Genomic DNA, 115,343 nt, shown 5'->3' with positions numbered 1-115,343 from the left:
AATTTTCCAGATCCGACATATCCGCCACCTGGCTGAAGTCATCGGCGTAACCGGCGTTAATTTCTTCCAGATAATCGTTACGGCCCGGCTGATCGCTTAAATCAAAGTCGCTCAAAAGCGGCGTTGTCGCACTGTCTTTCCACTGATAAAACTCATCGGAGAAACGCGCAACCCGCTCTTTTTCACGGTATTTGGTACCGAATTTCAGTTGCAGATCGAGGCTCATATCCTGAGTAAAATCGAGCTGCGCCACGACCTTATCTTTTTCCCGCACATCGACCTTATAAAGTTCAATAGAAGACAACGCCATCTGTGTCGGGTCCATGCTGAAGCCATCCGGTAAATGGGTGGATGGTTTATTCGATGGACTGTTACCCCCGTCGATGGTGTTGTACGACAGGTTTTTACCGCTGCGGTTATCCAGACCTACAAAGCCCACGTTTTTCTGATCAAAACGGGCGACAAAATAACTCTTGTCTTTGCTGTTTGGCACATCGCCGTAATAGAAGTGGTTATCGTAGGTTGAGGCTTTCCATTCCAGCAGACCGCCCTCTCCGACCCAGTGCTCACCACCCAGCTGATGACCGCTGAGTTCGGTGGTCAGAATATTGTGAATATGCTGCAGCTCGATCCGGTCTTTATCAAAACGGTAGCGGTGTTTGTAGTGGGTTTCATCGTCAATCAGTGTGCCGTACAGGGTACGGGCATAAAGGGTATCGCCATTATCGAATTTATATTCCACGGCACCGTTAAAACCACGGGTATCGCGCTCACCGGTATAATCGCGCAGTTCAAGGCGTTTAATCCCTTCGCCACTGCGGCGTGGTTCAAAGTTATCGGTCGCCCAGTTACGCACGTACTGGCTGGCATTAACGATATAACCCCACTTACCATCGTCACTGCGGTCACCGGCAAGAATATTCAGGTTATAACCACTCTCTTCCGCTTTATCGTTGTAGTTGCTGCCAACGGTGACATCCAGTGTGGTTTCCTGTGGCGCACGGCGGGTAATAAAATTCACATTACCGCCAATGGCATCGCCTTCCATATCCGGCGTTACGGCTTTGCTGACTTCCACACTTTCGATCATTTCGGTCGGGAAAAAATCGAACGCGGTCGCACGCGAGGTGGTTTCTTCTTCGGCGGTCGGAATACGGTCGCCGTTCAGCGAGGCAGAACTCCACTGCGCCGGTAAACCACGCACGGCAACAAAGCGGCCTTCGCCCTGATCGCGCTCAATCGAAATGCCGGGAATACGCTGTACCGCTTCGGCGGCGTTGCGGTCCGGTAATTTACCGATGCCGTCAGCAGAGATGGCATTAAGAATACGGTTGGCGTTTTTCTGTGTGTTCAGCGCTTTCATTTCGCCCTGAAAAATATGGCCAACCGCGACCACTTCTTCGATACCTGCGCCGGTGAATACCACTTTCAGTGCGCCCAGATCTTTACGCTCATCGGCGCTCAGGGTCACGGTGGTTTGCAGCGGCTCATAACCTACATAGGTAATTTTCAGGTTGTAGGTGCCGGGCTGCAGGCCTTTGAGAATAAACTGGCCGCGTTCATCACTCTGAACACGGGCGCCGGTTTCCACAACGGTCACCGTTGCACCGGGTAATATTGAACTCTGATCAATCACCGAACCCATCAGGCTGGCATCGGCCAGTGCCAGCTGGCTGCCCAGCAACAGTGTCGCCAGCAGTGGCAGTTTTGCAGTTTTAAACGTCTTCATCCTAATCCCCATAGTTTCCAGTAAGCCGCAATCACGCCCCTTGTGCCGGCGGCATCCGAATCTGGTCTAATCCAGTTAGCCAGTGCAGATTAGGAAGAAAATATGACGGGGTTATGACTGTGGCGTTCAACAACGGGCAGAAATCACATTGCCGATATGAGCAGATTACAGACACAAAAAAGCCCGCGGTTAAGCGGGCTTCAGCAGAATAAAAAACTAATCGTTATTCTGCAGCGGCGGTTTCAGCTGCAGTTTCAGCCGGTGTGGCTTCTGCAGTTTCTGCACTGTTGTCTGCGCTTACAGCTTCTGCAGCTGTTTCTGCAATTGGGGCTTCGTAGCGCAACCATTTCTGGCTGCGGCCAATCCAGGATACGCCGATATAACCGCGAACGCTCAGGCTCTGGCCATCTTCGGCAACTTCCAGCTGGGATTTATAAATGCTGCCGGATTTAGGGTCGAGGATACGGCCGCTTTCCCACTCGCCTTCACCTTCTTTTTCCAGCCCCCACATAAAGGTCAGGCCTTCAACCGGCTGATTTTTAAAATCGTCCGGACATTTTTCACAGGATTTGCCCTGATCTTTTTCACGCAGCAGTTTTACGATAGTGCCCTGCAGCTTGCCTTCTTCGTTAATGTTGATGTCAACGACGCTGGCCTGGCTGCCGTCTTCGTCGTCGATGGTTACCCACTGGCCCACAGCAGGATCGGCCATGGCAACGGATGACAACAGGCTAAAAGCAAGAGCGGATATGGATTTTTTCACAGACAAACTCTCCAGAGCTGGTGCAATTCCGGCCGGAGGGCAATGCCCGTATTACAACGAGCCGCGACACAACCGGACCCCGGCCGCTTGCGTTATCAGTTATTGGTTAGGCCAGGTAGGCCGATCATAAGGTATCTTCCGGGAAAAATCCGCCATTTGGCTGTACCGATGGCTCTGTCAAACCCGGCAAATCGGGCCAATTGTTAATAATCAGCCGTCGCCGGAGCGCTTTTATACCGGACTAAAGGCGTACGTATTAGCACCAAAGCACGCCATTTTTGCCACCTGCGACCATGGTCACCCCGTGCTTTCCGGGCCCCTGAAAAGTTTAGGTAACCCTTTGTTTTTAATAGAAAAAGCAATCATTGAACAGGAGTGTTCAAAATTGGTACTACCAAGGTCTAGCTGTCGTGTTCTGACGCTATGCTGCTAGGTTGATTCTGCATTCAAATAAAAACTAGGAGGGGTTATGGCTTTCAAGTCAGAAGACGATAAGAACGCGTACTGGCGCAAAAACCTGAAATTAATGTTCATTTTACTGGTTATCTGGGCAGTGGTGTCGTATGGCTTCGGCATTCTGTTCCGTCCGGTACTCGACATGATTCCGGTAGGTGGCGTTGGTCTGGGGTTCTGGTTTGCACAGCAGGGGTCCATTTATGTGTTCCTCGCCATTGTTGCAATTTACGCCAAAAAAATGCGCGAGCTCGATCGTGAGTTCGGCGTTGATGACGATGAATAAGTGAGGAGTTGAGCATGGATTTACAGACCTTAACTTACATCGTAGTGGGCCTGAGCTTCGCCCTCTATTTCGGTATCGCTATCTGGGCCCGTGCCGGAACCACCGGTGAATATTACGCGGCTGGCCGCGGTGTTCACCCGGTTGCCAACGGTATGGCTACCGCAGCTGACTGGATGTCTGCCGCTTCCTTTATTTCTATGGCAGGTCTGATCGCCTTCCAGGGTTATGATGCTTCTATCTTCCTGATGGGCTGGACCGGCGGTTATGTTCTGCTGGCACTCTGCCTTGCTCCTTACCTGCGTAAATTCGGCAAGTTTACTGTGCCTGACTTTATCGGCGACCGTTACTACTCCCGTACTGCCCGTATCGTGGCGGTTATCTGTCTGATCGTAGCGTCACTGACTTACGTAATCGGCCAGATGAAAGGGATTGGTGTGGCGTTCTCACGTTTCCTCGACGTGGATTATGCAACCGGTCTGTATGCAGGTATGGGTATCGTATTCTTCTACGCCGTACTGGGCGGTATGAAAGGCGTAACCTACACCCAGATCGCGCAATACTGTGTACTGATTTTTGCTTACACCGTACCGGCGATCTTTATCTCTCTGAACCTGACCAATAACCCGATTCCACAGTTTGGTTTCCTCAGTGACACCGCTGACGGTACTCCGTTGCTGGTAAAACTGGATCAGACACTGGTTGACCTTGGTTTTGCTGAATATACCGCGCAGAAAGGCGGTACCTTCAACATGCTGATGTACACCCTGTCGCTGATGATGGGTACAGCCGGTCTGCCACACGTGATCATCCGCTTCTTCACCGTACCTAAGGTGTCTGATGCGCGTTCATCCGCTGGCTGGGCTCTGCTGTTCATCGCCATTCTGTACACCACTGCTCCGGCTGTGGGTTCTATGGCCCGTCTGAACCTGACCAATACCATTCAGCCTGGCCCGGTTGGCAGCGCCGAAGGTAACCTGGCTTATGCTGAACGTCCGGATTGGTTCAAGAAGTGGGAAACCACAGGTCTGCTGGCATTCGAAGATAAGAATGGCGACGGCCGTATCCAGTACTACAACGACAAGAACCCTGAGTTTGCCGCAAAAGCTGAATCCTTCGGCTGGAAAGGTAACGAAATGGTGAAAGTCGACCGTGACATCATGGTACTGGCTAACCCGGAAATCGCTAACCTGCCAAACTGGGTAATCGCTCTGGTAGCGGCCGGTGGTCTGGCGGCGGCACTGTCCACTGCAGCAGGTCTGCTGCTGGCGATGTCGACCGCGATCTCTCACGACCTGCTGAAGCGTACCTTTATGCCGGATATCGGTGAGAAACAGGAACTCATGGCTGCACGTATCGCCATGGCCGGTGCCATTCTGGTAGCGGGTTACCTGGGTCTGAACCCACCGGGCTTTGCCGCACAGGTGGTGGCACTGGCCTTCGGTCTGGCAGCCTCCTCGATCTTCCCTGTACTGATGATGGGTATCTTCAGCAGTAAAGTGAATAACAGTGGTGCGGTTGCCGGTATGCTGGTTGGTCTGGTGTCTACCCTGGTATACATCTTTACCTACAAAGGCTGGTTCTTCGTGGCCGGTACTGAAATGCTGGCGAATACTCCGGACAACTGGTTCCTGGGTGTTTCTCCGGAAGCCTTCGGTGCTCTGGGTGCTCTGCTGAACTTCGCAACAGCCTTCATTGTGTCGAACATGACTGCACCTGTACCGGATGATATCCGTCACATGGTTGAAGACATCCGCTTCCCTAAAGGAGCTGGTGAAGCGCACGATCACTAAGATCAGGCGTTTGATACAAGCATAAAAAAACCGGCTTCGGCCGGTTTTTTTATGCTGCTTGCCGGTGATAAATTATCGGGATAGCAGCGCAGGAATGTTGGCAATAAACTCAGCGGTGCAGCATGTCGTTACGCAAAGGCGCCAGTTTTTTTAATAACCGGTTCTGATCGGTATAAGGAATGCCACTGTCTGTCAGTGCTTTCTGCAGTAATTCCACCACCCGGTTAAAATCGGCTTCACCAATATTCATTCCGGTGTGTACGCTGGACATATCATCGCCACTGTAACGGCATGGACCATCACTTACCGCGCACAGCTGTTCACTGAATTTATTGCGGAAGCGTTCAATATCCGAATCTTTAAAAAACGGATAAATCTGCCGGTCAAAACTGACTTCCTCAATAAAGTGGTCGACCACAACCGCAATGCCTTCAGCACCACCCAATCGTTCGTACAGGGTGTCTTCTGCCATCAGAGGATTCAGTAAAGACGTTGCCATCAGTAGCGTGCTGCTGCAAAGCAAAGAACGGATCATCACGGCTCTCCTATTGAAAATACCCGGTTAACGATACATACAGACCGTCCTGATCATCGCTGCCGGCAATGCTGCCAAGCTGCGCCCAGGCCAGGGTAAGGTTCAGCTGTTTATGCGGAAACCAGGCAATAAAAAGATCACGGTAATCATCTTCGCGAAATGCAGTTAAATTATCGGGCTTGGTGCGGTATTCCGCTCCCACGGCCAATCCATCATGCAGCAGCACCAATGCCGAAATCTCTGGCAGCAGCTGATAACTGCGTTTGTCGTCTCCGCCAAACCCGAGCAAACCCATCTGATTGGCTTTACTGGCACGCACCGTTGCGTTCCATAAAACGTTGTACCCGGCCAGTGCTGCCAGATGGATTTTACTGGCCGACAGATAAATATCCGTTCCCTGGGTATCGTTATCCGCGCCAACGGCGGCGGCCGTATCGCCATCCAGCAGACGTTTATGCTGTAACCCCAGCGCCAGCTGTGGCATTGCCGTAAACACAGCATCACCGGCGAGCCGGAGTTTGCCACCATAAACTTCCTGACGGATATCCGTTGCGGTATTTTTTAAGCGGAAATTCTGCTGTGCTGCGCTGAGTTCCAGACGGTTGTTGTAGCTCCAGCTGGCGCCCAGCACCTCCAGACGAAAATCCTGCACATCGGTGCGGGTCGTAAACGCGCTGAGACTGTGTTCGTCCTGCTCACTGTAACCACTGATCAGCGCCCAGGGCACAAGACCGCCACCAGCCGCCCCTTCCAGCTGAGTAACACCAGAGGTTGCCAGCAGACGTCCCTGCGCCAATAGCGGGACACTAAAAAGAGAACCCAGCCCCAGCAAGGTCAGGTATTTCAGCGGTGAAAAACAGCCTTTCATGATTGTATCTCCTGTTGCCGGTCAGCCGTGTCAGAATGCTGCCGGAAATCGGCCAGCCAGCCCGCAATACTTTCGAACGCCATCGGCCGGCAGAGAAAATACCCCTGAATATAATTACAACCGGCAGCCTGAAGCCAGGTTTCTGATGCCTGATTTTCCACTCCTTCGGCGGTCACTCTCAGGCCTAATTCACGTGCCATATTCAGCGTTGAACGGACAATGATCTGGTCATCATGCGTTTCTGCCAGATTCAGGATAAAACATTTATCGATTTTAATTTCGTCCACCGGCATGCGTGCAAGTTTGGATAACGCCGAATAACCAATACCATAATCATCCATCGAGATACTGAAACCATGCTCGCGCAGCAGCTGCAGTTGTTGCAGTGATTTTTCTTCATCCAGCATCATGTCGCGCTCGGTTATTTCCAGGCAGATATCCGCCGGCCGTAGTTGCAGATCCTGCAATTTGTGTTCAATCAGGGTGGTCAGGCCATCCCGGCAAATATCCTGAGCAGAAATATTAATAGATACCTGAAGATCAATATTATTGCGCCGCCAGACAGCCACATGCTCCAGCACCTGCGCAATAACCCAATCGGTCAGCTGGCAGATCAGGCCGGTCTGCTCGGCCAGTTCGATAAAAACATCCGGGGGAATAAAACCATCCTGTGGATGGAACCAGCGGATCAGAGCTTCGGCTTTATCGACGTTTCCCGTCAGCAGATTTTTCTGCGGCTGATAGTACATCTGTAACTGACCATCATTGTCGTTCAGCGCCTGCTTTAACGATTTCAGAATATGCAGTTTCTGCAGGTGTTGCTGATCCATGCCGTCTTCATATAAAAACAGCGACAGTTTATGGCTGCGTGCATGTTCCAGCGCAATGTTTGTACGCCGGATTAACTGCGCGGCGGTGCTGGCCTGTGCCGGAAACAACACCAACCCGACCCTGACATCAATATTCACACTGATGCCATTCACATTCACTGGTGTTGCCATACTGTGCAGTATTTTCCAGCCGTGCGCCTCAGCCCACAGGTTGGTTGCCGTATCGGGGCACGGAATTAAAAGAACAAATTCATCGCCCGCCACCCGTGCCAACGCTCCTTGCTGGCTGAGCGCAGCCAGCCGCTGCGCGACGCGGGTCAGGCAGCCATCACCGACATCCGGGCCTAACGAATCGTTGATGTTTTTAAATCCGCGGATATTCACATCGGCCAGCATAAATGACTCACCAGTCTCTACCCGCTGTTCGAGTTCACTCAGCATGCTGACGCGATTCAGAAGACCGGTAAGGCTGTCATGCAGGGCCTGGTAACGGATTTTCTGCTCGCGGCCAGCCAGGTCATTGTTCATGGTACGGAAAGCGGAAACCAGAGTCTGAATTTCATTATTGGCTCTGCGTGGCGGATCGATGCTGTGATATTCCCCGCGGGCTATCGCCCGGGCATCACGTACCAGCCGCTTCAGCGGTACGGTTAAACGGCGTGCCATCAGAGTACTGCCTGCCACCGCCAATAAAACAATAATCAGTGCCAGTTGCAGAATACGGTTACGTAAACGGACATATCCCTCAGAAGAGGAGCGCAGATCAGCAGACAGCACCACGCTTACCGGTACCGTATCGTGACGCGATATGGTCAGCCACTGACTGGCAAAACGCTGTGCAGCGTCATTCCCCCAGTAACCCAAAGCCTGTGCATAGCCAGGGGAACTCATCGCCTGCAAAATCTGCTCATCCCCGGACAGCGATGATGAATACACCAGATTACTGACCCCTCGCGGAGAGCGCATACCCAGGCTTTGCTGTTCAACAAAGGTAACCTCAATACCGCTGCTGCGGGCCAGTTGCTGCGCCAGAGACTCGTCCATACGGAAGCCAACCCCGGCAATGGCAATCACCCGTGGCGCCTGCACCGGAATCAGCAGCAACTGATAAATATGATTACCCAGCACAAAAAAATCGGCACTGACCTCACCTTTAAGCGACTGTGCCAGGGCCGGGGCGTAGCTGAACTGTTCACCTTCGCGTACATCGCTGTCAGTACTGGCCGTCACCTGACCGCTGACATCCACCAGAAACATCAGATCAGAACGGATACGGGAACCATGATTCTCCAGCATGCTCGCCACCGTGGCTTTATCCTGGCTGGCCAGCGCCTGCTTAAAACCAAAGTCAGAGACCAGTATTTCGGCCGACGTCAGCAGCTGCTGCTGACGCATGGCAACGGTGTTTTTAAACACCTCCACCGCCGCGCTCAGGTCATTATTTACTTTGCTGCGGATGGTTTCACCAGCACTGTAAAGTACCAGTGTCAGAATCGACAACGAGGTCAGGGCGGTCAGACCGGCGGTCAGCAGCAAAATCTGGCTGCGGAAGGTATTCAGCCTCATGCTGTAGCCTCAGCGGCGTAGTTTATTACCAAAGCCCTGCCCCTCCTGCTGCTCTGGCGCAGCAACGGCCAGTGACAGTGTTATTTGTATATGCCCGTCAGTCCGGGGCATGGTGTTCAGTTGCTGCAGAGTCAGAGTCTGCCGCTCATTCTCGTTCAGCGACAATCTGGGATGCCAGACGCTCAGCGTTGATGCTGCCGGCAGATCAGGTATACGGATTCGTCCATCCCCGTTACTGATGAAGGTATCGTCGCCGTCACTAACATAGATATAACCAACCATCTGGTCATGAATGTTGCAGCCCAGCACAACCAGACCGGGCTGATCAAACAGTACCGGCTCTTTTGGTGTGTTGGCATATAAACGGATTTCAAAGACTTTCGGAGACGAAAAGGAATAAACATGATGGCGGATATTATCGCTGTTGGGAAAGCTGACACGCTGCCCCTGCTGAACAATGAGAACCGAAGGCCGGAACTGTTTGTTCACCTGATCCATTACCGCTACCGGAATATTTCCTGCCGGGGCCTTTCTGACAGGCGTTCCACGCACACTGACGACAACATCTGCCAGGGGTTTGCCCTGCTGATCGTGAAATTCCAGCACCAGCCCAGACTCAGGCTCAGCCCGGACAGAATGAACCTGAATAAAGGATAACAACAGAAATGTTGTCAGAACCTGCTCAGCCCATGACGGGCCGCCATGTCCCTGCCGGAATAATCGCCACACTTACCACCTCAGTCATCTGCAACCATCGCTTAAAAATAGTTGCAAACCGGCCTTAGCGCAAAGTATGAGATCCGGCGGGCAGCATATCAGCTGCGCTGATTGAAATGCGTCAGCTTGATATACATAAGTGCGGTCGAGATCACATCTCCCATGGCGGTATGGCGCTCAATAATGGGAACCTTCAGATCTTTGGCCAGCCCCTCAAAGGTCAGATCCAGCTGCAGCTCGGGGATATATTTACGCTTCTGGCGCACATAGAGTTCAGATACCTCGATAAAGCGGTTCGGCAACTGAAAATTATGCAATTGTTTGATATAGCGGTTAAGGATGGCGCGGTCATATTCGATATAAAAACCACAGATTGGGCGGTTTCCGACAAAATCCAGAACCTTCTCAATCGCTTCCGAAACAGCAACGCCCTGACGCCGGTCTTCGCGCCGCAGATAATGCACCCGCACCGCATTGGGGTCGGTTACAGCATTGGAATTAATGGTCAGATCCAGAGCTTCTGACAGGCGAATTTCTCCACCTTTTACCCGTACCGCGGCGACACTCAGCAGCTCGCCTTTTTTCTTATCGAAACAGCTGGTTTCGCAGTCCAGCACCACCACTTCATCGCCATCATAAGGCTCGGCCAGATGACGCCAGCGCCCTTCCGGTGGCATATAACCCGGCAGCTTTTTCAGCAACCAGAACGGGGCCATCAGAAATTCTCCAGATGATAATGATTGACCAGTAATTGCTTGAATTTTTTAACCCGGTGCAGAGCATGACGCAGCAAGCTGCGATCAACACTGCGCAGACTGTTAAGCTGCAGTTGCTGTGTCAGTCCCGGATTATCCGACCCGCTTTCCAGCTGCTGGCGCAGACGGATACGTAAAAAGAACAGTAAAGCATCTTTAAGGCCCTGGGTTGTTTCATCATCCAGAACGTTCAGCGCCTGTAATTTATCCAGTCGTTGCAGGGTATTGCAGTCGCTGATGGCATATTCAAATGCCAGTGCGCGGACACCGTGAACCAATGGAAAAATACCGCCTTTTTTAATATCAATGGTGCCGTGGTCTTCGCGGATTTTACCCAGAAAAGTCAGCGGCGTTTCAAACTGCAGGGCTGGTTTGGCAAACCAGGCCGATGTCATACTGGAGCGCAGTGCCTCGGTCTGCCAGCTGGCTTTTACCGGTACAAATAACTCCCGGTTTCCGCATACCGGTTCAGCGTCCATAAAAATCGCCATATTCATCATGGGTTCCGGACGACCAGAGCGCATCCAGCGCTGTACTTTGCCGACCCAGCCGTCAACGGTATTAATCCAGCTGTCGTTAATAAACATGACACCACCCGGACAGGGCGGATAGCCAAAGTCGAGCAACGCCTGATGCAGGTTTTGCAATAACGGCTGCACCGCTTCACGGTCATGCTCATTCTGCAGGATAATGGCGTTGTCCTGATCGGTTTTCAGTATCTGCTCTCCCCGGCCCTCACTGCCCAGAACCAGAATGCACACACTCTTTTGTAGCCGTTTGGGGAAAATAAGCTCGAATGCCCGCTCCATCAGGCGGCGGTTCAGTGTGGTAATCAGCTCCATAATCGCCACGACTTTTACCCCCTGGGTACTGAGGCTGTCGATCAGAACCTCAAGGCGCCGGGCAGCCACCACCAGTTCCTTCATGGTTTTGGCCTGCTCAATACGCATGGCAATAACATGAGAGTGTGTCGAGAACACACTGAGCATATCCATCAGTTCGAGCATACCGACGATATCGCCATCACGGGTGACAATAACCCGCTCAATATGATGCTGGGTCATCTTCAGCAGCGCACTGAACAGAAAATCGCCGTATTTCACTTCGACCAGATCAAACTGAGCAATATCAGCCACTTTACTTTGCTTGGTTTTATCGCCGAGCAAAGTGGCGCGCAGTAAATCTGTGCCGGTTACGATGCCGACCTGACGAGCGGTCCGAACCAGTACTGCGTCATATTTCTGCTCTTCCATAATGGCCGCAACCCGCGCCAGACTGGTTTGCCCGGTAACATAAACCGGCGGGCGTACACTGTCTTCATCGATGCGGGCAAGAATAAATTCAGAGACATCATTACTGCGCTGATCGACCAGTTCTTCCTGGGTGCCGAGATCGGTTTTGAAATAGATAGAAAAATCACTGGATTCATCCAGAAGCTGAATAAAATCTTTGGCGCGCAGTAAATAGCAGAGGGTTTCTTCTATCGCGGTGTAGCGGTGTTTACAGGAAGATTCCAGTACGGCACGTACGTCGAAGATATCCTCTTTGCCATACTGGGAAAAAACCTGCTGGCCGCTTTTATCGGTTTCTTCGACCACACCTTTGTAGACGATGTAGACCCCGGGAGACACATCTCCCTCATCCAGAATAACCGCACCGGCAGCAAAGAAAACCAGATCCAGGCGCTTGGTTAACCACTCCAGTTGCTGCTCAGACAAAAAACTGAACGGCGGCTGGTTAAGGTTTATCTGAATCGTCATAACCTGTCTCCTTTCTGCGATGACAGCACCGCTTTCCATTCAGTATAAAATAAAAAAGACACCGTCACAGGACGGTGCCAAGGGGAGCCCCAGCTCGAGGCAATCGTACAGGCCGGCAAAACCGGCCAATATTCTCAGACCTGTTTACACCTATAAAACAGGTTCAGTGATCCGCTGCCTGTGCCGCACCCAACCCGGTATGCGAGCGCACAAACTGCTGATCAAATTTCTCCCGCTCCTGTGCTCCGGCGGCTGATTTATCTGTGATTGAGAAGTACCAGATCCCGGCGAAGGCAACAATGACCGAGAACAAGGCCGGGTATTTATATGGGAATACCGCACTTTCATTACCCAGAATCTGCACCCAGACAATCGGCCCAAGAATAACCAGAGAAACCGCCGTTAACAGGCCCAGCCAGCCACCGATCATGGCTCCGCGGGTGGTCAGGCGCTGCCAGTACATCGACAGGAACAGCACCGGGAAATTCGCACTGGCAGCAATAGCAAAGGCCAGACCGACCATAAAGGCGATATTTTGTTGTTCGAATAAAATACCCAGCCCTATCGCAATCACACCCAGCACCAGCGTGGTAATTTTCGACACCCGCACTTCTTCTTCATCCGTTGCATCCGGACGGAAGACATTGGCATACAGATCATGAGACACCGCCGAAGCTCCGGCCAAAGCCAGTCCCGAAACCACCGCCAGAATGGTGGCAAAGGCAACCGCAGAAATAAAGCCAAGGAACCAGTCGCCACCCACTGCTTTTGACAGATGGATTGCGGCCATATTGTTGCCACCGATTAAAGCGCCGGCTTCATTAAGAAATTCACTGTTGGTCGACACCAGAACGATAGCGCCAAAGCCGATAATAAAGGTCAGAATATAGAAATAGCCGATAAATCCGGTGGCATAAAAAACGGACTTGCGCGCTTCGCGGGCGTCAGCCACGGTAAAGAAGCGCATCAGAATATGCGGCAGACCAGCGGTACCAAACATAAGCGCAATACCGAGACTGATTGCAGACACCGGATCGGATACCAGACCACCCGGCCCCATAATGGCAATGCCTTTTTCGTGAACTTCGGTTGCCTGCTGGAATAAATTGCCCATATCAAAACCGACATAAACCAGTACCATCAGGGCCATAAAGCTGGCACCGGATAACAGTAATACCGCTTTAATAATCTGTACCCAGGTTGTAGCCAGCATACCGCCCATAGTGACGTACAGCACCATCAGAATACCCACCAGTACGACGGCATAGTCGTACGGCAAGCCAAACAGCAGTTGAATCAGTTTTCCGGAACCAACCATCTGGGCAATCAGATAAAGAGAAACAACACAAAGCGATCCAACGGCCGACAGCGTACGGATCTGGGTCTGCCCAAGACGATACGAAGCCACATCGGCAAAAGTAAACTTGCCCAGATTGCGCAGCCGTTCAGCAATCATAAACAGAATCAGTGGCCAGCCGACCAGGAAGCCGATGGAATAAATCAGGCCGTCAAAACCGGATAAATACACCAGGCCGGAAATCCCCAGAAAAGATGCCGCCGACATATAATCCCCGGCAATGGCCAGACCATTCTGAAAACCGGTAATACCACCACCAGCCGCATAATAATCGGCGGCGGAACGGGTGCGACGACTGGACCAGACGGTAATACCCAGCGTAAAGGCCACAAAAATAAGAAACATAATAATGGCCGACCAGTTGGTGGCCTGCTGCTCTACGGCCCCGCTGATAGCATCGCCGGCAAAAACCAGACTGCTCAGGGACAAGAGTGGAAATAATACAAAGGGTTTCAAACGTTTAAACATACGGATTCCTTAACCCTTCAGACATTCTTCAATGATGCGTTGATTTTCTTCATCAAATTCGGTGTTCGCACGTTTAACGTAAATACCGGTCAGCAGAAACGATGAAATAATAATAAAGACACCCATAGGGATTCCCCAGGTGGTAACGCTGCCCTGAGCAACCGGCTCGGCCAGAACGCCGGGAGCAAAAGCAACCAGCAGAATAAAAGAAAAGTACATCACCAGCACAATGGCGGAGAGTTTCAGGGCAAAGGATTTGCGCTTTGCCACCAGGATCTGAAAATCCGGGTGATCTTTAATTTTTTGGTAGACATCGGACTGCATGCCTGACTCCTGACAATGAATAACTCATTGGCATTCTACTCAACGGGGCCCGCCCCCCCAGCCCGACCATAGTCTCAGGAAGTACGCCGCCGGATCTTTCACCCTGTACGACCTTGGTCTAAGATCAGGACAGTGACGCAGAGTGAAAACAGGGGCTCGTGTTAAGCTCCCCAGAGGCAAAAAAAATACAACAAGGAAAGCTATGATTCCGGCCTGGCAGCTCATTTCAATTTCTGTGTTATACATTGGCACGCTGTTCGGTATTGCCTGGTACGGCGACCGCCGGGCTCACAGCGGCAGACCGGTGCACAACACCGGTATGATTTACAGTCTGTCGCTGGCGGTTTATTGCACCTCCTGGACCTTTTATGGAGCTGTAGGCATGGCCGCCACCAGCGGCTGGATGTTCCTCAGTATTTATATCGGCCCGATTCTGTTTCTGCTTTTTTTCTGGCGCATGCTGGGGAAAATCATCCGCATTGCCAAAGAAAAACGCCTGACCTCCATTGCCGACTTTATTGCCACCCGTTACGGCCGTGATCACACCCTCGCCATTCTGGTAACCATCGTCGCAGTGCTTGGTGTTGTGCCTTACATCGCACTGCAACTCAAAGCCATTGCCACCACTTTTGAGCTGGTCACACAGCCATTGGGTGCCGACAGCGGCGGCCCGATTTTTTTCTGGCAGGACACCGCCTTTCATATCAGCTGGGCGATGGCGCTGTTTGTCATTGTGTTTGGTACCCGCGACATTGACGCCAGCGAACAGCATCCGGGGATGATTCTGGCGGTTGCCTTTGAATCGATGGTGAAACTGCTGGCGATTCTCGCGGTGGGAATCTGGGTGATGACGTCCCTGTTCGACTCGCCGCTGGATTTATTCACCCTGTCCAAAACAGTGATGCCCGACCATGCGCTGTTTAACAGCGATGTGATCTCCCTTGCCTTTATTCTGCAAAGCCTGCTGGCCGGGTTTGCCATTCTCTGCCTGCCACGTCAGTTTCAGGTTGGTGTCATTGAGAATGAATCGGTGCGCCACATTCATACCGCACGCTGGATGTTTCCGCTGTATCTGGTGCTGATGCTGTTGTTTGTCGTACCCATCGCCTTAACCGGCCATCTATTTATGCGCGATCTGGGATTTGCTCCGGACACCTATGTGCTCAGTCTGCCGGTGTCCCTCGGTCAGGACGTTCTGGCCATAATTGCGTTTATCGGTGGCGGCAGCGCGGCGACCGGTATGATTATTGTGGCAACCATCGCCATCAGCACCATGGTGTCAAACGAGCTGGTACTGCCTGCGTTCTTCCGCAATACCCAACAACAGAGTGATATTCAGCAATCATCCAGTGTGCGCACTCTGGTGCTGACCGTGCGCCGCATGGTGATTGTGGTCATGATTCTGGGTTCCTATCTGTTTTACCGCATGGTCGGGGAATTTGAATCGCTGGCAGCTATCGGCCTGTTGTCTTTTGCCGCCGTCGCGCAATTTGCCCCACCACTGATCGGTGGTCTGATCTGGCAGGGAGGTAATCGTCAGGGCGCTATTGCCGGGTTACTGAGTGGCACCTTTATCTGGATTTATACCCTGCTCTGGCCGGTGCTGGCGCAGGGCATTGAACAGAGCAATACAACGCCTTATCAGATGCTGGGACTGAATCTGGATGATTTCAGTTTCGGCGTGATATTAAGCCTGTCGGTTAACGTATCGCTGTATATTTTCTTCTCGGTGGTCACCAACGCTTCTGTGCGGGAACGTATGCTGGCCTCCGACTTCACCAGCACCAAGGCTCTGAATCCGGGTAATCAGGTGGCTCCGTCGTTCACCTGCAAAGTGGATGATGTACGCGTAGTGCTGGAGCGGATTCTGGGCTACAAAAAAACCGAATCTTTTTTTGCCGACTATCAGGCTCATCACGGTATTCAGTACGACCATGCCATGGCATCCAGCGATTTGCTGCACGATGCCGAGAAATTACTGGCCTCGGTGGTCGGCTCATCTTCTGCACGGGTTATCTTCTCGACCTTATTAGGTGGCGAGCAGATTCAGATCCGCGATCTGGCCTTCCTCGCCAGCGAAGCCAGTCAGGCCTTTGCCATGAGCCGCGAGCAATTGCAGGCTGCGGTAGAAAATCTGCATCAGGGCGTCAGCGTGGTTGACCGTAATCTCAATCTGGTGGCCTGGAACCGGCGCTATCTGGAACTGTTTAATTACCCTCCGGGCTTTATTCAGGTGGGCAAGCCGGTTGCCGACATTATTGCGTTTAATGCCGAGCGCGGTTTCTGCGGCCCCGGCAGCATAGAGCAGCAGGTTGCACGCAGAATGCGTTTTTTAAGTGCCGGCTCCGCCCATCAGTTTGAACGCCTGCTGCCGCATGGTGTAGTGATATCCATGCAGGGCCATCCGATGCCGGATGGTGGTTTTGTTACCAGCTTCACTGACATTACGGTTCACCGTAAAGCCGAACAGGCTTTAAAAGAAGCCAATGTAAGCCTTGAACGCCGCGTCGAAAAAAGCACCCAGCAGCTGGATGACCTGACCTCGCAGCTGATCGAAGCCAATACCAGTAAAACCCGGTTCCTGGCCGCTGCCGGACACGATCTGATGCAGCCATTAAATGCCGCCAAATTATTTGCCTCGACCCTGGCCCAGCACAATTTATCGGAGGAGCAACGCCATCTGCTGACCCATCTGGAAGGCTCACTGCAATCGGCTGAAGATGTGTTATCGGTGCTGGTTGAAATATCCAAACTGGATGCCGGAGCTATTGAACCCAGCCTGCGGCCTATTCAGTTAAGTGCCGTGTTAAAACCCCTGCGCGATGAGTTTACCGCACTGGCGGCGGAGAAAGGTCTGGTGCTGCGCTTCCGCCCCTGTGATTACTGGGTATTAAGCGACGCGCACTGGCTGCGCCGTATCGTGCAGAATCTGCTCAGCAATGCCGTGCGCTATACCCATAAAGGCGGCATTCTGCTTGGCTGCCGTAAGCGTGGTGAGCAATTGGTTATCGAAGTCTGGGATACCGGTCCGGGGATTCCGCGCTCTAAGCTGGGGGAGATTTTTGGCGAATTCAAACGTCTTAATCAGGGCAAGCAGGACAGCAAAGGACTGGGGCTGGGGCTCGCCATTGTTGATCGTATGGCTAAGCGTATGGGACACAGCGTGGAAGTCGACTCCTGGGTGGGTAATGGCACCCTCTTCCGTATCACCCTGCCACTGACCGAAGCCGATGTGGTGAAGCAGGATAACCGCGATCAGCAGGCACGTGTGTCCGGCAGTTTTGAGGGCTTACAGACTTTCTGTATTGATAATGACGCTGAAGTTCTGGCCGGTATGAATGCCCTGCTCAGCAGCTGGCAATGTGAGGTTTTCAGTTGCAGCGACGAGCACGAAGCTGAACAGGTGCCATTCAAGCCGCAAATCATGCTCGCTGATTACCAGCTCGACAATGACGTCACCGGCCTGCAGGTGATGTCGATGCTGCGCCGTCATTTTAATGAGGATATTCCCGGCGTATTAATCTCAGCCGATCCACGACCGTCAGTTGCAGAAGAAGCTAAATCTCTCGGCTTCTATTTCCTGAAAAAACCGGTACGCCCTGCGGCATTACGCGCTCTGATCCGCCGTCTTATCCGCTGAATAATGCGGCAGCCGACCAGAGCATAAACGGCGGCAAGAGCATAAAAAAACAGGAGCAATGGCTCCTGTTTTTTTATGCTGCTTCTGACTGGCAGGCGACGGTCAGACCTGAGTTGCCATCAGGGTATCCGGTTTTTCAAAATCCAGACTCTGCACCGAAATAACGGCCTGGGTACGGGTACGCACACCCAGCTTACGGAAAATGGCCGTTACATGAGCCTTGATAGTGGCTTCGCTGACGTCCAGATCGTAGGCGATCTGTTTGTTCAGCATGCCTTCCGACATCATGGTCAGTACACGGAACTGTTGCGGTGTCAGACTGGCGAGACGTTCAGCCAGATCCAGCGCATTCTGGTTTGGCTGATGCTGATGGCGACGTGCGGCATCGGGCAGATAGATATCCCCCTGTAACACCATTTCGATGGCTTTGGCGATATGTTCCAGCGGTGACGATTTGGAAATATAACCGGACGCTTCATGATCGATCGCCTGACACATAATGGCCGGATCTTCACAGGCCGAGACTACGATCACCGGAATTTCCGGGTAATGCGACCTCAGAAAAACCAGCCCGGAATAACCGTGCGCTCCCGGCATCTGCAGATCCAGCAGAATCAGATCGGCGTCTTTATGCTGCTCCACCACCTGCTGCAATTCCGGCAGCGATTCTGCCTGCTCAATCGTAACATCGGGTACCAGCTGTTTAACCGCCTGCTGCATAGCCGTGCGGAATAATGGGTGATCATCAGCAATGATGATTTTTTGTGCGAGCTGCATAGTCCCCTCCGGAGAATCCTGCTCAGCGGTTTAACCGCTGACTATTGTTATTGTGCGACATTTTATCAGCAGATGCTTGTGTCCACTGTAAAAACGCAAAAAACTGCCCAGAGAATTCTCTGGGCAGCTCCGTCAGACACGCAATGATGACTTAATCATCCGTGCTGATCATCCGCGATTCAGGCGCTTGTCGATCAGTGATTCCACCACCGACGGATCGGCCAGAGTAGAAATATCTCCCAGAGAATCATGTTCGTTAGCGGCAATCTTACGCAGGATACGGCGCATAATTTTGCCTGAACGGGTTTTTGGCAGCCCCGGGGTAATCTGAATCAGATCGGGTGCCGCAATCGGGCCGATTTCGGCACGCACCCAGTTGCGCAGTTCTTTCACCAGCTCTTCGCTCGATTCTTCACCGGCATTCAGGGTGACGTATACGTAGATACCCTGACCTTTGATATCGTGCGGATAACCCACCACCGCAGCCTCAGCCACTTTCGGGTGTGCAACCAGCGCACTTTCTACTTCAGCGGTACCCATGCGGTGACCGGATACGTTGATCACGTCATCCACACGTCCGGTAATCCAGTAGTAACCGTCTTCGTCACGACGCGCACCGTCACCGGTAAAGTACATGCCACGGAAAGTAGAGAAATAGGTCTGCACAAAGCGCTCATGATCGCCGTATACAGTACGGGCCTGACCCGGCCAGCTGTCGATCATCACCAGGTTACCTTCAACCGCACCGTCCAGCAGCATGCCGGAGTTGTCTACCAGTGCTGGCTGTACACCAAAGAACGGACGGGTTGCTGAGCCTGGTTTAGCATCGGTTGCACCCGGTAACGGGGTGATCATGATGCCGCCGGTTTCAGTCTGCCACCAGGTATCGACAATCGGGCAACGCTCTTCACCGATGGTACGGTAATACCATTCCCAGGCTTCCGGGTTAATCGGTTCACCCACCGAACCCAGCAGGCGCAGGGATTCACGGTGCGTGCCTTCAACGGCTTTCGCGCCTTCGGCCATCAGCGAGCGGATCGCGGTCGGTGCGGTATAAAGAATGTTGACCTGATGCTTATCAACAATCTGCGAGAAACGATTGATGTCCGGATAATTCGGCACACCTTCGCACATCAGGGTTGTACCGCCATTAGCCAGCGGTCCGTACAGTAGATAGGTATGGCCGGTAATCCAGCCCACATCGGCGGTACACCAGTAAATATCGCCATCGTGATAGTCAAACACGTACTGGTGGGTAATAGACGCCCACACCATATAGCCACCGGTGGTATGCAACACACCTTTAGGCTTACCGGTGGAGCCGGAGGTATACAGAATAAAGAGCGGATCTTCAGCGCCCATTTCTTCTGCCGGGCAATGTGGAGAAGCCAGGCTCACCAGATCGTGATACCAGACATCGCGGGCCGGATGCCAGGCGACATCAGAGCCGGTGCGCTTAACCACAATCACTTTTTCAAGTGAGCGGATCGCAGGATTGGTCAGCGCTTCATCCACGTTCGCTTTCAGTGGCACTTTCTTGCCACCACGCACACCTTCGTCTGAAGTGATGACGATTTTGGCGTTACTGTCTTCGATACGACCCGCCAGAGCATCCGGCGAGAAACCACCAAATACTACCGAGTGAACGGCACCAATACGGGTACAGGCCAGCATGGCAACCGCAGCTTCCGGAATCATCGGCATATAAATGCAGACGATATCGCCCTTGCGTACGCCCTGACCACGCAGCGCATTGGCAAAGCGGGAAACTTCTTCATGCAGCTCTTTATAGGTGATATGACGATCCTGACCCGGATCATCGCCTTCCCAGATAATGGCGGTCTGATCACCGCGGGTTTCCAGATGGCGATCCAGACAGTTGGCTGAGGCATTCAGCGTACCGTCTTCAAACCATTTGATGTTGACGTTGTGATCGTCAAACGACACGTTGCGCACACGGGTGAAAGGTTTTATCCAGTCAATACGCTGTTCTGCCTGCTCACGCCAGAACCCTTCCGGGTTGATGACGGACTGCTGATACATCTGCAGATACTTCTCGTTGTTAATCCAGGCGGAATCAGCAAATTCCGGTTTGACTGGATAAACCTTCTGGTCGCTCATAGCGTTCTCCCTAAGTGATTATTTTTAAAGCTCGCTAGTGCCCGGCGGCAATGTATATCTTATGACTCATATTGAGTGACCGGCCGCTCTTCCCCAAATTAGACAATGGTCTATCGGCGAAAAAACCGGGCAATCAGGCGCGGATTACAGACGATCAACCTTCAGCTCCCTTACTTCTGGCTGGATCGCCCTGCTGCATCCCTTTTAAACCAGGCATCCGCTTTCCGGCTGTGTGCCGGAATACAAATACCAGTATCTGTTTAATACCCCTGAATGAAACGCTGAACCAGTGTTTCTTTATTACTTATCTTGCTGATATCTAAAGGAAAACTGATCAGCCCGCATATTCCCCCGGATATTCACCTGTGCCTGTCCCGAATGAATAACATGCAACCGAATACCAAGAACGACCACAGTTAACGGTATAAGCTGCTTGACGGAATATGCTCATACCCACCGCTCATCCGCACCAGAACGGCACATAAAGGTCCGTTCCCGCTGCTGCTGTAAAGCGCCGACACTTATCCGTAGTTCAGCAGAGAGTTAGTAAGTACTTCTACTTAACGCCTTGCAGCTTCGACCTTTGGCTAATTTCGTCGCACAGAAACTGTGCACCATAGTGAGCAGGCACAACTATGATAATAAGGAGAGCGACATGCGTAAGACTTCTGCAATTCTGTTGGCCGCGGCACTGCCGATGGCTGTTCAGGCAGCAAATACCGAGTTCAGCTATGGCGGCTATATCAAGATGGACGCCATGATGAGCACCTATTCCGATGGTGATATTGGCGCAGGCAGCCTGGGTCGTGATTTTTATGTACCGTCAACCATACAAACCAGTGGCGGTACCGGCGAAGAAACCAGCAGTGTCGACTTCAGTGCCAAATCGTCACGTCTGAACTTTAAAACCGTTACCACCACCGACAGCGGTGAGAAAGTAACCGGTTTTATTGAAATGGATTTTCTGACGGCACTCGCGGCAGGTGGAGCTGGTAACGAGGTTGTTTCCAACTCCTATAACCCTCGCTTACGCCATGCGTTCTTCACCTATAACAATCTGACTTTTGGTCATACCTGGTCGACGTTTATGAACGTTGGCGCCCTGCCAGAAACCGTAGACTTTCTCGGCGTAAGTGACGGTACTGTATTTAACCGTCAGGCACAGATCCGCTACACCATGGGTGACTTCCAGTTTGCCCTGGAAAACCCGGAAAGCACCGTTGCAGGTGTTGGTGTTACCGATGATGTTGGCTTGCCGGATATGGTCGCCCGCTACAATATCAAAGCCGGTGATCATGCCTTTACCGTTGCCGCCATTGGCCGCCAGATGGCTTACCAGAATGGAGTATCCGGTGCAGGCAAAATCGACGAAAGCACCAATGGTTTCGGTGTCAGCCTGTCCGGTATGGTCAAGCTCGGCGCTGACGATCTGAAGTTCAGCTACACCACCGGTAATGTCGGTCGTTACGTCGGCCTCGGTGCTGTCAGTGACGTAACAATCGCAGCTAATGGCGATCTGAAAACAACAACCGTTAATGCCGCCTTTGTTGCTTACCGTCACTTCTGGAGCGATAAGATGCGCAGCACCATCGCTTATTCCATGCTGGATGCTGACTACGATGACGACACCATTGCTGCAGGTTTGGTTGAATCGTCTTCGAGCACCCGTCTGAACCTGATGTACTCCCCAACCAAAGAAGTAACCTATGGTGTGGAATACAGCATGGCCACACTGGAAAAAGTGACAACCACCAAGAACGAAGGCGATATGAACCGCCTGCACTTCACCGCCAAGTACAGCTTCTGATCTGTACCTGACGCGTCTGACAAAAACCCGGCTCCGGCCGGGTTTTTTATTGCCTGATCAATACCCAAAATTCACCAGCTCCGTATAACCCAGCCGGTTATAACAACATTCTCAATAATGCTGTTGGCATTGCCTAAGGTTTTTCCACATTTTTTCCGTACGTCTTTTGGTGCATCTTTTGGTGCATCTTTTGGTACGTCGGTATCGCGGAGAAAAGCTGAAAAGACGATGCGCTTTCTTATCAATGTGAATAAAACGCATTGCTTAGACTGCTGGGAAAACAGCAATAAATCGCCTGCCGGCCAGTTACAGAACAATACAGCAGCGTTCACTTACACTCACTGACGACTCATTTTTGGCATATATGCAGATGTATTCATTGTGAAATTGACGGTTAATTATAAACAATCATATCAATGTCACAAAAATACTCGTTTGGTTACAAATGGTTACTTCGAGGATAGGGAAAAGACCTAGTGACATTTTTTGTCACATTCCCCTCATAAACGACAGTTATGACGTGTATTTTTTTAAGATTTTTTCCTGCATTGCTATTGAATGTGAGGAAAAATGTCACTTTTCAAGTAAACGAAAATTATTCTCTAAAAACAGCGTGTTACATCACAGTTTTACCCATTGCTGGTCGCCTGCCAGCAAATTGACTCAACCATATGCCCTACCTAAGATGCGCGCACAACGCACAGCACCAGGAATAACTGGCACAAGGGTACGGATTACACTTTGAGCGAACGGGTAACATTTAACATTAACGTTATTAATAAGCCTGCTTATATCTTTCGTCTGGAAGGGATCACGCTCGTCTTCGTTTTTGTTCTTATCTCCACCCACACCCTTGCCGCTGAAAATATTATTCTGCGCGAAAGCTATGCCGGTAACCTGTCGTTTGCATTGACCGGTAACACCATGCGCTCTGGCAGCAATGGCTGCTCTCTACTTAACAACTCCAGTGCCGCTATCAGCATCCCTGCCAGCAGTAATGTCGTTGCCGCGTTTCTGTACTGGTCAGGCTCGGGCAGTAACGACACTCAGGTTAACTTTTCCGGCGCCAATATCAGCGCCGATGTCATTTACAATGAGAATATCGACGGTCTCAGCTACTACAGCGCCCGGGCTGACGTTACCAATCGCGTCAGCTCTGTCAGCGCTACATACAACGTCTCCGGCCTTAATTTCGATCGCAGTAGTTCTTACTGTACCGGTGGCCGCTCATATGGTGGCTGGGCTCTGGTGATTGTGTATGAAAACGCGCAAGAGCCTCTGCGGGTAGTGAATATCTTTGATGGCTTCCGTAATTTCTGGAACAACTCGATTACCCTTACCCCGAATAACTTCGTTGTAGCCGATAATCCGGCAGCACTGGGTGGCAAGCACGCGCACATTACCTGGGAAGGTGATGCCGATATTTCCAACTCAGAAAATCTGCGCTTCAACGGCTCTGTATTAAGCGGCAGCGGTAACCCTCAGGGGAATCAGTTCAACTCCTATTCCAACTCGACAGCCAGCAGCACCTCTGGTGTCGACGTAGATATTTACAATATCGGCAACTACCTTACGGCCGGCTCTCAGTCTGTCACATCGGTCTATACCAGTGGTCAGGATCGCGTCTATCTGAGCGCAGAGATTATCAGTATTCCGAATCGCGATGTCGCCGACCTCAGTCTCACGGTGAACAATCCGGCAACGGTACAACGTGGTGATAATGCCGTGCTGGCACTCCGTGTCACCAATAATGGCCCCCGTTCAGCCAATGCGGTTCAGGTTGAAATTCCTATGACTGACGGCCTTAGCCTATCGTCGTTCTCTGGCAACAACTGGCTGTGTTCATCGCAGAGCAATGCGGTTATCTGTCAGCTCAGCAACTTGGCCAGTAATCAGTACAGTGATCTGTCAGTTACTCTGTCCACGGCTGCAACCACTCTTAACAGCGAAAGTCTGTCAATCAGTACCAGCAGCAATACCTTCGATCACCGCATGAGTAATAACAGTCAGCAGGTTACTCTCGCTATTGTTGATCCGGATCTCAGTACTTCGGTTAAGCGGGTGTTGGATCTGAATGGTGGTCAGGTTCGTCCGGGCGATACGCTGCGCTTTGAAATTGAAATCACAAACAGTGGCGCTGCTGTAGTAAGCAATATGACACTGACAGATCATATCCCTTCACTGATCAGCAGTTTTCAGGTTTTCAGCCACCCTGTCGGTGCGCAATTAACAACACAACCAGCACCTGCCGGAAATTTCGGCCGCGGCGTGGTCAGCCTTTCTGCGCTGACGATACCAGCCGGTGAGTCACGCATTCTGACGATTGATGGCGTCTTGTCTTCCGGTGCTCAGGATAGTGACAGCTTTACCAACACTGCAATCCTCAGCGGAGCTGGTCTGAACCTGTCTCTGACGTCACCCGTAATCACGGTTAACAGTGCTCTCAGCATCAAAGGCAATAAGCCTCTCTATTTACAGCCAAACCTCACCCTGACCCGGGTAGCAACGACGGACAGCAGCTCCGCAATCGAAATTACCAATAACAGCACAGTTAACTGGCAGTTAACCCCTGCGCTGCAAACGGATATGGTGCTGAATTACAGTCAGGGTATTCCATTCCGCTTTTATGCCCGCAATGGTTACGACGGTGGTGATAACAGGGCCTATAACCATACCTTTGATATCCGCCTGTCAGCCAGACGCTCCGGTACAGACATACTGCTGGCCAGTCGGACGCTGACCGCCGAACTGCTGACTGCCGGCAATAACAGCGGACTGGAAGTTATCCGGGAATTTAATACCGACCTTAGCGTGCAAAATGCAGAACCATTATTAAATGGTGATATTTTGCAGATCAGCATCCGCCAGTCTGGCAGCCAATACTCAGATCCTGTCGACCTGTTCCTGCGCCGTAACGGCAACAACAGTCAGGTCGCACTGACCTCCAACACCGTTATTAATGTTGATAGCGTTGCACTTTATGACGCGCCATACCCTGGTGGTAACACTCTCAATGCCGCTCAACGTGGGCAGGCAATTTATATTCGCGGCGAGGTATCCGACCCTTTCGGTGCTGACGATATTACCGCTGCAACATTGAGTTTATTCGACCCAAGCGGCAATCAGTTACTTAATAACACCGCCTTAACGCCTGTTGCTGCCAGCAATGCCGTTAAGGTTTATGAATACAGCATCACAATGGCAACAGATGCATCCGCAGGTAACTGGAAAGCCAGTATCAGAGCGGAAGAAGGCTATGAAAATCTCGTATTCAGCAGTAAAGATCTGAGCTATCCGATTCTGCTCTTCCCGCAATTAAATCTGACTAAAAACGCTGAAGTTATTTCTGATCCGGTTAATGGCAGCACTAACCCTAAAGCCATTCCGGGTGCAGAAATTATTTATACCCTGACTGCGTTAAATCAGGGTGAAGGCCAGACCGATGCTGACACTCTGGTTATTGACGAACAAATTGCTGCCACCACCAGCCTTTATGTCGCCGATTTTAATGGCGCAGGCCCGGCTGAGTTTATTCAGGGTGCTGCTAACAGTGGTCTTACCTACGGCTTTAGCGCATTAAATGCTGCCAACGATGATCTCGATTTTTCCAACGATACCGACAGCAGCGACGGCATTACCTATGGCTACGTTCCGCAGCCAGATGCCGAAGGCTTTGACGCCAATGTCACCTATATCCGTTTTATGCCGAAAGGCACATTAAACCCCGCGTCTGGCAGCAGCCAGCCGGAATTCAAGTTTCGCTACAAAGTAAAGGTCCAATAAGGAGCATTCCATGCAGACCATTAAACGTACGCCCCTGCTTCTCGCAGGTATGCTTGCCTCGGCAAGTGGCTGGGCGGCAACCTCTGTCGGTACCCAGATTGAAAACACGGCAACGGCTACCTACTACGCACCGTCCGATGCAACCTCACAGCTGACCGTCAGCAGCAGCACGGCTTTTGTTGTACAGGAAAAAATCGACGTTGCAGTAACCAGCAGCACCACCAATGCTCTGGAAGTTCAGGCTGGCAGCACTGCTCAGGTCATTGAATACACCATCAAAAACACCGGTAACGGTGATGAAACCTTCGACCTGACCGTCAGCAACGGTACCGGCGACGCGTTCGATGTTACCAACGTCAAAATTTATCTGGATGACGGCGTACCAGGATTTCAGGGCACCGAAACCGAAGTCACACAAATTAACCTGACTCCGGAACAGGCCACCAAAATCTTTGTGGTGGTTGATATTCCGGTTGCACAGAGCATCGACGATATCGCCAATATCGAATTCAACGTGACCTCTGCGACCCCAGGTGCTGCAGCCGGTAATCAGGGCGATATTCTGGCTGGCCAGGGCGATGGCGGTACCGATGCGGTACTGGCCAATAATGCCGGCGGCGCGATTAAAGCCAGCAGCTATAAAGTAACCGCAACCGCCGGTCTGGTTGTTATTACCAAGAGCATTCTGTCGACCGAACACCCAACCCTGGGCAGCGTAAAAGTGCCAGGCAGTGTGGTGACTTACCAGATTCTGGTTCAGGTAACCGCCGCCGTTAATAACCTGCGCATTGTCGATGACCTGCCATTAAACCTGACCTACGACGCCGGCTCCCTGTTACTGGCTAACAGCAATCTGGCCGGCACACCACTGACAACGACCAATGCCTCAGGCAACACCGATTCTGCAGCCGATGCAGATGCGGGTCGTTATGACGCCAACGCTGGCAGCAACGGTCGTGTGACCTTTGTTTTGGGTAATCAGGCAGCCGCCGGCGATTACACCATTCAATTCACCGCAACCATCGATTAATAACGAGGTATTTATGCGCACTCTTCTGCTCGCATTTGCTTTTCTTCCTGCTCTGGCAATGGCCGAAGTCAGCCTGATTACCGAGGCTTTTAAAATCGTTCCGGTGCAACAGGCCGACGGCAGCGTTGTGGAAGAGTGGCAAACACCTGAGAAAGTAGTACCCGGCGATAAAGTCGGTTACCGCATTTCTTACAACAATAACGGCAAGGAAGCTGCTGAAGGCGTTGTAATCAATAACCCGGTTCCTGCCGAAACGATCTACATCGCCAACAGTGCAACCGGTGCCAACAGCACCATTACCTATTCCGTTGACGGAGGTCAGAACTATGGCAAAGCCAGCGAACTGACCGTCACTGCACAGGGCAATACCCGTGCGGCAAAAGCGGAAGACTACAGCCACATCCGCTGGATGCTGACTCAGCCGGTCGAAGCCGGAGCCAGCGGTAAAGTGGAATTTAAAGTTCGTATTAAATAACCCGGAGAATCTGTATGAAAATACAAAAACTGATTCTGCCTGCTGCTATGTCCTTCGCCGGCCTCGTAAGTTTTGGGGCTCAGGCGGCGACAAAAGCCGGTATTGAAATCGTAAATACCGCAGCCCTTAACTATAAAGTGAATGGCGTTGCGCAAACTCAGGTAGAAGCTGAGAAAAAACTGCAGGTCGACGTAAAAATCGACTTTAATCTGGCACGTGCTGATATTGCAGCGCCAAATGCATCAACTGAAATTGATGTTGCTGGCAGCAAATACTACGTGATGGGTAAATTTGATCTGGCCAACACCACTAACGCGCCAACCACTTTCACCCTGGCGCCGACAAATGGTGACGGCACTGAGGCACTGGGTTTTACCGGTACAGATTACACCTCACTGACCGATACCAAAGATCCGGTAAGCAGCCTTTTTAAACTGTACAGCAGCGCTGCTGGTGCTGCCGCTCCGGCAACCGAACTGACTGGTAATATCTCTCTGAATGAAGACGGAAATGCCAGCAACACCACGGCACTGGTTTGGGTTCTGATTCCAACCAGTGAAATCAAAGGTGTGGATAAAGATGTATTCGCCGTACAGTTAACAGCAACCGCAAGCGAAGTGACTGTTGTTGGCGAAGCCAACCCTGTTGCTGTTGTTAATGATGTTGCAAATACCGACACCGATGCTGTTCAGTTTGTATTTGCTGATGACGCGCAAGCGGGTGATGACGAATCTGCAATCGGTAATGCTACCGAATCTGCATGGGACGCCCTGTTCCTGGCCTTCCCGGATTTCGAAACCACTGATCCGACTGATCCAACTAACCCAACCAAAAACGGTTTCATCAAAACCTCGGTTGTGCTGTGGGATCCGATTAATGAAACCAACAATCCGAAAGCCATTCCTGGTGCAACCGTTCAGTACAGCATTACGCTGACCAATCTGGGCGCAACAGATGCCAATGATGTAAACATCAGTGATGCTATTCCGGCTAACACAACCTTCTGTGACAGCAGCAACAGTCCGGAACTGTGTGCAGACGTTACAAGCGTTAACGCACCAGCGGCAACGCTGACTTACGTTGCACCGACCACTGGTCCGGCTCTGAACGGAAGCAACATCGAAGCGGTATTCGCTACGGTGAAGTCGAATGAAACCAGCACAATCACCTTCACAGTGAAGATCGACTGATTATGCTGAACAGCCTGCAACGCATTCGCACTCAACTGTTGAACAGCGGTCATCCGACCGCCGTTCGCGGCTGTCTGTCATTTGCCGTTGCCGGCTGCTTGCTGTTCAGTCAGCAGGTATTGGCCGCGGTTACCCCGGCCAATACTCCCATTACCAATACCGCTGTTGCTTCTTTTGAACGCAGCAATGGTTTAACCGACAGTGTCAGCAGTTCTGCAACACTGGTAACCGAAGAAATTAATCCGGCAGCCGTCGCTCCGACGCCAGCCGAGATGCTGTTACTGCACAACGGCGGATCATCCGCTTCCGGCACCGTCATTAATGGCAGTGAATGTGCCGACAGCAGCGGTAATTTTTCTGCATTAACCGCTTTTACCGATTTATCCGGCAATGCACAGTCTTTGCCTGGCAGCTACCAGCTGAATGCCGTCGAATACGGTTTCAAAATTGGTGAGCCTTTAATTATTCAGGTGGTGGAGCTGGATAAAAATCTGAATTCAGCCCGCCCCGACCAGATTGAAATCGATGTCCGCAACAGTAATGGCAGCGACATCGAACATTTACGCTTAACCGAAACCGGCGACAACACCGGTATATTTGTCGGTGTTTTACCGACCCGTTTAGCCGATGCCAGCGCCACAAATTACGATTGTGCGTTATCGCTAAAATATGGCCAGACCGTAACTGCCCGTTATCAGGACAGTGCCGACAGTACCGACAGCGTGACCCTGAATACCCGCTTTGATCCTTACAGCCGTGTATTTGATTCACAAACCGGCGCACCGGTTAATGGCGTTACCGTAACCCTGATTAATGCCGATACCGGCCTCGCGGCCAGCGTATTTGACGACGATGGTGTTACTCCATGGCCAGCCAGTGTTGTCACCGGTCCTAAAATCTCTGCTCAGACTGTTCGCACCGCAGCGCTGGCCAGCGATACCAACAGCTTCCCGGATGGCAGCTTCCGCTTCCCTTATGTGCCGGCCGGTAATTATCAGCTGCAGTTTGAAGCGCCGGCTAAATACCGTGTGCCATCAGAGCTGGGCAGCGACGATCTGAATAATGTGCCGAATGGTCCGTTCGAACTGAATACCATTTCCCGTGGCGAAGTATTCAGTCTGGCGGGCGGCCGGGTATTTATTTCCGATATCGCCGCCGACCCGCTTGAGGGTGGGGTATTACTGAGCAAAACCGCCAATAAAAACGAAGCCGGCATTGGTGATTTTGTACAGTTCACCATTCGTCTGAATAATTCCCAGGTGGTCGTAAAAGACGCCAGCATTGTTGACCAATTGCCACAGGGGATGCGTCTGCGCAATGGCTCTGTACGTATTAACGATGAAAAAATTGCCGACCCGGTTATCAGCAATAACGGCCGCCAGCTGACTTTTGCCCTGCCCGATATCGCCGCTAACGGTTCATTATTACTGACTTACGTCACCCAGATTACTGCCCAGGCACAAGGCGCGTTAATCAACAAAGCCTGGCTGGTTGATGACGATGTAAGCAGTAACATCGCTCAGGCTCAGGTACAGATTGCCGACGAATTTTTTAAAGACAGCGCGCGTTTATTTGGCCGCGTCTACCTTGACGACTGTAACGGCAACCTCGATGCCGAAGCCGTCTCCAATGTGCGTCTGTTTATGGAAGACGGTACCTATGTCGTCACCGATGCCAATGGTGAATGGCATATCGAAAACGTCCGTCCGGGCACTCACGTCGTACAGCTGGATACCGCCACCATTCCACCTTATATGGAAGTGGTCAGCTGCGATGAACGCGGTTTTCACGCCGGCCGTGCATTCAGTCAGTTTGTTGATGTGCAGGGCGGCAGTTTCTGGCGCGTCGATTTTGCGCTGAAAATGAAAACCCCTGAAAGTGGCGAAATCCGTCAGCGTTTGAGTCATCAGCTGGTACCTCTGGCGGCTATGGCTGATGGCAAACTGCCTTACAATTCCCCCGTGCCGGAAAAACTGCGCTTTACCGTCGACCTCGAAGGCAACGGTCTGGAAGTGAACAACGTTATTCAGATGATCGCCCTGCCCGACGGTGTTATTTACGAACCCGGCAGCAGCGTACTGGATAATGTCCCGTGGGAAGATCCACAGATTTCCTACGGTACGCTGATTTATAAACTTGGCGATAAACCGGCCGACTGGTCACACCAGCTGCAGTTTTCGGCCATCGTCAGCGATAAAGCCGACAGCGGTGAATTAACCACGCGCTCCATTACCCGCTTCCAGGCCGAAGGTCAGCCCAAGCAGCAGATTAAACCAGCCAGTACCACCGCCGTGCTGCAGCTGCCGCCGGACGATGGCCAGGTAAAACCGATTAATCCGCCGAAATTCGATAATTTTTCTGATGTTTTAACGCCGGAAGATAAAGCCAACCTGAAAAACGTGATTGACCGTCTGGCAGGCCTGCGCAATTTAACCGTACAGGTCGTTGGCCATACCGACAGCACGCCGATTGCACGCCGGAATAAACATATTTATGCCGATAATCAGGCACTGTCTGAAGCCCGGGCATCATCGGTGGCCCGTTATCTGGCCGAACAGCTGGGCGTTGAGCCGCAGAATATCCGTGCCGTTGGTAAAGGCTCCTCGGTGCCGGTGGCCAGCAATGCCAGCCGTGATGGCCGCGCATTAAACCGTCGCGTGGAAGTCAAAGTACTCAGCGGCGATCCGGATATCCGTCTGGCAACCATTGCCAGCGACATGCAGGTGGCTTCAGTACAGGCCAGCCTGCCCGGCTTTATCCGTAATTTACCGGCTACAGCAGCCGGTAATCCGGCCGCACTGATCGCTGAACAGCCAATGCCGGAATTCGATCAGCGCTGGTTTGAAACCGCCGCCGATCAGGCACAGTGGCTGTGGCCGCCGCTCGATCGCAGCCCGTCGATTGGCTCGGTGAAAATTGCCATCTCCCACGGCGCCGGCGAACGCATTAAATTATTGCTCGATGACCAGCCGGTCAGCCCGCTGAACTTTGATGGCACTACGCGTAACAGCAAACGCGATCTGGCCGTCAGTATCTGGCGCGGTGTTGATATTCAGCCCGGCCCTAACCGCTTCAGCGTGTTTGTGATTAATAAAGACGGTGACATCGTCGATCAGTTTGAGCGCACTGTTCAGTACGCTCAGGAACCGGCCAAAGCAGAACTGGTAGAAAGCCAGAGCAATGCCGTGGCTGACGGTCTGACGCCGGCCACTATCGCCGTGCGTCTGACCGATAAAGACGGCTTCCCGATCCGCGCCAATATTCTTGGCGATGTTGAAGTCCAGGCGCCTTATACCCTGTACGATGAATCGCGTCAGATTGAAGGCAACCCGCTGGGCAATATTCAGCAGCCACAATACCGCGTGGGTGATAACGGTGTGGCGCTGATCCGCCTGACACCCACCAACCAGGCCGGTGAAGCAGTGCTGACCTTCCGCCACGCCAATGGCCAGAAAGATGAGCTGCGTGTGTGGCTGAAGCCTGCTCCGCGTGACTGGATTCTGGTCGGTCTGGGCGATCTGGCGGTCGGTTATAACAGCGGCAATGGTGACCACAACAGCCGTCAGGCCGCTGGTGTCGACGACAATCTCTGGCACGATGGCCGGGTTGCCTTCTTTGCTCAGGGTCAGGTGCTGGGTGAGTGGTTACTGACCGCCGCCTATGACTCCGGCAAGCCGGAAGCCGAAGCCTTTGCCAGCGTGATCGAGCCCGACCGTTATTACACCCTGTACGGTGATGCCAGCCAGCAACAGCTGGACGCCAGCTCAGCACGCAAACTGTATGTACGTCTGGAGCGCGAGCGCTTCTATGCTATGTTCGGTGATATCAACACCGATCTGAACAACAGCACCCTGGGCCGTTACAGCCGTAAGCTGACCGGTGCTCAGGCGGTTTACCATGGCGATGTGGTTGAGCTGTCAGCCTTTACCAGCCAGACCAGCAACGGCTTTGTGCGTGATGAAATTCAGGGCGACGGCACCTCCGGTCTGTATCGTCTGCGCAATAAAAATATTGTGCTGAACAGTGAAAAAATCCGCATTGAAACCCGCGACCGTTATCGCAGCGAAGTTATTATCAGCAGCGAAGACCTGAACCGTGATGCCGATTACGTTATCGACTATCAGGACGGCACCCTGTACTTCAAAGGGCCGGTCAGCAGCACCGATGAAAACTTTAATCCGCGCTATATCGTGGTTGAGTACGAAACCGAAGCCGGCGATAACCTCGGTTATATCAGCGGCGGCCGCGCCGGAGTCAAACTGCTGGATGAGCGCATCAAAGCCGGTGTGACCGCCATTACCCAGAATCAGAGCGGTGATGACCGTCACCTGACCGCCGCCGATGCGCGCATCACTCTGGGTGATACCGAAATCAAAGCCGAAATTGCGCAAAGCGAAGAAGTGGTGAACTCCGCCGCCACAACCGCCAATGCGCACCTGCTGGAAGTAACACACCGTACCGAACAGCTGCAGGCGACCGCTTATGTGCGCAGTCAGGACGAAAACTTCGGCCTTGATCAGACCGCACAGGGTGAGAATGACTACCGCAAAGAAGGCGTACAGGGCAGCTACTACTTAAGCGACCGAGACCGTCTGCAACTGGAAGGTTTCCACCATCAGCAGCTGAGCACCGGTTTCGATAAATACCAGACACAACTCGACTGGGTACACCGTCTGGATAACGACCAGCAGATCTCCTTCGGTCTGCTCAGCGCACAGGAAGAAAACGAAACCGAAGACCAGTACACCGACCAGTTAACCGCCGGCTTCAGTACCCGCGTACTGAACGATCGCCTGACGCTGAACAGTATGCTTTTGGCCAATGCCAGCGCCCGCAGCGATGCCTACGACCAGCTGCGTCTTGGCGCCGACTACCGCCTGACCAATGACCTCAGCCTGTTTGCCGAGCATGAAACCGGGTTTGAATCTGCAGCACCGGAGCGCACTGTGCTGGGTATGCGCGCCACCCCATGGAGCGGCGCCAAAGCTCAGCAAAGCATCGAACAGGTTGAGCAGGATGATGCCTACCGTCTGTTTGCCGTGTCTGGCCTGACTCAGGAAATCGCCCTCACCGACGCCCTGAGCGTCAGCCTCGGCTTTGATCAGGCGCGCAACCTGGAAGCCAATGCACCGGGCGAAACCTCAGACAGCACCGAAGATTTTCACGCCACCCATGCCGGTATGTCATACCGTACCAGCCTGTGGCAGTGGAATAACCGTGTGGAATACCGCGACGGCAGCGACAGCGATAAATGGGTAGCCCGCACCAGCCTGTACCATCCGCTTAACGATGCGCTGGCCACCGGTGGCAGCCTGAATTATTTCAAAGAAGACGGCAGCAGCAGTTACAGCAATCAGCTCGAAGCTAGCTTCGATCTGGCCATCCGCCCACGTCGCCACCCTTATGCCCTGCTCTGGCAAACCCGTTGGGTGCAGCAGGCTGAAGGCGGCGAAGGCACGCCAAGCCGCTCACGCAAACTGATCAACAATGTACACGGCAACTGGCTGTTCACGCCGGCGAACCAGCTGGCCGCTCAGTACGGTATCAAACGCGTGCTCGATCAGTACAACAGCGATGATTACGCTTCCACCACCGACTTTATGGCGGCTGAATGGCGTCATCACCTGAATCCGACCTGGGATATCGGTGCCCATGGCCGTCGTCTGCACAGCTACGAAGCCGGCCAGACCGCGCACGGTACCGGTGTATCGGTTGGCTGGATTCCGCAGACCAACGTCTGGCTCGGACTGGGTTATAACTTTACCGGCTTTATCGATACCGATTTCTCTGCCGCCAATTTCACCGCCAAAGGTGTGTATCTGAAGATGCGCTTCAAAGCGGATCAGGAAACCCTCGCCACTCTGCGTGCGGCGTTCTACTGAGCCCCGCACGCGTCAATACTGCCCCCGCGGAATATCAGAACTGTCACTAACTGACTGGACGCAACCGTTGCAAACGCTGACAATACGCCATCATTCTCAAATAAAAGTGCCGGCTTTTTATCCGGTTGCTTGATAACAAAAACCGATAAGGAACTGGCATGACCTCCCGTGATCAACTGATTAACGCTCAGGGCCAACCGGCATTTGGCATCTTTCCTGATGGCGTCAGCGAACTGAATTATCTCGATTATGATCTGCGCTCACCGATGGATCGCAAGCGCAGTGCGCTGGCCAAACGTTTTGGCTTTAATCAGTTTCAGTTTGTCAGTTTTATCAGCCCACAGTTAATTGTCGGTCTTGCCATTGTCGATCTGAAACTGGTGAGCAACGCTTTTCTGTATTTATACGATCCGGAAACGGAAGCCTTTGAAGAATTCAGTTTTCTGCAACCGCTGGGCAAAAACACCCATATCGAACCACGGCCGAATGACGGCAATGCCGAATTCCGCAAAGGCGCTAATACCTTCAGCATCAAAGCCAGCCGTACTCCGGGTGTGCGCAAAGTATCGGTGTCACTGGCCAAGGGCGTACGCATTGATGCCACCATCGACGAAAGCACTTCCTATAACCCGCTCGCTATCTGTACCCGCGCCGGTTACCAGGGCTGGGTATTTACCCAGAAAAGCACCGCTCAGGTCTGTAATGGTGTGGTCGACTGGCACGGAAAAAAATACGATCTGCAGGCCATTGGCGCTCTGGCTGGCGTCGACTGGACCGGCGGTTTTATGCGCCACGAAACCTTCTGGAACTGGGGCAGCCTGTCATGCCGGCTGAGCGATGGCCGTCGCCTGGGCTTTAATCTCGCCGCCGGAGTAAACGAAACCGGCTTCAGCGAAAATGCCATCTGGTTAGACGGCAAGATGATTAAAGTGGATATGGTGGATTTCCGTTTTGACCGCTATCACCCGGATCATTCCTGGGCGCTGCGCTCCGCCGATGGCAGCATCGATCTGCACTTTGAGCCTAAAGGCCGGCGTCAGGAAAAAACCAATGCGCTGATTATGGCGTCCAACTTTAATCAGTACTTTGGCCAGTATCATGGCGAGATTCATCTGCCGGATGAAAGCATTCACCTCGAAGGCGCCTGGGGTCTGGTCGAAGACCACTACGCCCGCTGGTAAAAGACGGTTGCGGAAGCCGATGTTCATTCGCGGGCCAATATTATCCGGCCACGCGAATGATCAAACACGCCAATAGCGAAAATCTGACGGCTTTTGTATAGTCATTCTGACAAATGACTGCAGGATGCCGCTATGAAATCCAACCGCCTCACCCTTGCACTTTGCCTCGCCGCTCCTCTGGCACAGGCCGAATTTTCCAATACGTCCTACAGCTTCTTTGCTGCCGGCTTTGAGAATGTGAATTACTCGGAGCACCTCGATAACTTTGGCGGTTCAAAGGTCGATTCAAGTTTCTCTGCCACCAATTTTGTTCAGCGCTCCGGCGGCTATACCGCCATTGACGAACATTTCGGTTTCTTTATTAAGACAGCCTCAACGCTGATTGCTCAGGAAGAAACAGAAAAGTGGGACGCCAGTGGCTTTTCCGGCCCGGTGCAGGAAGATGTAGCGGCAATGAACTATCAGGCTCTGGATACCACCATGGCCTACCATATGGGCAATGGCGGTTACTGGCTGCTGGGTATTCATTATCAGAAAATCAGCTTTTCCCGCTTCGGCTGGGAAAGCACGGATCAGACCGAAAGCTTTGCCGATTCTATCGAAGACTATATCCGCAATACTCCGGCGTTGTTTAATCCGATTCAGACAGGTATCAGTAACGGCTCCTTTAAGGATTCTGCGGGTAATATTATTACCACCGAAGCCGAATACTTTGCGGCAACCCGCTATAAACCAGAAGATACCCTGGAGGTTGTATTCGAAGATGCCAGCTCTTTCAGCCTGACCGGTGGCTATGAATACGACAGCTACTTTATGAACCAGTCACTGGGGCTGCGTTATATTGCCGGTGCTCAGTTAGGGTTAAACCTGTATGAAAACGTACTGAACAGCGGAAATAACAAAGCGCTTACCCGCAATTTTGGCGGTGGCATTGATCTGCGTTTAACCGCCGGTATTGGCTACCAATTCCGTCCGGAAGTCGGTGCGATGGTTATGCTGGATGCCAACGGCAGCTGGCGTGATGGCATTAAAGAAAAGCTGAATTCAGCACAAACCGTAGAACTGCCGGATAACACCTTTTATGCCTACGCTCTGACCGGCAGCGTGTTCTGGAATTTCTGAAAAACGGAAATATTCGCGCTAAAAAAACCGGGCAGTGCCCGGTTTTTTTTATTTATGCCTGTCGCTGAATGCCAGGCACTGCTGAATACTAAGGCAGCAAGTCACTGATGGTCAGTTTAATCAGATTTTCTTCATGATTACTGACGGGTGACTGCTCGGCCTGCCAGTCACCACTTTGTGGCATTGGCTGGCCCGATTTGGAAATCCGCGCCACTAACGCGACCTGTTCATGACTGCTGAGGTTCATACCCGGCGCCATCGCCTGTGCGTCACTCAGGGTAATCACCTGTGGTAACTGAGCGACTGTCAGCTTCTGTACGGCTAATGGCATTGGCGGGCCACTGACAGCACGGGCCAAAACAAACACAGTATCCGCCGGATCAACGGCGGCCTTAGCTTCAGCAGAAAGGTCGACCAGCACTTTAATTTCGCTGCGTTTCATCCAGCTTAAATCCACCTCACCACCCTGCTCACGCACGTGTTCAACCGCACGTAAAATACCCTGTGCCAGCATTTGCGCTTCCGGGGAATCGCCCATGCCCAGCCACAGCTGACGCCAGTAATTAACGGCGCCCTGATAATCTTTTAATTCGAAGGCGAGCATACCGGCCATACCTAACGCCTGACGATAACCCGGAGTCAGTGCCAGTGCGTCTTTTAACAGCTGGTACATGCCGTTATCCGCTTTCTGATCAGCGGCAAAGAAGCGTGCCTGAGCCAGGAGTGTCATAGTCGCCGCACGGTCAGCGGTTGCCTCTTCCGGCAAGGCAACCAGAATATCGGCAAAGACTTCTGCGGCCTGAGCAAAATCGCCATTGGCATTCAGTAAACGGCCGCGCAGGTAATTCCACTCGATATTGCCCGGTTGCTTTTGTCCGGCAGCGGCAAGGCGCTCAATTAATTCACTGCGTTCCGGCTGCGTCAGTTCAACCTGACTGGCTTTTTCCAGCAACTCAGTGGCGCGCAGCTCATTCGCGGCCCCCCACTGCTGATACAGCAAGACGGTTCCGGCCACAGAAAACAGCAGCAACGCCAGAGCAACCGGCCAGCGATAACGTGCAGGAGATGCTACTGCCTGACGACCGGCATTACCGCTGGACGCCAGAAATTCACGATCCAGCTCCAGCTGCAGTGCCTGCTTTTGTTCCTCATCCAGATCGCTGGCCGCCAGCTCATCGGTGCGTTCCTGATACAGACGCAGATTTTCTTCACTCTGATAACGGTCATCAGCTTTTTCCCGGTGCCAGACCGGCACCAGCAAAAACATCAGCAGTAACAGACTCAGTAATAACAGTGCCCAGATCATGAAGATTTCGCCTTATTTTTTAATGCTTGCAGACGTGCCTGCTCTTCTGCACTTAACGGTGCTGCTGGTTGTTTCTGACCGCGACGGATCAGCACCAGTAATAACAAACCAAATACGAAAACCAGCGCAGGACCAAACCACAGCAAAAAGGTTTCTGCGCGGAATGGCGGGTTATAACGCACAAAATCGCCATAACGGTCGACCAGATAGCCGACAATTTCTTCGTCGCTCTGACCTTCCTGCATCAGCTCGTACACTTTATCGCGCAGATCAACCGCGACCGGGGCATTGGAGTCCGCCAGATTCTGGTTCTGACATTTCGGGCAGCGTAAATCCTGTGCCAGCTGCTCAAAGCGCGCGGCATCGTCAGGATCGTCAAAGGGATATTTATAACCATCGACCGTTGCCAGCGCTGACAGTGGCAACAACAGACAGAGAAACAAGAAAATTTGCTTCATTGCATCGCCTCAAATTGCGGCTGCAGTTTGTCCCAGACCGCAGGATTCAGATCGCCGATATGCTTAGCGCGGATAATCCCTTTGCTGTCGACCAGAAAGGTTTCCGGCGCGCCATAAACGCCGAGTTCCAGACCTAACTTGCCATCAGGATCGGCGATATTAAACAGATAAGGATTGCCGTAAGCCTGCAGCCACTGACGGGCTTTAAAATCATCGTCTTTGTAATTAATGCCGACGATTTTAACGCCTTCTTTGGCCAGCTCATTTAAAAAAGCATGCTCGGCTTTACAGGTTGGGCACCAGGTTGCCCAAACATTCACCAACACCGGCTCCTGCGGTAAATGATTGGTGCTTTCGCCGGACTCAACGGTATTCAGAATAAAGGTCGGAAACGGCTTACCGATTAATGGTGACGGCAGCGAGGTTTTATCCTCCTGACCCAGACCGATCCAGAACAGAATGCCCATGGCAATAAAACCGACCAGTGGAATAAAAAGGAACGCGCGGTTCATGCGGTCACCTCCTGTGCAGTGTTTGCCTGAGCATTATTCTGTGGTGCATTTTTACGCTGGCGGTAACGCTTATCCAGCATGGCCAGCAAGCCGCCCACCGACATAAAGATTGCCCCCAGCCATACCCAGCGCATAAAAGGTTTTACCTGCAGACGCATACCCCAGGCACCATCGGCCAGAGGTTCACCCATGGAGACATACACATCGCGGAACAACGATACATCAATCGCCGCTTCGGTCATGATCGAACCGCTGGCGTTGTAACGGCGTTTCTCCGGCTGCAGCAGAGCAATCTCACGCTCGCCGTCATAGACACGGAAACGAATGGCATCAGAAACGTAGTTCGGTCCTTCCACATGGCCGGCATCAACAAATTCAAAGCGGTAATCACCAAGCATTTCCGAATCGCCTTTGGCCATACGAACCGACACTTCTGTGCTGTAATTCGCCACCATGGTGACGCCGATAATGGTAATCGCCACACCAAGGTGCGCCAGTACCATGCCCTGATAGCTCAGACCCAGCTGCGGAATACGGCTTAAACGGCCACGGGCTTTTTTCCAGACATCCACCAGCGTGGCGCCAATCAACCAGAAACTGACGCCCATACCCAGCAGCACTTTCCAGTTCATTGTGCCGTCAGCCAGCAGAGGTACCGCAAAACCCAACAGCACAGCGGCAACCATCGCCGCCACGGTTTCAGAGCCCAGACGCTTAAGGTCATCGGCTTTCCAGCGCGCCATAGCACCCAGCGCAATCACCAGCCCCAGCACGACGCTGATAGGTACAAACATAAAGTTGAACCAGGACGCACCCACCGACAGCTTGCCCATGCCCATAAAGTCGATAATCAGCGGATACAGGGTGCCCAGCAGAATGGCAAAGGCAGCCACCAGCAACAACAGGTTATTAAGCAGCAGGAAGCTTTCACGCGACACCCAGCTATAACGGCCCACCGACGCCACGGTCGGCGCTTTAATGGCATACAGCAATAAGGAGCCACCCACACAGATACCCAGCAGCGCCAGAATAAACACCCCGCGCTCAGGGTCAGAGGCAAAGGCATGTACCGAGGTCAGCACACCGGAGCGCACCAGGAAGGTACCCAACAAACTCAGGGAAAAAGCAAAGATAGCGAGCAACACCGTCCAGCTTTTAAACAGGCCGCGTTTTTCAGTCACCGCCAGCGAGTGCAGCAACGCAGTGGCCACCAGCCACGGCATTAATGAAGCATTCTCAACCGGGTCCCAGAACCACCAGCCGCCCCAGCCAAGCTCGTAATAGGCCCACCAGCTGCCCAGAGCAATACCCAGGGTCAGAAAGATCCAGGCAGCCATGGTCCACGGACGTGACCAGCGCGCCCAGGCGGCGTCCAGACGCCCCCCCAGCAACGCCGCCAGAGCAAAAGCAAAGGCAACCGACAGACCGACGTAGCCCATATACAGCGTTGGCGGGTGCACGATCAGACCAAAATCCTGCAGCAGCGGATTCAGGTCAGCGCCTTCCTGCGGCATGCTCGGCAGGTTACGTTCAAAGGGATTAGACGTTTCCAGGGTGAACAGAATAAAGCCCACCGACACCATCCCCATAATCGACAGCACCCGCGCCACCATATCCAGCGGCAGCGATTTACTGAACCAGGCAACCGCCAGCCCCCAGCAGCCCAGCATGGTTACCCACAGCAACAGCGAGCCTTCGTGAGCGCCCCAGACCGCGCTGATCTTGAATGCAGTCGGTAAAGCGGTGTTGGAGTTTTTGGCGACATAAGCCACCGAGAAATCATCCACCACAAAGCAGTAAGCCAGAATCACCAGACTGATGATCAGAAATAACGCCTGTGCACTGGCCAGCGGGCGGGCATAAGCCATCAGCCAGCCCTGACCACGGCGCACACCGACCAGCGGTACCACCACCTGAATCGCAGCCACCAGCAGCGCAAAAATCAGTGCCAGCTGGCCAAACTCAGGCAGCATTCCGGACAGATTTCCCATGTCAGTATCTCGCTTCTTCTAAGGCCTGCTTACCGTTCTGGTGCGCTTTTTCCAGCGCATCCTTCACTTCCGGCGGCATATAGTTTTCATCGTGTTTGGCCAGCACTTCCGAGGCGACGAATACACCGTCCTCACCCAGTTTGCCCATCGCCACAATCCCCTGCCCTTCGCGGAACAGATCCGGCAGGATACCTTCGTAGGCAATGGTTACTTCCGACATACCGTCACTGACCACAAAGCGCACTCCCAGGCCACTGTCATCGCGCACGACACTGCCCGGCTCGACCAGACCACCAGCGCGGATAGTACGGCCAACCGGCGCTTCACCACTGGCGATCTGGGTCGGCGTCATAAACAGATTGATATTCTGGCTGAGCGAATACATCAGCAGACCAACGGCAGTACTCACACCGAGCACCATAAACAGAATCAGAGTCAGACGTTTTTTACGCTTGGGGTGCATGCTTTTTCTCCCGGCGCAGACGCTGGGCCTGCTCTTTCAGTAAACGACGACGACGCAGCAACGGCTGAGCCACATTTAAAGCAATAATCACGGCGGTCAGGCCATAAGACAGCCAGACGTACAGGCCGTGGTGACCCATGGCCAGAAATTCGCTAACACTGTTGAATTCCATCAGGACTCCAGAATCTGTTTGACCCAGCTGCGCTTACGTTCGTGCCATAAAATTTCATTGCGCGTACGCAGAATGACCAGCAGAGCGAAGAACACATAGGTGGTAACAATCATGATCAGCAGCGGTATCAGCATGTCCGGATGCATGCTGGGCTTCTCCGTCAGCTTCAGCGTGGCCGGCTGATGCAGGGTGTTCCACCACTCCACTGAGTATTTGATAATCGGAATATTCACCAGCCCGACCAGCGACAGAATGGCGCCGGCACGATAAGAGCTGTCTTCCGATTCCATCGCCTGCTGCAGCGCCATCACGCCGAAGTACAAAAACAGCAGCAACAGCATCGAGGTTAAACGCGCATCCCACACCCACCAGGTACCCCAGGTTGGTTTGCCCCAGATGGCCCCGGTCAGCAACGCAATCAGACAAAAGCTGGCACCGATCGGCGCAATCACCTTCGCCACCCAGGCCGCCATTTTCATCCGCCAGATCAGATACACCGCACCGGCCACGGCCATCATCATAAAGGCACTCTGCGCCAGAATGGCCGCCGGTACGTGGATATAAATAATGCGGAAGCTGTTGCCCTGCAGATAATCCGCGGGCGCATACAGCAGCCCCAGAACCAGTCCGACCACCGTGCCGATCACCGACAGAACGGCCAGCCAGGGAATCCAGCCGGTGGTAATTTCATAAAACCATTTGGGTGATCCCAGACGGTGATACAGCTGTTTAAGCCACTGCCACATAACAACTACCGCGATAAGTTGAGTTTTAACGCCGCCGCCGAAGCAAAGGGCGTCAGACATAACGCCAGCGCCAGCATGGCGCCGAGAAAACCAATCTGGCCGTTCCAGGCCATACCAATGCCCGCATGGTACACCGCACTGGCAGCAAAAATCAGAACCGGAATATACAGCGGCAGAATCAGCAGGCTGAGCAACAAACCACCGCTGCGCACACCCGCCGTTAACGCCGCGCCGACCGCGCCAAGCAGACTGAGTACCGGAGTTCCCACCGCCAGACTCAGAATCAACGCCCAGAAAGCATCATCCGGCAGCGCCAGCATCAGCCCCAGCACCGGCGCCATCAGGGTTAACGGCAGCCCACTGATACACCAGTGCACCAGCGCCTTGCCCAGCGACATCGCATACAGCGATTCTCCCGACGCCAGCCACTGCTCCAGCGAGCCATCTTCCACATCGGCTTTATACAGAGCATCCAGCGACAACAAGGTTGCCAGCAACGCGGCAACCCAGATCACGCCACCGGCAATCTTGCTCAAAAACTTAGGGTCCGGATCAACGGCCAGCGGAAACAGTGCTGCGACCATTAAGAAAAACATCAGCGGGTTCAGCCATTCGCCGGGATTGCGCGCCGCCAGTAACAGGTCACGCTTAATGGTTGCAGTTACCAGACTCATGCGCGCGCACTCCCCAGCTCCAGCTGTCGCAGACTGGCAATATTCTCCAGTGCGTGGTGGCTGGTAATAATCACCGCGCCGCCACTTTCCACCTGACGCTGCAGGCGACCTTCCAGCCAGCGCACGCCGGCTTTATCGAGTGCGGTAAAGGGTTCATCGAGAATCCACAACGGGGTTGGCGCCACACATAAACGTGCCAAAGCCACGCGGCGCTGTTGGCCGGCTGACAGCTGCTGACAGGTGGTTTCTTCATAACCGCCCAGCTCAACCTCATCCAGTGCCGCCCACAGCTGATCGTCACTGACGTTCCAGCTGCTGACCAGCCAGCGCAGGTTTTCCAGCGGCGTCAGCGCTTTTTTCACCGCCGCCAGATGGCCCTGATATAAACGCTGTGAAGCATAAGCAGAAAAATCATCGGTCAGAGGCTCTCCGCACCACAGCAGTTCGCCTTCATAATCGCGGTTCAGTCCGGCCAGCAAACGCAGCAGCGTGGTTTTACCGGCGCCGTTCGGCCCCGCCAGTTGCAGCAGATCACCGTTGCCAACCGCTACATCCAGCTGCTCAAACAACACCCGGTCGTCGCGTTCACACAGCAACTGCCGGGCCTGCAAGTCGATAATGGTGGAGCCTGACGTGGCGGTCATGATGAACCTTATTCGAAAAAATCCGCGGCATTATATACAAAATCCCTCTGTCAGGACGGAAGCCGCCGAACTAAGATGGGTAAAGATGCGTAAACCTTGGCCGATATCAACATTATGCAACCCGAATCCGTCCCTCTTATCTCATCCGCGACCCTGAAGGCGGCCGCTCTGAATAAGGTTCAGACGGAGGCCGGCAAGGCTGTGGACACCCCGGCATCCGGCAACATTCAGCAAAGCAGCACAGCTGCGACAGGCACTGCCGGGACAAGCTCAGAAGCCGCGCGCCAGTCTGCCACGCAGAATTTTAATGCCCGGGTGATCAGCAGCATCGCTACTGATGAAGGTTACCGTCTGACCCTCGAAGGCCAGGACAGCTCCGGCAAACCTCAAACCCTGCAGGTCAGCAGTCAGTACCCACTGCCACGCAATACCCAGTTAACCCTGCAATTGAGCCAGGATGCAGACGGCCAGATGCGCCTGGGCATAACGGATATAAAACTCCCGCCGCAGACCAGCCCGTTAGCAGAAACCTCAGCCAGCACTCTGAAACTGGCCGCCGACGCGTTGCTGGCGAGTCTGAAAAGCAACGACAAAACCGCGGCACAGATACCTGTATCGCCAACAACTGCTGCCACAGGCAACAACCCCGGTGTCTCGCAGCCAGGACAACCGGCAGGACAGCAGACAGGACAACCGGCTGCGCCTCTGCCAGCTCTGATCAGCCAGTTTCTGGCCAGCCGCCTGCCCTTGCTGAATACAACAGCCACAACCTCTGCGTCGCTCAGCAGCATGCTGCCAGCCGGAGTAAATTCAGCCGGTATCTATACCAACCCGGCCAGAGCACAAGCGGGCAACAATACTGCACCACTCGCAGGCTCAGCAGCCGGATTGCCCGGTACGGTCACCACGCCATCCGGCTCTGAACAGGCAGCTTCCACTACAGCTCAGATGGGATCAAGAACGGACAGTGCGCGGCTCTTATCGGGCTCCGCCCCGGCTTTGCAGCAACTGTTACAGCAGCCCGAACTGCCAGCCAGCGTGCGTCAGCCGCTGCAGCAGTGGCTGAACCAGCTGCCGCAAATACCGCAGTTGCAACAGCCCGCAGCCCTGCGTGAAAGTGTGCTGAACAGTGGCCTTATGTACGAAAACAAAGTAATGACCCTGCTGCAAAGCGCACTCACACAGCCAGCTCCGGGTATTTCTGGTTCAGGTATTCCTGGCGCAGCGACACCAGACTCCGCAGTAACCTCTGACAGCAGCTCGCTGTTCCGTACCCTCTGGGCCAAAGCCGGAATGGCACAAGCGGCGGAACATCTGCAAACACTCAAAACGGCATTACAGGCTGCAGGCAATACTTCAAATACCCCTTCCGGAGCGGCACCGGTCAGTCCCGCAGATGCCTTAACAGCAGCCCTGCAGACGACGCGCGAGCGACTTGAAACAGCAACAGAAACGCCCGCTCCTGCAATCAGCAACAGCCTGCTGCAACAGATTGAGCACCTTCTGCACAGCGACAGTAAAGCCGCTATGGGCAAAGCGCTGCTTGCCTGGTTGCAGGTCATTGCCCAACACCGTGGCAGAGATGGGCAGGCCTCGGCACCGCGGGAGCTGCCACTGTCATTGCCAGCCGGTCTGCGTGACAACCTGCCGGAAGGCTTTCGCCTGCTGCACAGTACTCTGGCCCAACTTGAAGTTGATCAGGCCCAGCGTCTGCAGAATGGCGGCGACAACAGCCTCAGTATTCCGCTGTATTTCCGTGATGATCAGCAGCCCAGAGAAATCCGCCTGCAACTGCAGAAAGAAGAAACCAGCAGCAGCGACAACGAACAGAAAAAAGTCATACGCTGGCGTCTGAAACTGCATTTCGAACTGCAGCAACTGGGGCCGCTGGACGTGGAGCTGGACATGACCCTGCCGCAGCTGGCCGCGACCTTCTGGTCAGAACAGCAGGACACACTGGCGCAACTGCAACGCAGCCTGCAGCCGTTACGCAGTCGCCTGCAACAGATGGGAGTCGAAGTCAGCGAGTTACGCGCCCGCCATGGCCGGCTGCCGGAAACCAGCCGCAACAGCATCAGACAGAGCCTGGTGGATGTGCACAGCTGAGGAGACGCACAATGAGCATTCCACAATCACTGCTTGAAGCCAGCGAAGCCATCGCCCTGAGTTATGACGGTGTCAGTGCACCCAAAGTCAGTGCCAAAGGACAGGATGAGCTGGCTCAGGCCATTATTCAGCTGGCACTGCAGCATCAGGTGCCGGTTTACGAAAATGCCTCACTCATGCGCTGGCTCGGACAGCTCGATCTGGGTGATGAAATCCCGCAGCAGCTGTATCAGGTGATTGCCGAGATTCTGGCCTTTGTGTATGTGCTGGAAGGTAAGACTCCGGGGCAAAAGCCTTAATGCCCCGCAGCAAAAGAGCATAAAAAAACGCCGGTTAAACCGGCGTTTTTTATTTAAGCATCAGACAGCTCAAACAATACGTTCTGCCTGGCGCTCCAGCGTCGACAATAACCAGCTGATATGTGCCTGCACCACTTCATCCGGGATCAGATCCACCCCAGCCAGCAACATTGGCAATGCGCGGTAGCGGTAGGAATCAATCAGACCGTGAATAGAAGCAACGAAGAACAACGCCAATTGCTGTTGCGCAGCTTCGCTGCGCTCCGCCAGCGATGGCACAGCATCACTGAGCAGCGATAAAAGATGTCGTTGCCATTCTTCAACCAGACGTCCGACCTGCAGCTGAATATCCTGATCAACGGCTTCAGTTTCATCCAGACTGAGCAGCGGTGGCTGAAACATCAGCTGGTAATAACCGGGGAAGCGCTGGGCAAAGGCAATCAGCTGTCCGGCAAAAGCATAGAGAGAATCGGTGGGACTGTTACTGCTCGACATCTGCTCGTTGATATCAGCAAACGCCAGATCAAACCCACGACGGCGGGTATGAATAAATAAAGATTCTTTGTTCGGGAAGTAGTTGTAAATATTGCTCGCAGTCATTCCCAGCTGCGACGCCAGCTTGCGCATGGACAGATGATGAAAGCCAACTTCGGCCATCACGCTGGAGGCACTGTCCATAATTCGCTCACGCTGTGCCGCAATCTCTTCCGCTGTAAACGGCTTCTTTGGCATGTCCCCACCCCTTTCAAGTCTCTGCTTCTGCAGATGTCGTTATATATCGAATTTAACTATAAAACGTCTGATCTTTTGCAAAATCAAGACTGTTAGCGGCCAAAGTCGTAAAAAGTTGAATAAATGTCAATTAAACGTCACGACTGGCATCTTGATATGGCGCAAGGCCCGGCGAGCCCTACGCTCTACAATGACAGCTGATTTCTGTTACCTGTGACGACACCATGACTGAACAACTCCTGTGGGACCCTCTGCTGATCCAGCGTTACAACAAACCCGGTCCGCGTTACACCTCCTACCCGACTGCCGTTGAGTTCCGCCCGGCAACCGACGATCTGGGTGAACGGGCAGCATTCAGTCAACGTGATTCCGGCAAGCCACTGTCGCTCTATATTCACGTCCCGTTCTGCCGCCACGTCTGTTACTACTGTGGCTGTAATAAAATTGTGACCAAAGATACCGGGCGTGCCGCCCCCTATCTGGAGCAACTGAAGAAAGAAATTCTGCTGAAACGTGCCCTGCTGGATAAGAAAGCCGTAGTTGAACAGCTGCATCTGGGCGGCGGTACGCCGACGTTTCTCAGTGATGACGAGCTGGTTGATCTGGTGCAGTTCCTGCGTCAGAACTTTAGCTTCAGCAACGCCGACAGCGCCGATTACTCTATTGAAATCGACCCGCGCGAGCTGCGCCCAAACACTCTGAAAGTACTGCGTTCACTGGGTTTTAACCGCCTGAGCTTTGGCGTGCAGGATCTGGAGCACAAGGTGCAGGAAGCGGTTAACCGTATTCAGCCGGAATCCATGATCCGCGCCGTTATGAACGATGCCCGCGCGCTGGGTTTCCGTTCTATTAATATGGATCTGATCTACGGTCTGCCCTTCCAGACGCTGGAAAGCTTCGACCGCACTCTGGACAGCATTATTGATATGTCTCCCGACCGCTTATCGGTTTTTAACTATGCCCACCTGCCGGAGCGCTTTAAGCCACAGCGCCGTATCTGTGCCGACGATCTACCGGGCGCCGATGAAAAACTGGCCATTCTGGGTCACTGTATCACTAAACTCTCTGCTGCTGATTACCACTACGTCGGCATGGACCATTTTGCCAAACCCGATGATGAATTGGCCCGCGCTCAGGCGGCAGGGAAACTGCACCGTAATTTTCAGGGCTACACCACCCACGGTGATTGCGATCTGATAGGCTTTGGCGTGTCGTCCATCAGCCAGATTGGCGATTACTACCTGCAGAATCAGGTAACTCAGGCAACCTGGGAGCATGCGCTGAATGATGACCGCCTGCCGACGATGAAATTGTTGATTGCCAGCGCCGAAGACAAACTGCGGCGCACCGTGATTGCCGAACTGCTCTGTCATCTGAAATGCGAATTTGCTGCACTCGATCAGATGTTTGCCATCGACAGTCGTCAACATTTGCAAAGCAGCCTTGATGAGTTAGCACCGATGGTGAATGATGGCTTGGTAATCATCGATCAGCATGCCATCCGCATCACCGACAAAGGACGCTTACTGGTACGTAATGCCTGCATGGCATTTGATACCTATCTGCAACAACATGAGCAGCAACGATTCTCCAAAGCCATCTGAATCCTCTCCCCGCAGCGCGCGCAGCAAATGGCTGCGCCGCGCGGCCGAACTCCTTCTGTTTGTTTTACTGTTCAGCGCCCTGAGTCACTGGCTCAGCCGCCATATGCTGCATGCCGGCAGTTATGCCCCCTCACTGCAGCTCCCCATACTACAAGGTAATCAGCCAGACGCTGCCAATAGCAGCCAGAACCCCGGCAGTTATCTGACGTCCGGAGATCTGAACTGGCCTGCAGCCCATCCGCGTACACTGGTATACTTTTTTGCGCCCTGGTGCAGCATCTGCCGCGTCAGCATGCCCGGACTCAATCTGCTGGGTAGTGAAGATCTGCGCGTTGTGGCGGTTGCGCTGGACTGGGAAACCCGGCAGGAAGTTGAAACTTTTATTCATTCGGTAGGCTTCACAGGCGAAGTTCTGCTGGGTAACAAGAACACCGCCGAGCAGTATCAGGTACAGGGCTACCCGAGCTATTACGTGATGGACAACAACGGGGAAATTCTGCATCAGGACAGAGGACTGAGTACACCTCCCGGACTGTGGCTGCGTACTCAGCTATAAACAGATAACGATTCAGAGCAAACCAGGTTCACCATTCCAGAAACCCCAGCTATCCCCGTCGTATTGCAGATAAACCCGTTTTTCAAACGGCTTTTGAAAGGACTCCAGACTACGGCGCAGGGTACGGGCGGTACGGAAAGCCGGATCTTTAGCCCAGAGCTGCAGGTCATCGACATACCACTGGATATAGGCCTCGGCGTAATAGTAATCACCGATCTTATAAGGGCTCGATAACTCCACCAGTTTTTTCAGTTTGCCGGTCCCGTAATAAAACCCTTCCTGAGTACCCTGCTCCCGGTGTTCCAGCGGATAATCGTAAATCCAGGTCGCCAGCACTTTGCGTTTACGCCGGCCGTCTTCCTCGACCTCTGCCACTCTCATCTGCTTATCACGCTGCAACAGCCCATAACGGAACAGGCCATCCAGCAATCCGGCATCTTTATCTTTACTGCTGCGCTCAATTTCATAAGGCATAGGAAAAGGGAGCCACAGCAGGGGCTCAGCCTGCAACGCACGGGAAACCAGCTCCGCAGCGGTGTTTTCACCAAGAACCGGCTGCGCAGAAACTGTTCCACAACAAAGTAACAGAATTGTAATAATTAACGGTTTCATAAATCCTCCCCGTCACTTAGCATAGCCGCCCTTTAGACGAATGTCGGACTTGTCATAGAAATGTCACAGCCCTGACTTAGAGTCGCGCTGATCAACAAGATAACAGGATTGACTATGCAGCAAGCCACTGCACGCCAACAGACTGAAACCCTCGAATCGCCACTGGTTGCCCGTATTACACAGGATCCAAAGGAGATACGTCAGGCTCTCGAACTGCGTTATCGTGTTTTTGCCGAAGGCATGGGCGCCAGCCTGCCCACCGCCAGCGAAGGCATCGATAAAGATGATTTCGACGACCTCTGTCTGCACCTGATTGTAAAAGACGTGATGAGCGACCAGGTGATTGGCTACAGCCGCATCCTGACCAACGAGCTGGCACAACGCGCCGGTGGATTCTACTCCGCCACCGAGTTTGACCTCAGCAACATCGTGCTGCCGGGAAAAACCTATATGGAAATTGGCCGCACCTGCGTTGATCCGGATTTCCGCAGTGGCGCCGCCATCGGACTGCTGTGGTCCGGCATCGCTCAATTTATGTCAGCACACAATATCGATTACCTGATGGGCTGCGCCAGTATTCCACTGAACGAAGGCTATGCCCGCACCATCGCCATTGTGAATCATCTGCGCGAAAAACACTTCACGCCCGAGCACATGCGTGCTGAACCTAAAGTGCATATGCCACGTATTGATGTCGATATCGACGGTAAATCGCTGGTGCCATCGCTGCTGAAAGCCTATCTGCGCATTGGCGTCAAAGTCTGCGGCGAGCCCTGTCTCGATAAAGATTTTAATGTCGCCGACGCCCTGATTCTGCTCGCCCGCGAAGACATCAACCAGCGCTACCTGCGTCACTTCACCAAAACTGATCTCTGACGCTGAACCGGCGTCTGCTGCTTAAGATAATCAGGGGCCTGCGGGCTCCTTTTTATTTCTGTCTTTTCCGCATCAGCCACAACCGCTAGACTGCGCGGCCGCCAATAATGCCGTGAGAAAGTTATGATTAAAAAATTCACCCAGTGGCTGACCTCTGCATCCGGTTTACGCCGCATCCTTAATGTTTACGGGCCTTATCTCGGCGCGGGTGTCAAAGTCCGCTATCTGGCCAAAGACTTCCGCGAAGCCAAAGTCGAAATGAAGCTGCGCTGGTTTAACCGTAACTATGTTGGCACCCACTTTGGCGGCAGCCTGTTCTCTATGATTGACCCGTTTTACATGCTGTTGCTGATGAACAGTCTCGGCCGCGATTACATCGTTTGGGATGCCAGCGCTGAAATTGATTTTATAAAACCCGGGCGCGGTATTGTCAGTGCACATTTTCTGGTAACCGATGCCATGCTGGCCGAAATCCGCGATAAAACCGCGAACGGTGAAAAATTTCTGCCGACCTATGAAGTACACATTGTCGATGCCGACGGCGAACTGGTCGCCCGCGCGCGTAAAACCCTGTATATCCGCCGCAAGCCTGCCCGTAGTCACTGATCAACCGCACCTGTACGGCATGATATCGACGGTCTGCTACGCTTAAAGCAGTCACCATCAATGTTGTACAGGAGCCTTATGTCCACCATGACCATCAGTCAGGCCAGCGAACTGATCTGGGACCTGATTCAGACACTGGAAGATGCCTATTGGGAAGCCAGCAACTGCGAAGAAAAAGATCAGGTCTTTAACCTGATGCAGCTGCTGAATGCAGAATATATGGAATTGCTGAAAATCAGCATTCAGGATCATCATTACGAATATGAAGTCATCAGCACCGGACTGGTTTCACTGCAGCAGGCACTGGAAGATTTCCAACGGATTGCGCTGCAGAAAACCCGGCGTCAGAGTACCTCGTCGCGCCTCAGCGCTCTGCTGAATAAACTGAGTGCCAATTTAAGCAGTAACTGAACGATCAGTGTTCCAGCAATTGGCGCACCAGCGCCAGATTCACCGTTTCACTGAATTGATTACGCCCGGCTGATTTGGCGGCATAAAGCGCCTCATCGGCAGCCGCCAATAACAGCTCATGGCTTTCATCGGCCTGGGGTTCGCACCAGGCCAGACCAATACTCACGGTCACATACTGACTCACCGCAGATGCTGCATGAGCAATCGCCAGCCCGGCGATAGCAGCCTGCAAACGCTGGGCAACCACGGCCATCCCCTCAAAGTGAACAGACGGCAGAACCAGTGCAAACTCTTCGCCGCCGTAACGGGCCACCAGATCCCGTGGCCGCTGTACCGTTTTCTGCAGACACTGCGCCACCTGAGTCAGGCAACGGTCACCCTGCGGGTGGCCGTAATGGTCGTTAAAGCTTTTAAAGTGATCAATATCCACCATCATCAGGCCGATATTACCGCCTTCCCGTTGCGCCCGGCGCCACTCCGCACAAAGAAATTCGTCCAGATACCGGCGGTTGGCAATCTGTGTCAGACCATCCGTCACCGACAAGGCTTCCAGCCGTTTGCATTGTGCCCGCTGGGCCAGCTGTTTTTTTATCCGGGTCAGTGCCAGCAACGGATTCAGCGGCTTACGCAGGTAATCAGCAACCCCTGCCATAAGCGCTTCTGTTTCCAGAACCTCATCAGCGCTACCCAACAGCAGAATATCGCAATGACGGGTTTGCGGGTGATTATGCCAACGGCGGCAAAAGGCCGGGAGATCTTCTTCCAGCAAGCCCTGTTCAAGAATCAGCAGATCCGGTATCTGCGAAGGCTCATCCAGCCAGTCATAAAGCTGTGCGCGATTGATCGCTCCGGTCACACAGACTTCCGCAGCCAGCAAATCCCCCAGCTGAGCCTGGAGAGCAAGGGTTTCAGCAGCAATGATGACCAATGGCTGACTGGACATAGAATCGGCTTCCTGAATATTCCATAGACAGCGCACTCCAGCGTATTTGGTGCGCCTTTATTGCTTTATCGGCAAGAATACACCAAAGCGCATAAGCGGTAACAAAAAATCACTGGACTGTGAATATAAGACAATATTCTGACTCGGATGCCTTTCAATTGTGTCAATCAGTAAGACAGTTCGTTGCCGACGTTTCTTCACGCTCCGGTACTGGGGGGAATGCGTTAAATTCGCTAAACTTAGACGAAGCTTTCTTAAAAAAAATCAGTTTCTTACATGCCAAAGTACTTAGCATTTATCATCATTCTGGGATTAGCCGGCTGTTGCCGGGAAGACACCCCGCAACCAGACAATGACGTCCGCAGTGCCAGCGTGCAGATACAGCCGCTGCCTGACTTCAGCAGTTACCAGAACGTTAAAGAAAAGAAAAACGCATTCTTCTCTTACCTGTTGCCGTTAATTGAAGAGGCCAATACACGGGTGCTGGCCGAGCGTCAGATCGTGGAGAAGTGGTATCTGGCGCCTGACGAATTAACCGAACGTGACCGGGCAACCTTGCAGGAACTGCTGATCAAATACCGCGTGAATACCGACGACGAAGATGAGCAGAAAGCATTGCTGCTACTGCGGGTCAACACCATTCCGCCATCACTGGTACTGGCTCAGGCCGCCAACGAATCCGCCTGGGGCACTTCGCGCTTTGCTCAGGAAGGCAACAATCTGTTTGGGCAGTGGTGTTTCCGCGAGGGTTGTGGTCTGGTGCCTGAAGCCCGTGGCGGCAGTTCGCGTCATGAAGTACGCGCCTTTGAATCACCACTGGAATCAGTCGAAAGCTATATGCGCAACCTGAACAGCCACCCGCGCTACCGTGAGCTGCGCGAGTTGCGTGAACAGGAAATCGAGCAGCGGGGCTACGCCAGTGGCGAAACCCTGACCGAAGGCCTGCATGGCTACTCAACCCGTGGTCAGGAGTATATTGACGAAATTCGTAATATGATCGAACACAATAAACTGAACCGCTATGACCAGCAGCCTCTGCAGGAAAACCTTCCCGCCGAGCAGCAACCAGTCCCCAGGGGGTAATGTGCAAGCCAATGAACGACGTTTCCGTCAACGCTATGATGCCTCTCCGCTGAAGCTGGAAATCCGCATGCTGAATTTGTTTGGCCGGCCGAAAAAAGCCCATATGGCCATTGCCCGCGATTTTGCCATCGGCGGTATTGCCATTATTTCGCCACTGAAAATGAAGGTCGGTAAACGGCTGCTGATCAGCATCGAAAGCCGTGACCACCGTCTGCAAGCCATTCCCGCCGTGATTATTCGTGCTGAAGCCTCAGGAGGCGATTACCTCTACGCGCTGAAATTTGCGATGGGGCAATTGCCGGAGGTTGCCAGTCGTGGGGCTTACACCGTTCTGCAACGTCTGGAAGTTAGCCTGAAATCCGTCAGCCCGGCCTGAGCCGGGCATACATCGATAAAAGCAAGGAATCTGCTGTGAACCAATCTGTACTTGTCATCAATTGTGGCAGCTCATCCATTAAGTTTGCTCTGTACGCCAATCCCGATGAATCCGCGCCATTGCTGACTGCACTGGCCGAGCGCCTGAATGAACACCAGCCCAGCATCCGTATTCAGGGCGCTATTGAATATCAGGGTGACCTGCCCGCAGATTCCGGCCATAAAGCCGCACTGCTGAGTTTTATTGAGCGCTGTGGTTCAGTGCTGCAAAATCTTCAGGGCATCGGCCACCGGGTTGTGCATGGCGGTGAACTGTTTCATGCCAGCACCATCATTGATGACGAGCAGCAGCAGCGCCTAGCCACACTGTCCCCCCTGGCACCACTGCATAATCCAATCAATCTGCTTGGGCTTGAGCTGTGCCGCGAGCTGTTTGCCGGCGTGCCACAGGTCGCCGTATTTGACACTGCCTTCCATCAGACCCTGAGCGAGTCGGCTTACCTGTATGGCGTGCCTTACGAGTGGTATGAGCAGGATGCGGTGCGCCGTTATGGCTTCCACGGCACCAGCTACCGCTATGTCACGCAGGAAACCGCCCGCCGCCTGAAAAAAGCCCCTGAAGACTGCAACCTGCTGATTGCCCATCTGGGGAATGGTTGCAGCGCCGCCGCCGTGCTCTGCGGCCGTTCGGTCGACAGCTCCATGGGCCTGACCCCCCTGGAAGGCCTGGTGATGGGATCACGCTGTGGCGACATTGACCCAGGCCTGATTGAACATATGCAGCGCAGCCGTAATCTGTCGCTGGAGCAGATCATGCACGAGCTTAACCGTAACAGTGGCCTCAAAGGTTTGTCTGGTTTAAGTAACGATATGCGCACCCTGCTCGCCGCCGAGGCCGAAGGCCATGAAGGCGCGCACCGCGCAATCCAGGTATTCTGTTTCCGCGTTGCCCGTCAGTTTTCCGCTTTGGCAACCTCTCTGCCAACCATTGATGCCGTGGTCTTTACCGGCGGTATCGGCGAACATGCCGCACCGGTACGCCAGCGTATTCTGGCCGCCTGGCGCCTGATGAACTTCCGTCTCGACAGCGAACTGAACCGTTGTCACGGCGATGAAAACGGACGCATCAGTCAGCCCGGTTCACCGCTGGTTCTGGTGGTACCAACCTCAGAAGAGCGCATGATTGCCCTCGACACTTACCAACTGATTGCTGCGAACTGAACCTCTGATGATCAATATTTTTATTGCCCCAACCGGGCTGGAAAGCGGACTCACCACCATCAGCCTCGGTCTGATCCGCGCATTGGATGCGCAGGGTCTGAAGGTTGGCTTTGTTAAGCCGGTTGCTCCGGGCTACGCCGCCAGCGAACGTTCAAGCCATCTGGTGCGCACCGTACTGCACCTGACAACCCCTGATCCGATGCATCTGAATCTGGTACAGCAACGTATCAGCGACGGCATGCTCGACCGTGTACTGGAAGACGTAATCGCCCTGCACGATGAAGTCAGCCGCGACTGCGATGTGGTACTGATCGAAGGGCTGGTGCCTGACCGCAGCGAACCCTACACCGCCAAACTCAACGCCGAGATGGCGAAAGCCCTGAATGCGGAAGTGATTCTGGTGGCCAGTGGCCGTAACCGCAGTCCCGCCCAGATACAATCGGAGCTGAAGCTGCAGGTTGGTATTTTTGGCGGCTCTCAGGCCAATCTGATGGGCTGCATTATCAACAAAGCAGGTAAAGCACCCGCTCAGCAGGTCATTCCCTCCGGCGAACTGATGTCTCAGGACGCAGGGGTCAGCCAACAGGAACAGGATGCTTTCTGGCAGCTCAGCATGAAGCAATGTCCGGTACTGGGCGTTATCCCCTGGAAAGCCGAACTGGTCAGTCCACGCATACTGGATATTGCCCGAGCTCTGGATACTCAGACCCTGCACGAAGGCGAACCTGACCGGCGCGTACTGCGCATTGCCCTCTGTGCCCGCACACTGGGCAATATGGTGGATGTCCTGCGTCCCGGCACGCTGATCGTAACCCCAGGCGACCGCGACGATATTATTGTGGCTGCAGCCATGGCCGTCAGCAGCGGTATTCCGCTGGCCGGACTGCTGCTGACCAGCGGACTTCAACCCGGCGAACAGGTTATTAACCTCTGCCGCCCGGCACTGCAGACCGGTATTCCGGTACTGCAGACCCGCATGGATACCTTTACCACTGCCCAGCAACTGACGCAGATGGATACTCACGTATCCATTGATGACGTTGACCGGGTACAACACATCATGACCACCGTTGCCGAGCACCTGAATATTCCGGTACTGATGGAACGTCTGGGCCAGCCCCATGCTTCACGCCTCAGCCCGGCGGCCTTCCGCTATCAGATTGTTGCCAAAGCGCGTGCCGCACAAAAGCGTATCGTACTGCCTGAAGGCGAAGAGCCACGTACCATTCAGGCGGCGGCAATCTGCCAGCAACGCGGTATCGCCCAGTGTGTGCTGCTCGGTGATCCGGAACGTATCCACCAGATCGCCCAGGCCAATGAGGTGGAGCTGCCGGAAGGTCTGCAGATTATTGAACCGGCCAGCGTACGTGCCCGCTATGTACCCGGCATGGTCGAATTACGCAAACACAAGCAGCTGACCGAACCTATGGCGCTGGCGCAGCTGGAAGATAACGTGGTGCTCGGCACGATGATGCTGGCGCTGGATGAAGTGGATGGTCTGGTATCCGGCGCAATTCATACCACTGCCAACACCATCCGTCCGGCACTGCAGCTGATTAAGACAGCGCCCGGCGCCAAGCTGGTATCTTCCGTCTTTTTTATGGGACTGCCGGATCAGGTACTGGTTTACGGTGACTGTGCAGTCAACCCTGATCCGGATGCTGAGGAGCTGGCCGATATCGCCATGCAGAGTGCCGACTCTGCCATTGCCATGGGCATTCCCGCACGCATTGCCATGCTCAGCTACAGCACCGGTAAATCCGGCAGCGGCGCCGATGTGGAAAAAGTGCGCGCGGCCACCGAACTGGTACGCCAGCAGCGCCCTGAATTGCTGATTGACGGGCCCTTGCAGTACGATGCAGCTACCACGGCGAGTGTGGCGCGCAGTAAAGCGCCGGACAGCCCGGTCGCAGGGCAGGCAACCGTACTGGTATTCCCGGATCTGAATACGGGCAATACCACCTATAAAGCGGTACAGCGCAGCGCCAATGTCATCAGCATCGGACCAATGCTGCAGGGCCTGGCCAAGCCGGTAAACGATTTGTCCCGTGGCGCACTGATTGAAGATATTGTTTACACCATCGCTCTCACCGCGATTCAGTCACAACAAAATAAAGGAAAATAATAAATGCTTGCGGTTATTACCGGTGTTATTGCCAGCCTGCTGTTGTTTATCAACATCGTGTTCTGGTGCTCCCTGCTGTTTATCTTCACCTTTGTAAAAATCATTATTCCCGTGCCATTGGTACGCAAAGGCGTTACCGCGATTCTGACCGCCATTGCCAATGCCTGGGTCAGCTGTAACTCCGGCTGGATGATGCTGACACAGAAAATGAACTGGAATATTCAGCGGCCGGTAAGTCTGGATAAAAAGGGATGGTATTTCGTTATCAGCAACCATCAGAGCTGGGTAGATATTATCGTGCTGCAACATGCGCTGAACGGCCGCATTCCGTTGCTGAAGTTTTTTCTTAAGCAGGAACTGATCCGCGTTCCGGTAATGGGCGCGGCCTGGTGGGCACTGGATTTCCCGTTTATGAAACGCTACAGCAAAGCGTATCTGGAAAAGCATCCGGAAAAACGCGGACAGGATCTGGCGACAACCCGTAAAGCCTGTGCAAAATTCCGCGAAATGCCGACCAGCGTGATGAATTTTCTCGAAGGTACGCGCTTTACTCAGCGTAAACACGACGATCAGGACTCTCAGTTTCAGCATCTGCTCAAACCCAAAGCCGGTGGTATGGCCTTCGCCATGAATGCGATGGGTAACCAGTTCCGCTCAATTCTGGACGTAACCATTCACTATCCGGATGGAATTCCGACGTTCTGGGACTTTTTACAGGGAAAGATGCAGCGTTGTACTGTGATTATTAACGAAAAGCCGATCCCGGAAGAATTGCTGGATGGTGACTACGAAAATGACGACACCTACCGCCTGCACTTCCAGCAATGGGTACAGCAGCTGTGGGAAGAAAAAGACCAGCAACTGAGCGCTCGGCATAACGCCAGCTGAGTGCACCTTGCTATGCCGGTTAAATAATCGCCGGTAAGGGAATCAGCAGACAGGCTCAGGCCGCAACCACCGAGTTGCGGCCCTGATCTTTAGCCTGATACAACATCCGGTCGGCGATACGCAACAAATCGTCACTGCTGTTTTCCGCCGTTGGAATCATACTTGCCACGCCGGCGCTGATGGTTGCCACAGAAAACTCTGAGGCTTCATGGCGGATACCAAGAGCAACAATACTTTCACGGATTTTTTCAGCCATATAAGCCGCTTCACCCAGCGCTGTATCCGGCAGAATAATAATAAATTCCTCTCCGCCATACCGGGCACAAAGATCACCAGGCCGCTGGCAGAATGAAGCCATATTACGGGCAATATCGTACAAGCAGCGATCCCCCTGCTGATGGCCATAACGGTCGTTATAATCTTTGAAATTATCGATATCGATCATAATCAGGGCCAACGGCCGTTGCGCACGCAGGCAGCGGCGCCATTCGCTGGCCAGACACTCTTCCAGATAACGGCGATTGGCTATGCCGGTCAGGCTGTCAGTGGTCGACAGCAGATGCAGTCGCCGGGTCAGGTATTGCAAGCGCTCTGCTTCCAGCGCCAGTAAGCGGTTTTTCATATAATCGCTGCGCGCAGAAGACTCTATGGCATAAGCCAGATAAGCCCCCATACCGATCAACAACAGCCAGAACAGTACAAACAGTGGCATAAAAATATCAACGATGGCCCCCAGCTCAGCACTGAGCTCCGGTGCATCACTGATCAGCAGCATCATTACGTAACAACTCAGCAGCGATACCGAAACAATCAGCATAGAGCGGTAACTCAACCGCAGCGCCACCAGAGTAAATACCTGAATAGGTATCAGCCCGAGATGGTAAGCATATTTCAGGGCATCAGGAATCAGCTGAATAAAAAAGATAACCGACAGCCCCGCAATAAAAATTCCGCTGGCGGCAATGGTCATCATGTGAGTAGCAAAACGGGAGCGGGGAATCCACCACAGCAAAGCAAACATGGAAATCGTAATCAGCAGGCGGCAGGCAAAAATCAGCCCGGCGTTATCCCCGCCCAGATAAAAGTCCGACCAGGTAAAGCCGAGGTAAAACAGCAGGCCAGCAATGATAATTTTCTGATCGATTTCCAGAAAACGCTGATTACGGAATTCCAGATAACGTTGTTCAAGGCGGCCAGGGAAGCGTAAATGATGACGGCCCTGTTCGAGGATGCCAGAGAGGATATTGATCTGCTCCTCTACTCGCTTTAAGGTGTCACTGTCTTGCTGACTGCTGATGTTTGGCACCGGTTCTCCCACACCCGCCTGCTGGTGTTGACAGAATCCACCAGAACACGGCAAAGCTGAAGTTATTTTTTGTGACATAAGACACGCTATCTCCATTTTAGACAATATCCTGACACGTCCATGTTCATGCGAGGTTCTATGAAGGTTTTTGAAGATATCAGCCAATCCATCGGAAATACGCCGCTGGTACGCATTCGCCATCTGACTGATCACCCGGCAATCTATGCCAAGCTGGAAAACCGTAATCCGGCGCATTCCGTTAAATGTCGCATTGGTGCCAATATGATCTGGCAGGCCGAGCAGGATGGGCTACTCAAACCGGGAATGGAAATCGTTGAGCCAACCAGTGGGAACACCGGTATCGCTCTGGCGTTTGTCGGAGCAGCCCGCGGCTACAAAATTACCCTCACCATGCCGGAAACCATGAGTATGGAACGCCGTAAGGTGATGATGGCTCTGGGCGCTAATCTGGTGCTTACCGAAGGCGCCAAGGGTATGAAAGGTGCAGTTGAGGCCGCAGAAAAACTGGTCGCCGAAGCACCGGAGCAGCGCATTATGCTGCAACAGTTCAATAACCCGGCCAACCCGGCCATCCACGAAAAAACTACCGGCCCGGAAATCTGGAATGATACCGATGGCCAGGTGGATGTTGTGGTTGCAGGTGTCGGCACCGGCGGTACCATCAGCGGCATCTCGCGCTTTATCAAACAACATAAAGCCATCACGTCGGTGGCGGTAGAGCCCTCAGCCTCTCCGATCATTACCCAGACACTGGCCGGCGAAGCCATCAGTCCTGGTCCTCATAAAATTCAGGGAATCGGTGCCAACTTTATTCCCGGCAACCTTGACCTGAGCATGATTGACCGTGTTGAGCAGGTTGATAATGACGCTGCCATGGCCATGGCCCATGAGCTGATGTCAAAAGAAGGTATTCTGGCCGGTATATCCTGTGGAGCAGCCATGGTGGCCGCACTGCGCCTGGCGCAGGAGGATGCCTTTAAAGATAAGAAAATCGTCGTTATTTTACCGGACTCCGGTGAACGCTATCTCACTTCACCATTGTTTGAAGGTTTCTTTGACAAGTAACCCGGCGGCACCCATATGGCGGCTCCGCATGGAGTCGCCCGACCTATTGCTCGACGGTTTGCTGCACTACCACCCCGCTCTGCTGGAGCCTGAACAGGCAAACACCCTGTATCAGCAATTGCAGCATGAAATTCCCTGGCAACAGGGCCGCGTTTTTATTTACGGACGCGAGCACATTATTCCGCGTTTACAGGCCTGGCACGGTGATCCCGGCATCTGTTACACCTATTCCGGGAAAACCCTGCACGCAGATCCCTGGACACCAACACTGCAGATTCTTTGTCAGCAACTGAACCAGCTAACCGGATTACAGCTGAATGCCGTGCTGTGCAACCTGTACCGCGACGGTCAGGATTGTATGGGCTGGCATGCTGACGATGAGCAGGAATTGGGCGAAAATCCGCGGATTTTGTCACTCAGTCTGGGCGCAGAGCGGGATTTTGCCTTACGCCGTAAAGGCAGCAGCCGTCAATCGGGAATCCTGCCACTGGCCAGCGGCAGCCTGCTGGATATGCAACCCGGTATGCAGAGACACTGGCAGCACAGCCTGCCCAAGCGCGCACGCATCCGGCAGCCACGTATCAACCTTACTTTCCGCACGATTTATCCGCTTGAGCCCGTGATTTAATCGCGGGCAATCACAGATTCCAGACGGAACATAATAACCGGGGTCGTGCCATAGTCTTTGTCACGATGCCAGATAAATTCCGGTGCCACCTCAGCAAATACCCAATTGCTGTATACCTGACGGCGATAACGAACACCGGCATGATAGGAATAAAAAGTTGTATCAAATTCGCTGTCGCCACTGGCCCCGGCCACAAAACCCAGAGCCGCTTTACTGCTCAGTTCATGATAGAGCCCGGCGTCATACGAAAGCTTAAAATATTCATCATTCAGTTGATAACCGGCCTTGGCATTAATGCGGAATAACTTCTCCGTATTTAATGGATAATCCATCTGCAGACGGGTTTCCTCTCCCCAGCCATCGAGAGAGAAATAAAACAGTGTCTGTGTCGCTTTCAGTTCCCACTCGGATAAATAGGCATAGCGCCGGGCGCGGAAACGCACAAAAGGATTAGGCGGAACGCCCCAGCGGATTCCGGCATCCACGTTGGTTTTCCATTGATCGGATTCGCGCACAATAAAACGCAGCGCCGCCGTGTAATTCACGTTTTCAACACTCTCTATCGGGTCCGCTTCGCGGTTATCTTCATCTTCCGAATCGAGCAGTAAATTCAGCCGTTCATTGGTATGCGGCAATACCAGTTTTACACTCAGGCCGAATTTATAATCCACCGGGTCACCTAAAACCCGCCGGGTATAAAACGACAGCTTGGCGCGGCTGCCCTTAACATCATCGTCCGTAATTTCTTCACTGAAAAAAGAGTCAACAAAGAACGTATCAATATTACCGGACAACCGGTTCAGATAACCGGCCAACCAGTCCTTTGAACGATCCAGCATCGCCGGATCAACCGTAGTCTGAGCGGTATAAGGAGGCTCTTCAGCAACAGGAACCGTTACGACCGGTGCGATCAGTTGCTCACTGTCACCTTGCAGAAAGGGTTCCGGACTGAGCGCCGATGCTGACACGGAAAGTGCCAGTCCCAGCAATACCAGCCATCCCCGCCAGATCATCTGCGTTCAGACCGGATCGTGGTGAATAATAATTTCGGCACGGGGAAAACGTTCCAGAATGCGTTTCTCAACGCGATCCCCGATAGCATGTGCGGACTTCAGCGGTTGCAGCGCATCCAGCTCCAGATGAAATTGAATAAACTGCAGCGCCCCTGCTTGCCGTGTACGTAAATCATGAAACCCACGCACGCCTTCACAGCTGTTAATCAACGCTTTCAGCTCGGCCTCATCCTCATCCGGCATGGCTTGATCCATCAGCACCTGCAGCGCTTCTTTGACAATGCCGTACACGCTGTAAAACAACACACCGGCAATAGCCAGCGCCACAACCGGGTCAAACCAGTATTGCTGCCAGTAAGCTGCTATTAACGCCATAATAACCGCCACGTTGGTCAGAATATCACCGTAATAATGGGCAGAGTCGGCTTTAATCGCCAGCGATCCGGTCTGACGGAAAACCCAGCGCTGATACAGCACAAGGCCGATAGTGGCGAACATCGAAAACGTCATGACACCGATGCTCTCTCCCAAAGCAGTCAGCGGTTGGGGGTTAAGCAGACGATCAAATACGTGTAATAACAGCACCACCGCCGAGCCCAGAATAAAGGCCGACTGAATCAGCGCCGCCAGACCTTCAGCTTTACTGTGCCCGAACGGATGATCATCATCCGCCGGCATCAGCGCATAACGTACGGCAAAAAAATTCACCAGTGATGCTGCAATATCCATTAAAGAATCGAGCATAGATGACAACACACTGGCGGAATCACTGATAACCCAGGCGAAAACTTTAGCTAACAACAGGGTCACAGCAACCAGAACCGATGCGCTGGACGCACGTTTAATCAAGACAGCATGAGAAGTCACAGTCATTACAGATTCATTAACAGTAAACACAGGATTATGCCAGATTGGCCTGGGCAGATCAGACTTTTTAGCGCGAAAAGTGGTAATTTGCCACAAACTGAAACAGGATGGCGCCTGCGCCTATTGACCCATCAGAGGCATCTTGGTCTTATTATCGGCCGGACTGTCCAGAACGAGCCAAATCATGACCATAAAAAATGCTCTAGTCGTTGATGATTCCAAATCCGCCCGCATGATGCTGCAGCGCCTGCTGGGTAAAATTAATGTACAGGCCGATGCCGTCGACAGTGCCGAAGCGGCGCTCAGTTTTCTCGAAAGCCGCCAGCCTGACGTCATCTTTATGGATCATATGATGCCGGGTATGGATGGTCTGGAAGCAACCCAGCTGATTAAATCCAATCCCCGTACGGCTACCATTCCGACCATTATGTATACCTCCAAAGAGGGGCAGGAATATCAGGAAATGGCTTTGTCTCACGGAGCTCATGGTGTTCTGGCCAAGCCCGCCAGCCATGAAGCCGTTATGGCCGTCATTCAGTCTCTGGATGAGCCGGCCGCCAATGATGAGCAAAAATCTCAGCCCCCGGCCATTGCACTGGTTGAAATTGATAAGCTCGTACAAAAGCACCTGCGTAATGCTATTGCTGAAGCCAAAGCAGAAATCAGTGCCGGTCTGGATGCCACGACACAACAACTGCAAACCCACCAGACCCATCAACTGGATCTGATTCAGGCGCGTATGCATCAGCAACAGGAACGCTGGCAACTGGAAGTTAATAAGACGCTGACAGAACAGGCGTTATTTCAGAAAACCCGGGTAATGAATCAGCGCCTCGCCGTTACGGTTGCCGACAAACTGGACAAGAAAAATGCTGACGACCTGATCGCCATCATGAAAACCAGCCAGACAGCACTGGAAGCAACACTCGCCACTACCCGCAGCGAATTACAGAAAGAGCTGCAAAAAACAGCCATCAAGGCTGCCACCGCTGGTGCAGTTATTGGTGCTCTGGCCGGAATTACTGCTGCATTTTTCCTCTGATTACCATCTTGCCAAAGCCCGCCAGCCGGGCTTTTCATACCCTGGTCATAAATAACCAGTATATGGCCTGACTATACCTTTCCATTCCGAAGGGTGCTGATTACACTAGCCGCTCTCACCAGACTCTAAAAATATGATCAGGGATACGATAATGATCAAAGCCATACTGACAGCGGCAACGGTTGCCATACTGACCGGCTGTGCAGCAGCAACACCTCTGCTTATTGCTGAAGCAGGTGGCCACCAGGTGGCCCGCTACGATGAAAATATAAAAGTCCGTGCAGCAGCAGCGTTGCAGGAAGAGCCAGACCTGCTCACCTTTTCTGTACAGGCCATCAGCCGCGGCAAAACTGAACAGGCCGCCAGCACCTATATGAAAGGCTACAGCGATCCTGACTACAGCAGTAACATGAAATCGCTGGCGATTTATCAGGTGGCCTTACTCTACATGAACCGCTACAACGATCAGCGCGATGACCAGAAAGCACTGGCCTACCTTAAACAGCACCGGATTGAATTTCCTGACTCACGTCTGAAAGAAAAAGTAATCAAGCGTATTCAGGTTATTGAAGCCCGCCAGAATGAACCGGTACAGCTATCGGCCACACAACTGCTGAAACAGGTTGATCGCAGTAAACTGCTGAAAACGGACAACACACCGTTTGACGCTGAACTCACTCCGATGAGCGAGCGGGCGATTACCGAAGCCCGGGTTGCCGATGCTGAAGCGGTTTATCTGATTCTCTACGATAACAAAGCTTCGTCAGCTGAAATGCGGGCCAAATCCCTGTACCAGCTGGGTCTGATCTATATGAGTCCATATAATCAGGCCGGCAATAATAAGAAAGCACTGGCCTACTTCCGTAAGATTGTGCAGGAATTCCCGCACGTATCTGTTGCTCCACGGGCCAACCAGCGCATCAGCGAACTGATTAACCGCCAGGATTAATGGTATTTACTGATAATAAAAAAGGCCCTGAATAAGGGCCTTTTTTATGGTTAAACCACCACGTCAGAATGACCAGGTAACATCCTTTTCATCTGCGACACACTCTTTGAAATCAGCCAGCACATCATCGTGACAAATAATTTCCTGCAACAGAATCTGCTCGCCATCGACATATCCTTTCAGCAATAACCACTGGTCATCATCAATATAGTTATCCAGATTAGCGCACAGCGAATTACTGCTGCAGTTCATATTCGCGGTGCCATCGTAACCGGTAATAACCCCCGCATTATTCGCCGCCAGCGCACTGCCACGCAGAATAAATTTAAACGGATAAGTACTGTTGGCTTTATCATCCGGGCTGCTGTCGTTTTCCTTCAGTACCGCTTTACTGATGCTGCCGCCCGAGGACAGGGTTTTGACCACTTTCAGATCATATTGTTTACCCCAGACCGGAGTGAAATTACTGATATCACCAGAGAGCTGTAACAACGAGAAATCGTCAGAACTGTTTACCCGATACAGCAGACACATTGCAGCCTCAGCCAGACCACACTCTGACTGAAAGTGTGCCACCGTCCAGCTGACCGTGCTTTCTCCGGAACAATCGCTGGAAAAATCCTTTTCACTGGCACTGCACAACAGAGAGGTCAGGGTTACGGCACCGGCACTGGCTGTGAATTCCAGCTGCAAAGCATATTGCGCATCCACGGCACTTTTAATCTGCGCACAATAGCTGCCACAGGCAAAAGTAATTTCATCACCCAGAGACCAGGTCGTGTCATTCTGGGGAGTGAGCACTCCGGCGCGACTGTACAGGGTTAAAGCGAAGGCTTCATCAGCAGGATTAACCGCCGTGGTAGTTTTTACCGCGCGGAATTCATAAGCGCTGTCTTTACCGCTGCTGTTAAAACTGGTGTTCACAGTAACGCTGTAGCGGTTGCCCCAGACAAAGCTGCTGAAGCCAGTAAACGGAAGGTCGGCGGTTTTCCAGCTGTCGGTAGTTTTTTCACGCACCCGGAAGCACAGCTTGCTGTCATCCTTATCACACTGCACTTTGTAATAATCCACCAGCAGTGTTTCTTCCTTATCTGTCCACTCCCGCCCTAATTCCGGACAACCGGTCAGAGTCAGGCAGGCCAGAGCCGGGATCCATAATGTTTTCATTCAATGCTTCCTGATTGCGGTTCACTTGTGCTTACCGCTGCCATTTTCTGTAATAACGGTGCGGCATAGGTCTGCAAAAGGCGTTTACGGACCGGACGGTCCAAGCCCTGCAAGCGCAGCAGCAGCTGTTCATGTGTTGCAGTGACCACATCACCACATACAAGTTCGGTTGCCAGCGAAAATTCCTGCTGCAACAAATTCAGAGCCGATTGCTGCACCGGAAGGATCTCACACATTTGTTGCAACTGCAGGTCAATAGCAGCAGCCATCGTATCGGCCGAAACCAGTTCTTCAGTGTTCAACGGCCGGCCAAAATCGACATAAATACGCCCCTTGGCCCCGGTCAGCCCCAGCAGGATGCTGCGCGTATCTTCATCATCGCTTTTTTCATAACGGCCGGTTTCTGCACGGGTAACCAGCTCCTGTGCTTTCTGAACATCACAGGGGTCCCATTCATACTGAATAGACACCGGCACCGGACACATGGCTGTCATCGTCGCGGTAAAATCCTCACCGCGCTCACGGCCATTAAGCGCCAGCATTTTAAGTACCGCAGTATCGGTTCTGTCGATGCCATCTTTGGCGCGCCCTTCGCGCTGGGCAATCCAGACGGAATGACCGCTCTCAAGCGAGCTGCGGATATAGGCAGATAACTTTTGTAATTCACGCAGTTTTTCACGTTTATTGGCAATGCTGCGTTTAACCACAAAACTTTTGTTAAGACGCATAATATCGGCAACATCCGGGTGCCCCAGAAGATTATCGCCAATCGCAATCCGGCTGGTCGGCCAGCCGGCGTGATGCAGACTGTAATTAATCAGAGTTGGATCCATCGCAATGTCTTTGTGGTTGGAAATCCACAGATAGCTTTTGTCCGCCGATAAATGTTCCAGCCCCCGGACCACAATTTCATCGGTTGATTTTTCCAACAGCCCCGCAATCCACGGAGCCAGCCAACGCTGAAAGGCTTCAACGGTCTGAATATGTGCAGTACGACGGCGCAGATACCAGCCAGCCAGAGGCAACAATGCCTGTCTGAGCCAGGAAGGCAACGCGGGAAAACGATATTTAACCAATGCGTGCTGCAGAGTTCTGGCGTGAGTCAGACGCTGAATAACACGCCTGACTTCATCGTCATGATAGGGGCGGATATCGGAATATAGATCCTGCATGTAGTCTCACTGTTATCGGGGCAAAAATAAAACCAATCCACCCGCTGATCGTGGCTGGCACACCAGATCGCCAACCCATTGGCTTGTTAAGAATTCGGGCGGATTAGTATATCCTATCGTCCCCTGCTTAAGATAACGACCAAGGTTAAAGCAAATGATTGATGAATGGGTGCCATCGACCGAAGGTTCGGCCAAGATCAGCGCGTCAGAGTTACAACAATGTCTGGCAGTAACAGCGCTCATGGCCGGCGACAGCTCCCAGGCTGAGCAACAGCTGGGTGAAGATACCGTTAAAACGCTGCGTTCCCATATACAACTCACCGAGGAGCAGTGGCAGCCGGCTCTGGAAACCTTCAGTGCAGATGAGCTGTTTCAGCTGGCAACCTTTTTTACGCTGGCAGAAATGAAGTTCAGTGGCTGGCAGTGCGGCGCTAAGAACCCGGCAATCTGGATTTTCCGCACCCTGAAAAGGAATGGTCAGCTGCCGGAAAAAGACGCAATCCGTCATCTGAAGAGCCTGACCGATAACCGCTACATACCTTATGGCAGCGCACTCTGATCCGGATAGAGAAAACCACATAACGCCTGACGCAACTCCTCCAGGCGGATGGGTTTTGATAAATAACCATTCATCCCGGCTTGTTTACAGGCCGCTTTCTGTTCAGCCATAACATCCGCCGATAATGCAATAACAGGAATCTGCCGGCGTTGCGCCAGGCTGCGTATCTGCCTCGTTGCCTCCAGCCCATCCATAACCGGCATATGGCAATCCATCAGCACCAGATCGAACTCTTTTTGGCGGTACAGTTCAACCGCCTCCTGCCCATTAGCCGCAAGCGTGACCTCACAACCCAGCCGGACCAGCATCTGGGTAGCGACTTTCTGATTCACAATATTATCTTCGGCCAGCAGTATACGGATGCCCTGTAACTGCCCCGGGTCGGGTGAATGTTCCTGTAACTGACGGCCGAAGCGGGTAATCAATTGATGGTTATTGTTTTCATCAAACAAGCGCAACAAGAGCTGCTGTAAGTGCTCCTGGCTGATCGGCCAGTCCCAGAATGCATTAATCCCCTGTGCCAGCAAATCCGCTTCCGGCACCGGCACGTTGTCTGCAGCCGTTACCGCAAGGCGGGTGCCCCCCTCGCTCAGACTGGCGGTAACTCCGTCCCGATAAAGGCTAAACAAACGATAAGGCAGAACCAGAATATCGGGTCTGGCATCTTTCAGGGCATCAAGCAGATCTTCAGCAACAGAAAACTCTCTGACCGTTATACCCAGCCGGCGTACGACCGATACCAGTAATGCACGATTAATCCGGGCCTCATCACAGACCCAGAGCGTGCCGCTATGAATATTGGTATTTGGCTGATGCTGGCCTGATGGCAGATCACTGGCCGCAATCGTCAGATTGAGATCAAGCCAGAAGTTTGACCCCAGCCCAGGCGAGCTGATCACCCCGACCTTGCCATGCATCAGCGTCGCCAGACGACGGCAAATGCTTAAACCAAGCCCGGTACCACCGACCAGCGTTGACAGACGCCCATGCGCGACACTGTATTCATCAAACAACTGCAGAGCCCGGTCTGCGGCGATACCAATACCGGAGTCCTCTACCGAGAAACGCAGCAACACCTGGCTGAACTGACGCCGGACCACAACCAGCCGCAGCAGAACATGGCCCTGCTCGGTAAACTTCAGTGCATTAGTGAGATAATTCATCAGAATCTGGCGGATTCTGATGGCATCACCAATGACATAGTGCGGCACCGAATCCTCTACAAAGAACTGCAAACTCAGGTTTTTTTCCCGCGCTCTGGCGCTCATCATGGCAATCAGGCTGTCGATCATTTCACGGATATTGAAACTTTCTTCTTCAATCGTGAGCTTATCGGCGTCAATTTTGGAAATGTCGAGAATATCGTTAACGATAGTCAGCAGGTGTTCTGAAGATGATTGAATAATACGCACAAAGCCCATTTGCTCAGATGACAAAGGTGTTTGCTCAAGTAAGGAAACCATACCCAGCAGCCCGGTCATCGGCGTACGGATTTCATGGCTCATACTGGCCAGAAAGCGGCTTTTGGCCACATTCGCTTCTTCTGCCTGTTCTTTTTCTGCAGTCAGAATATCCCGCGCAAGCTTCTGCTCAGTAACATCGGTACTGATCACCAGCAAACTCTGCAAATCGCGGTATAAACTCAGCGGAATCAGCTGATTATGGAGATAGTTAATGCGGCCCTGCGGATCGCGCAGAGTAATATCAAAGGATTGAGGGGAGTGGCTCCTGATCGCAGCTTCCAGGCTCTGAGTAAACCGGATAGCCTGATCCTGCGGCAGAAAATCGACCGATGGCTTGCCGGCAACATCTTCCAGAGTAAAGCCATCAAACAGATGGTTAACATCCAGAATACGGCCTTCACGGTCAATTTCGGTGATAACGTCAGGCAGGTGTTGCCAGAGAATGCGGAAGCGCTGAGCCGAGGCAAGGTTTTCTTTTAACTCCCGCCGCAGACGCCAGCACCAGCTGGCCAGCCAGAGAACCAGTAAAACCAGCAGAAGCGTTAATCCCAGTAACGCAGAAAAAGTCATAGCTCCCTCTCCGGACAGGTCTCAGTCCTTTGTGACCCAGAGCTTCACTATGCAGCAGCGTCACCCGTCAGAAATGCCAACAGAGCTTGCTGATCCCTGGGCCACTGGTAACTGAGCCAGCCATCCTTTGCCGGTTTCTCCGGTTCGTGGCGACTGATCAGCAGATACAGGGTTTCACGGGATTCACTGTCGCGCATAAGGCGGGCAACCGAATCCTGAGCAGCTGCAGAATTTACAGCAATGGCTCCCGGCTGATGTTCGGCAATCAGGAAACCAAACTGAATCGGGTCGGTGGTCACCAACGGCTCCCAGCCTGCACGCCGGACAAAAGAAGCCACATCGGCGGAAAAATCTTCTGCATCAGCCAATAACACCAGCGTTCTTACTCCCAGCGATAAATCACCGGGCACCGGCATATTGTTGTCCTGCAGAAACGTAATAAAACTGCTCACCGGAATACGGTTATCTCCGCGCCCCGGCAGCTTATAGGCATCCAGGTGACCGCGTTCAATCCAGCGAATAACGGTGCGGAAATTCACGCCGCAGTATTTCGCCACTTCTCCGGTTGTTAAGGCCTGTTTTTCCCTCACAGCATTATCTCAAGTCAGCAACTACACTGGTTTCAGTATAGATAGCCTTTCGCCAATGCAAGGAGAAATGAGCAAATTGCGACATTCCCCTGCCTCACCCCGGGCAGAGCCATACATAAAGCAGAAGCAGGATGCTACAGTAGCTTTGGCTCAGGACAGACTCAGGCCATGTTAAACCGCCAGGAGAAAAAGAATGCAAAGGAACGTCTTACTCGTCGATGATGAGGCCGGCATTATTCAGGCCATCCGCCGTATGCTGCGTGCAGAGCCCTTTCATATCCACGAGGCCAACAGTGGCGATGAAGCCCTTGCCATCCTGCAGCGCTATGACATTGAATTGCTGATCACCGATTACAAAATGCCGGGAATGGATGGCCTGACCCTGTGCCGGAAAGCACGTGAAATTTCTCCCGCCACCTATCGCCTGCTGCTGTCTGGCCAGGTTGATTACAGCGCCCTGCGCAGCGCCTGGCAGCAAGGCGATGTTCACCGTTTTGTCGCCAAACCCTGGGACAATCTGTTACTCGGTATCGATATCAAAGAAGGTCTGAAGCAGCACGATTTACTGAAAAACCTACAGCAGGTCAGTCAGGCGGTACAGACCGAACAGGCAATGCTGCTGACTGACAACAACTGGATTGTACGCATGGCCAGCCCATTACTGTGCGAGGCCCTGCAATGTGAAGAAAGCGATCTGCTGGGTATTAATCTCTTTGCCCATGCGCTGTCCTCAATGCCCGTGACACTGGAAACCGACGTAACCCGTCAGGTAGAACAGCAGCAGACCTGGCTTGGCCACTTCAACCTTACCGGCCCACGGCAGCTGAACCTGCCAGCCTGGATGGCAATCACCCCGTTAGGCAGCCAGTACCGGTTGTGCTCCTGCAACTTTGTGACGTCCGACCAGTCTCCGCAACGCGATCTTAAAGACGAACTGCAGCGCTACTCCGGCGAGCACCACCTGCAACGCCTGCAACAGGCGGCAGACGGTGCGCGTACCGAGCCACAGCTGATGGTGGTCGCGCTGCCAGAAGAAGTAAGCCATAAAGATCTGTCATCCATCTGCTACGAGCGCCTGCAAGCCGCAACAGATGACCTTTACGAGATTTACTCACCACAACCACATACTTTTCTGATTCTGCTGCCGGCGTCGGTATCTGCGGAACAGATTGAACGGCTGAGCCAGAATATTCAGCAGGATTTCAATGAGAGCGTCAGTTTTCAGGGACAGCCAATTCTGCTGCAACCACAGATCAGCATCGAACAGAAACCCGCAGGTATCGCTCACTGGGATGACTGGCTGCGCCGCCGCCTGGGCCTGCCGGCGACCAGCGGAAAAGAACAACCGCGTACGACCACAACCACACCGGTTGCCGATCAACATCATGCCAGCAGCCAGTTCCGGGCCCTGCCGGTCTTTAACCAGCAGGGAACACTGACCGCACTGCAGGCTCCGGAAGCCAGTACCTACAATGAATCCGGCTGGGTTGCCTGGTTCAGAGCCATCGGCAATATCTGGCAGCAACACTTTGATCATGAGCTGCACATTATTATGCCTGCAGCTGAGCAACCACCAGCCAGTGTCAGGGCCTTTGTCAAAGCCCTTGCTGAAGCCCGTCAGCGCCTGCCCCTGCAATGCCATATCATCCTCGGCGAAGACTGCATTCTCAGCCAGAATGAAGCCGATCTTAACTGGCGTGACGAACTGCGCACCCAGCAGTGTCAGCTGTTTATTGCCAACTTCGGCCGCAGCTTCCTCAACTCCCGCCAGATACTGTCATTGCCGATTCAGGGCGTCAGTCTGGCTCCGGAATTCCTCATTCATATGCGCAACAGTAAGTCTCTGCCACAGAGCCGCCGTCTGCTGCAGCGCATTCACGATCATGAGCTGATCATTTACGCTCCCGGAATGGATAATACCGAAGCCCTGGCTTCGGCCCATCAGAGTAATGTCGACTGGTTATCCGGATCGGTATTATCGCGCGAGCTGAGCGCCGACCAGCTGCAATGGTTCTCGCCCAGCGCAGAACTGGGCTGAGTGAGGCAGAATTTTCTGCCAATCCGGGACCACCAGCGGGTTATTCAGAGGCTCCTTGGGTTATGATAGGCTCCTGTTAAAAGGAGCCCGTTGTGAATAAAGATCAAGCCTACCACCAGATTGCCCTCGCCTGCCTGAAAGCCCTGCGTACCCCAGCCGGTGCCAGCGCCGAAGACCCGGTCAAAGAGCTGTATTCTGTTATCGATAACGCCTTCGAAAGTCAGTTTGCCCTGTTGGTTGCGGAACTCGAAGACAGCAAGCACCGTCTCAACCAGATTCAACAGCTGGATCCGCAACGCCATACCCTGGCGGATGCGCAGGCCATCATTCATTACAACGGAACTGCACACTAGGGAGCAGGCATGTTATCGCCACGTTATTGGACGTTTTTATTCATCGTACTGGGCGCAATCGTATTTTCTATGATTAAGTTTTCCGCCGGACCCGAACTGATCGTCAGCCCGGCTGACACTTTTAATTACCGTTATCTGACTCTGGATAACGGTATGAAAGTGCTGCTGGTCAATACCCCCAATGCCGACAAAGCCGCTGCCGCCGTCAGCGTCGATGCCGGCAGTGGCGATGACCCCAAAGGCCGTGAAGGCCTGGCTCACTTCCTTGAGCACATGCTGTTCCTCGGTACCGAGCCTTTCCCGGAAGCCGGTGAATATCAGGCTTATATCAGCCGTCATGGCGGCAGCCATAACGCCTTTACTGCCCACAGCCAGACCACGTATTTTTTCGACATCGATAACAAAGCCTTAAGCGGTGCTCTGGATCGTTTCGCGCCGTTTTTTATCTCGCCAACCTTCGACGAAGCCTACGTTGAGCGTGAGAAAAACGCCGTTCATGCCGAATACAGCTCCAAGCTGAAAGACGATTTCCGCCGTATTTATTCCGCCGAAAAACAGGCGATGAATCCGGATCACCCGTACGCATCCTTTGCCACCGGTAATCTCGATACCCTGTCCGACCGTCCTGACAGCAAAACCCGCGACGAGTTACTGGCCTTCTACAACAGCCACTACTCTGCTGATCGCATGACTCTGGTACTGTCTGGTAAATACGAGCTGGATCAGCTGGAAGCCTGGGCAAAAAGTCATTTTTCTGCAGTGCCAAAGCGTCAGACCGTAGCTCATGTTGCTAATCCGCCCCTGTTTATTCAGGGCCAGTTACCACTGGATATGAACATTGAGCCGGTGAAAGAAATCCGCCGCCTGCAGTTCACCTTCCCGATGCCGGAAACCCAGTCGCTGTATGCCTATAAACCGGTACAGATTCTGTCAAACCTGATCGGCCACGAAGGTGAAGGCAGCCTGCTGGCGTTCCTGAAAGAGAAAGGCTGGGCCGAAGGTCTGAGCGCTGGTCGCTCACTCAGCACTCAGGACGAAACCACACTGGTGGTGCAGATTCAGCTGACCAAACTGGGCCTGCTGTATACCGAAAACATTACCCAGGCGCTGATGCATTACATCGACCTGCTGAAGCAACAGCCGCTGCCGCAATACCTGCTTACCGAGCAGCAGCAACTGAGCGACCTGTCATTCCGCTTCCAGGAACAGAGCCGCATCAGTGATTACGTGGTACGCCTGAGCAGCAACATGCTGGTGTATCCGGCTGAAGACATTATCTACGGCGATTACCGCTGGCAGCCAATCAGCCAGCAACAGCTGCAGCCTTATCTGGATGCGTTATCCGCCAACAACATGCTGCGCACCCTGATCGCCCCACAGATTGCCACCGAAACCATCGACCCATGGTACGGCACCGCAATCCGCATCCGTCCCGGCGATTATCGCGCCGGTGCGGTGACCACCGAGGGTCTGGCAAGCCTGACCCTGCCGGCACCGAATCCGTTTATTCCGACCGACTTTACCCTGCACGCAGACAGCACCCAGGCGACTCCGGAAAAACTGATCAGCGAACCCGGCCGTCTGCTGTGGTATTACCCGGAGCATGAATTCGCCATGCCGAAAGCCCGGGTGATGGTGCAGCTGCAACAGGCCAGCGTTCAGAATTCCGCGCGTCAGCGGGTACTGGCGCAGCTGTACAGCCGCACCGTTAACGAAGCGCTGAACACCTACAGCTATCCGGCCTATCTGGCGGGGCTGAATTACAGCCTCAATGCCTCCGGCCGAGGTCTGGAACTGGCACTGGGTGGTTATCAGCACAAGCTGCCGGAACTGCTGAAGCGCGTTCTCAGCGAAATGAACAGCATCAACCTGAGTGAAGAAGACTTCGGCCGCTACAAAGCCTCGCTGCAGCGTACTCTGGAAAATCAGCTGAAGAACAAGCCGTTTGAACGTGAACTGGCGGTGCTGAAAAACTGGCTGTACGAACCAAGCTTCGATCAGGCCGATCTGCTGCAGGCCTTGGCCGCAGTCAGCCGTGAAGACGTTATGCAATACGCCACCACCTTCAAGAACGAACTGGCCGTGCAGATGTATGTTCATGGTCAGCTGAGCAAAGCTCAGGCACAGGAGCTGGCCGCCATTGTTGACGCTCAGTATCCGGCCAAAGCCGCTCAGGTCGCTCTGCCACAACTGCTGCAGATTCCGGCCGGCCAGTACCAGAAAAACCTGACACTGGATCACCAGGACACCGCCATCGTGCTCTATGTACAGGGCCAGGAAGGCAGCGACCGCAACCGTGCACGCTACGCGCTGCTGGGTCAGATTCTCAGTGCGCCTTACTACCAGACCATGCGCACCGAACAGCAGCTGGGTTATATCGTGTTTGCCACGCCATTCCCGCAGCAGACCATTCCGGGCCTGGCCTTTATCGTGCAGTCACCGGAAGCGTCCCCACAGGCGATTCTCGACAGCAGCCTGAGCTTTTTCAGCAACTTCGAACAGCAGCTGGGCAGCATGTCGGAGGAAGAATTTAACTCCTACCGTCAGGGCCTGAGCACACTGTTGCTGGAGAAGCCGAAAAACATGGCGGAAAAAGTTGCCCGCTTCTGGCGTGATATTGAAGTGCAGCGCTACAGCTTCGACACCAACGAAGCCATCGCCGCCGAGGTTAAAACCCTGAGCCAGGATGAAGTCCGTGCTCTCTACCAGAATGCCATTCTGGAACGTGGCAAGCCCTGGCTGCTGCTGACCCAGGGCGGCGCAGTACAGGACTGGCCAGCGCTCGACAGCCTGCAACGCGAACAGCTGTCACGCTTTACGCTGCAGCCTGCCGGTCTGGCAGACAGCGCTCAGTAAGCCTTTACTGATTTAAAAGCCCGCCATGATCTGTGACATTGCGGGCTTTTTTATGTCTGGCGTACTTTACCCTTTACCTGTCAGACGATAATCGCGAGTCTGACGCTCTGGTTCTTTTTACTGAGTAAAGCCACATGATGAAAAATGCCTTTATCACCGGTGCCGCCTCCGGCATTGGCCGCGCCACAGCCGAAACCCTGTACGCTCAGGGCTGGAGTCTGGGTCTGGCGGATATTAACGAACAGGCATTAAAGGAAATGACCCTGGGCTGGGATGAGCAGCGCGTACACTGCTACGCCCTCGATGTGACCAAGCCAGAGCAGTGTGCCGCGGTGATCGGTGAGTTTGCCGCGCAGCATGACAAACAGCTGCGCCTGCTGTTCAACTCCGCCGGTATTCTGCAGATTGACCGTTTTGAAGACGTCAGCAGCCAGCGCCACCAGCAGATTTTCGATATTAATGTGATGGGCACAATCCACTGCTGTCAGGCCGCCTTCCCCTACCTGCGTCATACCAGCGGCGCTCAGGTGATCAACATGAGTTCTGCCTCGGCGACCTATGGCATTCCGCGGCTGGCCAGTTATTCCGCCTCCAAATTTGCCATCAGCGGCCTGACAGAAGCGCTGGAGCTGGAATGGGAAGAGTACGGCATCCGCGTCTGCGATGTGATGCCGCCTTTTGTCAGCACACCGATGCTGAATGAACAGGCCTCCGGCGCTCCGGTTCTGGATAAACTCGGTGTGCATCTGAACGCCGAGGATGTCGCACGAACCATTCTGCAGCAGATAGAACAGCCTAAGACCCACCGCGCCGTCAGTCTGCAATTTGCCCTGACCTACGCCGCCAGCCAGCTGCTGCCACGGGCGGTTACCCGCGCCATTATCCGCTTTCTGAATAAAGGCTGAGTCGCCGCTGCGCCCGGGATTTCCGGGCGTTTTTTATTACGACGCTGTTTTGTGCCAGCGTATTTATTCCGGCCGCGGCAGATTAAACAACTCACCCAGCGCGGCATATTCACTGCCGCCCAGACGCGCCAGCGGGTTCAGCTCCGCAGCCCCGACCTGCAGGCGCGGCTCTTTGCTGAGCACAATATCGTCCGCCAGATACGCCGCCCCGGCCTGTAAAAACAGCACATGCTGCCCACCCGGTCCGACATCCACCTGCTGTTGCAGAGTGCAGGCAAAAGCCACCGGCGCCTGACTGAGGCGCGGCAGTTCTGAACCCGCAAACGCCTCCAGCGCCAGAGCAGAACGCTCTACTTCGCTGTCGCCATAGGCCAGCGTTGCTGAGCTGGCGTTCAGTGCCTGTAATTGTTCAACCGACGCGATATGCAGCACACAACGGCCATCACGGGCCAGATTGGTAAAGGTATCTTTTTCGTCGCCGCCGGGCTTTTTACCCACAGAAACCACAAAGGTGGGTGGGTTGGCACAGACCGGCGCGAAGAACGAAAAAGGCGCCAGGTTGTAGGATGAGCCATCCTCATTTGCGCTCAGAATCCAGGCGATCGGCCGCGGCAGAACGGTCTGAATCAGCAGGTGATAACTCTCAACAGGGTTAAGGTCGGCAAAACGTAATTCCATGATGACTCCGTTATTGATCGGATTTACAACCGGGTGAATTATTCCCGCCAGCGGCGTGAAATACCAGACAACGGATAAGCACTGACGATACACCAACGCTCAGCACTGCGCCGCAGGCGTCACTGAGGTAACATAGCGCTCTGCTTCCGGAGGCTCCTATGTTTTCTGTTAACCGTTATTTTCCCTTGCTGGCCATCGCCGTCAGCGCCCTCGCCTGGTATGAACCGCAGCCATTGCTGGGGCTGAAAGACGCCATTGTGCCGCTGCTGACCATCGTTATGTTCTGTATGGGCCTGACCCTGCGCTGGGCGGATTTTCGCCGCGTCTGGAATAAACCACAGCCTATCGCCCTGGGAGTGCTGCTGCAGTTTACCTTAATGCCATTGATCGCCTGGCTGTTGGTACAGCTGCTGCAACTGCCGCCAGAGCTGGCGATTGGCCTGATCATTGTCGGCGCCTGTGCCGGCGGCACCGCCTCCAACGTGATGACCTATCTGGCCGGCGGCGATGTGGCGCTGTCGGTCAGTATGACGCTGATCTCCACCCTGTGGGGCGTGGTGCTGACGCCATGGCTGGTTGCCTTTTATTCGTCCGCAGAAATTGCCGTGGATACCCAGGCAATGATCATCAGCATCGCTCAGATTGTCTTACTGCCGATTGCCGGTGGCCTGTTGTGCAACCGCTTTCTTCCCCAGGTCGGACGCAGCCTGAACAGCCACCTGCCGGATATTGCCAGTGCCTTTATTCTCGCCATTATTGCCATCATCGTTGCCCTGAATGCTGACGAGATTGCCACCATGGGGGCACTCGCCGTTGTGGCGGTGATGCTGCATAACCTGCTGGGTCTGGCCGCGGCGTATGGTATTGCACGCTGGAATGGTCATACCGAAGTGGAAGCGCGCACCATTGCGCTGGAAGTCGGGATGCAGAATTCCGGACTAGGCGTCGCGCTCGCACTGAAATTTTATGGCCCGATGGCCGCCCTGCCCGGCGCACTGTTCAGCGTCTGGCACAACATCAGCGGTTCTCTGCTGGCCGCTTTCTGGAAGTGGCAGACCAATAAAAAAATCCGCAATCTGAGCCAGCAGAAGGCGGTTAAGGAGCATCTGTGAAATTATTGACCACACTCTGCACCAGCAGCCTGCTGCTGTTCAGTCTTGCCGCACAGGCCTATGAGGTACGCCTCACGGAACAGCAACTGCAGCAGCAGTTAGACAGCCAGATGCCCCTGACACAAAGTCAGAGCATGGTGACGTTAACGCTGAGTAATCCAAAGCTTGATCTGCTGCCCAGCGGTAACCGCCTGAGCCTGCAAACCAATGCCGTGATTGCCACCAGCATCGGTTTGCAAAGCAGTGGCCAGCTGACCGTGGAAGGAAAAATCCGCTACGACAAAGCCAGCTACAGCTTTTTTATTGAAGAACCGGTCATCCGCCAGCTTGATATTGATGGCCTGACTCCGGCGCTGCAGCCACAGCTGATATCACTGGCGCAGAAGGCGCTGACCCCGGCGCTGACCAAGCAGCCGGTCTACACCCTGAGCGATCAGGATATGACGGAAGCCATGGCGCGGATGATGCTGAAATCCCTGACCATCAGCGATGCCGATGTGGTTCTGGTGATGAGCCCGTTCTGAGCTGGCTCGGTCTGATCGTAACGGACAAAAAAACCGGCGTATTGCCGGTTTTTTTTATGCTGAGCTGGTTTGGTTATTTTTTCAGACTCATGCGTTTCAGCGTGTCGTCTTTCAGCTTGATGTGGTGATACAACGCCGCTCCGATATGAGCTACCAGTAAGATCAGCAGAGCCCAGGCTGTCAGGCCGTGTACACCTTCAGAGAATTCATGCATATCGTGACTCTTACCTATCAGAGTGGGTAACTCCAGACCAAACAGCGCAACCGGATATCCGGCACTCTGACTCATCAGAATGCCACTGACAGGCATCAGCAGCATGCACAGATAAAGCAGTCCCTGTACGGCTTTGGCTTTAATCACATCCGCCCTTGGTATACCAGCCAACGGGGCAACCGGATTATTAAGGCGTACCGGTATGCGGATAATCAGCAGAATAAGCACCACTACGCCAAAGGATTTATGCAGGCCAACGAGCTGCAGTTTTTCCGGCCCGCGGGGTAATTCCTCCAGCAATATACCAATCGCCAGGAGAGCAAAAATCAGCAGGGCAGACCCCCAGTGCAGCAGTTTGGTGGGCAGATTAAAATGAGCCGATGGTTGTGCCATGACAGTATCCCCATCTTTAGTAATGGCATCAGTATACGCCGAATAAAACATTGCCCAAGAGGCATAGAGGTCGTTGCTTTTTATCCGGCAAATTGCTGGGCGGCTACCAGAGTTCGATTTCGGTATGAATCGACTGACGGGAATTAACTTCAATCTGCACCAGATCCTGCAGCTCATTCAATTCCGTTGCATTCAGCTGACGCAGATTCAGAGATTTAAACACACGTTGTTCAATCAGATGACGCTCATAACAGGACTGGTGTGCAATACCGATTCCGGAAACCGTGATGGGTTTTCCGGCTAATGCCGACTGATGGCAAAACTCGCACTTCATAAACCATGCATTCCACAACAAATAAAAAAGAATTTTATACCCCTATATAAAAAAAGGATTAATAACAATGTTATCAATCCTCTTAGAATTTGTAACTTTTATGTAATAGAAACGTACAGCGTGCTGTTCCTCAATTTTTATTCAACACAGCCTTGCTTAAACCCGCAGTCAGCCCGGTAATTTACCAGACTGACTACAAATTTTACTCAGCGCAGTATTGCTTATTCACTGACCCATTGCTGCTGCGGTAAATGATCACGCGACCAGATACGCACAGAGGCACCGCTGACATTTTCGGCTGATTCAACAGCGAAAGCGGTATTACGGCGGGTCGTCAGCTGTGCTCCGTCACGGATAAACTGCTGATTCCAGTCACCGTTACAGGCCCAGAGAACCAGCGCACCGTTGTCCTGAGTCTGCCCTTTATAATCCAGACACAGATTCGGATTAGCCAGCAGATGGAAACGGCCGGCGCTGTCTTCACGCCATTGCTGTTTCTCATCCACACGGCACTCACTGAGTACCAGACCACTGTCCTGCTGCACCGCAACAGCCGTCAGACACAAACCACTGCCATGGCGTAAATGCCGGAAATCAGACGGGTTCTTCTGCCAGAACTGGTTGTTGTTGCCGTTTTCACTCCACATATTTACTTCATGTAACTGCCCCTGATGAGCATCAACCACTTTACCCGGATCAGCTTTAAGGCGGATCAGGTAACCGTCGGTCTGCCATTGCTGGTCGGCGTTGTTATTACACTTCCACAGAGAGAACCAGCCACCGTCAGCGGCCTGACCTTTGGCACAATAGTGTTCGGCCCGTTTCGGATGGAAGCGACCGATCAGATCCTGATACCACCACTGATCGTTCCAGTCACCGCACTGGTAACGGCCAATATTGGCATCATCACCCACACCTTCGGCCACCCAGCATTCATCCCAGTCACGCATCTGCATACGGAAGTACTGTTTCTCAGCGCCATCAAGCGAGCGTACATAGGCCAGCAACCGGGCCTGCTCAGCACTGTTCAGGCTGCGGTTGGCACCGTGTCCGGATGCCAGCACAGATTCTAGGGTCGGTAGCTGACCATTATGGAAGTACGGCGCGGTACGCCAGACGCCGTGCAGCGTTGGCGTATCAAAGCCGACTCCCGCCAGCGGTTGATTCTGGCCCAGACCGGAGTCCGGCAGAATGGTACCGACATCGTGACGCTGTCCGTCACGCTTGGTATCGCCGCTGTGACAGCCGGCACAACCAACCTCACTGAACAGGGCTTCGCCACTCTGTGCTGCCGCCGTCAGCTTGCCGTTTTCGCTGCGGTACGGGCTGCGTTCGTAGTTTTCGAGCGAGGCGACATAAGCGGCCAGTGCATCGAGATCAGCGCTTTTGCCAGCCTTGGCCGCACCCAGCGGTGCCTGGCTTGCGTTAAAGTCAGCATCCGCGAGGAAACCAGTACCGCCAAAGGCGTAGCGAATATCATTTTCGAAATCCTGAATTTCATCGAAGTTCGCCGTCCAGTGCACCCGGCCATGGCCCAGCCCCATACGGCCTTTCAGACTGGTGGTATTACGCAGACCTTCACCACGGTCAGTGAAGTCCCACACCACGCCGTCATCCAGACCTTCGATATGGCAGCTGGCACAGGCCATGTAGCCATCACGGCTCATACGCAGATCACGGGCGTTATAGAAAATCTGCTTGCCGCGCAGCACCGAATCTTCCAGTTTTTCGTTGGCTACCACCGTGATATCGGCAACCTTTGCCGGCGCAAAGCTGACCGATGCCAGCACATCCTTCAGATCAAACACACTGACCGAGCGGCTGGTGAAGTTGTAAATAAAGGCGCGCTGATGCTCAGCATCGATATATACGCCCTGAGGCGCCAGGCCACTCTGATTCAGCGCACCGCGCACCGCACCGCTGTAAGCATCGACAATTTCAACGGTGTTCGAGCCCTGCAGCGCCACAAGCACGTAATCCCCTTGCGGTGAGAACGCCAGCGCATGGGCGGAATCGCGGTCGTTAAAGTCGATCTGTTCGGCAAACAGCTCGCTGCCGCTGCTCAGATCAATCTGGTTTACTACCGTGCGTACGGTACTGTCGTGGCTCAGCGGACGGCCATCGCGTACCGGTCCGCGCTCGATATTCACCTTGGTTGACGGCACCCAGGCCCGGCGGCCGTCCGGCGAGATCACCACCTGATGCAGATAGTTCGGCACACCACGGCCACGGTCTTCGGCGTCGGTGGTGCTGGCGTCGTTGGCCAGCAGAATGCTGTTTTCCGCCGTCATGCTGCTCAGGTTCACCACACTGATTTCAGCGCCACCGGTGCCGTTATTACTGATCGCTGTGCGCATACGGGTCACGTAGGCCCGTTCACTGTCGGCATCCACCGCCAGACCACGGGCATCCGGATTCACCGCAACGCGGTTCAGTTCGGCACCGCTATAAGGGTCGAAGCTGAGTAACTGACCACGGTTCTGCAGTGTTACCAGACCCAGACTCTGATCCGGAGTAAAGACAATGCCATAAGGACCGTCGCCATAAGGTAAGGCAACACGCTTGCGGACTTGCCCGGCGCTGTCCAGTGCCAGCAGCAGATCGTCAGCCTGCACCGCTATCCAGATCCAGCCATTCGGACCGATGGCCAGGGTTTTCGGATCGCGCCCCACAGCCACTTCCCAGACTTTATTGAGGGAGCTGGCATTAATGGCGGTCACAGTACCGTTATCCGGATTGACGTTATACACCTGCTGGCCATCGCCAGTGACCGGGGTTGAATTCGCCGGTGCCTGAGGTGTCAGCGGATAAGTCACCGTATGCTCAAAGCTTTGGGTTTGTTCGCCCTCCGGCGTCTGAATAGTCACAATCACCCGGTAGTGACCCGGCGTGCTGTACTGGTGGCTGACCGGGTTGGCGCTGCTGAACGGCGTCACCGTACCATCGCCAAAATTCCAGCTGATTAAGGCATTGTCGCTGCCGCGGATATCCACCCGGAAGCTGCCGGCGGCATTCACCTGCTGCTGCATATCGCGGGTATCGGCATTGATACTGAGCACCGGCGTTGCCGCCAGCGTCTGGATTTCGTTATCGGATAACACGCGGTTGTACACCCGTACATCGTCAATAACGCCCTGTAGTGCCTGTCCCTGCTGCAGAATGCGGCCTAAGGTCTGATAGCTGTTATACCAGGCGCCGCCAAGAATACCGGCGCGGGCACTGCCACTGGCAACACGCTCACCGTTCAGCCAGATACTCAGTGCACCGTCGGCAGAATTACGGCTGAGCACAATATGCCGCCATTCACCGTTATTAATAGCCTGTGGTGTGCTGATACCGCTGTCGTTACCGGCACTCAGACGCAAGCGGCCGTTGCTGTCGAGCCAGCCCCAGAATACGTCTTCGGTACCGTTCTCATTATCACGGCCAAATAATCCCGGCGCCTGCCAGGCGTTATTGCTGCCGCTTTGCGTGGTTTTTAAATAAAACGACACCGTGGCCGAACCACCCAGAATGCCCGAAACATCGTCATCAAGACTGAGCTGCCCTGCCGCATTCAACGCCAGACCACCTTCGCTGAACTGGCCGTTGCTGAGCTCGCCGTGGTTGCCACCGGCTTCATCACGGCCATTACCATCCAGCGGCCAGTGATAAGCCAGGCTGGCATTGGTCGCGCTGCCGGTGGTAAAGCGGCTGATATAAAGATTGCTCAGGGCATTACCGGCATAGTCTTTTACGCCGCTGACCCGCAGTTCATATTCGGTGTTGGGCGCCAAAGGCTGTGCTGGGGTGAAATTCACCAGCCCCAGCCAGGCACTGTACGTACCGGCCAGCGGTGCCGAGCCGGGTTCTGCCACAGGACGCAGCTGAATAGTCGCAGCACTGATGCTTTCAAAATCGACGGAGTCGGCAAAGGCAATACCAATACGGCTGGTCAGCGCCTGATTCAGCGCTCCCGGACGTGGCGACACCTGCTTCACCCAGGGAGCCGTCGTATCCGGGTGAATATCGTGCACCATAAAGGCATTACCGGTGCCGTGATCGTTACCGATAAACACCAGGTTACCAAAGGGCGCGACCTGACCATGATCGGCATTGGCGACCGGTAAGGAGCCATGGCCAATATCGGTGTAATTAAACGGATTGCTGATATCAACTTTATGCACCGCGTGTTCTATCCCCTGAAACACGTGGTTGTCCTGAACACCGCAATACAGCTGCTCATCAATCTGCAGGCTGTTGCTTTCCAGTACAAATTTACCCGGATTGCTCAGGTCATAACTGACCATATAAGCGCCGGCACCACGCACCGAGGCATGCACTTTGTTGCCATCGAAACAGGTGGCGTAATAGCCCTGCGGTAAGTCCGGTGTACGGTCGAGTAAGCGCGGATTCAGAGGATCGGAAATATCCAGGCTGGCAAAGCCATCACGCTGATCCATGCTGGTGACCACCATCTGGTTGCCCAGCGTAAAGATCGGCCCGATGCGCGAACCACCCAGCTCAGCCGGAGGTACCGGGTTCGGCCGGCCGTTGCCGCGGTTAGCAATAACAGGGTTGGCCGGATCGCTGGCATCAACAATAAAAACCCCCTGGTCCGAGGCAGCAACATACAGATAAGGTGCCTGCCACCACTGCTGCCAGGCAACGGCGGTGTAATCGCCGGAATTCACCCCTGGCAGAACCAGCTTGCTGACCTGCTGCGGGTCGTTAAGGTCGGTGAAATCCCATATTTCGATGCCTTTAATGGTCTGCACGCTGACATAACGGCGGTCATTAATTTTGGTCAGACCAAAGGCATGGGCTTCGCGGAATTCGCCGGTACGCCCTTCCGGCTCATAAATGCGTTTTACCAGCTGGATATTGCGCGGGTCGGATACGTCATACAGCAGGAAGCCACCGGGCCCCCAGCCGCTGTCCGGTGCAAATAACGTCAGAAAATACCCGTCCACCATCATGCCGACGTTAGCACCATAAGCTTTGCGGAAAGCATAAGTCGGCGGAATGCCGTTATCCTGATTAATCCAGGATACCGGCGTGAATAATTCACTGCTGCTGTAGCTCAGATTACCAAGCCCTGGACCGGGCTGAGCTAATCCGGCAGGCGATTCCGCTGGCGGAGTATCACTCATAGCCAGCAGCGGCTGTGTCAGTGCACTGCCAAGCAGTAAGGTTGTAACGGGAAACAAAGCTTTGAGCAGCGGCTTTCGCCGCCTCCCGGAGCCATGCGGCATCCGGGATCTGTGTAACGCAGAAGTCATGATGAGTTATTCCATTTTTGTGGTTTTTATTTATAAGTTTATTTTTTAATTATTATTTATGGCCCCACAAAAAAGAGTTCAGAACTGCATTTTCCAGCGTTGTTGTGCCCCCTGATGACGTGACCAGAGACCCACATTAGAGCTGTCCTCAGTGCCATAGGCATCCAGGGCATAAGCATCCGATGAGCGCGGAATCAGCTGATAACCCTGAGCATCCGGCTGAAGGTTCCAGCGCAAGTTATCGCTGTTTACACAGTCCCAGATCACAGCTTTACCGTTATCACGTAACTGGCCTCCATGATCTAAGCATTTATTGCCGAGTGCCGATTTCAGATAGCCACTGTTGGCATCGTAAAACCAGCGCTGGGCATTGCTGCCATTACATGGATAGGACTGCACATTTGTGCCGTTCCAACTGCGTGCCCCAGCAACATCCAGACATAAGCCTGAACGGGCATTAATCAGCGAAAAACCATTGGCCGCAGTTCCTTTGTCGGCGCTATAGCCGGAATGCGTCATGCTGCCGGTGAGATACACCGGGCTTTTTCCCTGCACTAACTGATAGCGGATACCCGCCTGTAAATCCGCCAGTTCTTCGCCACTGAGCCCGGCATCCCCATGAATTAACAGGGCAAAATGCAGACTGTCAGAATTTTCTCCTTCAGTGACATCATCCCAGATGAATACCCGCTGGCCAGTGCCAGCCCCGCGATCAGAAATCATAACCACTTCATCCGCTTGCTGTGTTACCGCAGCCGATAATGTCGCGGCCGGAAAAATACCGGCATCGGTAATTACAGTAAGTTGTTCTTTTGCCAAATGCCGTGGCCAGTAAATTTCCGTCGGCGCATCGCTTAAACGTCCGCGCCAGGCAGCAAAAGAAAATTCGGTATTGCGCAGAAATTCACGTTCAGAAAATAACGGCGGTAAAGAAACACGGATACTGTGGTAGTTCATCCGGTCGCCGGCACGATCCGGTACCCGGCCTTCATAACTGAAATGCAGAAGATCCCCCTGCAATGCACGCGGATAAGCACGCTGTACCAGTTCGGCATTAATATTGTAGTTCTGGCCATAATCACGGATGACGGAAAAATTCTCGCCATTCCAGGCATCATCGTCGGTCATCACGCGCTGAGGATTACCGTTCTGTAATTCCTGATGATTGTCGTAATAATAATCCCACTGCCATTGAGTACCGCTGATCAGAGGCGTATAAAAATCCACATACCGGTCTTTACCGGAAACACGATCTGAGCTTTCCATCCCCTGATAGGTGGCATTCACCACCCGCTCGGTATCGGTATGTCCCCAACCGTCCAGCCACATACCGAACTCCGATAAAAACGGCGTAATATTCAGATAACGGGCTTCGTCACGGATCTGGTCAATATTGGAAAAATAGCTGCCATTACGCGCCACGGTTAAATCATTAACGCCCATACGGGCCTGATCATAAAAATGGCTGTTAAAAACAAAGCCATCACCGGGCTGATAGGTTAAGTGATGGCCACCGGTTGCCGGTGCAACGGCTCCGGCAATAGAACTCCAGAACACCATCGGCTCGGCAAACACCGGGGTATTACTCCAGCCGCGCTGATCCATTTCTGCACGCACACGCTGATAAAATGGCCACAGCACCTCATTATCCCAGTCGGCATAGCTCATATTGCCGATGCCACCGTCAAAGGGTTCATTAACCGGATCAACACCAATAATCATCGCCCGCTGTGCGGCTGTTAGATGTGTCTGCAGATAATTCAGCATTTCCCCCAGCTGCCAGACAAACTGGCTCTGGACAAAATCCAGTTGCGGCATAAGAGAGAGGCCGGTGGCGGCATCACGCAGCTGAAACTGCTGATGGCTGTCTGTAACCTGACTGGCTGCCACGCACTCCTCCAGCTGCACATTACCGTTATTCAGGCTCAGGCATTTATTCAGGTCCAGCACAGCGTGTACGCGGCCATAAGCATCCGCCATAAATTGCTGCGCGCTGCTGCCATTGCATTGATACACCTGAATATCGGTACCCGCTGCGGTTTTGGCACCGGCTACATCCAGACACTGTCCCGTGTCCGTAAGGCTGCGTAAGGTGCCATCCTGCCGATAATGCCAACGCTGATTAGCACCGCCATGACAGCTCCAGCCGCCAACGGTGACCGAATTCCGGGCCTGACCACCAGCAATATCCACGCACTGATCCAACGCAGGCAGATAGAGTTCAATATCGGCCAGATCCTGATTCAGCGCCCAGTGGTCAGCCCAGAAACCACGCATGGCATTACGTACCGCCGAATCAGATTGCTTGTGCGCAGCCCAGGTCAGCTGACAGGGCAGACCACAATCATCCTTGCCGTAAACATCGCTTACCGCCCAGCGCGGTGCGCCATTACCGGTATCGCCGGAATCGGCCGTAAAGGTATGGCGGCTGTATAAATCCGAGTGATAATCCAACAGCACATACAGTCCGAGGTCCGCTGCGATGGCAATCTGCTGGCTGACCGCCGCCAGATAATCCTCATCCACCTGCCCCGGCTGCGGTTGCACACCTTCCCATGCCAGGGTGTAGCGAATCAGATTGGCACCGGTTTTGTCCTTCAGTAAGCCCAGACTGACCTGCGCATCTTCACTGTTTTTAAAGGCTTTAAAGCCCGATTCTGCCAGCTTCACTTCACCGGATACGTTGAAGCCACGGAATCCAAGCTCGCGGCCAGAGGTAGCGGCAAAGACCTTATCCTGTTGACCGGCAACGACTTTTTCTCTGATAAGCACCTCATCTGCAGCAGGAATGCTGTGCAAAGCAACAGCCTGCAGGGGGAGCAGTGTCAAAGCAGAAAGAATACAAAAACCGGTGCGCCGGTAGCGGCTGGCGTGAGTAATAATCGACATGGTAAGGCCCTGTTATTTTTTATTATGGTACTTACGTATTAAATTAGCAGGGATATATCCGTACTCCCTAGGACTTGCCATGCCAATGGCTACACCGGAAACAGCGATACGCAGCCAAAACCTGCCATATACCGCATACAACTGGCGCCCTACGGCAGTTGTTCTAGTCTTCTGTCATAGCTACATAAAGGTTAACCCCATGGTTATTGACAATTTCAGCATTAAAAGTAAACACAGCATGATTCTGGTGCTGGTTGTTCTTGGCCTGATAATTACATCAGCACTGAGCGTACAGCAGTTTTCCCGCCTTGGTGCTTTATCCGATGTGCTGTATCAACAGCAAACGGTGAGTGGCGATATTCTGCTGCTGCGCCGTAATGAAAAGGATTTTCTGGCACGCAAGGATATGAAGTATGTCCAGCAGTTCGGTACCGTCGCAGATAAAACTCAGGATGACATCACGAAACTGAACAGTCACATGCGGGGACTGGGTCTGAATACCACTCAGGTCCAGCAACTGAGCACCCAAGTGAATGGTTACCGCAAGATATTTGATACCCTTGCAGCTGCTCAGCAGGAAATCGGTCTGGACCCTAAAAGCGGTCTGTATGGCGGCCTGCGCAAAGCCGTACATGATATCGAAACCTCGGCAAAATCTTCCGAAGACTATGAGCTGCTTTATTACATGCTGATGCTGCGCCGCCATGAAAAAGATTTTATGTTGCGCAGCGACCCATCCTATATGGATAAATTCAAAGCGGGTATTAACGATTTCAGTCAGGCGCTGGAACGCAGCAGTCTGGCCGGTAACAGTCAGGTTCAGCAGGAACTCAGGAGTTACCAGGATCAGTTCACCACACTGTTCAATAAAGAGCAGCTGATGGGATTAAACGAAAAAGAAGGTCTGCGCGGCGAGATGCGCAGCACCATCCATAAAACCGAAACCATTTTTGATGAGCTGACGGTCTACATCACCGGTGAAATGGAAACCATGACTCAGCGGGTATATACAACCCTCACGCTGAGCATCCTGTTAACCTTCGCCGTGGTTGCAACCCTGACCTTTCTTGTATCCCGTGCGATTTACCAGCCTGTGCAGAATATTACCGGCAAAATTCAGCGCATTGCCCGCGACCTCGACCTGACACAATTAATCGGTCACCGCTCTGGTGATGAAATTGGTATTTTATCTCATGCCTTTGACGCTTTAATTGCCACACTGCGCGAAACCGTTGAGCAGGTAAAATCCGGTGCAACCGAAGTAGCCTCCGCATCGGAAGAGATGTCAGCCATTACCCGTGAAGTCGGCGATGCCAGCAATCAGCAACAGGAAGAAGTTGCCCAGGCGGTTACTGCCATGACCGAAATGACCTCAACTATTCAGAACATTGCCGGCAATGCTAATCAGGCAGCCAGTGCCGTCAACGAAGTACATCGTGAAGTCAGTCGCGGAAAAAGTATTTCGGATGAAGCCCGCCACGAAATTGAAACCCTCAACAGTGAAATTCTGGAGGCCACTAAGGCCATCGAAAAACTGCAGAAAGACAGTGAAAGTATCGGCGCGATTCTGGGTGAAATCAGTGCCATTGCCGAACAAACAAATCTGCTGGCTCTGAACGCTGCCATTGAGGCCGCACGTGCCGGCGAGCAGGGACGTGGCTTTGCCGTGGTTGCCGATGAAGTGCGGACATTGGCCAGCCGAACTCAGGAATCCACTGAGTCTATTCGGGCAACCATCAACGAATTTAATAAAGGAACCGCTGAAGTGGTCAACACCGTGCTGAAATCCCGTGACCGCGCCGAAACCGGTATCGCCCGCGTAAGTGAAGCCAGTGAAGCTCTGCAGGTGATTTACAGCAACATCAGCAGCATCAACGACCTGAACACCCAGATCGCCACTGCAGCCGAAGAGCAAAGCTATGCTGCCGAAGAGATTAACCGCAACGTCGTACGTGTTAATGAGTTGGCCAGTACCAGCCATGAGCAGGCGTCTCAGGCGGCCTTGGCCAGTGCAGCACTGGCAGAACTGGCAGCGCGTCTGAATCAGACGGTAGAGAAATTTGTCGTCAACTGATGACTCAATTCTCTCCCGGAAAAACAATAAAAAACCGGCCAACCCCGGTTTTTTTTTATGCCTTCATAGTATTCAGATTAAATCAGGGCATGAACAATCTGATCACGATAACCGGTAGTGATTTCAATGGTCCCGGCCCAGTCTTTATCCAATTGAGGATCACCACTATCCATAATTAACGGCCGGCCATTCAGTGCGCCAATTTTTGTTTTGGTTGAAATAAGGCGGATATTCTTTTTACCCAGCAAACGCAAAATCTCCGGGCTGAACTGCTGATTACCACGGCCGAAAATATGTCCCTGACCGCCCATCACACTAACAATCGCCTGAGCCTGCGGATATTCTGCCAATAGCCTGAGTATGTCAGCCGCGGTTAAATCTTTACCAATCTGTTCGCGGTTAAAGACAGCATCCACACCCAGCAGGGTATTATCGAGCCCTAATTCATCCATCACCGCTTGTGTGGTTTTGCCTGAGCCAACCAGATACAACACATCATCGTCCATATCGGCACAGATAAAGGCAGCAATATCAGCCAGCACCAGCTCTTCCACTTCAACGCCGCCCTGCTTTACCGCCTGCACAAAATGCCCGGCCTGAGGCACACGCATTTCACCGTAATGCCGTGCACGCACCTGATTATTACGAAAAGCCTCTTCATCCAGATCACGTACTTCGGCTTCTTTAATATCCACCAGCCCGCCTTCCAGCAGACTGCGCACCACTTCACCGGAAGCCGCCGGAGTAATGCCATACACCGCCGAATGAATTTTCACGCCAGCCGGAATACCGAGTACAGGTAAGGTATCACCAATAACCGCACAGATATCGCGGGCGGTGCCATCGCCACCGGCGAATAACAGTAAATCGACGTTATTCTCCAGCATTGCGGCCGCCGCCAGGCGGGTATGTTCGGCACTGGTATTCACCTGCGGAATATCGGCGTCGATCAGACGGTAAGAAAAACCCAGCTCCGTCAGCAGATCGGCCCCCATTTCTCCGGGACAAGTCAGAAAATGGCAGCGTTCTTTTAATGCCGTCAAAACATCCAGCGCCTGACGGGCACGTAATACAGCTTTACGCTCAGCGCCACGGGCCAGAGCTTCGGCAACGATGTCCGCGCCGTCACTGCCCTTAAGGCCAACGGCGCCACCGATACCGGCATAAGGATTAATAATAAGTCCGAGGGTTAACATCATAGAAATTCCGGCCTGAATGCGCGGCGATTATACCGCGCTATTGTTATACAGCCAGCTCAGAACCAGTCGCTGAGTTTAATGCCGACGCCAATACGCTCCTGATAGCGGTTGTAATCAATCAGGCTTTCACCGTAACCATTAAAATACTGCACAAAGCCTTTGATTTTACGGTTGAGCGGAAAGGTCCAGCCGATTTCAATCGCGCCACGGTTTTTATCCGGATTCAGATTATTGCGCAACATAGTGCTGATATTGTGGTTGCCCATGACATAGATATAGGTGAATTCACCGTTACCCATATAATCGTCGATATCCGGGTTATCATTATCGGCGGGGTCAAAAGGATCGGCCTTACTTTCTTCCGGCAGGCGCCACCAGATCCGGGTGGAATAGATCCCTGTAGACGATACCGATGCGACCTGGGCAATAACCCGGTTCCAGCTGCGCGACATCGAGCTGGTCTGGCCATTGGACTGGTGATTAATGGCCAGAGAAAAATAATCAACCCACTTATTTTGTGGCTGCCAGGAAAATATCAGCTCGGGTTCGTGGTTGGTTTCACGGAATGGCCGGGAAATATCGCCGTTGTACGCCTGCCAGAAGGAACGGTTGGTATAAGCCACATCAATGCTGCTGAATTTTCCCAGCAGACCTTCGGACAAACGGTATTTGATACTGAGCTGAAATACCGCCTCCAGATGATCATTGCCAGCTTCGCGTTCAGCGTCAGGATCTCCGGTGTAATGTTGCAAAACCCGGTTCTGTTCACGATCACTGGGACGGCCCTGATAAGACAGAGGCAACACATAATTAGGCCGGTGCGGGAGCATCACATAAGGACTGTCGGATGCCAGGCGCTCAACCTGAATTTTTTCAACCAATTGCGGCAGGTTGTCACGCAATGCTGGTTTGAACTCATCATCCGCAATCATATCAACCGGTTGCTGCTTGGTTTTCAGCGGCCCGGTGGCGGGTAATAATTCTTCCAGCACCGTCGGTTCGCTACCGGCTCCGGCATCAGCCTCAGTGTCTTCAGCATTGGCCACAAAAACAGGACACAGCATTGAGACCAGAACCGGGACCAGTAACGATACCTTTAAAATAAGAACAGCAGGGTTAAGCAGCTTCATACGGATTCCATCGCCAGACATTGCGCGGCCAATATAGCCGTGCCCTGACCGAAGTGCGAGAGCAGCCTCTGCCTGTCCGGCCATTTTCCCGCCAAACAGCGCAGACACTCTGTCTCCCAGCTGCAACGATCAGCGTGCGCTGGCTTAAACCGTCATGCCGTCCGCTTCAAGATACGGTGTGCGGATGGCCTGATATTCATTTTTGCAGCCCGGACAAATGCGAATGTCTTTACTCAGAATCCGGCTGTGAAGATGCAGTAATTGCTGCTTACTCTCCCAGCAATAAGAGCAGTAAGGCTGACCATAAGGACGGCCATCCAGTGTTTTGTAATAGCCATCACCGCGGCGGCGCAGATTGCCTTTGTACACCAGTGCTTCATGTAAGCGGATCAGTTCTTCGTCACGGGCTTCACACACGCCCTGCAGCAAAGCCAGCTCCATTTTACTGGAGGCAACCGCCGAGGTAAGTTCAGCCAGCAGACGCTTCAGCTCTGTCTTATCCAGCACATAACCGGCGTCGCGTATCTGCTTACCGACATCCTGAGCAAAGTTCAGGCTGCGCAGTACATCTTCTACGGTACCTTGTCCGGGCATTGTCATTCTCCTGTCACACGATCATTCAAATAACGCCGGAAATCCGACGATTTATTTAACTAACCGGAGACATTGCAGCTTCAGTGCCAGTTTTAACTGACTCTGGCTGCAGACAAATGCCGCTGCGCCGCCGGATGCTGAGCCAGCAACACACAGAACAGCACCAGCGCAATGGCAAAAGCCTGACTGATATTCATCAGTTCACCCATCACCAGAACACCGGCCAGTACTGCCACCACCGGATTAATCAGCCCCATAAAGGCCAGCTTATCAACGGCAATCAGGGTAATAGCACGGAACCACAGGTAATAACCCAGTCCCATACCCACCGGTCCGAGCCAGACCAGCGCCAGCACGCCCTGAGTATCCAGTGCCGGAAACGGCCGTCCCCAGAGCAGCATCAGCAGCAATAACACAACACCGGCACTGAACAACTGCGCACTGGCCAATACCAGCGGTTTGATACCTCGCCCCAGAACCGGCATCAGCAACACGCCCAGCGCCATGCAGAACGCCGCCGCCAAAGCCAGCGCTACTCCCGTCCAGTCAGGTTCAGCCGGAGCCTGCCAGACCAGCAGGCCAACCCCCGCCATCCCGCCCACCGCAGCCAGCAACTGCAAAGGGGCCGGCAGCCTGCCCTGCAACGCGCGCAACAGCAGTAACTGCAGCGGCATACTGGCCGTCAGTGTCGCCGCCATGCCGCCCGGTAAGCGCTGAATAGCACCAAACAACAACACCGTGAAGATGCCGATATTCAGCGCACTGAGCACCACGATGTTCAGCCAATGCCGGCGCCACACCGCCAGCGGCACCAGCCATACCATCATCACGCCGGGCACTACGATGCGCAGCGTCGCCAGCCAGAATGGATCAACTCCGGCGAGAAAAGCCTGCGTCACCGCGTAGGTTGTTCCCCACAACAAAGGAGCTGCCACGGCCATCAGCCATAGCGGCAAACCAACGGGTACATCTTTACTGCTTGCTGTCATTTCTGCCCACCAATTATCTTCATGTTAAGATATTTCAAGCAAAGATATCCCTAACGACGATCCCGGTCAAATATCTTTACGTTAAGATATTTCCCGGGCACACTGAACAGATTCCGTTTTACACAGGAAAAGCGACACCTTATGGCTCGGGATCATGTGGATTTTATTGCTGACCAATGGCAGCAGGAGCGGCCAGACCTGGATATCTGGCCGATGCAGGCGGTGGGCCGGCTATCGCGTCTGGCAAACTATACCCGTCAGGAAATCAGCGAATTGCATAAGCAGCTGGGGCTCGCCAGTGGTGAGTTTGATGTGCTGGCCACCCTGCTGCGCAGCGGCCCGCCCTACCGCTTAACTCCGACGGTTCTGTTTAAATCGGCCATGCTGACCTCCGGTGCCATGACCAACCGTCTGAACCGGCTGGAACAACGCGGCCTGATTGATCGCCTGCCCGATCCCGATGACCGCCGCAGCCTGCTGGTACAGCTGAGCGACAGTGGCCGCGAACTGATTAACCGTGCAGTTGAGCACCATCTGCAATTGCAGGCACGTCTGCTCAAAGCATTGCAGCCTGAACAACAACGGCAACTGAACGATCTGCTGCGTCAGTTGCTGCTCAGTTTTGAGCACGCAGAGGAATAACACTAGGGCCTGTCGACACTCATTGAATAGGTCCTGCTGAGAGCCGGTTTTTCTCAGAACAAGGAGAGAGGAGTGATATTGTCAGGAACATCCATGTTCCTGACCCTACGGGCTTCGCGCCCATCTGCTCCTGCAGATTGGTAGCGGGCTAAATGAATGACGAACGACGATGCTTATGGGGAAAACCGGCCTCGGCCCGAAGGGTTATGGCTAAAAATCCCTCATCCTGCGTTGCTGTTCGCTCGCTTAAGCCGTTACCAATCTGCCTGGAACAGATTGGCGTGCCAACCCCGAAGGGGTGAAGCACAGGGATGTGCTGAACATCCCACACTCTCAGCGCCTTGTTTGAAAAATTTTTAGTCAATAACGGGCCTGTTTAATGAGTGTCGACAGGCCCTAATAAAAAAGCCCACCCGTTCTCTGTTCTGACGGGCCAAGATTCCGGCAGAACAGAGAACGGGCGGGCTTACCCGCTTGCCGCTATGACGGCGAATTCATTGGCAACAGCGCCTTACTTTTCGACGAAGGCGCGCTCAATCACATAATGCCCCGGCTTACCGCCACGTGCTTCTTCAAAGCCCATGTCATCGAGAATTCTGGTCAAATCATCCAGCATCGCCGGGCTGCCGCACAGCATAAAGCGGTCGGTTTCCGGATTCAGATCGGCCAGGCCGATATCACGGGTCAGCTTGCCACTGGTCAGCGCATCGGTCAGGCGACCGTTATTACGGAACGGCTCACGAGTAACCGTTGGGTAATAGATCAGTTTTTCGCGCACCACATCACCAAAATATTCGTTATTCGGCAGTTCATGTTCAATACGCTGCTGATACGCCAGCTCAGATACCCAACGCACGCCGTGGGTCAGAATCACTTTGTCGTACTGCTCGTACACATCCAGATCTTTGATGATGCTCATAAAAGGCGCCAACCCCGTGCCGGTGCTCAGCAGATAGAGGTTTTTACCGGGCAGCAGGTTATCGGTAATCAGTGTGCCCACCGGCTTGGTACCCACCAGAATTTCATCGCCAACCTGCAGCTTTTGCAGGTGAGAGGTCAGCGGGCCGTCCTGCACTTTGATGGAGAAAAACTCCATCTCTTCTTCATAGTTAGCGCTGGCAATGCTGTAAGCACGCAGCAGTGGCTTATCTTCCACTTCCAGACCAATCATCGTGAAATGACCATTCTTGAAACGCAGCCCCTGATTACGGGTGGTGGTAAAGCTGAACAGGGTTTCATTCCAGTGATGCACACTGGTAACAGTTTCGCGGATCAGATTGCTCATAATGGCTGGTTCCTGGCGGCCAATTTAACTTGTCAGGCAGAGTAACCCACGGCAGACTATCGGCAAATCAAGTTATCTGAATAACTTTATTCGGTTTTACCGAATAACAACCCGATGCCGGCTCCGGCATCTCCGAGGCCGCCATGCGTTACACCCTGCGTCAGCTGCAAGTGTTTATTGCCATTGCCCACCACCAGAACCTGACCCGCGCCGCCGATGAACTGGCGATGTCGCAGAGTGCCGCCAGCAGCGCGTTAAAAGACTTTGAGCATCAGTTTGCCGTGCAGCTGTTTGACCGTGTCGGCAAGCGTCTGCAGCTGAACGAACAGGGCCGGCTGGTACGTCCACGGGCCGAAGCCTTGCTGGCTCAGGCGCAGGATTTCGAACAGATACTGCTGCGCCATGCCGAAGCCGGGCCGCTGAATGTTGGCGCCACGCTGTCCATCGGTAATTATCTGGCGGTGGGTTTAATGGCGAAATATATGGCCGAACACCCGGATGCACCGGTGCGGCTGGATGTGGCCAACACCCGCCAGATTGCCGACAAAGTGCTGAACTACGAGCTGGACATCGGCCTGATTGAAGGCGAGCTGAATCATCCGGAACTGGAAATGATTCCCTGGCATAACGACGAACTGGCGGTGTTCTGCCACCCCGACGACGAGCTGGCGCATAAGCAACAACAGCAGGGCCATATCGATGACAGCGACTTACTCGCCGCCCGCTGGATTCTGCGCGAAAGCGGCTCCGGCACCCGTCAGGCCTTTGACCGCGCCCTGCACGGCTTGCTGCCCGACCTCAACATCACCCTTGAGTTACAGCACACCGAAGCCATTAAGCGTGCGGTGGAAGCGCGGCTCGGTATCGGCTGTCTGTCGCAGATTACCCTCACTGATGCTTTCCGCCGTGGCAGCCTGGTGCATTTAACCGCCCCGCAACGCGACTTCAGCCGCCAGTTGTATATGATTGTGCACCGCCAGAAATACCGCAGCGCCGGTATTCAGGCCTGGATTGAGCTGTGCCGTAACCATGCCCTCAATCCCTGAGGCACGTCGTTAACCAGGTAACGAACAGGAACCCATGAAACAACGCCAGATAAACTATCTCAACGGCTACAGCCCCGATCTGCAATGCCAGGCCGCCGAGTTACTGGAGGCCGGTAAACTCGGTCCGTTGCTGCAGAAAAAATATCCGCACAGTCACAGCCTGAATAACGAACGCGCGCTGTACGATTACACCATGGCGTTAAAAAACGACCACCTGCGCAGTTCTCCGCCGCTGAGCAAAGTGATTTACGACGACAAAATTCACGTGATTAATCACGCCCTCGGACTGCACACCTTTGTCTCGCGGGTGCAGGGCAGCAAGCTGAAAGCCAAGCACGAAATCCGCGTGTCCACCCTGTTCCGTCAGGTGCCGGAGGCTTTTTTACGCATGATCCTGGTACACGAACTGGCGCACCTGCGCGAGAAAGAACACAACAAAGCCTTCTACAAACTGTGCTGCTATATGGAACCGGATTACCACCAGCTGGAATTCGACCTGCGCTTATACTTAAGCCACCGCGAACGTTTCGGCGATCTCTGGTAGCCCAATAAAAACGGCAACCGGCCAAAGCAAAAACAGGCAAAGGGACAAACCTATGAACGATCAGCAAGCGATGCAGGCCGCACTGGAAGAAGCACGTAAAGGACTGGCCGAAGGCGGCATTCCCATCGGCTCGGTTCTGGTTAAAGGCGGGCAGATTATCGGTCGCGGCCATAACCGCCGGGTACAACAGAACAGCGTGGTGTTACACGCCGAGATGGATTGTCTGGAAAACGCCGGACGCTTAACCGCCGCCGACTACCGCGAATGCACGCTCTACTCCACCCTATCCCCCTGCGATATGTGCAGTGGCGCCGCGTTGCTGTATGGCATCCCGCGGGTGGTGATCGGCGAAAACGTTACCTTTATGGGCGCCGAGGCCCATATGCGCGAGCGCGGTGTCAGCCTGACCGTACTCAACGATGCGGAATGCATTGAACTGATGCGCGGCTTTATTGCAGATCAGCCAACATTATGGAACGAAGATATCGGCGTCTGAGTGCAGCGGCTTGTCAGCCCTGATACCAGACCCAGATCAGCCGTAACGCCAACAGCGTCAGCACCCAACGGAACAAGGTGCGGAACAAGGCTTCCGGAATCCTGCCCATCAGTTTCAGACCGGCACGGGTACCCAGATAACCGGCCAGCACCATCAGCAGCAGTAATGGCAGCCACTGGCTGAAGGCGAAACCGGCAAAGCCAAATACCACGACTTTTAATAGATGCTGCACGCTCATGCTGGTCGAAAAATTGGCCGTGTACTGCCAGCGGTCACCATCGCTGCGTCCCAGCCAGGCCGACACCAAAGGCCCCGTGGCTCCGACCAGCATGGTCGCCAGCGTCGTCAGCCAGCCTCCTGCAAACAACCCCAGAGGATGCTCCCCAAGCCCAACCGGCGGCACTTTGCCCCAACTCAGCCAGAGAATAAACAGACCGATAAACAGCGGAATAACACCAGGGTCCAGGCGCCCGCTCAACCAGTGCAAAGCCAGTACGGATAACACCACGGCCAGTAAAGCGCCGGCTAAAAACCAACCGACCTTAGGCCATTGAGTATGCCGCCGGGCCAGCCAGGCACGGGAACCGTTAGAGCCCAGCTGCACCATGCCGTGCAGCGGAATCAGTGCCAGCGGCGGCACAATACCGGCCATTACCGTAATCAGAAATGCCCCGCCGCCAACACCCAGTGCCGCTGTCAGCAACGAACCGAGAAAGCTGCACAGCAATAAGGTCAGCAACGCCGGTACCGACAACCCGGCAAAGAGTACAGTCAGCAGGCTGCCATCCTCCCCTGCCGGCATTCAGCTAAGCCACGGCGGCGCACGGAAATCCATACCCGCCTGTTCCAGCAGCCGGGCAAACTCAATGGTCGTGCGGTCATCGTAGCGGCGCCCCAGAATCTGAATGCCAACCGGCAGACCGGCGGCGGTCTGGCCCACAGGAGCGCTGGTCGCGGGCAGCCCCATCAGGGTGGCCGGAGCAATCCACATAAACATATCGGAGTAGTTACGCTGCCCGCCATTCACATCCAGTTTGCGCACCTGAATCGGGACATCCTGTAAATGGCGGAAGGCCGCCGTCATCGCCACCGGCGTCAGCACCACATCGTATTGGTCAAACAGCTTGCTGAACGACTCGGTCAGGCGATGACGCTCTTCGCTGCGCTTTACCCAGTCAGCATGGCTCTGCCCCATGCCCAGCAAAAATTCATCACCGTATGCCCCGCTTTTCATCCAGCGGCCAAAGCGTTTGGCCATGCCGCCCATCAGACGCATCATGCGCCGCTGGCCGGGCTTCATGCCGGACCCCAGCACCGAGCCCAGCAGGCTCATATACACCGGAAAGAAGCGGCTCAGTGAGATTCCTTCAGGAGCGCCGTACGTCACTTTCGCGCCCGCTTGCTGCAGTTGCTGATACAGACCGTCATACACCGGCTTCAGGGTTTCATCCAGCGGACAGAGCGGATCATCCAGCCACAGCAACACGCGGAAATCCTGTAGCTGCTTAGCCCGTGGCGCCGGCAGATTGAGTGACCAGTGCTCCGACATCAGAGGGCCGGGGGCGGCCACCACCTGCAGTGCCAGATCCAGATCTTCGGCACTGCGAGCCAGCGGACCGGGAACCGCCAGATCCGGTTCACTCAGCATGCCCGGCGGCCCAGGAATATGGCCACGGCTGGAAACAATGCCGTAGGTAACTTTATGGCCGAACACACCACAGAAATGCGCCGGTGTACGGATCGAGCCACCAATATCTGAGCCCAGCTCCAGTGCGGTAAAGCCCGCAGCCAGCGCTGCTGCGGCACCGCCGGACGAGCCACCTGGCGTACGGCTTTCATCCCAGGGGTTATTGGTCGAGCCGTACACCTTGTTGTAACTCTGAATATCGCCGGCATAGAGCGGCACATTGGTTTTACCGAAAATAATGGCGCCGGCATCCAGCAGGCGCTGCACCGCAAAGGCATTACTGTCCGGCCGATGTCCGGCCAGTGCCGGTGCGCCGGCCACACAGGGCATCCCCTGCACTTCGAAGGTATCTTTGATGGTGATCGGCAGACCGTGCAGCGGTCCCCAGGACACACCTTCACGGCGCGCATTATCAGCCTCATCGGCACGGCGGAACGCGGCGTCAAAAGCGGTGGCGACCACCGCATTAAGCTGCGGGTTATAGCGTTCGATCCGCTGGCGGTAATATTCGAGTAAATCGCGGCTGCTCAGTTGTCCGGCGGCCATTGCCGCCAGTAAGCGGGTCGCACTCTGATAAGCCCATTCAGTTGGCATGCTGTCGTCCTTATTATTATGTGGATTCCGATTCCGGCAACAGAGCGGCAGCCGGGATGACTAGCGCTATTTTGCCCGTGTCAGCAAACGCTGGCGGGCATATTCATACTCACGTGGTGACACAATAAACATCTCGGCCCGCTCGTTAATCTCGGCATATTCCTTATTCAGCCGGCGCAGTTCCACAGCCAGTTGCTGCAGATTCATCAGTTCATCATCGTACAATGCCAGCAGACGCTCACACTCACGCGCCAGCTCCAGATAATCGTTACCAACTTCACGATGACCGGCGCAGTTTTTCTTAAAATCAAAAAAAGTCTGCACACCGCCCAGAGCGGCCGCCAGTAATGCCAGACCGGCACTGAGCCATTTGCCCCAGTCCGGTAACTCGGCCTGTAACAGAGCAAAAAATACCGACCCCAGAATCAGATTAATAATCACCACCGGGACACCACAGAGAATGTGCAGGTTACGGCGCTTCAGCGATGCGTAAAAGTGGCTGTTCTTACCCAGCTGGGCGTTAAGGCGCAAACTGTCAATCAACTTCAAGGTTGACGGGATTTCAGCCACCGGGCCGGCGTCCGGATATAAAGTCTGGGGAGATGAATTGGTCATACCAGGCATCCTGCGTGGACATCAGAACAAAGAATCTGAGCAATAAATTGCAACAATAAGGCCGGACTATAACAGCGCGCAGAGCCGCTCCCAAGCCGGGCCCGTTAAATTAGTGTGAACCGTTCCAGAGCTTGATGAGTAAAATCTTTTCAAGCCCCGGACACAGGACTATTCTGTATACAATGCTTATACAAAAGAGGCCAAGGACTTGGTTAAGCAATCTTACAAAGTAACATCCCCCTTCCGACAGATCAGTGCCAGCCGCCGTATCATGCTTTGTCTGGCCCTGTATTTACTGTCTCCGCAGCTGCTTGCCTCAGCACAGCCGGAAGCCCAGGTTAAAGTCGGGATCTATCCCTATCCTCCCTATGTTGAACAGAATGAGCAGGGAGAATATGAGGGCATCGCCATCAGCCTTATTCAGCTGCTTAATGAGCACCAGAGTCATTATCAGTTTGTACCTGTGCCCATCTCACCCAAGCGCCGTTATCAGGCCTTTACCATGGGCGATTATGACGTCATCTTTTTTGAGAACCCGGCCTGGGGCTGGCAGGGTATTCCCATAGAAATTTCCCGCCCCTATCAGACTGACGGTGAAGTCTATGTGGCACTGGCCGAACAAGGCCGCGACCAGCAATATTTTGCCGACCTCTCAGATAAGCGCATGATCGGCATTCTCGGTTTTCATTACGGCTTCGCCGCCTTTAATGCCGACGAACAGTTTCTGCGGCAGAATTTTCAGATGATTTTGTCCTGGACCAACGAAAAAAATCTGTCATTGCTGCGTGAGCGGCATGGCGATATTGCGGTCATGAGCAAAGCATTTCTGCATCGTTTTTTTAAAGATAACCCCGGCGCGCGTGAAGAATTTCTGGTATCGGATCGTTATGACCAGCGCTATCAGCACTCCGCTCTGATCCGTCCTGGTTTTATGCCCGGCGCAAAAGAAATCAACCAACTGATGGATGAACTGAAAAGCAACGGTAAGCTGCTGGAATTATTCCGCCCTTATGGTATCCGCGAGTGTTCTGAAATCAGTCTCGATGCACAACCCGGACAAATGCAGGACGTCTGCCTGGAATAATTTTCTGGCAGATCAGCCTGCTGGTGCAGCAATTTACTGAGACTGACTTCCGTCTGAAAACACCAGCAAGCCGATGGCTCTGTTTGTGCTGCAACCGCACACTGGTTAAGCCCGCCGCAGAGCGGACAACGCTGCTCATCTGCACCCTCTGAACAGTTTTCCGCCTGCTGAACGCTGGTATGATTGTCCCCTGAAGACGACATAAAACCTCTGTAAGCCAATACCTCATCGCCGTATCATAGTCCTTTGCATGCTCAGGTTGAATCTATGCCGCCCTCGCCACAGCGTTCCTCACGCTGGTCCATCATAAAACAGGAAATACATGCCCTGCTGCACCTTAATCCGACCACCCGTCCGTGGCATTTACCCTTGCTGGTCGCGTGTTGTTCGGCACTGCCTGCATTAGCGGGTGTACTGTATGGCGATATAAAATCCGGCATTCTCGGCTGTGTTGGTGCGCTGGTGATTCTGTATCTGCCCGCCGCCGGATTGCGTCGCCGTCTGCTGACACTGCTGGCCTGCAGCCTTGGTTTTCAGCTCAGTTTTTTACTCGCCAGCATCAGCTCAGGTCCTCTGAGTGCTGCCCTGATGCTGCTGTTGATAACCATGGTCAGTACCTTTCTGACACGCTGGCTAAGCATGCCACCACCAGGAAGTTTCTTTTTTATTCTGGTTGCCGCGCTGGCAAGCGTTCTGCCTCATGAAACGGAACAGATTTCACATAGACTGTTGCTGGTTGGCCTCGGCAGCGCGGGAGCCTGTATTCTTGCCCTGCTGTACAGTCTGCTGTTGCCAGCAGAAACAACACCACCAGTCAGCACCGTTGCCCCGGCACGCCGGATACTGGCCGAAGCCACGGTTATCGCCGTCTTTGTTGCAGCGTCATCGTTATTAGCCAACGCGCTACAGCTGCATAATCCGTACTGGGTCCCCATTTCCTGCGCCGCGATTATTCAGGGCGCCAACTTTCGTTTGGTATGGCAACGGAAAATACACCGCGTCGTCGGCACCGCACTGGGATTGGGCATCGCATGGCTGATTTTTGCCTTGCAGCCCAACGGCTGGATGCTGGTGCTGATTATTGGTTTGCTGAGTTTTTCGATTGAAGTTCTGGTGGTGCGTAATTACGGCATTGCCATGCTCTTTATTACGCCATTAACACTGCTTTTTGCCGAAGTAACGGCGCTGCAAAGTCCGCTGGATACCCTTATGCTGGCGCGTTTCAGCGATATCTTACTGGGTAGTCTGATTGGTCTTATTGGTGGCTGGCTGATTCACCACCCACGTTATCTGGGTCGTATCAGCGCACAGCATAATCAGGATTGATGATCCTTTTTCACCGCCATTTCCGGTTGAACTAAGTACATTTCTTCCGGAGGGTGAAAATACACATTCGCCGTGCAGCCGCTCAGCCACCCCAGCATGACCGCCAGAAATATCCGCCGCTGAAAATTATAAATAACAGGTTGAGAAAAATACGTCCGTAACTGTGCTATTCCGCTGAAAAATACCGGCATCGTTATCCCTAACAAGCAGTCATTTCATGATATGCAGGCCATCATCAATAAGGCGCTACGCTAAAAATAAACGTATCAGTCTGACCATCAGCAAACAAGGGATTTATTGCGACATAAAATCGCCAGCAGCATGCAGAAGTGTTCTGAAAACAGCTTCAAAAAAGCCCATAAAAAAACCCGCCGTAGCGGGTTCTTTTTTTGCGAAAAGCAACAGCGCCGGAATTAATCCAGGAAGCTGCGGCCTTTTTTCGCAGCCGTGCGCAGACGCAGAGCGTTCAGCTTAATAAAGCCGGCCGCATCTTTCTGGTCGTAAGCACCGGCATCGTCTTCGAAAGTGGCGATTTTTTCATCGAACAGAGTGTCTTCTGAACGACGGCCAACCACAATCACGTTGCCTTTATACAGTTTTACGCGCACATCACCGTTCACAACTTTCTGGGTTTCGTCGATAGCCGCCTGCAGCATTTTACGCTCAGGGCTCCACCAGTAACCGTTGTAGATCAGCTTGGCGTAACGTGGCATCAGTTCGTCTTTCAGGTGCGCCGCTTCACGATCCAGAGTGATGGATTCGATCGCACGGTGTGCTTTCAGCAGTACGGTACCGGCCGGAGTTTCGTAGCAACCACGGGCTTTCATGCCCACGTAACGGTTTTCTACGATATCCACACGACCCACACCGTGAGCACCGGCCAGCTTGTTCAGCTCTTCCATAATGGTGGCCGGTGATTTTTCCACGCCATCGATGGCAACCGGGTCACCGTTTTTGAAGCTGATGGTGAGGTAAGCCGCTTCGTCCGGAGCATTTTCCGGAGACACAGACCACAGCCACATATCTTCTTCCGGCTCGTTCCATGGATCTTCCAGGATGTCACCTTCGTAAGAGATGTGCAGCAGGTTAGCGTCCATAGAATACGGAGATTTCTTACCGGCTTTTTTCTCAACTTTAATGTCGTGCTTGTCGCAGTACGCCATCAGGGTTTCACGGGAAGTCAGATCCCATTCACGCCATGGAGCAATCACTTTTACGCCTGGTTTCAGGGCGTAGGCGCCCAGTTCGAAACGCACCTGGTCGTTACCTTTACCGGTTGCACCGTGGGCAATGGCATCAGCGCCGGTGGCGTTGGCAATTTCGATCAGACGCTTGGCGATCAGCGGACGGGCAATCGAGGTACCCAGCAGGTATTCGCCTTCGTAAATGGTGTTGGCGCGGAACATCGGGAATACGAAGTCACGGGCAAACTCTTCACGCAGGTCGTCGATGAAGATTTCTTTGATACCCAGAGCTTCAGCCTTGGCGCGTGCCGGTTCAACTTCTTCGCCCTGGCCCAGGTCAGCAGTAAAGGTTACGACTTCACATTTGTATTCTTCTTGCAGCCATTTGGCGATCACGGACGTATCCAGACCACCGGAATAGGCCAGCACCACTTTCTTGATGTCTGACATGGGTATTCTCCAGGATGATGATTGGCCGCACAGGGGGCAAACAGCCCGTACCGGCGGATAGCAATAATGAAAGGGGCGGTATTGTACTGATTGTGCACGGGATAGCCAACAGGCGCCCCAAAGAGGACTAAGAAAGAAGGTGAAGAAAGAGCTGCAAAGAAAGCGCGGCGAGTATCAGTCGCCGCTGGCGGTGGTCTGGGTGCGGACTTTCGGTTTAAACAGCAGATTATCCGGGATAGGCATATCCTCCCGCTGCTCGATGCGGATGGTCACACGGCGGTTCTCGGCGCGTCCTGCAGCGGTTTTATTGCTGGCAACCGGGTAACGGTCACCATGAAAACGGGTAGTCACCATCTCCGGATCGATGCCCTGCTTGATAAAGTAACGTTCCACATCCTCAACCCGCGCCTTGGACGTCTGGCGGTTATCGTAACGGCGGCCAACGTTGTCAGAATGACCATCCAGATACACGGCAAAAATGCGCGGATCATGCTTTATGTAAAAAATAATGCGGTCGAGAATTTTCATATCGGGGGCATCGATCTGCTCTTCACCACTGGCAAACAGCACCTTCGAGCGCGCCACCTGCCGGTAATTAACCGGTAACAGCTGTTTTACACACTCCAGATAATCCAGATAAAACTGCGGAAACGACACCGCCGACAGGTGCACTTTTACAAAGCGGTTCTGATCGTAATAGGTTTTGTGGCTGATGGCAGGCCATTTGCCTTCCAGCAAGGCATGCAGAAACTGATTGGTGCGGGTGGCGTCCAGACTCAGATTCGGCGTGTCTTTTACAATCCGCGCCACACCCAGATCTTCGCTTTTTACTCCCGGCTGCCAGGGCGGCGGCAGAATACTGACCCGTGCCTGGCTGTACGACATCAGGTTCTTCAGGGTTTCGAGCTGAAAAGTAACGTCCTCGCCGGCCTCGTGATAGAACACCGCGCGGCCATACCCGGCCAGCGTCTGCTCAAAACGGCACTCAAATACCGAACCACTGACCGACCAATCGGTGGTTTCAATGTCACCGCCGTAGTCCAGCGCCGCATCCGCCTGGCAGAAAGCGCTGAGCAACATGCAGCTTAAGGCAATTAGTTTGTGCATAGACATCCGGTTGAGGCTGTTAAATTCGGGGCTGTTCCTGAGTTATCGGCCAATTCCGAGAAAAATTAAGCGGTTAAAGGCTGCTTTCGGTACAATGCCCCATCAATTTTAGCTGAAGGTTGAAGAGCATGACTGACCGTTTGACCATTACCCGCCCCGACGACTGGCACCTGCACGTACGCGATGGCGCCGTGCTGCAACATACCGTGCCTGCCACCGCCCGGGTGATGGGCCGCGCCATCATCATGCCAAACCTGCAGCCACCGGTGATGAATGCCGAACAGGCACTGGAATACCGCGACCGCATCCTGTCACGCGTACCGCAGGGTCTGACATTTAACCCTCTTATGGTGCTGTACTTAACCGACAATACCACCCCGGAAATGATTGCTGAAGCCAAGGCAGCCGGTAACATTGTAGCCGTTAAGCTGTATCCGGCCGGAGCGACCACTAACTCCGCTTCCGGTGTTACCGATCTCGGCAAGCTCGATGATATCGCCGCTGCGCTGGCCGAAAACGGCATGCCGCTGCTGGTGCACGGTGAAGTCACCCAGAACCACATCGACATCTTTGACCGCGAAAAAGAATTCCTCGACACCATTCTGGCACCGCTGGTCAGCCGTCATCCAACCTTAAAGGTGGTGGTCGAACACATCACCACCAAAGACGCCGCTGAATTCGTACAGAGCCAGGGCAGCAACGTTGCCGCCACCATCACCGTGCAGCATCTGGCCTACAACCGTAATCACATGCTGGTTGGCGGAATTAAGCCGCACTTCTACTGCCTGCCGATTCTGAAGCGCAATATTCACCAGCAGGCGCTGCAGGATGTGGTCGCCAGCGGCAACAGCAAATTCTTCCTCGGCACCGACAGTGCGCCACACGCCAAGGGCACCAAAGAAAATGCCTGTGGTTGTGCCGGTTGCTTCACCGCCTACGCCGCCATTGAGCTGTATGCCGAAATCTTCGAAGACCTCGGTGCGCTGGATAAACTGGAAGGCTTTGCCAGCCATTACGGCCCGGACTTCTACGGCCTGGCGCGTAACAGCGACGAAATTACCCTGATCAAACAAGACTGGCAGGCGCCGGTCGAGCTGCCATTTGGCAGTGATGTTATTGTGCCGCTGCGTGCCGGCGAAACCCTGCGCTGGAAACTGGAGTACTGAGGGTGAGTGAAGAGAAACAGGAAAAAACCATGATGGCACAGCGCTTCCGCGGATTTTTACCCGTGGTTGTCGATGTTGAAACCGGCGGCTTCGATGCCGAAACCGACGCCCTGCTGGAAATCGCCATGGTCACACTGCGCATGGATGAGGATGGCTATCTGCATCCGAATGAAACCCTGAGCGCCAATATTCATCCCTTTGATGGTGCCAACCTGCAGCAGGAAGCCCTCGATTTTACCGGCATCGATCCGTTCGACCCCGAACGCGATGCCGAATTTGAGATCGACGCCCTGACCGCCATGTTCCAGACCGTACGCCGCGAGATCAAAGCCAACGGCTGTAACCGCGCCGTACTGGTCGGCCATAACGCCCACTTCGATCATGGTTTCCTGCGTGCCGCCGTCGCCCGCAACGATATCAAGCGCGATCCGTTCCACCCGTTTTCGTCCTTCGATACCGCCTCCATTGCCGCACTCGCCCTCGGTCATACCGTGTTGGCCAAGTCGTGCAAAATGGCCGGCATCGATTTTGACAACAGCGCTGCGCACAGTGCCGCTTACGACACTTACAAAACCGCCGAACTGTTCTGCTTTATTATCAATCGCTACAAAGATCTGGGCGGCTGGCCATTGGCTGGCGCCGACCTGAGTGACGACAACGACTGACCACACGAAGACCCTTTATGGATTACCGTTTTTTCTACAATGAACGCCAGCTGCCCTGCGCACGCCTGTCGATGGACCACGAAGCCTTTGGCCTCTGGCTCACCGACGAACTGGGTGCCGATACCGAGCAGCTGAGCCGTCTGTTGCAGGCCATTAGCAGCCTGGAACAGGGCCAACAGAGTGAATTTCAGTGGCAGGGGCGCGATTTCTTACTGCGTCTGACCCGTGACGACGCCGAGGTGATTGCCCTGGTACTGCTGCAGGATCATTCACTGGAGGAGCTGGAAGGCGAAGATCTGGAGTTTTACGACGCCGAATCCTTTGCTGCCTGTGGCCTCGACGACTTTAAAGAACTGCTCAGCGAATGGCAGGAGTTCCTGCTCGACTGAGCGTTATCGGCCTGCCCCATCCGGGGCAGGTGTTTTATCTGCGGCTGTCGCTGTTGTGTTTACCTGACCCGGCACATTACCAACCGCGTAACAGATTTCAGCCCCCCCCTACCGACAAACCAGCCTGACTCCCTCAACCTGCAGCCCTCAATCTCCTTCGACGGCTTAACGATAGTCAGTAATCCTTGCTTTTAAAAAATTCGATAGCTTTTGACTAAGAAACGTATTGCCACAACTAATTCGGCAAGCGTGCGCTTCTCCCCTAGTCTGTATCTGTACAGTCACTACCGGCACAGACTTCCACAACCTTCCACAATGGGAGCGCCGGCCAACCGGTCAATCAAGGAGATACTTATGAGTAACAGTAATCAGGGAAAGCCAGCAGGCACCTGCCCGGTCATGCATGGTGGTAACACCACGTCCGGCAACGACAATATGGCCTGGTGGCCCAACGCACTGAATCTGGACATCCTCCATCAGCACGACAGCAAGACCAATCCTCTGGGCGACGATTTCAACTACGCCGAAGAATTCAAGAAACTCGATCTCGAAGCACTGAAGAGCGACCTGAAAGCCCTGATGACCGACAGCCAGGACTGGTGGCCAGCCGACTGGGGCCATTACGGCGGTCTGATGATCCGCATGGCCTGGCACAGCGCCGGCTCTTACCGCACAACCGATGGCCGCGGTGGTTCCAACACCGGTAACCAGCGTTTTGCACCGCTAAACAGCTGGCCGGATAACGGCAACCTCGACAAAGCCCGTCGCCTGTTATGGCCACTGAAAAAGAAATACGGCAACAAGATTTCCTGGGCCGACCTGATGATTCTTGCCGGTAATATGGCCTATGAATCCATGGGCTTTAAAACCTTCGGTTTTGCCGGTGGCCGTGAAGACATCTGGCATCCGGAAAAAGACACCTACTGGGGTTCAGAAAAAGAATGGCTGGCACCAAGCGGCAGCGAAGGAACAAGGTACAGCGGTCAGCGCGATTTAGAGAACCCACTCGCCGCCGTGATGATGGGCCTGATCTATGTAAACCCGGAAGGCGTGGATGGTAACCCCGATCCGCTGAAAACCGCTCAGGATATGCGCGTCACCTTCGAGCGTATGGCCATGAACGATGAAGAAACCGTTGCCTTAACCGCCGGTGGCCACACCGTGGGTAAAGCACACGGCAATGGCGATGCCGCCAACCTTGGGCCTGCCCCGGAAGGCGCCGACGTTGACGAACAGGGCCTCGGCTGGAACAACCACAAAGGCCGCGGTATTGGCCGCGATACCGTCACCAGCGGTATCGAAGGTGCCTGGACCAGCAAGCCAACCCAATGGGATAACGGCTACTTCGACCTGCTGTTTAAATACGACTGGGAGCTGACCAAAAGCCCGGCCGGTGCGCACCAGTATCAGCCGGTGAACATTGCCGAAGAAGATATGCCCGTGGATGTCGAAGATCCGTCTATCCGCCGTATGCCGATGATGACTGACGCCGATATGGCGCTGAAGGTCGACCCGGAATACCGCAAAATAGCCGAGCGTTTCCGTAACGATCAGGCCTACTTCGAAGACGTGTTTGCCCGCGCCTGGTTCAAACTGACCCACCGCGATTTAGGCCCGAAAAGCCGCTACCTCGGCGCCGACGTACCGGCCGAAGACCTGATCTGGCAAGACCCGGTTCCGGCGGTGAACTACACCCTGAGCGATGCCGAAGTGGCCGACATTAAAGCCAAAATTCTGGCCTCTGGTCTGAGCGTATCCGAGCTGGTTGCCAGCGCCTGGGACAGCGCCCGCACCTTCCGTGGTTCCGATTACCGTGGTGGGGCTAACGGCGGCCGCATCCGCCTGGCGCCGCAAAAAGACTGGGAAGGCAACGAACCTGCGCGCCTGCAGAAAGTACTCAAAGTGCTGGAAGGCATTCAGGCCGGTTTAAGCAAACCCGTCAGCATGGCCGACCTGATTGTACTGGGCGGCAGCGCCGCGGTTGAAAAAGCCGCCAAAGACGGTGGCGTGAATATCGTTGTGCCGTTCGCACCGGGCCGTGGTGATGCCACCGACGAGATGACCGACGCGGCATCCTTCGAACCGCTGGAACCGATCCACGATGGTTTCCGCAACTGGGTGAAAAAAGACTACACGGTTATGCCGGAAGAACTGCTGCTCGACCGTGCACAACTGATGGGGCTTACCGCCGTAGAAATGACCGCACTGGTCGGCGGTATGCGCGTACTCGGCACCAACCACGGCGGCAGCAAGCATGGTGTGTTCACCGCTAAAGAAGGCGTATTAAGCAACGACTTCTTTGTGAACCTCACCGACATGGCCTACAGCTGGAAGCCAACGGGTAAAAACTCCTACAACATCGTTGAGCGTAAAAGCGGCGATGTAAAATGGACTGCAACCCGTGTTGATCTGGTGTTTGGTTCTAACTCCATCCTGCGCTCCTACGCCGAGGTGTACGCACAGGACGATAACAAAGAGAAGTTTGTAAAAGACTTTGTTAAAGCCTGGGTGAAGGTCATGAATGCAGATCGTTATGATCTGAAATAATGGCTGCTGCCTTTGCTGGCAGCTTCTAACTGAAGTCAGGTGGTGTTGAAATCTGGTTCAGTCAGCTGCTGGCAATAATAAAAAAACTCCGGGTTATGCCCGGAGTTTTTTTATGGCTGTTTATGTTGATGGAGAGTACGGCGGCTGTAGAGTCGACGGCTGCAATGTTGACGGCTGTGGGGTCGACGGCTGTAGTTGCGACGTTCAGTCGCAATATCCGGTTTTTGTGGCCACTCGCGGGCTGGCTTTTTTAGTCTCTTTGAGGCCTTTGCGGGGCAAGCCCCCTGCGCCCCAACTTGGGGATCTGCGCGCTCGCCGTGCATCCATGCCCGACGGATCAGAAAAATCATCGTTCGTTGCGGCGGGCCACGTGCGCATTAATCGTTACGCGAAGCCTGTTTTCATTCCATGTTTTTATGGGCTTGGAAAGCTGCGTGTTGTTCATTTTGAAGTGCGGTTTCGCGTTATGGTTTTATGCGCCTGCAGGACGCCGGTTTGAATAATGCTGCGCCGGTACGTCCCGGCAGGATGCCGGGCGAGCGAATAGGGCCATGGATGGCCCATTATTCGCGTTACCGAGACCGCAGGATTATTCCGAGCGGATAAAGTCCTGCACAGCGCGAAGCGGGGAGTTTGCCCGACCGGCGTGAGGGATAAGCCCCCTCAAAGAGGTTATAGGGCCGGGCGGCAGCCCAAAAAGCCAGCTCGCGCAGCGGCTACTCAACAGTAATGACAAGACCACGATAGTGAACAATTGTCGTCATTTGCCACTTGTAACCATTTTTATCAATTATTGAACCCAACCCCGAACTTCAGTACTCTCGAACCAACGCAGGGATGCCACCATATCGTACGAACACACCGTCCGGACACACGCCCTCCCCGCTTACAATCCCGAATGATAAAACCACGCGATTCCTGACCTGCGTTTATAAGGACGGGCGGCAGCGTGTCTGGAATACAAGCATCACCTGAGCGATTTTCACTGCCGGAAAAGCATTGAAAATTACCAGAAAAAAATAATGTACAAACAACCAGTATATTTTGCTGTTTGCGGAATCTGATGCGCGTTTACGCTCAGGTAGCAAAACGCGCATGCGCAGATTGACACCTTCGGACCAGAAAGAATGGAAGAAAATCAATCACTTAAGATTCTGCGAAAAGTGATAACGCGCAAAATGTAAAGAACGCTTCAGGGTAAAAGCGTGCCTGCGCGTTTATATCCTGACAAGAAATAAAATAACGATGATTTTTACAGCCCGGACAATGGGTTAGGTTGGAAATCTGAATAATGGCTTAGGTGTGTTAATGAGCATGCCTACGAATAAACTGTTATAGCGCAAGGGAATTATGCAGATAGATTTGAGTACAATTAAAACGGAAGAACAGCTACATGTTCTTTTGTCGTCAGCATTATCTTTCCCTGATTTTTATGGTCACAATTGGGATGCGTTTTGGGATTCAATTACGGGTTTAATTGAGTTGCCAGCAAATATAGAATTTACGGGTTCTCAAAAGTTTCGGTTAGCTCTACCAGGTTCATACCAGCAACTTCAAACCTGCTTCACCGACTTAAAAATTGAGTACCCAAATATAAATTGCAGTGTGGTTTGGAGCTAATGCGCTATAACAAGCGCATCAAAAATGGACGTCTAAAGCTTGGCTGGCGCTCATTCTTCGCTAATATTAGCCAAGCTTTATCCGCCAATTATGCGGGCGTTATGTGAAAAGGAGTTTGCGTGGGTCAATCAGCATCACAAGCTGCAGCGTTTTATAAAGATGTTGCACGAAGCGGCACCCTTTGGACCTGCAGGGATGATCAGGGCGCGCCAGCTCCATTGAAGTCAGATGGTCGTAGAGCGATGCCTTTCTGGTCTACCAGGAGCCGTGTCGAAAAGATCATAAAGATGGTTCCCGCTTATTCGATCTTTACTCCACTGGAGTTGACGTGGGATGAGTTTGTGTCCGACTGGGCTCCAGGTTTGAATAAGGACGAGATATTAATCGGGATAAACTGGAGCGGGGCCAATGCTACAGGCTACGATCTCGAAGCGGATGATGTAATAGCAAATGTTAGTTATCAACGCTCGTCAAACACATAACAAGCCGCTGAAACACGTTCCTGCCGCAAAATGCGCGGCCTCCACTGGACTCGCTAACGCTCGCCGTTTAGCGGGGCGTTATGCCCTATGATTAAAGAATTAAGCGCAGAAGACTGTAAAAAGTGTATCGGTTATCTTTTGGATAAATCTGAAGATGCAAATACTCGAGTTGCTGCAGCCGAAAGCCTAATGTACTGCATTGGACAAGCTCCAAAAGATGCCCTTTTTAAAGTTCTAATGGATGACTCTGAACCAGATTATATGCGAGAAGAAGCTGCTGGCTCCCTTGGGACTCTGTGGGCTGAATCAGAGATTGAATATGAGCGCCTTATCCAAATCCAGCCACCACTTTTGGACGAGGTTCTATGTGACTTTGATTTGTATAATTTAAAGCTAAATAAATTTAAGCTAGGCAAGTCACTTAATTTATTTATGGAGCGCTATGTTGGTCGCAAGTTTATGGCATAACAAGCGTATGTTGTCGGACTGGTTTTCCGCTGCGCTCCAAACCAGCCGCAAATACGGGCGTTATATTGCCAAAGGGAATTCAGCGATTTGAACCATTACTCATTCGTTGCCATGTATTGTTTTGATGTTATCTTTCTGAACGATCTAGAACAGCGTTTCGGACACCAGGAAACTGTTACTCTTAATAGCTTTGATGAGTTATCGAAACTGCTCGATTTTTTCTCTGTCAGCGTTTCCGATAATGTCATGCCAAAGGTGGATGAGGTGGATTGCAGTTGGCTATTGGTTGGCGTGCCACAGCCAAAGGACATCGCAGACTTCGATGCCTTCTATGAGCAATGGTTAGCGCAAACAGGCAGAGACAACAATATGGATGAGTATGGGCAATTAATTTGTCTCAACGGCCTTTTTGAAAAATTCTCGCGGGCCAGCATTATGGTGGTGCTGAGTGAGGCAATATAACAAGTCAAGCAATTGCGTTCAGGCCGTTGGAAAGCACGGCCTCTGCGGGACTGGCTACGCCAGCCCATTCTTGAAGCGTTATGTGTCAGTCTAATAAGTGAGTACAGTGAACGATAAAGTAAATGAAAACCCTGAGTGGGTTACTCGTGGAAAGACAATCAAGCAGCTAATTAAAGAGCTGCAAACATTCGAGAACCAAGATCTCGAAGTTAAGGTGTCTACTGACGGTGGTGAGACATTTAAGTGTATTAGTCTGGTCGGTAAACACCATGATAATGGCACACCAATATGTGGGCTAAATAATTGTGAGTAAACACATAACAAGCAAAGGCAGCATCGTTCTGCGGTCTGGACGCGCTAACGCGCGCCGCTGCTTTGGGCGTTATATGCCGTGAGTATGACTTCGATTAAAGTGATGACCGATTACCATTGCTTTCCTTTGTGGCACTATGGAGCTGATGAAGTAGGTGAGATTGACCCAACATCATTGCCAATTTCAAAAGAGCTATCTTCGTCGCTGATGGAGTGGGCGGCAGAATATGATGCAACTTTAAATGAAGATGATCCCGCTAGCTCAGGTTTCTTGTCATCTTTGGCAGAAGCCGATTTTATTGAGAAAGGCCTCAAGTTGGCTCAAGAACTCAAATCTGTGCTTGTAAACGTTGAGGTTTATTATTATCACGAAGGAATGGGGCGAGATGTTTGCATATAACAAGTTGCCTAAGTTCGCCGCAAAAGGCGCGACTGGGACAAATACTCACTGGGCTTTGCCCAACAACGTTCGCATTTTCCCCTTGGCAAAGCGTTATGCTTCTTGATGGATCTGGGAGAGAAAATGAATAAAGTAACATTAGTCATTCTTATTATTCTGCTACAAGCTTGTCAGAATGAGGGGAAACAGAATAGTGAGAACATGG

General features: G+C 53.3%; 100 protein-coding genes (1 of these 100 cut by a window edge). 51 read left to right on the top strand and 49 right to left on the bottom strand.

Annotated elements, in window-relative coordinates:
* On the bottom strand, positions 1-1,729 hold the 5' portion of the coding sequence (locus LGT44_RS09415; RefSeq protein ID WP_230330662.1) for a TonB-dependent receptor. Its footprint begins 1,067 nt before the window's first position; the window shows 1,729 of its 2,796 coding nt (coding positions 1-1,729); its start codon is at positions 1,727-1,729; its stop codon lies off the left edge, out of view.
* 223 nt (positions 1,730-1,952) lie between these two features.
* Positions 1,953-2,492 carry a DUF2147 domain-containing protein gene (locus LGT44_RS09410; protein WP_230330663.1) on the bottom strand — a complete coding sequence of 180 codons (540 nt, stop codon included), beginning with the start codon at positions 2,490-2,492 and terminating at the stop codon, positions 1,953-1,955.
* Positions 2,493-2,961: 469 nt separating this feature from the next.
* Here LGT44_RS09410 and LGT44_RS09405 point away from each other — a divergent pair, with 469 nt between their 5' ends.
* Entirely contained in the window at positions 2,962-3,231 is a 270-nt protein-coding gene (locus LGT44_RS09405; protein ID WP_145469407.1) for a DUF4212 domain-containing protein, read from the top strand.
* Between the two features lie 14 nt (positions 3,232-3,245).
* A complete protein-coding gene (locus LGT44_RS09400) occupies positions 3,246-5,021 on the top strand; it encodes a sodium:solute symporter family protein (RefSeq protein WP_230330664.1) in 1,776 nt (591 codons plus the stop codon).
* 109 nt (positions 5,022-5,130) lie between these two features.
* Here the strand turns inward: LGT44_RS09400 and LGT44_RS09395 are convergent, their stop codons facing one another.
* From LGT44_RS09395 to LGT44_RS09360, 8 genes are all read right to left on the bottom strand, one after another.
* Complete coding sequence (locus LGT44_RS09395; protein WP_230330665.1) at positions 5,131-5,556, bottom strand: group I truncated hemoglobin; 426 nt, start codon at positions 5,554-5,556, stop codon at positions 5,131-5,133.
* Positions 5,557-5,566: 10 nt separating this feature from the next.
* The gene (locus LGT44_RS09390; protein WP_230330666.1) at positions 5,567-6,424 is read right to left on the bottom strand and encodes a DUF3034 family protein; all 858 of its coding nucleotides are present in this window, start codon (positions 6,422-6,424) and stop codon (positions 5,567-5,569) included.
* On the bottom strand, positions 6,421-8,820 hold the full coding sequence (locus LGT44_RS09385; protein ID WP_230330667.1) for a bifunctional diguanylate cyclase/phosphodiesterase: 2,400 nt from the start codon (positions 8,818-8,820) through the stop codon (positions 6,421-6,423). Before LGT44_RS09385 ends, LGT44_RS09390 begins: the two co-directional genes overlap by 4 nt.
* A gap of 9 nt (positions 8,821-8,829) precedes the next feature.
* Positions 8,830-9,549 (bottom strand): methylamine utilization protein, encoded by a 720-nt coding sequence (locus tag LGT44_RS09380; RefSeq protein ID WP_230330668.1) that lies wholly within the window; start codon positions 9,547-9,549, stop codon positions 8,830-8,832.
* An 86-nt stretch (positions 9,550-9,635) separates the two neighbouring features.
* A complete protein-coding gene (locus LGT44_RS09375; RefSeq protein WP_145469402.1) occupies positions 9,636-10,253 on the bottom strand; it encodes a 3'-5' exonuclease in 618 nt (205 codons plus the stop codon).
* The gene (locus LGT44_RS09370) at positions 10,253-12,052 is read right to left on the bottom strand and encodes a DUF294 nucleotidyltransferase-like domain-containing protein (protein WP_186435940.1); all 1,800 of its coding nucleotides are present in this window, start codon (positions 12,050-12,052) and stop codon (positions 10,253-10,255) included. Before LGT44_RS09370 ends, LGT44_RS09375 begins: the two co-directional genes overlap by 1 nt.
* A gap of 163 nt (positions 12,053-12,215) precedes the next feature.
* Positions 12,216-13,877, bottom strand: coding sequence for a cation acetate symporter (locus LGT44_RS09365; protein ID WP_230330669.1), 1,662 nt, complete (start codon positions 13,875-13,877; stop codon positions 12,216-12,218).
* Positions 13,878-13,886: 9 nt separating this feature from the next.
* A complete protein-coding gene (locus LGT44_RS09360; RefSeq protein ID WP_230330670.1) occupies positions 13,887-14,201 on the bottom strand; it encodes a DUF485 domain-containing protein in 315 nt (104 codons plus the stop codon).
* A gap of 202 nt (positions 14,202-14,403) precedes the next feature.
* Between LGT44_RS09360 and LGT44_RS09355 the strand changes: the two genes are divergently transcribed.
* Positions 14,404-17,841 (top strand): PAS domain-containing hybrid sensor histidine kinase/response regulator, encoded by a 3,438-nt coding sequence (locus tag LGT44_RS09355; RefSeq protein ID WP_225691697.1) that lies wholly within the window; start codon positions 14,404-14,406, stop codon positions 17,839-17,841.
* A 102-nt stretch (positions 17,842-17,943) separates the two neighbouring features.
* On the opposite strand, the gene LGT44_RS09350 is transcribed toward LGT44_RS09355, so the two are convergent.
* Complete coding sequence (locus tag LGT44_RS09350) at positions 17,944-18,618, bottom strand: response regulator transcription factor (RefSeq protein WP_145469397.1); 675 nt, start codon at positions 18,616-18,618, stop codon at positions 17,944-17,946.
* Positions 18,619-18,786: 168 nt separating this feature from the next.
* The gene (acs, locus tag LGT44_RS09345; protein WP_230330671.1) at positions 18,787-20,739 is read right to left on the bottom strand and encodes an acetate--CoA ligase; all 1,953 of its coding nucleotides are present in this window, start codon (positions 20,737-20,739) and stop codon (positions 18,787-18,789) included.
* Positions 20,740-21,394: 655 nt separating this feature from the next.
* Between acs and LGT44_RS09340 the strand changes: the two genes are divergently transcribed.
* On the top strand, positions 21,395-22,546 hold the full coding sequence (locus tag LGT44_RS09340) for a DcaP family trimeric outer membrane transporter (protein ID WP_230330672.1): 1,152 nt from the start codon (positions 21,395-21,397) through the stop codon (positions 22,544-22,546).
* A 71-nt stretch (positions 22,547-22,617) separates the two neighbouring features.
* Here the strand turns inward: LGT44_RS09340 and LGT44_RS09335 are convergent, their stop codons facing one another.
* Positions 22,618-22,878, bottom strand: a complete 261-nt coding sequence (locus LGT44_RS09335; RefSeq protein WP_230330673.1) for a hypothetical protein — start codon at positions 22,876-22,878, stop codon at positions 22,618-22,620.
* Between the two features lie 409 nt (positions 22,879-23,287).
* Here LGT44_RS09335 and LGT44_RS09330 point away from each other — a divergent pair, with 409 nt between their 5' ends.
* The 7 genes from LGT44_RS09330 to LGT44_RS09300 all read left to right on the top strand — a co-directional run bounded on the left by LGT44_RS09330 (position 23,288) and on the right by LGT44_RS09300 (position 37,209).
* On the top strand, positions 23,288-26,329 hold the full coding sequence (locus tag LGT44_RS09330) for a DUF11 domain-containing protein (protein ID WP_230330674.1): 3,042 nt from the start codon (positions 23,288-23,290) through the stop codon (positions 26,327-26,329).
* Between the two features lie 10 nt (positions 26,330-26,339).
* On the top strand, positions 26,340-27,359 hold the full coding sequence (locus LGT44_RS09325; RefSeq protein ID WP_230330675.1) for a hypothetical protein: 1,020 nt from the start codon (positions 26,340-26,342) through the stop codon (positions 27,357-27,359).
* Between the two features lie 13 nt (positions 27,360-27,372).
* Positions 27,373-27,834 carry a DUF11 domain-containing protein gene (locus LGT44_RS09320; RefSeq protein ID WP_230330676.1) on the top strand — a complete coding sequence of 154 codons (462 nt, stop codon included), beginning with the start codon at positions 27,373-27,375 and terminating at the stop codon, positions 27,832-27,834.
* A 14-nt stretch (positions 27,835-27,848) separates the two neighbouring features.
* Positions 27,849-29,024 carry a DUF11 domain-containing protein gene (locus LGT44_RS09315; protein WP_145469391.1) on the top strand — a complete coding sequence of 392 codons (1,176 nt, stop codon included), beginning with the start codon at positions 27,849-27,851 and terminating at the stop codon, positions 29,022-29,024.
* A gap of 2 nt (positions 29,025-29,026) precedes the next feature.
* On the top strand, positions 29,027-34,906 hold the full coding sequence (locus tag LGT44_RS09310; RefSeq protein ID WP_230330677.1) for an OmpA family protein: 5,880 nt from the start codon (positions 29,027-29,029) through the stop codon (positions 34,904-34,906).
* 158 nt (positions 34,907-35,064) lie between these two features.
* Positions 35,065-36,087, top strand: coding sequence for a DUF2804 domain-containing protein (locus tag LGT44_RS09305; protein ID WP_230330678.1), 1,023 nt, complete (start codon positions 35,065-35,067; stop codon positions 36,085-36,087).
* Positions 36,088-36,219: 132 nt separating this feature from the next.
* Positions 36,220-37,209 (top strand): hypothetical protein, encoded by a 990-nt coding sequence (locus LGT44_RS09300; protein ID WP_145469388.1) that lies wholly within the window; start codon positions 36,220-36,222, stop codon positions 37,207-37,209.
* 88 nt (positions 37,210-37,297) lie between these two features.
* On the opposite strand, the gene ccmI is transcribed toward LGT44_RS09300, so the two are convergent.
* Genes ccmI through ccmA form a run of 9 tightly spaced genes read right to left on the bottom strand, consistent with a single transcriptional unit; the run spans position 37,298 to position 44,175 of the window.
* A complete protein-coding gene (gene ccmI / locus LGT44_RS09295) occupies positions 37,298-38,515 on the bottom strand; it encodes a c-type cytochrome biogenesis protein CcmI (protein ID WP_230330679.1) in 1,218 nt (405 codons plus the stop codon).
* A complete protein-coding gene (locus LGT44_RS09290) occupies positions 38,512-38,973 on the bottom strand; it encodes a cytochrome c-type biogenesis protein (protein ID WP_145469386.1) in 462 nt (153 codons plus the stop codon). The genes ccmI and LGT44_RS09290 overlap by 4 nt, the downstream gene beginning before the upstream one ends.
* Positions 38,970-39,485, bottom strand: coding sequence for a DsbE family thiol:disulfide interchange protein (locus tag LGT44_RS09285; protein ID WP_145469385.1), 516 nt, complete (start codon positions 39,483-39,485; stop codon positions 38,970-38,972). The genes LGT44_RS09290 and LGT44_RS09285 overlap by 4 nt, the downstream gene beginning before the upstream one ends.
* Positions 39,482-41,458 (bottom strand): heme lyase CcmF/NrfE family subunit, encoded by a 1,977-nt coding sequence (locus LGT44_RS09280; RefSeq protein ID WP_230330717.1) that lies wholly within the window; start codon positions 41,456-41,458, stop codon positions 39,482-39,484. The genes LGT44_RS09285 and LGT44_RS09280 overlap by 4 nt, the downstream gene beginning before the upstream one ends.
* Positions 41,459-41,477: 19 nt before the next feature.
* On the bottom strand, positions 41,478-41,939 hold the full coding sequence (gene ccmE / locus LGT44_RS09275) for a cytochrome c maturation protein CcmE (RefSeq protein ID WP_145469384.1): 462 nt from the start codon (positions 41,937-41,939) through the stop codon (positions 41,478-41,480).
* A complete protein-coding gene (ccmD, locus tag LGT44_RS09270) occupies positions 41,923-42,111 on the bottom strand; it encodes a heme exporter protein CcmD (protein WP_145469383.1) in 189 nt (62 codons plus the stop codon). Before ccmD ends, ccmE begins: the two co-directional genes overlap by 17 nt.
* Positions 42,111-42,857 carry a heme ABC transporter permease gene (locus tag LGT44_RS09265; RefSeq protein WP_145469382.1) on the bottom strand — a complete coding sequence of 249 codons (747 nt, stop codon included), beginning with the start codon at positions 42,855-42,857 and terminating at the stop codon, positions 42,111-42,113. Before LGT44_RS09265 ends, ccmD begins: the two co-directional genes overlap by 1 nt.
* 5 nt (positions 42,858-42,862) lie before the next feature.
* Complete coding sequence (gene ccmB, locus LGT44_RS09260) at positions 42,863-43,531, bottom strand: heme exporter protein CcmB (RefSeq protein ID WP_145469381.1); 669 nt, start codon at positions 43,529-43,531, stop codon at positions 42,863-42,865.
* Positions 43,528-44,175, bottom strand: coding sequence for a cytochrome c biogenesis heme-transporting ATPase CcmA (ccmA, locus tag LGT44_RS09255; protein WP_145469380.1), 648 nt, complete (start codon positions 44,173-44,175; stop codon positions 43,528-43,530). Before ccmA ends, ccmB begins: the two co-directional genes overlap by 4 nt.
* A 201-nt stretch (positions 44,176-44,376) precedes the next feature.
* On the opposite strand from ccmA, the gene LGT44_RS20155 reads away from it, so the two are divergent.
* Entirely contained in the window at positions 44,377-46,281 is a 1,905-nt protein-coding gene (locus LGT44_RS20155) for a flagellar hook-length control protein FliK (protein ID WP_230330680.1), read from the top strand.
* 11 nt (positions 46,282-46,292) lie between these two features.
* On the top strand, positions 46,293-46,580 hold the full coding sequence (locus LGT44_RS09245; RefSeq protein ID WP_230330681.1) for an EscU/YscU/HrcU family type III secretion system export apparatus switch protein: 288 nt from the start codon (positions 46,293-46,295) through the stop codon (positions 46,578-46,580).
* A 69-nt stretch (positions 46,581-46,649) separates the two neighbouring features.
* Here LGT44_RS09245 and LGT44_RS09240 read toward each other — a convergent pair whose 3' ends face one another.
* Complete coding sequence (locus tag LGT44_RS09240) at positions 46,650-47,312, bottom strand: TetR/AcrR family transcriptional regulator (RefSeq protein WP_145469377.1); 663 nt, start codon at positions 47,310-47,312, stop codon at positions 46,650-46,652.
* Positions 47,313-47,536: 224 nt separating this feature from the next.
* Between LGT44_RS09240 and hemN the strand changes: the two genes are divergently transcribed.
* Together hemN and LGT44_RS09230 are read left to right on the top strand one after the other, a co-directional pair.
* Positions 47,537-48,916: an oxygen-independent coproporphyrinogen III oxidase gene (gene hemN / locus LGT44_RS09235; RefSeq protein WP_145469376.1), complete on the top strand. Its 1,380-nt coding sequence runs from the start codon at positions 47,537-47,539 to the stop codon at positions 48,914-48,916.
* Complete coding sequence (locus LGT44_RS09230; protein ID WP_230330682.1) at positions 48,885-49,472, top strand: TlpA family protein disulfide reductase; 588 nt, start codon at positions 48,885-48,887, stop codon at positions 49,470-49,472. The genes hemN and LGT44_RS09230 overlap by 32 nt, the downstream gene beginning before the upstream one ends.
* Before the next feature lie 12 nt (positions 49,473-49,484).
* Here the strand turns inward: LGT44_RS09230 and LGT44_RS09225 are convergent, their stop codons facing one another.
* Positions 49,485-50,084, bottom strand: a complete 600-nt coding sequence (locus tag LGT44_RS09225; RefSeq protein WP_225691683.1) for a hypothetical protein — start codon at positions 50,082-50,084, stop codon at positions 49,485-49,487.
* 114 nt (positions 50,085-50,198) lie between these two features.
* Between LGT44_RS09225 and LGT44_RS09220 the strand changes: the two genes are divergently transcribed.
* The 3 genes from LGT44_RS09220 to LGT44_RS09210 all read left to right on the top strand — a co-directional run bounded on the left by LGT44_RS09220 (position 50,199) and on the right by LGT44_RS09210 (position 51,977).
* Positions 50,199-50,960 (top strand): GNAT family N-acetyltransferase, encoded by a 762-nt coding sequence (locus tag LGT44_RS09220; RefSeq protein WP_145469373.1) that lies wholly within the window; start codon positions 50,199-50,201, stop codon positions 50,958-50,960.
* 123 nt (positions 50,961-51,083) lie between these two features.
* Positions 51,084-51,566 carry a DUF4442 domain-containing protein gene (locus LGT44_RS09215; protein WP_225691682.1) on the top strand — a complete coding sequence of 161 codons (483 nt, stop codon included), beginning with the start codon at positions 51,084-51,086 and terminating at the stop codon, positions 51,564-51,566.
* A gap of 78 nt (positions 51,567-51,644) precedes the next feature.
* Positions 51,645-51,977, top strand: a complete 333-nt coding sequence (locus LGT44_RS09210) for a hypothetical protein (RefSeq protein WP_145469371.1) — start codon at positions 51,645-51,647, stop codon at positions 51,975-51,977.
* 4 nt (positions 51,978-51,981) lie between these two features.
* Here the strand turns inward: LGT44_RS09210 and LGT44_RS09205 are convergent, their stop codons facing one another.
* The gene (locus LGT44_RS09205) at positions 51,982-52,920 is read right to left on the bottom strand and encodes a GGDEF domain-containing protein (protein WP_225691681.1); all 939 of its coding nucleotides are present in this window, start codon (positions 52,918-52,920) and stop codon (positions 51,982-51,984) included.
* Between the two features lie 276 nt (positions 52,921-53,196).
* On the opposite strand from LGT44_RS09205, the gene LGT44_RS09200 reads away from it, so the two are divergent.
* The 5 genes from LGT44_RS09200 to LGT44_RS09180 are packed head-to-tail and all read left to right on the top strand — an operon-like array spanning position 53,197 to position 58,612.
* Complete coding sequence (locus LGT44_RS09200; RefSeq protein WP_230330683.1) at positions 53,197-54,003, top strand: glucosaminidase domain-containing protein; 807 nt, start codon at positions 53,197-53,199, stop codon at positions 54,001-54,003.
* A 1-nt stretch (position 54,004) separates the two neighbouring features.
* Positions 54,005-54,379, top strand: coding sequence for a PilZ domain-containing protein (locus LGT44_RS09195; RefSeq protein ID WP_186435938.1), 375 nt, complete (start codon positions 54,005-54,007; stop codon positions 54,377-54,379).
* A 35-nt stretch (positions 54,380-54,414) separates the two neighbouring features.
* Positions 54,415-55,599, top strand: a complete 1,185-nt coding sequence (locus LGT44_RS09190) for an acetate/propionate family kinase (RefSeq protein WP_230330684.1) — start codon at positions 54,415-54,417, stop codon at positions 55,597-55,599.
* Positions 55,600-55,606: 7 nt separating this feature from the next.
* The gene (pta, locus tag LGT44_RS09185; protein WP_145469366.1) at positions 55,607-57,724 is read left to right on the top strand and encodes a phosphate acetyltransferase; all 2,118 of its coding nucleotides are present in this window, start codon (positions 55,607-55,609) and stop codon (positions 57,722-57,724) included.
* Between the two features lie 3 nt (positions 57,725-57,727).
* Positions 57,728-58,612 carry an acyltransferase gene (locus LGT44_RS09180; RefSeq protein WP_230330685.1) on the top strand — a complete coding sequence of 295 codons (885 nt, stop codon included), beginning with the start codon at positions 57,728-57,730 and terminating at the stop codon, positions 58,610-58,612.
* Positions 58,613-58,667: 55 nt separating this feature from the next.
* On the opposite strand, the gene LGT44_RS20150 is transcribed toward LGT44_RS09180, so the two are convergent.
* Positions 58,668-59,918 carry a GGDEF domain-containing protein gene (locus tag LGT44_RS20150; protein WP_225691677.1) on the bottom strand — a complete coding sequence of 417 codons (1,251 nt, stop codon included), beginning with the start codon at positions 59,916-59,918 and terminating at the stop codon, positions 58,668-58,670.
* Positions 59,919-60,056: 138 nt separating this feature from the next.
* On the opposite strand from LGT44_RS20150, the gene cysK reads away from it, so the two are divergent.
* Together cysK and LGT44_RS09165 are read left to right on the top strand one after the other, a co-directional pair.
* Entirely contained in the window at positions 60,057-61,004 is a 948-nt protein-coding gene (gene cysK, locus LGT44_RS09170) for a cysteine synthase A (protein ID WP_225691676.1), read from the top strand.
* Positions 61,005-61,032: 28 nt separating this feature from the next.
* Positions 61,033-61,632: an alpha-ketoglutarate-dependent dioxygenase AlkB family protein gene (locus LGT44_RS09165; protein WP_230330686.1), complete on the top strand. Its 600-nt coding sequence runs from the start codon at positions 61,033-61,035 to the stop codon at positions 61,630-61,632.
* Here LGT44_RS09165 and LGT44_RS09160 read toward each other — a convergent pair.
* Together LGT44_RS09160 and LGT44_RS09155 are read right to left on the bottom strand one after the other, a co-directional pair.
* On the bottom strand, positions 61,629-62,645 hold the full coding sequence (locus LGT44_RS09160; RefSeq protein ID WP_225691674.1) for a hypothetical protein: 1,017 nt from the start codon (positions 62,643-62,645) through the stop codon (positions 61,629-61,631). The genes LGT44_RS09165 and LGT44_RS09160 overlap by 4 nt on opposite strands.
* Before the next feature lie 6 nt (positions 62,646-62,651).
* The gene (locus LGT44_RS09155; protein ID WP_225691673.1) at positions 62,652-63,518 is read right to left on the bottom strand and encodes a cation diffusion facilitator family transporter; all 867 of its coding nucleotides are present in this window, start codon (positions 63,516-63,518) and stop codon (positions 62,652-62,654) included.
* 178 nt (positions 63,519-63,696) lie between these two features.
* Here LGT44_RS09155 and LGT44_RS09150 point away from each other — a divergent pair, with 178 nt between their 5' ends.
* Positions 63,697-64,554: a response regulator gene (locus tag LGT44_RS09150; protein ID WP_230330687.1), complete on the top strand. Its 858-nt coding sequence runs from the start codon at positions 63,697-63,699 to the stop codon at positions 64,552-64,554.
* A 151-nt stretch (positions 64,555-64,705) separates the two neighbouring features.
* A complete protein-coding gene (locus tag LGT44_RS09145) occupies positions 64,706-65,503 on the top strand; it encodes a tetratricopeptide repeat protein (RefSeq protein ID WP_230330688.1) in 798 nt (265 codons plus the stop codon).
* Between the two features lie 63 nt (positions 65,504-65,566).
* On the opposite strand, the gene LGT44_RS09140 is transcribed toward LGT44_RS09145, so the two are convergent.
* Positions 65,567-66,670: a hypothetical protein gene (locus tag LGT44_RS09140; RefSeq protein ID WP_230330689.1), complete on the bottom strand. Its 1,104-nt coding sequence runs from the start codon at positions 66,668-66,670 to the stop codon at positions 65,567-65,569.
* Positions 66,667-67,842 (bottom strand): 1-acyl-sn-glycerol-3-phosphate acyltransferase, encoded by a 1,176-nt coding sequence (locus tag LGT44_RS09135; protein WP_145469356.1) that lies wholly within the window; start codon positions 67,840-67,842, stop codon positions 66,667-66,669. Before LGT44_RS09135 ends, LGT44_RS09140 begins: the two co-directional genes overlap by 4 nt.
* 154 nt (positions 67,843-67,996) lie before the next feature.
* Here LGT44_RS09135 and LGT44_RS09130 point away from each other — a divergent pair, with 154 nt between their 5' ends.
* Entirely contained in the window at positions 67,997-68,401 is a 405-nt protein-coding gene (locus LGT44_RS09130; protein WP_145469355.1) for a non-structural maintenance of chromosomes element 1 family protein, read from the top strand.
* On the opposite strand, the gene LGT44_RS09125 is transcribed toward LGT44_RS09130, so the two are convergent.
* Positions 68,383-70,434, bottom strand: a complete 2,052-nt coding sequence (locus tag LGT44_RS09125) for a response regulator (protein WP_230330690.1) — start codon at positions 70,432-70,434, stop codon at positions 68,383-68,385. The genes LGT44_RS09130 and LGT44_RS09125 overlap by 19 nt on opposite strands.
* A gap of 47 nt (positions 70,435-70,481) precedes the next feature.
* Positions 70,482-71,024 carry a helix-turn-helix domain-containing protein gene (locus tag LGT44_RS09120; protein WP_145469353.1) on the bottom strand — a complete coding sequence of 181 codons (543 nt, stop codon included), beginning with the start codon at positions 71,022-71,024 and terminating at the stop codon, positions 70,482-70,484.
* Between the two features lie 193 nt (positions 71,025-71,217).
* Between LGT44_RS09120 and LGT44_RS09115 the strand changes: the two genes are divergently transcribed.
* The 4 genes from LGT44_RS09115 to LGT44_RS09100 all read left to right on the top strand — a co-directional run bounded on the left by LGT44_RS09115 (position 71,218) and on the right by LGT44_RS09100 (position 77,176).
* The gene (locus LGT44_RS09115) at positions 71,218-73,062 is read left to right on the top strand and encodes an EAL domain-containing response regulator (protein ID WP_230330691.1); all 1,845 of its coding nucleotides are present in this window, start codon (positions 71,218-71,220) and stop codon (positions 73,060-73,062) included.
* Between the two features lie 92 nt (positions 73,063-73,154).
* Positions 73,155-73,415 (top strand): hypothetical protein, encoded by a 261-nt coding sequence (locus tag LGT44_RS09110; protein WP_145469351.1) that lies wholly within the window; start codon positions 73,155-73,157, stop codon positions 73,413-73,415.
* A gap of 9 nt (positions 73,416-73,424) precedes the next feature.
* Positions 73,425-76,271, top strand: coding sequence for an insulinase family protein (locus LGT44_RS09105; RefSeq protein ID WP_230330692.1), 2,847 nt, complete (start codon positions 73,425-73,427; stop codon positions 76,269-76,271).
* 134 nt (positions 76,272-76,405) lie between these two features.
* The gene (locus LGT44_RS09100; protein WP_230330693.1) at positions 76,406-77,176 is read left to right on the top strand and encodes an SDR family oxidoreductase; all 771 of its coding nucleotides are present in this window, start codon (positions 76,406-76,408) and stop codon (positions 77,174-77,176) included.
* Positions 77,177-77,239: 63 nt separating this feature from the next.
* On the opposite strand, the gene LGT44_RS09095 is transcribed toward LGT44_RS09100, so the two are convergent.
* Positions 77,240-77,854, bottom strand: a complete 615-nt coding sequence (locus LGT44_RS09095) for a flavin reductase family protein (protein ID WP_230330694.1) — start codon at positions 77,852-77,854, stop codon at positions 77,240-77,242.
* Between the two features lie 158 nt (positions 77,855-78,012).
* On the opposite strand from LGT44_RS09095, the gene LGT44_RS09090 reads away from it, so the two are divergent.
* Both LGT44_RS09090 and LGT44_RS09085 read left to right on the top strand, forming a co-directional pair.
* The gene (locus LGT44_RS09090; RefSeq protein WP_145469348.1) at positions 78,013-78,966 is read left to right on the top strand and encodes a bile acid:sodium symporter family protein; all 954 of its coding nucleotides are present in this window, start codon (positions 78,013-78,015) and stop codon (positions 78,964-78,966) included.
* Entirely contained in the window at positions 78,963-79,490 is a 528-nt protein-coding gene (locus tag LGT44_RS09085) for a DUF1439 domain-containing protein (protein ID WP_230330695.1), read from the top strand. The genes LGT44_RS09090 and LGT44_RS09085 overlap by 4 nt, the downstream gene beginning before the upstream one ends.
* 73 nt (positions 79,491-79,563) lie before the next feature.
* Here the strand turns inward: LGT44_RS09085 and LGT44_RS09080 are convergent, their stop codons facing one another.
* The 4 genes from LGT44_RS09080 to LGT44_RS09065 all read right to left on the bottom strand — a co-directional run bounded on the left by LGT44_RS09080 (position 79,564) and on the right by LGT44_RS09065 (position 88,581).
* A complete protein-coding gene (locus LGT44_RS09080; RefSeq protein WP_230330696.1) occupies positions 79,564-80,097 on the bottom strand; it encodes a cytochrome b in 534 nt (177 codons plus the stop codon).
* A 103-nt stretch (positions 80,098-80,200) separates the two neighbouring features.
* Positions 80,201-80,431 (bottom strand): DUF2175 domain-containing protein, encoded by a 231-nt coding sequence (locus tag LGT44_RS09075; protein WP_145469345.1) that lies wholly within the window; start codon positions 80,429-80,431, stop codon positions 80,201-80,203.
* Positions 80,432-80,652: 221 nt separating this feature from the next.
* Positions 80,653-85,563 carry a ricin-type beta-trefoil lectin domain protein gene (locus tag LGT44_RS09070; RefSeq protein WP_230330697.1) on the bottom strand — a complete coding sequence of 1,637 codons (4,911 nt, stop codon included), beginning with the start codon at positions 85,561-85,563 and terminating at the stop codon, positions 80,653-80,655.
* A gap of 207 nt (positions 85,564-85,770) precedes the next feature.
* Positions 85,771-88,581: a ricin-type beta-trefoil lectin domain protein gene (locus LGT44_RS09065; RefSeq protein WP_230330698.1), complete on the bottom strand. Its 2,811-nt coding sequence runs from the start codon at positions 88,579-88,581 to the stop codon at positions 85,771-85,773.
* A 199-nt stretch (positions 88,582-88,780) separates the two neighbouring features.
* Here LGT44_RS09065 and LGT44_RS09060 point away from each other — a divergent pair, with 199 nt between their 5' ends.
* Positions 88,781-90,655, top strand: coding sequence for a methyl-accepting chemotaxis protein (locus LGT44_RS09060; RefSeq protein WP_225691662.1), 1,875 nt, complete (start codon positions 88,781-88,783; stop codon positions 90,653-90,655).
* Positions 90,656-90,732: 77 nt separating this feature from the next.
* Here the strand turns inward: LGT44_RS09060 and LGT44_RS09055 are convergent, their stop codons facing one another.
* From LGT44_RS09055 to LGT44_RS09040, 4 genes are all read right to left on the bottom strand, one after another.
* Positions 90,733-91,854, bottom strand: coding sequence for an ATP-NAD kinase family protein (locus tag LGT44_RS09055; protein ID WP_328296344.1), 1,122 nt, complete (start codon positions 91,852-91,854; stop codon positions 90,733-90,735).
* A gap of 56 nt (positions 91,855-91,910) precedes the next feature.
* Entirely contained in the window at positions 91,911-92,984 is a 1,074-nt protein-coding gene (locus LGT44_RS09050; protein ID WP_230330699.1) for a phospholipase A, read from the bottom strand.
* Between the two features lie 144 nt (positions 92,985-93,128).
* The gene (locus tag LGT44_RS09045; RefSeq protein ID WP_145469341.1) at positions 93,129-93,578 is read right to left on the bottom strand and encodes a hypothetical protein; all 450 of its coding nucleotides are present in this window, start codon (positions 93,576-93,578) and stop codon (positions 93,129-93,131) included.
* 92 nt (positions 93,579-93,670) lie between these two features.
* Positions 93,671-94,567, bottom strand: coding sequence for a DMT family transporter (locus LGT44_RS09040; RefSeq protein ID WP_230330700.1), 897 nt, complete (start codon positions 94,565-94,567; stop codon positions 93,671-93,673).
* A 141-nt stretch (positions 94,568-94,708) separates the two neighbouring features.
* Here LGT44_RS09040 and LGT44_RS09035 point away from each other — a divergent pair, with 141 nt between their 5' ends.
* Positions 94,709-95,209 (top strand): MarR family winged helix-turn-helix transcriptional regulator, encoded by a 501-nt coding sequence (locus LGT44_RS09035; protein WP_230330701.1) that lies wholly within the window; start codon positions 94,709-94,711, stop codon positions 95,207-95,209.
* A gap of 511 nt (positions 95,210-95,720) precedes the next feature.
* On the opposite strand, the gene LGT44_RS09030 is transcribed toward LGT44_RS09035, so the two are convergent.
* Entirely contained in the window at positions 95,721-96,494 is a 774-nt protein-coding gene (locus LGT44_RS09030; protein ID WP_145469338.1) for a ferredoxin--NADP reductase, read from the bottom strand.
* 143 nt (positions 96,495-96,637) lie between these two features.
* Between LGT44_RS09030 and LGT44_RS09025 the strand changes: the two genes are divergently transcribed.
* From LGT44_RS09025 to LGT44_RS09015, 3 genes are read left to right on the top strand one after another with little or no spacing between them, the layout of a single operon-like run.
* Complete coding sequence (locus LGT44_RS09025) at positions 96,638-97,540, top strand: LysR family transcriptional regulator (protein ID WP_145469337.1); 903 nt, start codon at positions 96,638-96,640, stop codon at positions 97,538-97,540.
* A 34-nt stretch (positions 97,541-97,574) separates the two neighbouring features.
* On the top strand, positions 97,575-98,084 hold the full coding sequence (locus LGT44_RS09020) for a YgjP-like metallopeptidase domain-containing protein (protein ID WP_230330702.1): 510 nt from the start codon (positions 97,575-97,577) through the stop codon (positions 98,082-98,084).
* A 52-nt stretch (positions 98,085-98,136) separates the two neighbouring features.
* Positions 98,137-98,580, top strand: a complete 444-nt coding sequence (locus LGT44_RS09015) for a nucleoside deaminase (protein WP_230330703.1) — start codon at positions 98,137-98,139, stop codon at positions 98,578-98,580.
* Positions 98,581-98,593: 13 nt separating this feature from the next.
* Here the strand turns inward: LGT44_RS09015 and LGT44_RS09010 are convergent, their stop codons facing one another.
* The 3 genes from LGT44_RS09010 to LGT44_RS09000 all read right to left on the bottom strand — a co-directional run bounded on the left by LGT44_RS09010 (position 98,594) and on the right by LGT44_RS09000 (position 101,476).
* Positions 98,594-99,382: a sulfite exporter TauE/SafE family protein gene (locus LGT44_RS09010; protein WP_186435933.1), complete on the bottom strand. Its 789-nt coding sequence runs from the start codon at positions 99,380-99,382 to the stop codon at positions 98,594-98,596.
* Positions 99,383-100,861 carry an amidase gene (locus LGT44_RS09005; protein WP_230330704.1) on the bottom strand — a complete coding sequence of 493 codons (1,479 nt, stop codon included), beginning with the start codon at positions 100,859-100,861 and terminating at the stop codon, positions 99,383-99,385.
* Between the two features lie 66 nt (positions 100,862-100,927).
* Positions 100,928-101,476, bottom strand: coding sequence for an SLATT domain-containing protein (locus LGT44_RS09000; RefSeq protein ID WP_230330705.1), 549 nt, complete (start codon positions 101,474-101,476; stop codon positions 100,928-100,930).
* Between the two features lie 208 nt (positions 101,477-101,684).
* On the opposite strand from LGT44_RS09000, the gene LGT44_RS08995 reads away from it, so the two are divergent.
* Positions 101,685-102,560: a substrate-binding periplasmic protein gene (locus tag LGT44_RS08995; protein WP_230330706.1), complete on the top strand. Its 876-nt coding sequence runs from the start codon at positions 101,685-101,687 to the stop codon at positions 102,558-102,560.
* On the opposite strand, the gene LGT44_RS20265 is transcribed toward LGT44_RS08995, so the two are convergent.
* Positions 102,485-102,763 carry a cysteine-rich CWC family protein gene (locus tag LGT44_RS20265; protein WP_145469331.1) on the bottom strand — a complete coding sequence of 93 codons (279 nt, stop codon included), beginning with the start codon at positions 102,761-102,763 and terminating at the stop codon, positions 102,485-102,487. The genes LGT44_RS08995 and LGT44_RS20265 overlap by 76 nt on opposite strands.
* A gap of 64 nt (positions 102,764-102,827) precedes the next feature.
* Between LGT44_RS20265 and LGT44_RS08990 the strand changes: the two genes are divergently transcribed.
* Entirely contained in the window at positions 102,828-103,886 is a 1,059-nt protein-coding gene (locus tag LGT44_RS08990) for an FUSC family protein (RefSeq protein WP_230330707.1), read from the top strand.
* Here the strand turns inward: LGT44_RS08990 and LGT44_RS08985 are convergent.
* From LGT44_RS08985 to LGT44_RS08975, 3 genes are all read right to left on the bottom strand, one after another.
* The gene (locus tag LGT44_RS08985; RefSeq protein WP_230330708.1) at positions 103,877-104,077 is read right to left on the bottom strand and encodes a hypothetical protein; all 201 of its coding nucleotides are present in this window, start codon (positions 104,075-104,077) and stop codon (positions 103,877-103,879) included. The genes LGT44_RS08990 and LGT44_RS08985 overlap by 10 nt on opposite strands.
* 222 nt (positions 104,078-104,299) lie before the next feature.
* Positions 104,300-105,520, bottom strand: a complete 1,221-nt coding sequence (locus LGT44_RS08980) for an argininosuccinate synthase (protein WP_145469329.1) — start codon at positions 105,518-105,520, stop codon at positions 104,300-104,302.
* Positions 105,521-105,694: 174 nt separating this feature from the next.
* A complete protein-coding gene (locus LGT44_RS08975) occupies positions 105,695-106,627 on the bottom strand; it encodes a flagellar protein MotY (protein ID WP_225691648.1) in 933 nt (310 codons plus the stop codon).
* Between the two features lie 128 nt (positions 106,628-106,755).
* Between LGT44_RS08975 and pyrC the strand changes: the two genes are divergently transcribed.
* The 10 genes from pyrC to LGT44_RS08925 all read left to right on the top strand — a co-directional run bounded on the left by pyrC (position 106,756) and on the right by LGT44_RS08925 (position 115,138).
* The gene (gene pyrC, locus LGT44_RS08970) at positions 106,756-107,793 is read left to right on the top strand and encodes a dihydroorotase (protein ID WP_230330709.1); all 1,038 of its coding nucleotides are present in this window, start codon (positions 106,756-106,758) and stop codon (positions 107,791-107,793) included.
* Between the two features lie 32 nt (positions 107,794-107,825).
* On the top strand, positions 107,826-108,458 hold the full coding sequence (gene rnt, locus LGT44_RS08965) for a ribonuclease T (RefSeq protein ID WP_222428575.1): 633 nt from the start codon (positions 107,826-107,828) through the stop codon (positions 108,456-108,458).
* A 17-nt stretch (positions 108,459-108,475) separates the two neighbouring features.
* Positions 108,476-108,847: a YacL family protein gene (locus LGT44_RS08960; RefSeq protein WP_230330710.1), complete on the top strand. Its 372-nt coding sequence runs from the start codon at positions 108,476-108,478 to the stop codon at positions 108,845-108,847.
* Positions 108,848-109,201: 354 nt separating this feature from the next.
* A complete protein-coding gene (gene katG, locus LGT44_RS08955; protein ID WP_230330711.1) occupies positions 109,202-111,394 on the top strand; it encodes a catalase/peroxidase HPI in 2,193 nt (730 codons plus the stop codon).
* A gap of 112 nt (positions 111,395-111,506) precedes the next feature.
* Positions 111,507-111,893: a hypothetical protein gene (locus LGT44_RS08950; protein ID WP_230330712.1), complete on the top strand. Its 387-nt coding sequence runs from the start codon at positions 111,507-111,509 to the stop codon at positions 111,891-111,893.
* Positions 111,894-112,744: 851 nt separating this feature from the next.
* Positions 112,745-113,014: a barstar family protein gene (locus tag LGT44_RS08945; RefSeq protein WP_230330713.1), complete on the top strand. Its 270-nt coding sequence runs from the start codon at positions 112,745-112,747 to the stop codon at positions 113,012-113,014.
* A 119-nt stretch (positions 113,015-113,133) separates the two neighbouring features.
* A complete protein-coding gene (locus LGT44_RS08940) occupies positions 113,134-113,496 on the top strand; it encodes a DUF2750 domain-containing protein (protein ID WP_230330714.1) in 363 nt (120 codons plus the stop codon).
* 87 nt (positions 113,497-113,583) lie between these two features.
* Positions 113,584-113,964, top strand: a complete 381-nt coding sequence (locus LGT44_RS08935) for a HEAT repeat domain-containing protein (protein ID WP_230330715.1) — start codon at positions 113,584-113,586, stop codon at positions 113,962-113,964.
* Between the two features lie 87 nt (positions 113,965-114,051).
* Positions 114,052-114,426: a hypothetical protein gene (locus LGT44_RS08930; protein ID WP_230330716.1), complete on the top strand. Its 375-nt coding sequence runs from the start codon at positions 114,052-114,054 to the stop codon at positions 114,424-114,426.
* 397 nt (positions 114,427-114,823) lie between these two features.
* Positions 114,824-115,138 carry a hypothetical protein gene (locus LGT44_RS08925; RefSeq protein ID WP_230331568.1) on the top strand — a complete coding sequence of 105 codons (315 nt, stop codon included), beginning with the start codon at positions 114,824-114,826 and terminating at the stop codon, positions 115,136-115,138.
* Positions 115,139-115,343 lie beyond the last annotated feature (205 nt).

Source organism: Thalassolituus alkanivorans (assembly GCF_020447205.1).
GTDB classification, from domain to species: Bacteria; Pseudomonadota; Gammaproteobacteria; order Pseudomonadales; family Oceanobacteraceae; genus Venatoribacter; species Venatoribacter alkanivorans.
Note: the sequence above shows the minus strand (reverse complement) of the source record. Positions and strands in the feature narration are given on the sequence as shown.

Bases quoted from the DNA above. Each gene is read 5' to 3' on its own strand.
- LGT44_RS08935 (WP_230330715.1), top strand. From the start codon at position 113,584: ATGATTAAAGAATTAAGCGCAGAAGACTGTAAAAAGTGTATCGGTTAT.
- LGT44_RS09065 (WP_230330698.1), bottom strand. From the start codon at position 88,581: ATGTCGATTATTACTCACGCCAGCCGCTACCGGCGCACCGGTTTTTGT.
- LGT44_RS08990 (WP_230330707.1), top strand. From the start codon at position 102,828: ATGCCGCCCTCGCCACAGCGTTCCTCACGCTGGTCCATCATAAAACAG.
- LGT44_RS09145 (WP_230330688.1), top strand. From the start codon at position 64,706: ATGATCAAAGCCATACTGACAGCGGCAACGGTTGCCATACTGACCGGC.
- acs (WP_230330671.1), bottom strand. From the start codon at position 20,739: ATGAGCGACCAGAAGGTTTATCCAGTCAAACCGGAATTTGCTGATTCC.
- pyrC (WP_230330709.1), top strand. From the start codon at position 106,756: ATGACTGACCGTTTGACCATTACCCGCCCCGACGACTGGCACCTGCAC.
- LGT44_RS09095 (WP_230330694.1), bottom strand. From the start codon at position 77,854: ATGGAATTACGTTTTGCCGACCTTAACCCTGTTGAGAGTTATCACCTG.
- LGT44_RS09060 (WP_225691662.1), top strand. From the start codon at position 88,781: ATGGTTATTGACAATTTCAGCATTAAAAGTAAACACAGCATGATTCTG.
- cysK (WP_225691676.1), top strand. From the start codon at position 60,057: ATGAAGGTTTTTGAAGATATCAGCCAATCCATCGGAAATACGCCGCTG.
- LGT44_RS09220 (WP_145469373.1), top strand. From the start codon at position 50,199: ATGCAGCAAGCCACTGCACGCCAACAGACTGAAACCCTCGAATCGCCA.
- LGT44_RS08950 (WP_230330712.1), top strand. From the start codon at position 111,507: ATGGCTGTTTATGTTGATGGAGAGTACGGCGGCTGTAGAGTCGACGGC.
- hemN (WP_145469376.1), top strand. From the start codon at position 47,537: ATGACTGAACAACTCCTGTGGGACCCTCTGCTGATCCAGCGTTACAAC.
- LGT44_RS09215 (WP_225691682.1), top strand. From the start codon at position 51,084: ATGATTAAAAAATTCACCCAGTGGCTGACCTCTGCATCCGGTTTACGC.
- LGT44_RS09015 (WP_230330703.1), top strand. From the start codon at position 98,137: ATGAACGATCAGCAAGCGATGCAGGCCGCACTGGAAGAAGCACGTAAA.
- ccmE (WP_145469384.1), bottom strand. From the start codon at position 41,939: ATGCACCCCAAGCGTAAAAAACGTCTGACTCTGATTCTGTTTATGGTG.
- LGT44_RS09365 (WP_230330669.1), bottom strand. From the start codon at position 13,877: ATGTTTAAACGTTTGAAACCCTTTGTATTATTTCCACTCTTGTCCCTG.
- LGT44_RS09325 (WP_230330675.1), top strand. From the start codon at position 26,340: ATGCAGACCATTAAACGTACGCCCCTGCTTCTCGCAGGTATGCTTGCC.
- LGT44_RS09370 (WP_186435940.1), bottom strand. From the start codon at position 12,052: ATGACGATTCAGATAAACCTTAACCAGCCGCCGTTCAGTTTTTTGTCT.
- LGT44_RS08980 (WP_145469329.1), bottom strand. From the start codon at position 105,520: ATGTCAGACATCAAGAAAGTGGTGCTGGCCTATTCCGGTGGTCTGGAT.
- LGT44_RS09125 (WP_230330690.1), bottom strand. From the start codon at position 70,434: ATGACTTTTTCTGCGTTACTGGGATTAACGCTTCTGCTGGTTTTACTG.
- LGT44_RS09050 (WP_230330699.1), bottom strand. From the start codon at position 92,984: ATGAAGCTGCTTAACCCTGCTGTTCTTATTTTAAAGGTATCGTTACTG.
- pta (WP_145469366.1), top strand. From the start codon at position 55,607: ATGATCAATATTTTTATTGCCCCAACCGGGCTGGAAAGCGGACTCACC.
- LGT44_RS09400 (WP_230330664.1), top strand. From the start codon at position 3,246: ATGGATTTACAGACCTTAACTTACATCGTAGTGGGCCTGAGCTTCGCC.
- LGT44_RS09105 (WP_230330692.1), top strand. From the start codon at position 73,425: ATGTTATCGCCACGTTATTGGACGTTTTTATTCATCGTACTGGGCGCA.
- LGT44_RS09310 (WP_230330677.1), top strand. From the start codon at position 29,027: ATGCTGAACAGCCTGCAACGCATTCGCACTCAACTGTTGAACAGCGGT.
- LGT44_RS09150 (WP_230330687.1), top strand. From the start codon at position 63,697: ATGACCATAAAAAATGCTCTAGTCGTTGATGATTCCAAATCCGCCCGC.
- LGT44_RS09115 (WP_230330691.1), top strand. From the start codon at position 71,218: ATGCAAAGGAACGTCTTACTCGTCGATGATGAGGCCGGCATTATTCAG.
- LGT44_RS09355 (WP_225691697.1), top strand. From the start codon at position 14,404: ATGATTCCGGCCTGGCAGCTCATTTCAATTTCTGTGTTATACATTGGC.
- LGT44_RS09045 (WP_145469341.1), bottom strand. From the start codon at position 93,578: ATGCCCGGACAAGGTACCGTAGAAGATGTACTGCGCAGCCTGAACTTT.
- LGT44_RS09315 (WP_145469391.1), top strand. From the start codon at position 27,849: ATGAAAATACAAAAACTGATTCTGCCTGCTGCTATGTCCTTCGCCGGC.
- LGT44_RS09350 (WP_145469397.1), bottom strand. From the start codon at position 18,618: ATGCAGCTCGCACAAAAAATCATCATTGCTGATGATCACCCATTATTC.
- LGT44_RS09130 (WP_145469355.1), top strand. From the start codon at position 67,997: ATGATTGATGAATGGGTGCCATCGACCGAAGGTTCGGCCAAGATCAGC.
- LGT44_RS09290 (WP_145469386.1), bottom strand. From the start codon at position 38,973: ATGAAGCAAATTTTCTTGTTTCTCTGTCTGTTGTTGCCACTGTCAGCG.
- ccmB (WP_145469381.1), bottom strand. From the start codon at position 43,531: ATGAGTCTGGTAACTGCAACCATTAAGCGTGACCTGTTACTGGCGGCG.
- ccmA (WP_145469380.1), bottom strand. From the start codon at position 44,175: ATGACCGCCACGTCAGGCTCCACCATTATCGACTTGCAGGCCCGGCAG.
- LGT44_RS09285 (WP_145469385.1), bottom strand. From the start codon at position 39,485: ATGAACCGCGCGTTCCTTTTTATTCCACTGGTCGGTTTTATTGCCATG.
- LGT44_RS08945 (WP_230330713.1), top strand. From the start codon at position 112,745: ATGCAGATAGATTTGAGTACAATTAAAACGGAAGAACAGCTACATGTT.
- LGT44_RS08925 (WP_230331568.1), top strand. From the start codon at position 114,824: ATGACTTCGATTAAAGTGATGACCGATTACCATTGCTTTCCTTTGTGG.
- LGT44_RS08985 (WP_230330708.1), bottom strand. From the start codon at position 104,077: ATGCCGGTATTTTTCAGCGGAATAGCACAGTTACGGACGTATTTTTCT.
- LGT44_RS09025 (WP_145469337.1), top strand. From the start codon at position 96,638: ATGCGTTACACCCTGCGTCAGCTGCAAGTGTTTATTGCCATTGCCCAC.
- LGT44_RS09320 (WP_230330676.1), top strand. From the start codon at position 27,373: ATGCGCACTCTTCTGCTCGCATTTGCTTTTCTTCCTGCTCTGGCAATG.
- LGT44_RS09180 (WP_230330685.1), top strand. From the start codon at position 57,728: ATGCTTGCGGTTATTACCGGTGTTATTGCCAGCCTGCTGTTGTTTATC.
- LGT44_RS09135 (WP_145469356.1), bottom strand. From the start codon at position 67,842: ATGCAGGATCTATATTCCGATATCCGCCCCTATCATGACGATGAAGTC.
- LGT44_RS09205 (WP_225691681.1), bottom strand. From the start codon at position 52,920: ATGTCCAGTCAGCCATTGGTCATCATTGCTGCTGAAACCCTTGCTCTC.
- LGT44_RS09240 (WP_145469377.1), bottom strand. From the start codon at position 47,312: ATGCCAAAGAAGCCGTTTACAGCGGAAGAGATTGCGGCACAGCGTGAG.
- LGT44_RS09225 (WP_225691683.1), bottom strand. From the start codon at position 50,084: ATGAAACCGTTAATTATTACAATTCTGTTACTTTGTTGTGGAACAGTT.
- LGT44_RS09245 (WP_230330681.1), top strand. From the start codon at position 46,293: ATGAGCATTCCACAATCACTGCTTGAAGCCAGCGAAGCCATCGCCCTG.
- LGT44_RS08975 (WP_225691648.1), bottom strand. From the start codon at position 106,627: ATGCACAAACTAATTGCCTTAAGCTGCATGTTGCTCAGCGCTTTCTGC.
- LGT44_RS09360 (WP_230330670.1), bottom strand. From the start codon at position 14,201: ATGCAGTCCGATGTCTACCAAAAAATTAAAGATCACCCGGATTTTCAG.
- LGT44_RS09055 (WP_328296344.1), bottom strand. From the start codon at position 91,854: ATGATGTTAACCCTCGGACTTATTATTAATCCTTATGCCGGTATCGGT.
- LGT44_RS09080 (WP_230330696.1), bottom strand. From the start codon at position 80,097: ATGGCACAACCATCGGCTCATTTTAATCTGCCCACCAAACTGCTGCAC.
- LGT44_RS20265 (WP_145469331.1), bottom strand. From the start codon at position 102,763: ATGTCGTCTTCAGGGGACAATCATACCAGCGTTCAGCAGGCGGAAAAC.
- katG (WP_230330711.1), top strand. From the start codon at position 109,202: ATGAGTAACAGTAATCAGGGAAAGCCAGCAGGCACCTGCCCGGTCATG.
- LGT44_RS09030 (WP_145469338.1), bottom strand. From the start codon at position 96,494: ATGAGCAATCTGATCCGCGAAACTGTTACCAGTGTGCATCACTGGAAT.
- LGT44_RS09005 (WP_230330704.1), bottom strand. From the start codon at position 100,861: ATGCCAACTGAATGGGCTTATCAGAGTGCGACCCGCTTACTGGCGGCA.
- ccmD (WP_145469383.1), bottom strand. From the start codon at position 42,111: ATGGAATTCAACAGTGTTAGCGAATTTCTGGCCATGGGTCACCACGGC.
- ccmI (WP_230330679.1), bottom strand. From the start codon at position 38,515: ATGATCTGGGCACTGTTATTACTGAGTCTGTTACTGCTGATGTTTTTG.
- LGT44_RS09090 (WP_145469348.1), top strand. From the start codon at position 78,013: ATGTTTTCTGTTAACCGTTATTTTCCCTTGCTGGCCATCGCCGTCAGC.
- LGT44_RS09265 (WP_145469382.1), bottom strand. From the start codon at position 42,857: ATGTGGCAGTGGCTTAAACAGCTGTATCACCGTCTGGGATCACCCAAA.
- LGT44_RS09210 (WP_145469371.1), top strand. From the start codon at position 51,645: ATGTCCACCATGACCATCAGTCAGGCCAGCGAACTGATCTGGGACCTG.
- LGT44_RS09375 (WP_145469402.1), bottom strand. From the start codon at position 10,253: ATGGCCCCGTTCTGGTTGCTGAAAAAGCTGCCGGGTTATATGCCACCG.
- LGT44_RS09390 (WP_230330666.1), bottom strand. From the start codon at position 6,424: ATGAAAGGCTGTTTTTCACCGCTGAAATACCTGACCTTGCTGGGGCTG.
- LGT44_RS09040 (WP_230330700.1), bottom strand. From the start codon at position 94,567: ATGACAGCAAGCAGTAAAGATGTACCCGTTGGTTTGCCGCTATGGCTG.
- LGT44_RS09070 (WP_230330697.1), bottom strand. From the start codon at position 85,563: ATGAGTGATACTCCGCCAGCGGAATCGCCTGCCGGATTAGCTCAGCCC.
- LGT44_RS09000 (WP_230330705.1), bottom strand. From the start codon at position 101,476: ATGACCAATTCATCTCCCCAGACTTTATATCCGGACGCCGGCCCGGTG.
- LGT44_RS09020 (WP_230330702.1), top strand. From the start codon at position 97,575: ATGAAACAACGCCAGATAAACTATCTCAACGGCTACAGCCCCGATCTG.
- LGT44_RS09010 (WP_186435933.1), bottom strand. From the start codon at position 99,382: ATGCCGGCAGGGGAGGATGGCAGCCTGCTGACTGTACTCTTTGCCGGG.
- LGT44_RS09280 (WP_230330717.1), bottom strand. From the start codon at position 41,458: ATGCTGCCTGAGTTTGGCCAGCTGGCACTGATTTTTGCGCTGCTGGTG.
- LGT44_RS09165 (WP_230330686.1), top strand. From the start codon at position 61,033: ATGGAGTCGCCCGACCTATTGCTCGACGGTTTGCTGCACTACCACCCC.
- LGT44_RS09305 (WP_230330678.1), top strand. From the start codon at position 35,065: ATGACCTCCCGTGATCAACTGATTAACGCTCAGGGCCAACCGGCATTT.
- LGT44_RS09395 (WP_230330665.1), bottom strand. From the start codon at position 5,556: ATGATCCGTTCTTTGCTTTGCAGCAGCACGCTACTGATGGCAACGTCT.
- rnt (WP_222428575.1), top strand. From the start codon at position 107,826: ATGGCACAGCGCTTCCGCGGATTTTTACCCGTGGTTGTCGATGTTGAA.
- LGT44_RS09075 (WP_145469345.1), bottom strand. From the start codon at position 80,431: ATGAAGTGCGAGTTTTGCCATCAGTCGGCATTAGCCGGAAAACCCATC.
- LGT44_RS09155 (WP_225691673.1), bottom strand. From the start codon at position 63,518: ATGACTGTGACTTCTCATGCTGTCTTGATTAAACGTGCGTCCAGCGCA.
- LGT44_RS09385 (WP_230330667.1), bottom strand. From the start codon at position 8,820: ATGAGGCTGAATACCTTCCGCAGCCAGATTTTGCTGCTGACCGCCGGT.
- LGT44_RS09160 (WP_225691674.1), bottom strand. From the start codon at position 62,645: ATGATCTGGCGGGGATGGCTGGTATTGCTGGGACTGGCACTTTCCGTG.
- LGT44_RS09100 (WP_230330693.1), top strand. From the start codon at position 76,406: ATGATGAAAAATGCCTTTATCACCGGTGCCGCCTCCGGCATTGGCCGC.
- LGT44_RS09200 (WP_230330683.1), top strand. From the start codon at position 53,197: ATGCCAAAGTACTTAGCATTTATCATCATTCTGGGATTAGCCGGCTGT.
- LGT44_RS08960 (WP_230330710.1), top strand. From the start codon at position 108,476: ATGGATTACCGTTTTTTCTACAATGAACGCCAGCTGCCCTGCGCACGC.
- LGT44_RS09035 (WP_230330701.1), top strand. From the start codon at position 94,709: ATGGCTCGGGATCATGTGGATTTTATTGCTGACCAATGGCAGCAGGAG.
- LGT44_RS09340 (WP_230330672.1), top strand. From the start codon at position 21,395: ATGCGTAAGACTTCTGCAATTCTGTTGGCCGCGGCACTGCCGATGGCT.
- LGT44_RS09140 (WP_230330689.1), bottom strand. From the start codon at position 66,670: ATGAAAACATTATGGATCCCGGCTCTGGCCTGCCTGACTCTGACCGGT.
- LGT44_RS09405 (WP_145469407.1), top strand. From the start codon at position 2,962: ATGGCTTTCAAGTCAGAAGACGATAAGAACGCGTACTGGCGCAAAAAC.
- LGT44_RS09300 (WP_145469388.1), top strand. From the start codon at position 36,220: ATGAAATCCAACCGCCTCACCCTTGCACTTTGCCTCGCCGCTCCTCTG.
- LGT44_RS09230 (WP_230330682.1), top strand. From the start codon at position 48,885: ATGAGCAGCAACGATTCTCCAAAGCCATCTGAATCCTCTCCCCGCAGC.